The organism is Thermomonospora catenispora (genome assembly GCF_006363815.1).
Classification (GTDB): Bacteria; Actinomycetota; Actinomycetes; order Streptosporangiales; family Streptosporangiaceae; genus Thermomonospora; species Thermomonospora catenispora.
This window is the reverse complement of sequence record NZ_RRYT01000003.1, coordinates 1-114,151: the sequence shown is the minus strand read 5'-3', so window position 1 is coordinate 114,151 and position 114,151 is coordinate 1. Positions and strand designations below refer to the sequence as shown.

Sequence of the window (114,151 nt, the reverse complement as noted above, 5' to 3'; positions counted from 1 at the left end):
AGGCGCTCGGCGGCCTGGCCGGCGTGGTCCTCGAGGCGGTCGACGGCGGCGGGCAGCTCGCCCAGGGACTGCACGGTGCGGCGCAGGAGCTCCTCGATGCCCCCGGCGACCGCGGCCAGATGGTCGGTCGCGGTCTCGTGCCGGTGGGAGTAGATGGCGCCTTCGGTGCGCCAGTCCTCCAGCGCCGTGCGGATGTCCTCGCCGCTGCGCTCCAGGGCGGCGGCGATCGCGGCGGCGTGCTCCCGCTGCCCGTCGGTGAGGGCGGTGCGCAGCCGGTGGACGGCGTCCTCGAGCGCCTTGCGGATCCGTTCGCCGTCGTCGGCGGCGGCGCGGACGGCGTCCCCGCTGCTGTTGACCGTGTCGGCGAGCCGATTCACCCGTTCGACGACCTGGTTCACCAGCCGCAGGCTCTCGGCGGCCTCGCGCTCCACGGTGCGCACCTGGTCGGCGACCTTGCCCAGCTCCCGGGAGGCGTCGGTCAGGTGCGCCGCGCTGCGCCGCAGCTGGGCGGCGTCGGTCAGCCGGAGCCGGCTCAGCTCCAGGTCGACGTCGGTGAGCGCGGCGGTGAGCCGGCTCATCAACGCGGTGCGCTCCCGCCTGTCCCGTCCCTCCTCGCGGCGCCGCCACAGCGTGTGCCCGGCCGAGAGGGCCATCAGCAGCACGATGGCCAGCACCGTCCACCAGGCGATCCGGTCGAAGTAGAGCCAGGCGGGCAGCCGGCCGTGGAAGCCGGTCTGCCACTGCTCGAGGAAGGACTTGCCGGCCAGGGCGGTGTCCCCGCGGCTCATCCGGTACGCGGCGGTGGCCCTGAACAGGCCGAACCAGGTGATCAGGATCGGAATGAAGATCACCAGGCCGGACGCCAGGTCCAGGACCGCGCCGGCGCGGGTCCGTCGGACGCCGTGCGCGGCGGGACCGATCGTCTCCTCGCGCGCGAACGCCGCGTACAGGTCGATCTGGGCCCAGCGGTCCAGATCGCGGCCGGCGTCCAGGTCATCGGCGAGGCGCCGCAGGTGCCGCTCGCGCGCCGACAGCCGCGGATGTGCGGCGAGAGCACGAAGCTCCCTGACTATTTCCGACATTTCCGGCGCATCGACCACCGGATCGATCTTCGTCAACGGACCGTCCACACATTCGACACGGCGCACATTATTCACACCACGCGTGCGCATCCGGGCCATGTGGACGATATCGGCGGCCGAACGCCCGGAATATGTAGTTTTACCTACCCGGCCAGAAAATCATCTCCGACTCCATTGCCGCGATGCCGGTTCAGCGAATCATCACTTTCAAGACGCCGGGTCCGTGATGTCTCTTTTCAGGCGGCGGTGGCGGCGCGGCCGGAACGAGAGGCGGCGCGACGGCGCTCGCGGAGCTCCCGGCGGAGGTAGCGGCGCTCCTCGGGGGTGGTGCCGCCCCAGATCCCGTCGGGCTCGCCGGCGCGCAGCGCCCAGTCCAGGCACTCGGCCCGCACCGGGCACTGGGCGCAGATGAACTTGGCCTCCCGGACCTGCTCGACCATCACCGGCACCGAGTAGTTGATCGGATAGAACAGCTCGGGGTCGGCACCGCGGCAGATGGCGTCGTCGGTCCAGTGCTTGTCCGGGTTCAGCATGTTCTCTCCAGGTCGAACAGCGCCGCCAGCACGGGCGGCTCGAGGTGGGCCTCCCTCACCCGATCCAGCAGCAGGGAGTCGGCCAGCCGATGCAGCGCGTCGGCGACGGTCTCCAGTGCGCCACGGTCCAGGGAGCTGCGACCGGCCAGTCGGGCCAGCTCGGCGTCGATCACCGCGGCGCAGCGCTCGCGCAGCGCGCCGACGGGCCCGCCGCCCGGCTGCTCGCCGCCGCGAGGGTCGACGGACGCCGGGTCGGTGTGGAGACGGCGGTCCTCCGCCGCGCCGGGCCGGGAGAACGGCGCGGGCACGGCACGGTGCAGGTCGGCGAGGGCGACCATGACGGCGGCCTCCAGGGGATCCGGGGTGGGATGCTGGACCCAACGTAGTACTACAGGCCGTAGTACTACAAGCGAGGGTAACTTATCGGTCCTACCGTGCGGATACCCTGAGCCTCGTGACTCGTGATCAAAAGGTGACCTTCCGCGAGGCTGTCCGGGAGGATGTGCCCGCGATCGTCCGCTTGCTGGCCGACGATCCGCTCGGCAGTACCCGCGAGTCCCCCGGCGACGAGCTGCCGGAGGCCTACTGGAGGGCCTTCGAGGCGATCGACGCCGACCCCAACAACTCCATCATCGTCGCCGAGATCGACGGCGAGATCGCCGGAACCCTCCAGCTCACCTACATCCCCGGCCTGACCTACACCGGCGGCGAGCGAGCCCAGATCGAAGGCGTCCGCGTCGCCTCCGAATACCGCGGCCGCGGCGTCGGTCAGGCCCTCATCCAATGGGTCATCGAACAGGCCCGTGCCCGCGGCTGCCGCGTGGTCCAGCTCACCACCGACCGCCAGCGTCCGAACGCCATCCGGTTCTACCAGAAGATGGGCTTCCGCCCCAGCCACATGGGGATGAAGTACCACCTGATCGAGTACCCGGACCCGACCGACTCCTGATCGACACCTGATCGATTCCCGATCGACGCCTGATCGACACCGGTCGGCGCCGAACGCCCCAGGGTCCGCGGGGTCGCCCGCCCGCCCCGCGGCGCCCCGCCCGGGGGCGATGCGGACCGATCCGCCCGCCGACGCCTGCGAGGCCGCACGGCCGGCCCGGGGCGCGCACCCGGTGCAGGCCGCGCAAGCCGCGCAGGCCGCGCAGGCCGTGCAGGGCGGGCCGGGGAGCGATCTCGGTCACAGGATCCCGCCGTACCGGATGCGCCGGACGGCGCGCCGTCCGCGGCGCGACGGGCGGGACAAGGACGGGCGAACGGGCGGGAGGACGACCCGGGCATCGCCCTGAACGCCGCACCGATCAGGTCCCTCACACGCCTCCCCGAAGCCGCGCCGGCGGGCCGCCGCCTCACCGCCGCCTTGTCATCCCCGCTCACCCTGAACCGGCCTTTTCACCGTCCCGGGCCTCAACGCCGTTTACCGGGACGTGTAATGCTGGTCACGGGGGCGTCATCTCCGATTCACCCGCCCGCCAGGGACGTCGACATCGAGGAGAGCATGCGTGGCCGACCCGAAAAGCCAGCTTGAGGTAGAACGCAAATACGACGCCGACGACGACTTCACAATGCCGGACCTGTCCGGTCTTCCCGGGGTCGCGTCGGTGAGCGAACCCCGCACGCATGTGCTCATGGCGACCTACTTCGACACCGACGACCACCGGCTGGCCGCCCGCGGCATCACCCTGCGGCGACGACGCGGCGGCGAGGACGCCGGCTGGCATCTGAAGATCCCGGTGGGCCCCGACAGCAAGCGGGAGCTGCGCGCCTCGCTCGGTCGCCCCACGATCGTCCCGGCGCGGCTGGCCTCGCTGGTCGCCGCGCAGACCCGCGGGGCGCCGCTGCGCCCGGTGGCGACGCTGGAGACCGAACGGACCGTCGTGGATCTGCTGGACGCCGACGGCCGGGTGCTCGCCGAGGTCACCGACGACGTGGTGGTCGGCCGCCTGGTCGACCCGGCGGCGGCCGAGGGCGCCGAGCCGCCGGCGACCGGGTGGCGGGAGATCGAGGTCGAGCTGGGCCCCGCCGGAGAGCCCGGCCTGCTCAAGGCCGCCGGCAAGCTGCTGAAGAAGGCCGGCGCCCGCAAGGCCGACGGCTCGGCCAAGCTGAGCCGGGTGCTGGCGCCGGTGATGACGGTGCCGTTCAACGGCGGCCGGCCCCGGCCCGCGGCGGCGCCCCCGCACACGGCGGGCGCGGCCGTGCTCGGCTATCTGGCCCGGCAGGTGGAGGCGGTGCTGGAGTTCGACCCCAAGGCGCGGCTGGCCGAGTTCGACGCGGTGCACCGGATGCGGGTGGCGACCCGCCGGATCCGCAGCGCCCTGAAGAGCTTCGCCCCCGTGCTGGACGCCGAGCGCATCGCGGCGCTGGAGCCGGAGCTGCGGTGGCTGGCCGCGGTGCTGGGCGAGGTCCGCGACCTGGAGGTGCTGCGGATGCGGTTCACCGACCGGCTCGCCCGGCCGCTGGGATTCGACGTCGCCGAGCCCCAGTCCTGGCTGGAAGAGCTGGCCAAACGGGAGAAGTCCGCCTACCGCCGGCTGAACGCCCACCTCAAGACCGACCGGTACTTCGCGCTGCTGGACGCCCTCGACGCCCTGCTCACCGATCCACCGCTGGGCGAGCGCGCCGACCGCGCCGCCGTCAAGGAGCTGCCCCGGCTGGTCGGGCGCCAGTGGCGGCGGATGGCCAAGAAGCACGCCGCGATCGCCGTCGCCGACGATCCCGAAGAGGCCCGGCACGACCTCCGCAAGGCCGCCAAACGCGTCCGGTACGCCGCCGAGCTGGCCGCCGCCGCGCTCGCCGACCTCGATCCCGCCCGCGCCGAGGCGGCCCGGCGCACCGCCGCCGACGCCAAACGCCTGCAGGAGGTCCTCGGCGGCCACCAGGACGGCGTGATCGCCATGGAGTGGCTCAAAGGCGCCGCCGCCGAACGCGGCGTCCCTCCCCGGGAGGCGTTCGTGCTCGGCGTCCTCTACGGCGTCGAACGCTGCGAGGCCCTGGAGTCCCTGTCCCATCTGGAGGAGACCTGGCGGCGGATCTCCTCCTGAGGCCTCCTCACGCCGCCGATCGGCGCGGGTCGGCGAAGTGGCGCTCCAGGGCGGCGAGCGAGGTCCGGCCGGTGAGCCGATCGTCGCCCAGATGCGCCACCCAGAACCCTCCCTTGCGCAACGACGGGTCCTCGGGGACCTTCTCCCCGTACCGGCGGCACAGCTCGACCACCAGGTCGGGGACGAACTCGCCGTGCGTGCACACCACCAGCGGCCCGTCGGTCGCCTCGACCAGCTCCACCATCCGGGCGCAGGCCCGCTCGGGATCGCTCCGGCCGACCGTGAACGCCGGCTCGGCGACCGGCCCGACCCCCGTCCGCAGCGCGAACGGCAGCAGCGTCTCCAGGCAGCGGGCGGTCAGCGAACTGTGCAGCCGGGCGGGGCCGAACGCCCCCAGCAGCCGGGCCAGCAGCTGCGCGTCGCGGCGTCCCCGCTCGTCCAGCGGACGCAGCGCGTCCAGATCGCGCCACCGGCTCTTGTCCCCCGCCGCGGCGTGCCGCAGCACCACCACCGGCCGGGTCCGCAGCGGCCCGGCGGCGAACTCGTGCAGCAGATCCACGTCCCGCTCATAGGTCAACAGCCGCGCGGCGGCCTCGACCGTCCGCCACTGCAGCCGATCGACCTCGCTGCCGGGCCGGAACGCGGTGCCGCCCACGGCGACGGCGCTCCAGTAGTCGACCCGTTTGGGCCGCCCGTCCTTGAGGTAGGCGGTGGCGGGCAGCCGGCGGCCCAGCCGCACCGCCATCCCGGTCTCCTCCTCGACCTCGCGCAGCACCGCCTGCAGCACGTGCTCGCCGCGGTCGAGCTTGCCCTTGGGGAAGGACCAGTCGTCGTACGCGGGCCGGTGCACCAGCGCGACCTCGGGGCCGGCCGGGCCCTCGCGCCACACCACCGCGCCCGCCGCCCGGATCACCGACCCGCCGGATGAATCACCCATCCACCGTCCTCCACCGCCTGGTCTTCATCAGATGCCGCTGGATGTCCCGCAGCGGCTCGCCCCGGGAGCCCGGCTCGCCGGTCCCGGCGTACTGGTGCCGGGTCCACTCGCCGTCCGGCCCCAGCCACCAGCTGGCGGTGCCCTCGTCCATGGCCAGGTCCAGCAGCCGGACCAGCTCGGCGCGGTGCGCCTTGTCGGTGACCCGCACCAGCGCCTCCACCCGCCGGTCCAGATTGCGGTGCATCAGGTCGGCGCTGCCGATCCACACCTCCGGCTCGCCGCCGTCCTCGAACGCGAACACCCGGGAGTGCTCCAGGAACCGGCCCAGCACGCTGCGCACCCGGATGTTGTCGCTCAGCCCCGGCACCCCCGGCCGCAGCGCGCAGATCCCGCGCACCCAGATGTCCACCGGCACCCCGGCCCGCGACGCCTGGTACAGCGCGTCGATGATCACCTCGTCGACCAGTCCGTTGCACTTGATCCGGATGTGCGCGGGCCGGCCCGCCCGGTGGTGGTCGATCTCCCGTTCGATCCGCATCACCAGCCCGGACCGCAGGCTGCGCGGAGCCACCAGCAGCCGGTTGTAGGAGGTCTGCCGGGAGTAGCCGGTCAGGTGGTTGAACAGGGTGCTGACGTCCTCGCCCACCTCCGGATCGGCGGTCAGCAGGCCCAGGTCCTCGTACTGGCGGGCGGTCTTGGGGTTGTAGTTGCCGGTGCCGATGTGGCAGTAGCGGCGCAGGGTCCCGTCCGGGTCCTGCCGCACCACCAGCGACAGCTTGCAGTGCGTCTTGAGACCGACGAACCCGTACACCACATGGCAGCCGGCCTGTTCCAGCTTGCGCGCCCACTCGATGTTGGCGCGCTCGTCGAACCGGGCCTTCAGCTCCACCACCACGACGACCTGCTTGCCCGCCTCGGCCGCGTCGATGAGCGCGTCCACGATGGGCGAGTCGCCACTGGTGCGGTAGAGGGTCTGCTTGATGGCCAGCACATGCGGGTCGGCGGCGGCGTCCTCGATCAGCCGCTGCACGGTGGTGGTGAACGAGTCGTAGGGGTGGTGGATCAGCACCTCCCGTTCCCGGATGGCGGCGAAGATGTCCGCGTCGATCGGCACCGCCTCCTTGGACGGCACGAACGGCGGGTACTTCAGCTCCGGCCGGTCCAGGTCGGCGATGGCGTGCAGCCCGCCCAGGTGCAGCGGCCCGCGGATCTTGTAGATCTGCCGTTCGTCGACGCCCAGCTCCTCGGTGAGCATCTCCAGCACCTCGGGGGAGATGGTCTCCTCCACCTCCAGCCGCACCACCGGGCCGAACCGGCGGCGCAGCAGCTCCCGTTCCAGCGCCTGCAGCAGACCCTCGCTGATGTCCTCGTCGATCTCCAGGTCCTGGTTGCGGGTGACCCGGAAGACGTGGTGCTCGACCACCTCCATGCCGACGAACAGCTGCCCCAGATGGGCGGCGATCACGTCCTCCAGCGGGGTGAACCGGTCCGGGGACGCCTCGATGAAGCGCGGCAGCAGCGGCGGGACCTTGACCCGGGCGAACATGCTGGCCTCGGTGTCGGGATCGCGGACGATCACCGCCAGGTTCAGGGACCGGCCGCTGATGTAGGGGAAGGGGTGCGCCGAGTCCACCGCCAGCGGGGTGAGCACCGGGTAGATCTCCTCGCGGAACAGCCGGTGCAGCCGTTCCTGCTCGGTCCGCGACAGCTCCTCCCAGCGCAGGATCTGGATGCCCTCGGCGGCCAGAGCGGGCAGGATCTGCTCGTGGAAGACGGCGGCGTGCCGCTGCATCAGCTCGCCGGCCACCTCGGCGGTGCGCTCCAGCACCTCGCGGGGGCGCCGGCCGCTGGCCGACTTGACCGCCAGCCCGGTGGCCATCCGGCGGGCCAGCCCGGCCACCCGCACCATGAAGAACTCGTCCAGGTTGGTGGCGAAGATCGCCAGGAAGCGCACCCGTTCCAGCAGCGGCAGCGTCGGATCCTCGGCCAGTTCCAGGACGCGTTGGTTGAACCGGAGCCAGCTCTCCTCCCGATCGAGGTAGCGGCCTTCCGGCAGCCCTTCTCCCCAAGAGAGCGTTTGTCCTGGATTGACGCCCATGCTCATCATCATCCCCGACCCACGTGAAGCCACGCCCAGGTCAAATGAACACCATGTGAACGACCGATACCCTGCCTTTCCACTTTGATAAAGCGACCACGTCAACGGTTCCGTGACCGCCGCCTCAGCCGCGACTTTCCCGCCATGCCCGGCATCGTTGGACATACGCCGTCAGATGCCGTCGGACGAACAGTTCGGGGTCCCAGTCGCGTTCCTCGACGGGCCCCTTCCACAGATAGGCGCGGCCGGTCCGTCCCCCGTCCAGCGCGATCACCCGCGGCTCGTACAGATCGCCTTCGTACTCGTCGAGCAGCGAGATCTCCGCCGGGGTCAGGCCGAGGATCAGCCTCCCGTCCGTCGTCGCGCCCGGGTCGGGGATCAGCCCGGGGTAGACCGCCCCGGGCAGCGCCCGCGCCCGCCATCCCGGAGCCCTGGCCGGTTCCATCGGCGGCACCCGTTCCAGCAGCGCCTCGAGCACCGCCGGGAACCGCAGCGTCCCGTAGACGAACAACCCGTTCACGGCCGCCCGGCACGGCCGCCCGCATCGTCGGCCGCCCACTCTCGCGCCGGTCGTCGATGGAGCAGACGAGCGATCCCTCCCACCTCCAGGTGCGCCGCACGGATCGGACGCCGGCTCCGAGGGCGCCGAGCGGGCCGCCGTCGCCGGTGTCGGCGGGTCGTCGGCGCCGGAGGCGTCCTCCTCCATCGTGGCGGACGGGCAGCGGGAACGGCACCCCCGCTCAGGAGCCGGGGTCCCCGTGAACGACGGCGGGCCGCACGTCGCGGAAGAACGACAGCGCCTCCGTCACATCGTCCAGCCGGATGCGCGGCGGGCCGTCGCCCGGCAGCGCACCGGCCGCGATCAGCACGGCCGCCACGATCGCCCAGCGGACCATCCGTCTGTGCATCCCGTCCTCGGAACGTCTCTCAGGGTGGATTCGATCACGACGCCCCCGTGCGCGTTCCGAAACAATGTCCTCGATCGGTCCCTTCGTGGGATCGAATCACACCCATGTGGCCCAGATCACCTGCGAGCGGGCACCGGGGCCCGCCGGTCCACCTCCCGCGCGATCGCCATGACCATGTCCTCGAACGCGCGCTCCCCGTACCGCTCTCGCAGCGCCGGGTACACGCCCTTGCGCGCGGCCTCCCGCAGCATCCCGCTGAGCACCCGGTGGGCGGGCGTGCGCCCGGCGACGCACTCGTCGCAGGCGTGCCGCGCGGTGCGCATCGGCTCCGGGTGGGCGGTCGACTCGGTGAGGATCATCCGGGCGGCCTCGGTCAACGTCATGCCGGGAGTCCAGGCGCCCGCGCACGGCCGGCCGGAGGACCGAGCGGATCACGGCCCGCCGTCGGACGCGTCGACGGCGCGGGAACGAGACGGCGGACCGTGGAGCGTTCGCGCCGCCGGTGCGGCGATGAGGCGGCTCCGCCGGTGCGACGGAGCGGCCTTGAAAAAGCCCTCCGGGCCGGGTCCCCGAGGCGTCGGCCGAGGTCTTCGGCTTCTCGCCGTCCCCGAAGGGTCGAAGCCGGCTGCATTCCTCGGACGCGGGCCCCGGGACCGGACCGGTGAAAGCGCGCACTGGAACACGCAACGAAAAGGCGCCATAGGTGTCCCGGCGGAACCTTTTTTGATAGGAACGTCCCAGATCATCGTGATACGCCCGGGAGTCTTGATGCGCTACGAGGCGAGCACCGTCATCGACGCCCCTGTGGAGCGGGTCTGGGAAGTCCTCATCGACGTGGAACGCTGGCCGGAATGGTCGGAGTCCATGACCCGCGTGCAACGGCAGGACGCCGGCCCGCTGCGTCCCGGCAGCACCGCGAAGGTCTCCCAGCCCCGGCTCCCCACCGCCGTGTGGCGGGTGACCGAGCTGACCCCGAACGCCTCGTTCACCTGGGAGTCCACGAGCCCGGGCGTCACCACCGTCGCCGGCCACGAGCTCACCTCCACCGAGGACGGACGGACCGGGGTGAAGCTGACCCTCGAGCAGACCGGCCCGCTGGTGCGTCTCGTCTCCCTCTTCACCGGCCGGCTCACCCGCCGCTACCTGGAGATGGAGGCCCAGGGCCTGAAGGCCCGCTGCGAATCCGCCGGGTCCTCCTGACGCCCGCGACCGACCTCGCGGACGTCCTCGCCGGGGCGGGCGGGCGCCGCGTCTCGATCGTCCGCCCCGCCGGGCGGCCGCGGGGCGGACGTCCCGCTCCCGGGACGGCCGGTCCTCGATCGACGCGAGGTCGGCCCCCTCGGCCCGTCGTCCCGTGAACGCGCGGCGCCGTCCCCTCGTGTCCGCCCGGCGTCCCGCGGACACGAAGGCCTGTGAGGGCTCTCCGACGAGCACGCGGCCCCGTCCGTCGTCCCGGCGCGGACGGACCCCTCCCCGCCCCCCTTCCGATCACCGAAAGTAAACTCTCTGTCACCGAGTGTCTGGAGGTGGGGTGTGGAGATCCTCTTACTGCCGATCATCGCGCTCATCGGAGCGACCGTTCAGTGGCGCAGGCGCAAGGCCGAGCCCGGAGCAGGCCCCACCGCCGACATCTACCTGGTGTGGTGGCTGGTGGTGGCCGTGGGGATCGAAGGGCTCCTGGGGGCCGGCGCCCACCTCTTCGACGGCCCCGCCACCGCGGAGGAGATCGGCTACACCCGCGGGAACGGCGGCTTCCAGTTCGAGAACGCGATGGGCGACCTGTCGATCGCCGTCACCGCCATCATGTGCCTGTGGTTCCGCGGCGGCTTCTGGCTGGCGGTGATCACCGTCCTGTCCATCCAGTACCTCGGCGACGCCGTGGGCCATTTCTACTACTGGATCGCCGAGGACAACACCAAGCCCGGCAACATCGGCCCGCCGCTGTGGCTCGACCTCATCCTGCCGCCGGTGGCATGGGCGCTGTACATCGCGTCCCGCCGCGCGGGCGGCGACGCCGTCCCGCGCTCCCGTTGACGGTCGCGCCGCGCACGGCGTCCAGCGACCCCTCGCACGAGGAGCGCGCACTTCGGACGCTCCGGGCGGGCCGGGACGTCCGCCCCTCGCCGCGCCGTGCGCGACGGCGCGCACCGTGAAGCGCCCGGTCCACGATCGCTCTCTCACCTCACCCGCACCGGTGTCGCCGCACGACCGCACGGCTCTTGCTGCATATGCACACACCGGTAAGGAACAAGGTAAAAATCCCGGGAAAAGACGGCCGGATGCGGCCGCACGATCACCACAGGACAGATTCTTCTTTCCTTCCGCTCTGCTCGCCGCATGACGGGGCATAACGCATGGCAATGGGGGGACGCGCACAGAACCCGGCGCCGAAATGATCAAATACGGACATTTCACACAGCGCTGTGACCAGCGCCTTCAGCGGATGTCACCGCCCGGCGGCAGGGCGGTGATTCCGCGGTGAGCGCCGGGCGGTCGCGGTGACGCCCCACGACGGCGGGGCCCTGCACGCCCCTCTGCCCGAATGCCGAGCGGAAGGACGCCATGACGACCACCGACGACGCTCTCGCCCGACGCGAAGGCGGCGATGACGCCGACGTCCTGCCCCTCCCGGCGTCATACGACTTCGACATCGACCCGCTGTACGACGAGCTGCGCAAGAGCCGCCCGGTGGCCAAGGTCACCGTGCCCGGCCAGGACACCCCCGCCTGGCTCGTCACCCGCCACGCCGACGTGCGGCACGTGCTGTCCGACCCCCGCTTCTCCCGGGCCGCGGCGGTCGACCACAGCCCCGGCCGGCGCACGATGGTCTACCTGGTCGACATGGACCCGCCGGAGCACACCCGGCTGCGCCGCGTCGTCCACCACGCCTTCTCACCCCGCCAGGTGGAGCGGCTCCGGCCGTGGGTCCGCGGCCTGGTGTCCGAGCTCATCGACGCCATGGTCGCCCACGACCCCCCGGCCGACCTCATCTCCCGGCTGACCATGCCGCTGCCGGTCACGATCGTCGGGGAGCTGTTCGGCGTCCCCGCCGAGGACAGGCCCGCCTTCTCGGCCTGGGCGCAGGCGTTCACCACCCTGACCGGCCACACCGCCGAAGAGGTCGCCCAAGCCCAGCAGTCGATGTACGCCTACCTGGCTCGCCTGCTGCTGGGGAGCTCCGCCCGCACGGATCGGGCCGGCGACTCCGACGGTCCCGGCGACGTCGCCGGCGCCCTGCTGCGCGCCCACCGCGACGGCGTCATCGACGAACAGGAAATGATCAACCTGGCGATGATCATCCTCGTCGCCGGTTATGAGACCACCGTCAACGTCCTGGGCGGCATCGTCTACACCCTGCTGCGCCGGCCGGGACTGTGGGCGGACTTCCGCGACCGCGCCCGCGATCCCCGGGCCGTGGCCACCGCGGTGGAGGAGCTGCTGCGGGTCGTCCCGGTGGGGACGCTGCCGCCCGCCCCGCGCGTGGCGACCGAGGACACCGTGGTCTCCGGTCAGCCGATCAAGGCCGGCGACGCCGTCTTCGTCGCCCACGAGACCTCGGCGGCCCACGACCCGGAGATCTTCGAGGCGCCCGAGGAGATCCGGCTGGACCGGACCCCCAACCCCCATCTGACCTTCGGGCACGGCCCCCACTTCTGTCTCGGGGCGCACCTGGCCCGCCTGGAGATCCAAGAGGTCCTCACCGCACTGGCGCACCGGCTGCCCGGCCTGCGCCTGGCCGTCCCCGAGGAGGAGCTCCAGTGGGTGCGCGGCGGACTGGTGCGGGGGCTGCGCGCGCTTCCGGTCACCTGGACCTGACGCCCCGGCGGCCCGGCTGCGGCGAGCCGGCCTCGCCCGAGCGTCCGCATGCGTCTCCGCGTGCCCGGCGAAGCCGCTCGTCGCAGCCGCAACGCACCGGGAACCCGGACGGCTCCCGAAGGGGAAGCGGTCCACCGGACCGGTGAGAAGACCGTCCGGCGTGCACGGAACGCCGCCGTTCCCAGCGGTCTCCCCGCCTGCTCGGTCGCGTCGAGAAGCCCGACTCGGGCCGTTCCGGCCGCGTGCCGTTCTCACAAAGCGCTCTCCGGAGCGCCCGGGCCCGCGCGCGTCCCGTCGCCCGTGCCATCCCTCACCCGTTCCTGCAGGCAGGGGCGTTGAGCGACCTGGCCCGAGCACTAGCTCTGGCCGGGAACCGGAGCGGGCCCGTCAGATCGCCGTCGCCGCCGAGAGGACCGCCCGGTCCGTCACCGACGCGCATGAACGGGCGTGCGTGCTCAGTGAGCTGGTCCGGACGCTGGTCGAGGTAGGAGAGGCGAAACGGGCCGAGGCCGCCGTCCGCTCCATCCCCGACCCGGACGATCGGGCGGAGGCGTCGCGCGGCCTGCTCCGGGCACCGGCCGAGGCCGGGCGCACGGAGCAGGCCGAGACCGACGTCCGCTCCGCTCTCGCCTCGTCCGAGCAGGCGTGGACATCGGCACCGCTCGTCGAGAAAACCGATCCCCGCTCCTTCCGGCGGCTTCTCGCCGCGGCCCCGGTCGACACACCGCCCACGGCGCTGCTCGAGGTGATGGCCCGGGTCGATCCGCAAGCCGTGGCCGACACCGCTCACCATGTGATCGCGGCCGGCCGCGAATCCTGAGCGGGCTCCGGTCCGACCGGCCGAGCATGGCCGGTCCTCGTCGCCGAGGACTCCTCTGGCCAGCCGATTGTTGCGGGGACGGGTCATCCTCACACCTTGGCGAAGTCAGGTCGGGGAACTCGGTTTGACCATGGCCGAAATCGGCCACTTGGACAGGTGCTATAGCGGCCCATAAGGACTGGTCACGTTTCTCGGAGCCAGCCGGCTCCAGGCGTTCATCTCATCGACCGTGTTCGCAAGCCCGTGGCGGGCGGGATCACCGTGTCGTGGCAGCGCGATCCCGCCACCGATAAGCGGACGACCCTATACATGATGGCGAACTTACCAAAACCCTCAGGACACGCACTGCCTGGGCCGACACGCGTTCCAAGGTATCGCTACACCACTAACACCGACTCCTCAGTAAGCCCATCCCGATGCCTCATGAGCTCCATCAGGTCTCTCGGCAGAGAACCTCTCCTCATCGAGGGCCTTGCCCAAGCCCGCCCCACCATCGAGCAGGCATTGTCAAACGCTGATAACCCCACGCCCACCCGGTTGGCCAACCGACATCATTCGATGAGCATCACCCACATCACGACATCAACTGAGAGGAAACAGCCTACTGACTGGCACGGTGTTCACTATCTGTCATCGAGGCAAGGCGAGCCAACGAAACCTTCTAGATGCCGAGCATAGAACCTTCGAAGCGAAGGCATCTCACCAGAGACAGCAACAATAACTCATCCAACCCCAAGTTGATTCAACTCAAACGTCCATCCTAGAAGCCCGCGCAACATCAATGAGCTGATTTTCTCGACCATTTGCGCTACAGTCACCCCCGAGGCGAAGCGCATTACTCGGAGGGCATGTGACAAAATTTAGGAGGCTTATATGCCTTGCAAATTCCTACAAGAATGGTGGGCGTTGCATCGCAGGGATTACTGACGACGCCCAAAGCGAATGGATCCGCCCCGTCAGCAAAGCTCCGAGCGGCGCAATCCCTGAAGACAGGCAGAAATTCGAAGATCAATCGGAACCGCGCGCGCTTGACATCATATCCGTGCCACTCAAGAAGCCCGTAAACATCGAGAAGTACAAGGCATACAGCTTCCAGCGAGAGAATTGGCTCCTTGAAGATGGAAAAAAGCTGAGAAAAGTAGGGCGAGCCGACTGGAACAGGCTACTTGAGCTAGAACAGCGTCCCAAGACTCTATGGATCAATGGATACCCCCCCAACCGAGACTTCAATGACCGCATTCCAGGCGAGCTGACAATAACTCTGACAGAATCACTTAAGCTAATTCGGGTCAGCCGCGTAACACTAGAGGTGTACACCAAAGGCCGCAAAAGACTCAGCGCAAAATTCTACTATAATAGATGTCACTACAAGCTGCGGGTAACCGATCCAAGCTACAGGAGCGAATACAGAGAAAAGCCAGACGGCTTGTACACGCTAGGTGAAGCATTCTTGACAGTGAGTCTTGGCGAACCCTTCGAGGGCTACTCCTATAAACTGGTGGCGGCCATCATCGAGCGAGCGAAGACCGAAGCGGACAGCAGTAGATGACCTACAGAAAAATATTTACAATCGGACATTCTACACACAGCTTCCCAGTCTTCCAAAGCTTGCTCCAGCAGCACGAAGTAACAGCCGTCGCGGATGTACGCTCGGTACCCGTCAGTCGATTCGCGCCCCAGTTCAACCGGGACATGGTGAAGCGCGGCTTGCACGACTGCGGCATAAAGTATGTATTCCTCGGTGGAGAACTCGGGGCGCGGTCGAACAACCCCTCCTGCTACATCGATGGGCGCGTGCGATATGAACGCCTCGCTCAAACCCCAGAATTCTCCAAAGGAATTGAACGCCTGTTGCGGGGAATGCAAACGGAACGGATCGCCGTCATGTGCACCGAGCAGGAGCCACTGGACTGCCACCGCACGATCCTCATCGCACGTGTTCTCACGGAGCGGGGAGTCACCGTTGACCACATCCATGGCGACGGAAGCATCGAGAGCCACCCAGCGGCGATGCGACGCTTGATGGCCAAATTCGACCTGATCGAGGACGACCTTCTCTACACCCCGACCGAGCGCATGGCGATGGCCCTCAGTCGCCAGGAGCAAAAAATCGCGTACTACAACGAGAATTTTCGACTCCACAAGGCGCCGAGCAGATGATCATCTATACTATCGGATTCACAAAGAAGTCCGCCGAGCAGTTCTTCAACTTGTTGCGCCAGTCGGGAGCAAAAAAGCTGATCGACATCCGACTGAACAATGTTTCACAACTTGCAGGATTCGCCAAACGCGATGACCTGAGATACTTCCTCCACGAGATCTGCGGCATGGATTATGTTCACCGAATTGACCTCGCACCCACGAAGGAAATGCTCGATGACTACAAAAAGAATGGCGCAAGCTGGAAGAGCTACGAAGATCGGTTCTTGGAACTGATGAGGCGGCGCCGCATCGAGGACACCGTGCCGCAAGAGCTGATCGACAACTCGGTCCTGCTCTGCAGCGAAGAGAAGGCGCACCACTGCCATCGGCGGCTAGTCGCCGAATACCTCGCTCAGCACTGGGAAAACGTCACGATTCAGCATCTGGGTTGACCCCACAGGAACCTGTGTAGCAGCCCGTCGAGGGCTCGGCGCCGTCCGCGCCAAGCCCGAATCACTCCCGGCGAAGGGTCCGGCGCCATCTCGTTCGAGAAGCCGGTGAATCGTCCGGTCCGGCACCAGGGGACGCCGTGACGCGACGAGCATCCCCCGCCCGCCGGAAGCACGCCGATGTCATCCGACTGCCGCCGGACGCACCGCAGAACGGTGCCCTGCTCGGTGATGTCCGGTCTGAGCGGACGCTGATGTCCTCTCGTTGCTCCCTGCACGACGGTCGAGCGATCTCGGCAGGCCCGCCCCTGTCACGATCACCGACGTCAGGCGGCCATGAAGCCGCCGCGGCCTGACGCCATAACAAACCGAACACCTGCGTCGTCTGCACCGCGCACTCTCAGCGGCCGCGGCGGCTCAAAGGTTTTCCGCTGGGAGCGGGAGATCTCGTGTACGCATCACCGGCGGCGGGCGCGGCGGCTCAGCCGAGGACGAACGGGATCCTCGTCGCGAGCTCTCCCAGCGCGGCTCTCTCCGCGTCGGTCGGGGCGCGCCGTCCCGTGCCCACGAGCAGCGCGTCCTCGTCGGTGAAGGACGCAGGGAACGGGGTCCCCGCGATCTCTTCCAGCATCGCGCGGGACCGGGCCAGGCCCTCAGGGGGCGGTCCCGCGACATCGGGCAAGTGGGCGATCAGGTCGAGGTGGTGCAGCGTCCACTCCATGACGTAGGCCGAGAGGTAGTCGGCCACGGTGAGCACCTCGTCGCGCGTGCCGACCCGGGCGGCGGGGTCGGCGAGCCCGGCGGCGCGTCCGGCGGCGGAGCCGACGTCGTCGAGGTGGAACTTGAGCAGGCGCGGTTCCTCGTATGCGGCGGCCAGCCGGACGGTCAGGGCGTCCAGCGGGTCCTCGCCGGTCGGAGGCTCCACGAGGTTCCAGTAGGTCACCGCGTTGACGGTCGGCTCGGTGTCGGCGGGAGTGGCGAGGGTGATCAAAACGTCCTGGGCGTCGATGATCAGGTGGCACACCAGGTCCCGCACCAGCCAGCCGGCACAGCCGGAGGGCCGTTCGAAGGCCTCGTCCGGGAGTTCGGCGACGGCCCTGCGCAGCGCCGCCCACGAGCGTGAGAAGAGGTCCACTGCGGCACGGTAATCCCGCGCCGCGAGCGTGGACAAACGTGGTGACGACCGCCGGCTTCCGCCGACCCGATCCGCACGATCACATGCTCCCGCTCCTACGCCGCCCGGCCGTCCGTAGCGGTCGTCACGGCTTCCGTCGCCGTGGAGGGCGGGACGCCCGGCGCGGTCACCGGCGTCCCCCGAACTCCCACGCGTGGACCTCGACGGCGGCGTACCGGTTCGCATCCAGGACGGCGCGGGCCGCGTCCGAGTCCGGCGCCCTGACCAGCGCCGCCGTGCCCACCCAGATGGCGCCGTCGTCGGAGAGCAGCGGCCCGAAGGCGATCAACTCGTCCTGGTCGGGCGGAACGACGAGGTCGGCGTCCCCTTCCGGACCGAGGCCGAGCACCAGGAACCGGTCGCCGCCGGTCCGGCCGCCGGGGAAGTCCCACATGGTGCGTCCCAGCATGTTCCGCCAGCGACGCAGCAGCACGTCCCGGTACGCGCCGGCCTGGTAACTCGGCTCGTCGAAGGCGAACGCGCGGGCGGCCGCGGGGTCGGGAAGGTCGACGATGTGCACGCTGCCGGTGAGCGTCTCGCCGTCCTCGGCGAAGGTCGGACCGCGGGCGATCATCTCCGCCGCGTACCGGTCCATGTAGGACCAGTGCTCTTCCAGCAGCTCATAACGCAGCGCCATGGACCCCGGCCGGTCGCGGTGATAGCAGAAGAATTCCATCCCCGCAGTTTTCACCACTTCACTTCTCCGCCGCCGACGTACGGCCGGAGACGATCGGCTGCGGGAGTTCATCGCGTTCACTCCTTGGTCACGCCGCCACAGGCCACGGGCGCCCGCGTGGGGCCGGACCTCCCCGGAGCCGGGGAACCCCACCGCGGATTCCCGATATCGGAACGCCCTCCGTGACGCCTCGCATCGCGGGGTCCGGGGCACGACGCGGCCCCTGGGAACGCACTCACCCGATCCGGCGACGACCGGGTCGCGTTCCTGGAGGCGGTGCCGCCGCAGCTGACAGAGGTCACCGGCGAACCGTTGCCCGTTGCGCTGACCGGCGTCCCTCCGTGGGAATGGTTTCCCCTGCTGCTGGAAAAGGCCGCCCGCCGGTGCACCCGTAACGGTGAGCGGCTGGTGCTGGTGGTCGACGGGCTGAACGGGGACCGAGGCGTGACCGGCGGCGGGGACGGACTCTGATCGACGGCGGCGGGCCGGGCCGGGAGCTGCTGGGTCTGCCGGCCGCCTCCGGCGGCGGCCTGTCGGCCCGGGGCCCGGCGGAGCTGACCGGATCCTCCCAGGGGGAGATCGAGCGGGTGTTGCAGGCGGTCACCGGCCGGGTCCTCTCCAGCCTTGACAGCGCCCGGCAGGAGCAGGGGCCGGTGTTCGCGCCGACCCATGAGGAGCTGCGGCGAAGCGCCCTGCGCCGCCTCAGCGGTGAACTGGACCGCTGGCGGGAACGCCTGCACGCCTGGGCCGACGGTTACCAGAAGCGGGGCCGGCCGGCGGACACCCCGGAGTATCTGCTGCGCGGCCATCTGAAGATGCTGCTGGAGGCCGGTGATCTGCCGCGGATGGTCGAACCGGCCACCGACCGCGCCCGGCTGGACCGGATGCTGGACGGCAGCGGAGACAACGCCGCCGCCAGGCGGTTGCTCGCCGCATGTCTGATCACTCTCGACCCCGACTCGGTTCTTCAAGCACTGGCCGTGGCCGCCCCTGAAGCGGTGGCCGCCGTCGCGGCGGATCGGCTCGGGGCCGATGAGGGGACCTGCTAGGCCGCCCGGCCGGACCGGGATCGATCTGGGGAGACTGCATCCCCGCTCCGGACGGGCGGCCGCCCGCACCCGCCGCCGGCGAGCGCCTTGCCCAAGACCGCTCGGTGAGAGCACACGGGCCTGTGCGACGGGGACTCCGGCTGCGCTTTCACGACCTGCGGAAAGGCCCGCGCCCTGAGTGCGCATTGATCGCACGACGGCCTGCAGGGCGCGGAAACGTTCAAGGCCCAGGCCTGGGGTTCACACCCCTGGCCTGGGCCTTCACATCAGAGCGAGTGACGGGAATCGAACCCGCGTTACCAGCTTGGGAAGCTGGAGTTCTACCATTGAACTACACTCGCCTGCGGCTTACCGAAGATGCAGCCGCGTTCTTATGGTAGCGGATGTTCGACGGTTGGCCACCCGTGGCGGGGCGGAGCACGAGAGACGAGAGCGGTACCTTTACCGGCATGCTGCTCTCCGACCGTGACATCAGGGCCGAGATCGAGGCGGGACGGGTCAAGATCGAGCCGTTCGATCCGGAGATGATCCAGCCGTCCAGCGTGGACGTGCGGCTCGACCGGTACTTCCGGGTGTTCGAGAACCACCGGTACCCGCACATCGATCCCGCGGTGGAGCAGCCTGATCTGACGCGGCTGGTGGAGCCGGACGGGGACGAGCCGTTCGTGCTGCATCCCGGAGAGTTCGTGCTGGCCTCCACCTATGAGGTGTTCACGCTGCCGGACGATCTCGCGGCCCGGCTGGAGGGCAAGTCCTCGCTGGGGCGGCTGGGGCTGCTGACGCACTCGACGGCGGGGTGGATCGACCCGGGGTTCTCCGGGCATGTGACGCTGGAGCTGTCGAACGTGGCGACGCTGCCGATCAAGCTGTGGCCGGGAATGAAGATCGGGCAGATGTGCCTGTTCCGCACCAGCTCGCCGGTGGAGTTCCCGTACGGGTCCACGCAGTACGGTTCGCGCTACCAGCACCAGCGGGGGCCGACACCGTCGCGGTCCTACCTGAACTTCCATCGCACCAAGGTCTGAGCCGAGGTGTGAGGCGGACCGCCTCGCGCCCGGTCCGCGCCCTACGGCGGGCGGGCGCCGGAACGCGCGTCCCGGTCGCGCCCCCGCCGGGCGCCTGCGGTTTCCGCGCCTCCTTCCGGTGCATCGCCCGCGGCCCCGCCCGATGACCCGGCCCGCGATCAGGGCCAGGTGACGAGGCCGCCCTGGGTGCCGGAGAACCCGGGGTCGTCCCAGCCGGGCGGGTAGGCGGCGTCGTGCGTGCGGACGCTGCTGGAGGTGGTGTAGGACCCCGCCTTGTCCGGCGGGGGGACCTTGAACGGCCCGCAGGTCATGACGCGGCCCCCGTTGGGGAGGCGCATCCGGCAGCGTCGCAGGCTCTTCTCGCTTCGCGTCAGGTGGGCCTGGCGGCTCTGGACGAGGTGACGGTCGTGCTTCATGAGCCAGATCCAGACGGTCACCTCCTGCGCGGACCCGCTCTGCTTGTCCGACCTGATCTTGGTGTAGATGGATATCCCGCCGGAGTCGCGCTTGATGCACGGCATCACGAACACGAGCTCCACCGACGACTTGGTCCAGTTGTCGCGGCACTCGTGCGTCGGAAGGCCGGCGGCGTTCGCCGGAGGGTCGTCCGATGAGGTCTTCGCCGGAGGGTTCTGAGGGGGGTCTGAGGAGGCCTTCGCGGAGACCGCCGGCGCGGCGCTCGGCGTGACGGTGTGCGTGACGGTCGGGATGACGAGGGCCGGGGAGTCGCTCGAGGCCGCGGACGGCGCGACGTCCGGAGGAGGCGCGGTGTCGTCGAGCAGCGCCTTGACCACCGTGCCCGTCAGCACCACGAGGCCGCTGGCGGCGGCGAAGGCGATGACGGCGAAGCGGTGGCGGAAGGAGCGCGGCCCGGCGGGGTGGGGCTCGAGCGTGCCGACGGACCTCTCCGCGGAGAGGAACAGCTGCGGATCGCCGGACGCCCCCGCCGTTGTGAGCGCTTCCAGGGCTTCGCGGCGACGCTGCGCCCACTCCTCAGGGTTCGCGCCACATGCTTCTGCATATGCACGAACGAATTGTTCGGGAATGTCGCCATTAGCGGGGTTCAGTCGCTGAGTGAGTTCGGAGGCGCTGTACCCCATCTTGGCGCTGAGCTCCGCCAAGGTCGCCGTTCCCGCCAGCCTCCGCAGGTCCTCGACGAATGCGCGCCATGGCCCCTCATCGCGACCGATCGACTCTTCGCCGCTCCCCCGGATCGTCATGCCCCCTCCTTGCGTTTTGACCCTTTCATTGTCACTTTGATGCACACGGCAGAAGAGGGTTCGCAAGAAATCATTGCGGACTCGGGCCGCCCAGAACCCACGCCCCTCGGACCCCGCGCCGCGAATCCGGTGCGGAAAGCGGGCCGGAGGGACGCGTCATGATCGACGTCTCATGATCGATATCTGCGGAAAGACGGGGCGCGGCCGCGCGATCCGCCTGCGTCACCGGGGTCGGGCGATCGACTCCCCCGTCACCGCCGCGGTGAACGCTCCCGAGGGGCGATCGGAAGCGAGGGTCCCGTCGGGCGAAGGGATGTGGCCGACCTCACGATCGCCCGCCGACGGGTTCGCGAGGAGTGCACGACAGGTCCACAAGGAGTCCGCGACGAGTCCGTGACGAGTTCGCGACGAGGATCCGCCCCTGCCTTTCGGTCCCCGCTCCGTCACCGGGCGCAACCGCTCTGAGCAGCGCGATCATGCGGAAACGGACCGACCGCAGCACGGTCCGCCGCACCCCCGACCGCCACGATGAGTAACGCAGGTGTCACCGAACGCACATCACTCGTCCGTTCAGAACCGGTCACATCTAAATAAACTACCTGTGCACAACCGGCGACGGCCCTATAGCGTACGGCGAGTCCGTCGTGGGCAAATTCCACATTTTGTTACGTAAATCACACTATTGGAGGTTGACCGATAAGAGCCGCCTGATACCCCCGAGGGGGCCGGGGGCTCTGGCCGTGCGCTCCTCGCGGAGCAGACCTTCGGGTCGCACGGCCGATCGGGAGGAGATCGGTGTCCATCATCCGCGCAGAGAACGTCACCAAGCTCTTCGGCCGCAAGGCGGCCGAGGGCGCTCGTCGACTGGCCGCGGGTGCGGACATCGACGAGCTCCGTGCGCTGGGGGTGACCCCGGCCGTGGTCAACGCATCTTTCACAGTGGAGCGCGGCGAGATCTTCGTCGTCATGGGGCTGTCGGGGTCCGGCAAGTCCACCCTGCTCCGAATGCTCAACGGATTGCTGGAACCCACCGCGGGCCGGGTCGAGATCGACGGCCGGGACATCGCGCATCTGCCCGCCAAGCAGCTGCGACTGCTGCGGCAGGAAAAGATCAGCATGGTCTTCCAGCACTTCGCGCTGTTCCCGCACCGCTCGGTGCTGGACAACGCCGCCTACGGGCTGGAGGTCCAGGGCGTCGACCGGCGGGAGCGGGAGCGGCGGGCGCGCCACTTCCTGAAACTGGTCGGGCTGGCCGGCTGGGAGGACAAGCTGCCCGGCCAGCTGTCGGGCGGCATGAAACAGCGGGTCGGACTGGCCCGCGCGTTGACGGCCGACACCGACATCGTGCTGATGGACGAGGCCTTCAGCGCGCTGGACCCGCTGATCCGCCGGGAAGTGCAGGACCTGCTGCTGGACCTGCAGGCGCAGCTGGGCAAGACGGTGGTGTTCATCACCCACGACCTGAACGAGGCCATGCGGATCGGCGACCGGATCGCCATGATGCGCGCCGGCCGCATCATCCAGATCGGCACGGCCGAGCAGATCCTCACCGACCCGGCCGACGACTACGTCGCGCAGTTCGTCGCCGACGTCGACCGCACCCGGGTGCTGACCGCCGCCTCGGTGATGGAACCGGCGCTGGTGACCGTGCCCGCGGGCGGCGGCCCCCGCACCGCGCTGCGGACCATGCGCAAGCACCAGACCTCCGAGGCCTTCGTCTTGGGACGCGACCGCAAGCTGCTGGGCTCGGTGCGCGCCGTCGACGTCGTGGAGGCCGTCCGGATGCAGGTCGACACGCTCGACGACCTGATCAACGACGATCTCGACCCGGTCTCCCCGGACACCGTGGTGGCCGACCTGTTCGGCCGGTGCGCCGAGAGCACGCTGCCGGTCCCCGTGGTGGACGACGCCGGGGCGCTGGTGGGGGTGATCCCTCCGGTCACGCTGCTGGCGGCCCTCAGCGCCGACGGCGACGTGCAGGAACGCCCCGGGCCGCAGGAGCCGGACGGGGAGCCGGACGGGGAGCCGAACGGGGAGAAGGAGGACGTCGTTGTCCAGGGCTGAGGTCGCATCCATGGAGCTCCCCCGGCTGCCGGTGGGGACCTGGTTCGAGGGGCTGGTCGACTGGCTGACCGACAACGCCTCCTGGCTGCTGGATCTGATCAGCACGGCGGTCGAGACCACCGTGCAGGCCCTGACCGACCTGCTGACGGCCCCGCCGGCGCTGCTGCTGACCCTCGCGCTGGCGGCGCTGGGACTGTGGCTGCGCGGATGGCGGTTCGGCCTGTTCGCCCTGCTCGGGCTGGCGCTGGTGGACAACATGGGGCTGTGGGAGCCGGCGATGTACACGCTGGCCCTGGTGCTGGTGTCCGCCCTGGTCGCGGTGGCGCTGGCGGTACCGCTGGGCATCGCCGCCGCCCGCAGCGAGCTGGTGAGCAAGGCGCTGCGTCCGGTGCTGGACCTGATGCAGACCATGCCGCCGTTCGTCTACCTGATCCCGGCGATCTTCTTCTTCAGCGTCGGTCCCGTCCCCGCGGCGGTGGCGACCATCGTGTTCGCGCTGCCGCCCGGCGTGCGGCTGACCGAGCTGGGCGTGCGCAACGTCGAACGGGAGATGGTCGAGGCGGGCGAGGCCTTCGGCGCCCCGCCGCGGCAGATCCTGCTGCGCATTCAGCTTCCGCTGGCCCTGCCCACGATCATGGCCGGGGTCAACCAGGTCATCATGCTCGCACTGTCGATGGTGGTCATCGCCGGCATGGTCGGTGCCGAGGGCCTCGGCAACACGGTGCTGGAGGGCATCCAGCGCACCGACATCGCCCTCGGTTTCGAAGGCGGCATCGCCGTCGTGGTGCTGGCCATCTTCTTGGACCGGGTCACGTCCTCGCTGGGTGAGCGCTCGGCCGTGGCCCGCGCGGAGAAGGCGGCCGCCTGAAAGCCGGGACCGTTCCCGTCCCGCCATGGCGCCGGATGCGCCGTGCCGTTCGTCGAAAGGAAATCCGTGCGCTTGCGCTTCACAGCACTCGCCAAGATCACCGCAGTCGCCCTGTCGCTGACCCTGGCCGCCACCGCCTGCGGCGGCGAGAGCGGCGGCGGCGAGACCGACAACACGATCACCATCGGCCTGCCGACCGGCTGGGCCGAGGGCGAGGCGGCCAGCCACCTGTGGGAGCGGATCCTCAAGGACAAGGGCTACCGGGTCGAGGTGAAGGGCCTGGACGTCGGCCCGCTGTTCACCGGGGTCGCCAAGGGCGACATCGACCTGTTCCTGGACACCTGGCTGCCGACCACCCACGAGGACTACTGGAAGCGCTACAACAAGGACCTGGAGCAGCTCGGGGTCTGGTACAGCAACGCCAAGCTGACCATCGCGGTGCCCTCCTACTCGCCGCTGAAGTCCCTGGAGGACCTCAAGGGCAAGGGCGGCGACTACGGCGGCAAGATCATCGGCATCGAGTCGGGCTCGGGCCTGTACCGGATCTCCTCCACCAAGATGCTGCCCGACTACGGGCTGAAGGGCGAGTACACGGTCACCGCCTCCTCCACGGCCGCCATGCTCGCCGAGCTGAAGAAGGCCCTCGACGCCAAGAAGGACATCGTGGTGACCCTGTGGCGCCCGCACTGGGCGTACGCGGCCTACGACATCCGGGACCTGGAGGACCCCAAGGGCTCGATGGGCGGCGCCGAGGAGATCAGCTCGGTCGCCCGCAAGGGCTTCAGCAAGGACTTCCCCGACGTGGCGCAGTGGCTGAAGAAGTTCACGATGAACGACCAGCAGCTGGGCTCGCTGGAGGACCTGCTGGAGAACAAGTACAAAGGCGACCCGCAGAAGGCCGTCGACGAGTGGCTGAAGGCCAACCCCGACTTCGTCTCCGGCATCACCGGCTGAGCCGGCCGGCCTCGGGCCGGGTCTGAGCGGACCCGGCCCGGGGCCCGCCCGTCCGGAGCGTCGTCCGGTCCGAGCGGTCCCCGGGCCGGTCAGGCCCGCACGCCGCGGATGAAGCCGAACCGGTCCGGATAGGTGAGGATCTCCTCGGGGTGGCGGGACTCGATGCAGGCGACGCCGTCCTCGATCTCCTCGGCGGAGAAGCTGGACAACACCGACATCCACCGGTTGCGGACCAGGTCGATCCACTGGTCGCGGGCGATGACGACGGTGTACTCCTCGATCCGGCACTCGGTCCGCAGTCCCGCCTCCTCCAACGCGGCGACCAGGTCCTCCAGGGCGGGCTGACGTTCGGCGAACCGGTCCAGAGCGGCCGGGAACAGCGGATACTCCAGCCGCGGCGGCAGCGTCACGATCAGGATCCGCCCGCCGGGGGAGAGTCGTTCGGCCAGCCCGCGCAGGGTCTGCGGGATATCCCGCACATGGTGGACGGACTCTTTGAAGGTGAAGGCGTCGACCGTCTCATACGGCAGGGCGACCTCGCCGGAGGCGATCTGCTCGGCGGTGGCGCGCAGCGGGGACAGCCGCTCATCGTCGGGCAGCCGGTCCAGCATCGGCTGGGACGGGTCGACGCAGACGATCGGCCGCTCGGCCGAGGCGTGCTCCATCAGCCGCCGCAGGAACAGCCCGGTGCCCGCGCCGATGTCGACGAACCGCTCTCGCCCGGAGGGCGACAGCCAGGCGAGGATGCGGTCGGCCATCCACTCCACATACTCGGGGCGGTCGGCCCAGTTGCGCTCGTAGGTGGCGGCGAGCCGCCGGTAGTGCTCCTCTTCCGTGGACGCCATGACGGACCTTTCCCCCGGCTCGAGGGCCGGGTGTCGGGGGCGGGGACGTCGGCGGATGCGGGTCAGGTCTGCAGGACGGCCTGCAGGAAGTCGCGGGTGCGCTGCTCGACCGGATCGCTGAAGATCTTCTCGGGCGGCCCCTCCTCCACGATCTGGCCGTGGTCGAACATCAGGACGCGGTCGGAGATGTCGCGGGCGAAGTTCATCTCGTGGGTGACGCACAGGATGGTGAGGTTCCCCTCGCTCGCGATGTCGCGCAGCAGCGACTGCACCCCGGCCACCAGCTCGGGGTCCAGGGCGGAGGTGACCTCGTCCAGCAGCAGGATCTCCGGCTCCATCGCCAGGGCGCGGGCGATGGCGACGCGCTGCTGCTGACCGCCCGAGAGCCTGCCGGGGTGGGCGTCGGCCTTGCCCGACAGGCCCACCATCTCCAGCAGCTCCATGGCGCGCTGCTCGGCCTCCTCGCGGGACCGGCCCAGCACCCGCACCGGCGCCTCGGTGATGTTGCGCAGCACGTTCATGTTGGGGAACAGGTTGAACTGCTGGAAGACCATCCCGACCTTGCGGCGGACGCGGCGCAGGTGCTTCTCGTCGGCGGGGACGAGCCGGTCGCCGCGGCGCATGTGGCTGAGCAGCTCCCCGTCCACCTCGATGGTGCCGCTGGTGACCCGTTCCAGGGTCATCAGCAGGCGCAGGATGGTGGTCTTTCCCGATCCGCTGGGACCGATCAGCGTGCAGCGTTCCCGGGGACGCACGGTGAAGTCCAGGTCGCGCAGCACCTGGTGGTCGCCGTAACGCTTGCCGACCTTGTCGAAGCGGATCATGTACTGCGGTTCGGCGGTCGGATCGGCTTTCGGATCAGCTTTCAAGACGGCGCTCCAGACGGCGAACGAGGATGGACGAGGGGATCGCCACGACCAGGAAGAACAGCCCGGCGAGGGTGAGCGGCTCCAGGTAGCGGAAGTCCTCCGAGCCGAGCTGGCGGGCCAGGCCCAGCACGTCCACCACGGTGATCAGCGCCAGCTGCGGGGACTCCTTGAAGATGCCGATCAGGTTGTTGCCCAGGGCCGGCAGCACCTTGCGGACGGCCTGTGGCAGGATCACGCTGGTCCACACCCGCAGCCGCGGCAGGTTGAGCGCGACCGCGGCCTCCCACTGGCCCTTGGGGACGTTATCGATGCCGGCCCGGTAGACCTCGGCGGTGTAGCAGGCGTAGTGGACGCCCAGCCCGACGATCCCGGTGGTCAGGGCGCCCATCGTGATGCCGAGGGCGGACGGCAGGACGTAGTAGAGGATGAACAGCTGGGCCAGCAGCGGGGTGCTGCGGATCAGCTCGATCAGGACGCGGACCGGCAGCCGCACCCAGCGGGTGGGCGCGCGCAGCGCCAGCGCCAGCACCAGGCCCAGCAGGAAGGCCAGCACGGCGGCGCCCAGGGTGGCCTGGGCGGTGACCTTCAGCCCGGTGGTGAACAGCTCGGGCGCGATCTCGCCGGCCCGCCCCCAATCCCAGGTCATCGCGCACCTCCCGCGGCGACGGTGAGCTCACCGCCGGCGGAACGGCGGCGACGACGCGGCCACAGCGGGCGCACCTCCCGGCCGAGCATGCGGGCCATCCGGCGTTCCAGCAGCCGCATCACGGCGGTGATCAGCCCCGCGTACAGCAGGTAGATCACCATGACCAGGACCATCACCACGGCCCGGTCGCTGCCGGAGTTGATCAGCGCCTTGCTCTCGAAGATCAGGTCGCCCACCGAGATCGCCGACACCAGCGAGGTGGCTTTGAGCAGCTCGATGAGCAGGTTGTTCAGCGGCGGCAGCATGGCGGCCAGCGCCTGCGGCATGATCACGTACCGCATCCGCTGGTAGGGGCTGAAGTTGAGGGCGATGGCCGCCTCCCGCTGGGCCCGCGGCACGGCCAGCACCCCGCCGCGCACCACCTCCGCGCCGTAGGCGCCCAGGTTGAGGCCCAGCGCCAGGATCCCGGCCGCCAGCGGGGCCAGCCGGTATCCGGTCAGCACGGGGAGCGCGAAGAAGATCCAGAACATCTGGACGATCACCGAGGTGCCCCGGAAAAACTCCATGTAGACCCGGGCCGGGACGCGCACCAGGCGGCGGGGCGAGAGCATGGCCAGCCCGGCGGCGAACGCCAGCACCAGGGCCAGCGCCGCGCCGCCGAGCGTGGCCTGTGCGGTGACCAGCGCGCCGTCGCACAGGAACGGCATCGCCTCCCCGACGGTGCCGGGCAGGTCGCTGCTGCAAGGGTTCATCGTGGGACCGGTCGGATCAGGAGGTCGGCTTGCACAACTGGTCGGCGGTCAGCTTCTTGGCCGCGTCGATCTCGGCGGCGGTGAAGCCGAACGGCTTGACGATCTCCAGCAGCCGGCCGGAGTCCTGCAGCTTCTTCAGCTCGGCGTTGAAGGCCTCGCGCAGCTCGGTATCGGCCTTGCGGAACCCGTAGCCGCCGGCGCCGACCTCCTCCTTGCCGTCGATCACCGGCACGAAGGACGGGGTCACCTCGATCGGGGCGTCGGCGTAGTGCTGCCGCTTGTTCCAGTTGAGGGTGATGGAGGTCAGGGCGACCGCGTCGACCCGGCCGTCCAGCAGCCCCTGGAAGGCGGCGTTGGCGTCGGGGTAAACCTGGATCTGGCCGCTCTTGACGCCGTAGGCCTCGGCGTATCCCTTCTCCACCGCCCCTTCCAGCACGGCGACCTTGACGCCGGAGTCGGCGGCGATCTCGGCGAAGGTCTTCAGGCCCTTGGGGTTGCCCTGCTTGACCAGCAGCGCGGTGGTGCCGGCGTAGTCGGGGTCGGAGAAGGCGATCTGGCCGCAGCGTTCGGGCGTGATGGACATGCCGGCGGCGATCACGTCGTAGTTGCCGGCGTTCAGGCCCGGGATGAGCGCGCCGAAGGAGTCCACCAGCACCGGCTCCAGCTCGTTCACCCCCAGCGCCTTGAAGATCTCCCGGGCGACCTCGGGGGCCTCCCCGGTGAGCCGGCCGTTCTTGTCGCGGAACCCGTAGGGAGCCTCGTTGGCGAAGCCGACCTTGATCTTGCCGGCCGCCTTGACGCGCTCCAGCGCGCCGCCCGCGGAGGTCGCGGGGTCCTCGGCCTTGGAGCAGGCGCTCAGCAGCGCGGGACCGCCGATGATGGCGGCGGCGGCCAGGCCCGACCGCCGCAGCAGATCCCGCCGGGACATCGGTGACGTCATCGTCGTCCTTTCTTTCCAAGGGGGAACGGAGAGCCGGACGTCCCGCCGGCGACTCGGGGCCGGCGGGACGGTCTCAAAGGGCGTACCCGCCCGGTCGGAGCGGCCCGGGCCCGGTCAGGCGCCCACGGGGGTGAAGTCGCGGGCGGCGATGAACTCGGGGCGCCGCTGCGGGGCGGCGAACGGCTCGACGCAGGTGTTCTCGACGCTGTTGAAGACGAAGAACACGTTCGACCGGGGGAACGGCGTGATGTTGCCGTTGGAGCCGTGCATGCAGTTGCAGTCGAACATGACCGCCGAGCCGGCCGGGCCGGTGCACAGCTCGATGCCGTGCCGTTCGGCCAAGGCGGTGAGGCTCTCGGGGTCGGGGGTGCCGATCTCCTGGTCCTTCAGCGACTCGCGGTAGTGCTCGGGCGGGGTCTCGCCCACGCAGGAGACGAAGGTGCGATGCGACCCCGGCATGATCATCAGTCCGCCGTTGCAGACGAAGTTGTCGGTGAGGGCGATGGAGATGCTCACCGCCCGCATCCGCGGCATGCCGTCCTCGGCGTGCCAGGTCTCGAAGTCCGAGTGCCAGTAGAAGTCCCTGCCCTTGAAGCCGGGCTTGTAGTTGACCCGGCTCTGGTGCACGTAGACGTCCGAGCCGAGGATCTGCCGGGCCCGGCCGACCACCCGCTCGTCGCGGGCCAGCTCGGCGAAGACCTCGCTGATGCGGTGCACCTCGAAGATCGACCTGATCTCCGTCGAGGACTTCTCGGTGACGACCCGCTCGTCCCCGCGCAGCGCCGGGTCCTCGCTCAGCCTGCGCAGCTCGGCGCGGTAGCGTTCGACCTCCTCCGGGGTGATCAGCCGCTCGATGGTCACGAAGCCGTCGCGGTCGTAGGCGGCCAGGGTCTCGGCGTCGAACGGCCCGTCGTCCGCGGTCCCGTAGACCACCGGATCCCGGCGGTCGATGAAGGCCGGTTCGCAGGAGCCGCGGGTGGGATACAGGTCGACCATGGTTCTCTCCCTTCGGTGCGGGACGGGCCGGGTCGCCGGCGGCGGGAGGGCTCCCGGCCCGTGCTCGGCCGGGAAGGTCAGGAATCGTCCTCGGTGAGCAGGGGGTAGGCGCCGTTCTCGTCGTGGACCTCGCGTCCGGTGACGGGCGGGTTGAACACGCAGACGGTGCGCAGGTCGGTGTGGGCGTGGACGGTGTGGTGCTCGTGGCCGTCCAGGACGTACAGGGTGCCAGGGGCCAGCGGGTGGCGTTCCCCGGTCTCGTCGTTGACCAGTTCGCCGGTGCCCTCGATGCAGTAGACGGCCTCGATGTGGTTGGCGTACCACATCGAGGTGCTGGTGCCGGCGTACAGGACGGTGTCGTGCAGGGAGAAGCCGACCTTCTCCCTGGCCAGCAGCAGGCGGCGGCTGCGCCAGGTGGCGGCTTCGACGTCGCGTTCGGTTCCGATGACCTCGTCGAGGGTCTTGACGATCACAGTGGCTCGCTTTCGTCTCCGGGTCCGGTGATGGTGGGCCCGCGCCGGGGGCGGCGAAGGACGGTCGCCCGCTTCGAGCGGAGGACCGGAGGGAGCGGGCGGCCGCGGCGCGGAGACGCCGCCCCCGGGCGGCGGGTCAGGCCGGCTGCAGTTCCAGGGCCGCGGTGACGGATTCGGCGAGGATCTGCAGACCGTCGGTCAGTTCGCGTTCGGTGATGGTCAGCGGCGGCAGCAGCTTGGCGACCTCCCCCTCGGGGCCGGAGGTCTCCATCAGCAGGCCCCGCCGGAACGCCTGGGCGCAGACCCGGCCGGCCGCGCGGGGGTCGGCGAAGGCGATGCCCTGGGCCATGCCCCGGCCGCGCAGCCCGGTGACCGCGTCGCCGAGGCCGTCGACGAGGCCGGTCAGGGCGCGGCGGATCAGCTCGCCCTTGGCGCGGGTCTCCTGCTGGAGCCGATCGTCGGTCCAGTACTCCAGGGCGGCGGTGGCGGTCACGAAGGCGGGGTTGAAGCCGCGGAAGGTGCCGTTGTGCTCGCCCGGCTCCCACACGTCCAGCTCCGGACGCAGCAGGGTGACCGCCAGGGGCAGCCCGTAGCCGCTGAGCGACTTGGACAGGCACACGATGTCGGGGACGATGCCGGCGTCCTCGAAGCTGAAGAACGGCCCGGTGCGGCCGCAGCCCATCTGCACGTCGTCGACGATCAGCAGGATGTCGTGGCGGCGGCACAGGTCGGCCAGCCCGCGCAGCCACTCCGGCCGGGCGGCGTTGAGCCCGCCCTCGCCCTGCACGGTCTCCACGATCACCGCGGCGGGCTTGTCCAGCCCGCTGCCGCTGTCGGCCAGCATCCGCTCGAACAGCAGGAAGTCGGGGGTCCTCCCGTCGAGGTAGTTGTCGTAGGGCATGGTGGAGGTGTGGTTGAGCGGCACCCCGGCGCCGCCGCGCTTCATCGAGTTGCCGCTGACCGCCAGCGAGCCCAGCGTCATGCCGTGGAAGGCGTTGGTGAAGCTGACCACGGTCTCCCGCCCGGTGTACTTGCGGGCCAGCTTGAGCGCCGCCTCGACGGCGTTGGTGCCGGTCGGGCCGGGGAACTGGATCTTGTAGTCCAGTCCGCGCGGGGCCAGCACGATGTCGTGGAAGGCCTGGAGGAACTCGCGTTTGGCCACGGTGTGGGCGTCCAGGCTGTGCACGATGAAGTCGTCGGCGAGGTAGCGCAGCAGTCTCTGTTTCAGCAGCGGGTTGTTGTGTCCGTAGTTGAGGGAGCCGGCGCCGGCGAAGAAGTCGAGGTAGACCCGGCCGGACTCGTCGGTGACGGTGCTGCCCTGCGCGGTGCGGAAGACCGTGGGCCAGCCTCGACAGTAGCTGCGGACCTGGGACTCGAGACGTTCGAACACGTGCATTCGTCGTTGCCTTCCATGAACGGGTGGGGGCCTGGGAGATGAGGTCCTGGACGGTCGAAGGCGCGGTCGTCAGTCGGTGAGCGGCCCGATGCGGTACAGCACCTCGGGCTCGTGGGGAGGGTGGTCGTCGGGTCCGGGGAACAGGTCGGCGGGGAAGAGTTCGCGGCGGACCAGCTCGCAGCCGCGGGCGCGGGCGAAGGATTCGAACAGTCGCGCCGAGGCGATGTTGCCGGGGGTGATGGTGGCCTCGAGGAAGCGGCGTCCGGGGTCGCGGGCGGTCAGCTCGTCGAGCATCCGGCGGGCCAGGCCCTGTCCGCGGCGGCGGTCGTCCACCGCCACCTGCCAGACGAAGAGGGTGTCGGGGGCGGCCGGTCGCAGGTATCCGGTGACGAACCCGCAGGGCCCCTTCCGGTCGCGGGCGACCACGGAGGTGTCGGCGAAGTCCCGGCACCACAGGACGTATCCGTAGGGGGAGTTGAGGTCCAGGGAGCGCGAGTCACGGGCGATCCGCCACAGCTCCCGCCCGTCCGAAAGCTCCGGACGGGACAGCCGTATCTCGTCGTCGAGCCGAAGGTCACGGGTGCCTGCACGAAGGGGGGTCGCGGCCATGTGCACCGAACGTAGCCGACGTCCCTCACGACCCCCGGAGTGTTCGATCACGGAAGGTGTTTAAAACAAGGAGAAAGCGGGTAGGGGACGCCCTTTCGCGCGGACGGCGGCTACGGGGAGTTACGGCGAACCCTGCGCGACCCCCCTGTGAACCGACGCGTCACCTGCCTTTTCAGCCGATTGACAACGCTTCCTGATCGGCCGTCAGATCTGCCCGTCCACTCGGCGGGACATGTGGAAAACAGTACGAGTCAGTCAAATTTAACCGTGACCTAGATCACAGGATTCTGATGTAAACCTGTGATCCGATTGAAACGACTTTTATGTCCGGCCTCTCGGTCGGCCGCTCACGTCACTGTACGTGATCGCATTGATCATCATGGGTGAACGGCCGGAATCCCGGCTCCGTTCACCGGAGAACCGCCGAGAGCACCGCCGGAGAGATTCCTCCGTCCCCGGGGCCGCACAAGTCGCGCCACGGCCGGCACAACGCCCGTCGTCCGTCGCCCGTCGTCCGTCGATCGTCTGTCGGCGTCCTGAACACCCTGAAGGTCCTGAACGCCTTGAAGCCCGCCTCGGCCGTACGGAGAACGACCGGAGGGCCCTGCACAGGCCCCCGGTCCTTCAAGGTCGCCCCGGGAGGCTCGCGGACCGGTCGGTCTCGGGCCCGCGCAGATGCGCGATCCCGTTTCAAGGTCCCATGACGGGCCCGTGGCGCGCCCTCGGGAGCCGGACCCGCCCGGGCTCCATGGAGCCCGCGGCACGCCCCGGAACGCGACCGGAGCGCGCGGGGCGGAGACACGGCTGCGCCCTTCCCCGGCGGTCCGGGGAAGGGCGCAGCGGGGCCTCAGGCGGCCGATCCGGTCACTCGGCGGCGACGGGCTCCTTGGGAGCGGCGTCCTCGCCCTTGATGGAGCGGATCAGCAGCTGGGAGACGTCGACGACCTCCAGGCTCTCCTTGGCCTGTCCGGCGTTCTTCTTCTCGTTGATGGCGTCGCCCAGCATCACCAGGCAGAACGGGCAGGCGGTGGAGACGGTGTCGGGGTCGGTGGTCAGCGCCTCGTCCACCCGCTCGGTGTTGATGCGCTTGCCGATGCGCTCCTCCATCCACATCCGGGCGCCGCCAGCGCCGCAGCAGAAGCCGCGGTCCTTGTGCCGGTGCATCTCCTGGGTCTTGACGCCCGGGACGGTGGCCATGATGTCGCGCGGCTGCTTGTAGACCTTGTTGTGACGGCCCAGGAAGCAGGGGTCGTGGTAGGTGATCTTCTCCTCGATCGGGGTGACCGGGGTGAGCTTGCCCTCCTCGACCAGCTTGGCCAGCAGCTGGGTGTGGTGGACGACCTCGTAGTTCCCGCCGATCTGCGGGTACTCGTTGGCCAAGGTGTTGAAGCAGTGCGGGCAGGTCGCCACGATCTTCTTGACCCCGGCCTCGTTGAGGGTCTCCACGTTCTGCTGGCCGAGCATCTGGAAGATGAACTCCATGCCCAGCCGGCGGGCCGGGTCACCGGTGCAGGCCTCCATGGGGCCGAGCACGGCGAACTTGACGCCGGCGATGTGCAGCAGCTCGGCGACGGCCTTGGTGGTCTTCTTGGCGCGGTCCTCCAGGGCGCCGGCGCACCCGACCCAGAACAGGTACTCGGCGTCCTCGGGCATGGAGTCCTCGACGACCGGGACCTCGAAGTCGAGCTCCTCGATCCACTCCAGGCGCTTCATCTCGGACATGCCCCACGGGTTGCCCTTGTTCTCCAGGTTCTTGAGCATCACGCCCGCCTCGCTGGGGAACGAGGACTCGATCATGACCTGGAAGCGGCGCATGTCCAGGATGTGGTCGATGTGCTCGATGTCCACCGGGCACTGCTCGACGCAGGCGCCGCAGTTGGTGCACGACCACAGCACGTCGGGGTGGATGACGCCGTCCTCGCCGACGAGCTCCTTGTCCACCTGCATGGCGGCCTTCTGCTCGTCGGTGAACTTCTCCCGCTCCTCCTCGGAGGCCAGGATGTAGGGGGCCTTGGCGAAGGCGTGGTCACGCAGCTCGAGGATGACCATCTTCGGCGACAGCGGCTTGCCGGTGTTCCAGGCGGGGCACTGGGACTGGCAGCGACCGCACTCGGTGCAGGTCGCCATGTCCAGGAAGCCCTTCCAGGTGAAGTCCTCGATCTTGCCGCGGCCGAAGGTGTCGGTGTCGGGGTCGGCCTCCTCGAAGTCCAGCGGCTTGCCGTTGCTCATCATCGGCTGGGCGGCGCCCAGGCCGTCCGGGCGGCGCTTGAACATGACGTTCAGCGGCGCCAGGAAGATGTGCAGGTGCTTGGAGTTGACGACGATGATCAGGAAGACCAGCGCGACGCCGATGTGCGCCAGGAGGAAGGCGGCCTCCAGGAAGACCAGCAGACCGGACTCGGGCTCGCCCAGGTTCTTCATCAGCTGGCCGACGCCGTAGGAGGCGTAGGCGGCCTTGCCGTAGGTGAAGTTCCCGTTCGCCACCTCGGCGCCCCGGAAGGCGAACATCGTCCAGATCACATTGAAGATCATGAACAGGATGAGCCAGGCGCCGCCGGTGTGCGAGCCCTTGAAGCGGGACTTGCGGTCGAGCCGCTTGGGCGAGTTCTGGATCCGGATCACGGTGAAGGTGGCCAGACCCGCCAGGCAGGCCAGCGCGATGGTGTCCTGCACGAACCCGATCGGCGGCCAGGTCTGCAGGAAGGGGATGTGCGCCTCGAGCCCGAACAGCAGCTGAACTCCCGCCTCCAGGTAGACGGTCGCCAGCAGGAAGAAGGCCCACATCACCGCGAAGTGCGCGGCTCCCGCCACGGTCCACTTCAGCAGCTTGCGCTGCCCGAAGACCTCGACGACCTGGCCCTTCACGTCGCCCTTCGGGTCACGCTTGACCTGAAGCACCCGTTCGGGGTCGGGCTGTCCGCTCTTGAAGAGCCTCCACAGGAACAACACCCGCCGGCCGGCCAGCGCAACCGCCACCGCCGTACCGACGAGCCCAACGATCAACGTGACCGCGTATTGCAAGGTTCCGTCCTCCTGAAGGTACGGGCGTCGGCTGTCAGCGTAGGGCTCGCGACGGACAGCCCAGCATCCGGGGGCCGAAATACTACTCGGGAGTAGCATATGCGGTCACTAGGCCGAACGGCCCGTCACCCGCCGAAGTCGTGGTATACCTCCCGACTCCGCCCACCTGCAAACAAATGTGCAGGTAGAAGGGGTGGCGCGAGCCGCGCTGTGGCCCCGCACAACCTCGACGCGCCCCCGACGCCCGGCGCCCTCCTCTCCGCTTCCTCTCCGCTTCCCTTCTGCCTTCCCCTCCGCGTCCTCTTTGCGCCCGCACCGAAACCCTCCCCGCCTCCGCTCCGAAACGCCGACCGGGCTGCGCATCCCCCCAGATCACGGGCACCATTCCGACGAAGGTCGACCGAGACCCACCGAGACCGACGAAGAACGGCGCCGAGGCCCGAGCGCCGTGATCCTCCCCCGCCCCGTCCCCGACCCGAAGGATCCGCGCCGACTCCCTCCCCGCCTTCAGGCGGGGTCTCCTCGGAGGTTTCCGATGAACGAACCGCACGACGAGGCCGAACGGCTCTGGGAAGAGCGCTACGCCGGCAGCTCCCAGGTCTGGAGCGGTGAGCCCAACCGGCCCCTGGTCGATCTCGTCGCGCCCCTGTCCCCCGGCCGCGCCCTCGACCTGGGCTGCGGCGAGGGCGGCGACGCCGTTCATCTGGCCTCCCGGGGCTGGCGGGTCACCGCCGTCGACATCTCCCCCACCGCGCTGGACCGGACGCGCGCGCTCGCCGAACGCGCGGGAGTCGCGGACCGCATCACCACCGAGCGGCATGATCTGACCCGCACCTTCCCCGACGGCGCCTACGACCTGGTCTCGTCCCTGTTCCTGCACTGCCACCAGGAGTCCGCCCGCGACGGGCTCCTGCGCCGGGCGGCCGGGGCCCTGACCGTCGGCGGCCTGTTGTTCGTCGTCGAACACGGCTCCGTGCCGCCCTGGGCGCCCGAGCCCCACCCCCACCACGTCCGCTTCTCCACCCCCCAGGAGATCCACGAGGGCATGGCCCTGGACCCCGCCCGCTACCGCCCCGAACGCCTGGCCGTCCAGGAACGCCTGGCCACCGGCCCCGGCGGGGTGACCGGCCCGCTCACCGACGTCATCGTGCTGGTCCGCCGCATCGCGTGAGGCGGCCGGCCGCCGGAGCGGCGCCCGGTGCGCGTCTCGTCGGCGTCTCGTCGGCGTCTCACCGGTGTCCCGCCGGCCGCACCCGCGCCGGCCGGGTCGGCTGCGGCCGGCCGCCGGAGCGGCGGGGCAGACTTAGGTGGCGTGAGCATCGCACCGTTCGACTACGACGCGTACTGGCGTCGTCCTCGCGATGACTGGCGGGAGAAGGGACTGCACTGGCACTGCTACATGGCCCGCATGGACGGGGCCACGTTCGGCAACGACCTGGTGCGCGAGGATCCGAACACCGACGCGGCACCGAAGATCATCCGTGACTGGCTGCGCAAGCCGGCGCGCACCCTCCAGCACGTGGCCAAGACCCCCGACAGCGCGGTGGAGTGGCTGCGGGGGCAGTGGGAGTCCATCAGGCCGAGCGCGGGGCAGGCCGCCACGGCGATCGAGCCCGAGACCCTGTTCGGACGGGCGCTGTACGACCTGTCCTGCGGCACGGACATCTGCTGGGGCTATTGGCTCTCCGGCGGCTCGACCCATGTGCAGCTCGCGGTCGTCGGCGTCGCGGACGGCTGCCATGGCTGACGTCCCCCGCCCTCTCGCCGCCGCGCCGGAGAGCACGCGGAAGCGCCCGCCGAGGACGTGCGGGCTCTTCCGGCGGCGTACGGGGGCGGGCGCGATCTCCTTCATCCCCTCGGCGGGCGTCCCCTCCTCGCGGGGACGAAGGTCCGCGCCCCCGCGATGAGGACGTCATCGCCGCCTCCCGGTCGTGAGACCGGTCATCACGAGGACCTCCGTCCCGGATGAAAGCGGCGGCCGCGGGCACATCGCCCGTGGCCGCCGCTTGCTTTTCACGACATTTCACAACGGCCGCGGCGGAGCGCGAGGAGCGGGGACCGGGCATCGGGACCGGGGCTTCTCAGCGGCCGCAGCGGCGCGGGCGCGGCGGGGTCGAGAGAGCGGGGGCCGCTCCCCTCGACTTCCCCCTCACCGCCGGACCGCCCCGCCGCCGGGTCGGCGCCCGGTCGTCGCCGGTTCATCCGCTCGGCTCCGGCGGCCGTCCGCGGACCCGCCGCCGGGCGCCGGCCGGGAACGGAATAACGGACTCAACCGTCTTGTTAGCAGAAGCAGCAGCAAAGTTGAGCCCACAAGACTCAACTAATTTGACACGACCTACCACGGTAGGCACCCTGTACCGCGGAACGGACTGCAAACCGCGTGCCCGCTCACCGCGGGCACCCGATGAAGCGGCCGCCCTCGGGGACGGCCGAGTGACGACGGAGGACGAAGACCATGGCACGTGCGGTCGGTATCGACCTCGGGACGACCAACTCGGTCGTCGCGATCTTGGAGGGCGGCGAGCCCACCGTCATCGCCAACGCGGAGGGGTCGCGGACCACGCCGTCCGTCGTCGCCTTCGCCAAGAACGGCGAGGTCCTCGTCGGCGAGGTGGCCAAGCGGCAGGCGGTCACGAACGTGGACCGCACCATCCGGTCGGTCAAGCGCGAGATGGGCACCGACTGGAAGAAGCAGATCGACGACAAGCAGTTCACCCCGCAGCAGATCAGCGCGTTCGTGCTGCAGAAGCTCAAGCGGGACGCCGAGGCCTACCTGGGCGAGAAGATCACCGACGCGGTGATCACCGTGCCCGCCTACTTCTCCGACCACCAGCGGCAGGCCACCAAGGAGGCCGGCCAGATCGCCGGCCTGAACGTGCTGCGGATCATCAACGAGCCGACCTCCGCGGCGTTGGCCTACCACCTGGAGAAGGAGAACGAGGCCACCATCCTGGTCTTCGACCTCGGCGGCGGCACCTTCGACGTGTCCCTGCTGGAGGTCGGGGACGGCGTGGTCGAGGTCAAGGCCACCAGCGGTGACAACCACCTGGGCGGCGACGACTGGGACAACGCCATCGTCGACTGGCTGGTGAGCCGCTTCAAGAACGCCCACGGCGTGGACCTGTCCAAGGACAAGATGGCGCTGCAGCGGCTGCGCGAGGCCGCGGAGAAGGCCAAGATCGAGCTGTCCGGCTCCACCGAGACGCAGATCAACCTGCCCTACATCACCGCCTCCGCCGAGGGCCCGCTGCACCTGGACGAGAAGCTCACCCGGGCCGAGTTCCAGAAGATGACCGCCGACCTGCTGGACCGCTGCAAGGGCCCGTTCAACCAGGTCATCAAGGACGCCGGCATCACCGTCGCCGACATCGACCACGTGGTGCTGGTCGGCGGCTCCACCCGGATGCCCGCGGTGACCGACCTGGTGCGCGAGCTGACCGGCGGCAAGGAGCCCAACAAGGGCGTCAACCCCGACGAGGTCGTGGCGGTCGGCGCGGCCCTCCAGGCCGGTGTGCTCAAGGGCGAGGTCAAGGACGTCCTGCTGCTGGACGTCACCCCGCTGAGCCTGGGCATCGAGACCAAGGGCGGCATCTTCACCAAGATCATCGAGCGGAACACCACCATCCCGACCAAGCGGAGCGAGGTGTTCACCACCGCCCAGGACAACCAGCCCTCGGTGGAGATCCAGGTCTACCAGGGCGAGCGGGAGATCGCCGCGCACAACAAGAAGCTCGGCCAGTTCCAGCTGGTGGGCATCCCGCCGGCGCCGCGGGGCGTGCCGCAGATCGAGGTCACCTTCGACATCGACGCCAACGGCATCGTGAACGTGCACGCCAAGGACCTGGGCACCGGCAAGGAACAGAAGATGACCATCACCGGCGGCTCGGCCCTCCCCAAGGAGGACATCGAGCGGATGATCCGCGAGGCCGAGCAGTACGCCGAGGAGGACCGCCGGCGCAAGGAGGAGGCCGAGGTCCGCAACCAGGCCGACACGCTGGCCTACTCGACCGAGAAGTTCCTGCGGGAGAACGGCGAGAAGGTCCCCGAGGACGTCAAGAAGGAGGTCGAGGAGGCCATCGCCGAGGTCAAGAAGAACCTCGAGGGCTCCGATGTGAACGCCATCCGCTCCAGCTCCGAGAAGCTGGCCCAGGTCAGCCAGAAGATGGGCGCCGCCATCTACGCGCAGAACGCCGGCGGTGAGACCACGGCCGACGCCGGCTCCGGCGCGAGCGCCTCCGGCTCCTCCTCTTCCTCCTCCGATGACGAGGTCGTCGACGCCGAGATCGTGGACGAGGACAAGAAGGACGGTGCCGCGTGAGCTCACCTGACGCGGGTGAGGAGCGCGAGGGCCCGGTGATCCGCGACAAGCGGCGCATCGACCCGGAGACGGGCAAGGTGCGGGAGCGGCCCGCCGAGCAGAAGGCCGCTCCCGGCCCCGCCGCCGAGTCCGGCACCGCCTCGCCTCCCGCCGAGAACGAGGAGATCGACAAGCTGAAGGCCCAGCTTCAGGAGCGCACCGAGGACCTGCAGCGGGTCCAGGCGGAGTTCTCCAACTACCGCAAGCGAGTCGAGCGTGATCGGGCGGCGGTCCGCGAGCAGGCGCTGGCCAACGTGCTGACCGAGCTGCTGCCGGTGCTCGACGACATCGGCCGGGCGCGTGAGCACGGCGAGCTGACCGGCGGCTTCAAGTCGGTCGCCGAGGCGCTGGAGGCCACGCTCACCAAGCTGGGACTGCAGCAGTACGGCGAGAAGGGCGAGCCGTTCGACCCGACGGTGCACGAGGCGCTGCTGCACTCGTACTCGCCCGAGGTGACCGAGACGACCTGCAGCGAGGTGCTCCAGCCGGGTTACCGGCTCGGCGAGCGCATCCTGCGGCCCGCCCGGGTCGCGGTGGCCGAGCCGGGCGAGCCGCCCGAGCCGGAGGAGCCGAAGCAGGAGCAGGAGCCGACCGCCGAGGCCGCCGGCGAGCCCGACTCCTCCGGCGAGTCCGGCTCGTCCGACGACAAGTGATCCCTTCCGTCCGGCCCGCGCCGCCCGCGCGGCGCGGGCCGGACGGAGCCTGACCTGAGAACCTGACGACGAGAACGCGAGAGTACGAAAGCGGGGCGCCGTGAGCACCAAGGACTTCCTGGAGAAGGACTACTACAAGGCCCTTGGTGTTTCGAAGACGGCCACCCAGGACGAGATCAAGAAGGCCTACCGCAAGCTGGCCCGCAAGTACCACCCCGACGCCAACAAGGGCGACCGTGAAGCCGAAGAGCGCTTCAAGGAGATCTCCGAAGCGTATGACGTGCTGAGCGACGAGAAGCGTCGCAAGGAGTACGACGAGGCGCGCCGCCTGTTCGGCTCGGGCGGGTTCCGCGGGCCCGGCGGCGGCGGGTTCGGTTTCGACCTGGGCGACCTGTTCGGCCAGGGCCAGACGGCCGGAGCGGGGGCCGGCGACCGGCTCGGCGACCTGTTCAGCGGGCTGTTCGGGCGGGCCGGGGCGCGCACCGGCGCCCGGCGGGCCCGGCGCGGTGCGGACGTGGAGACCGAGGTCACCCTGACCTTCGGCGACGCGCTGGAAGGGGTGACCGTGCCGCTGAAGATGACCAGCGAGGCGGCCTGCCCGCACTGCGCGGGCACCGGCGCACGGAGCGGGACCGTGCCGCGGGTCTGCCCCTCCTGCGAGGGCACCGGGCAGGAGACCCTCAACCTGGGCACCTTCGGGTTCTCCGAGCCGTGCCGCGCATGCCGGGGCCGCGGACTGGTGGTGGACGACCCGTGCCCCAACTGCCGCGGCAGCGGCCGGGCCACCGGCACCCGCACCATCCAGGCCCGCATCCCCGCAGGGGTCGCCGACGGGCAGAAGATCCGCCTCAAGGGCAAGGGCGCGCCGGGCGAGAACGGGGGCCCCGCCGGCGACCTGTACGTCACCATCCGGGTCAAGCCGCATCCGGTGTTCAAGCGCAGCGGCGACAACCTGACCGTGACGGTGCCGGTGACGTTCGCCGAGGCCGCGCTGGGCGCCCAGATCAAGGTGCCGGTGCACCGGGGCATGCCGGTCACGCTGAAGATCCCCGAGGGCACCCCCAACGGCCGCACGTTCCGGGTCCGCGGACGCGGCGCCCCCCGACGCGACGGCACCAAGGGCGACCTGCTCGTCACCATCGACGTGCAGGTGCCGCAGAAGATCGACAACACCATGCGCGAGGTGCTGGAGCGGCTGCGCGCCACCGATCGCGGTGAATCGCTGCGGGCCGAACTGCTCCAGTTGGCGAAGGAATGATCCCCATGGACCATTTCGGCGACGACACGCCCGTCTACGTGATCTCGGTGGCGGCACAGCTGTCCGGCCTGCACCCGCAGACGCTGCGCACCTACGACCGGCTGGGACTGGTGTCCCCGGACCGCACCGCAGGCCGGGGCCGCCGCTACTCGATGCGCGACATCGTGATGCTGCGCGAGATCCAGCGGCTGTCCCAGGAGGAGGGCATCAACCTCGCCGGGATCAAGCACATCCTGGAACTGCAACGCGACAACCAGCGGCTCCGCGACGAACTGGCCCGCTTGCGCGCCACCCTCGAGGAGCTGTCCAACGAGCTCGAATCCACCCGCGCGGTCGCCGCCCGGCTGGCCGGCCAGCTGCGCCGCGGGCGGACCGGCCCCACCGGAGGCGACCTGGTGCCGATCCGGCAGGCGAGCGTGGCGCTGTGGCGCGAGCGCAATGACCGAACCTGAACGACCATCGGAGAGCGATCGTGGACTACAAACTGACACGCAAAAGCCAGGAGGCGGTGTCGGTCGCGGTCCGCCGGGCGGCCGCCGAGGGGCATCCCCAGGTCGAGCCGCTGCATCTGCTGGTGGCGCTGTTGATGCTGCCGGAGGGCACCGCCGTCCCGCTGCTGGAGGCGATCGGCGCCGACTGGCAGGCGGTGCGGCGCGCCGCCGAGGAGCGGCTGGAGCGGCTGCCCAAGGCCACGGGCGCGACGGTGAGCAGCCCGCAGATGTCCCGGCAGCTGATCGTGGCGATGAACACCGCCGCCAACCGCGCCCGGCAGCTGGAGGATGAGTACGTCTCGACCGAGCACCTGCTGGTGGGGCTGGCCGCCGACGGGGGCGCGGCCGCCGAGGTGCTGCGGGGGGCCGGCGCCTCCCCGCAGGCCCTGCTGGAGGCGTTCGAGAAGATCCGCGGGCACGCCCGGGTCACCAGCGAGGACCCCGAGGGCACCTACCAGGCGCTGGAGAAGTACGGCGTCGACCTGACCGCCCGCGCCCGGGAGGGCAGGCTCGACCCGGTGATCGGCCGGGACACCGAGATCCGCCGGGTGGTGCAGGTGCTGGCGCGGCGCACCAAGAACAACCCGGTGCTGATCGGCGAGCCGGGCGTCGGCAAGACCGCCGTGGTGGAGGGCCTGGCCCAGCGGATCGTGGCCGGGGACGTCCCCGAGTCGCTCAAGGGCAAGCGGCTGGTGGCGCTCGACCTGGGCGCGATGGTGGCCGGCGCCAAGTACCGCGGCGAGTTCGAAGAGCGCCTCAAGGCCGTGCTGAACGAGATCAAGGCGAGCGAAGGCCGGATCATCACGTTCATCGACGAGCTGCACACCGTCGTCGGCGCGGGCGCGGCCGAGGGCGCGATGGACGCCGGCAACATGCTCAAGCCGATGCTGGCGCGCGGCGAGCTGCGCATGATCGGCGCGACCACGCTGGACGAGTACCGCGAGCGGATCGAGAAGGACCCCGCCCTGGAGCGGCGCTTCCAGCAGGTGTACGTGGGCGAGCCGTCGGTGGAGGACACCATCGCGATCCTGCGCGGCCTCAAGGGCCGCTACGAGGCGCACCACCAGGTGCAGATCTCCGACGCGGCGCTGGTGGCCGCCGCCACCCTGTCGGACCGCTACATCACCGCCCGGTTCCTGCCGGACAAGGCCATCGACCTGGTCGACGAGGCCGCCTCCCGGCTGCGGATGGAGATCGACTCCCGCCCGGTGGAGATCGACGAGCTGCAGCGCGCCGTGGACCGGATGCGGATGGAGGAGCTGGCGCTGGCCAAGGAGTCCGACGAGGCCTCCAAGCAGCGTCTGGAGCGGCTGCGCCGCGACCTGGCCGACAAGAACGAGCAGCTCAACGCGCTGGTCGCCCGGTGGGAGCAGGAGAAGGCCGGGCTGAACCGGGTCGGCGAGCTGAAAAAGCGCATCGACCAGCTGCGCGGCGAGGCCGAGCGCGCCCAGCGCGACGGCGACTTGGAGACCTCGGCGCGGCTGATGTACGGGGAGATCCCGGCGCTGGAGAAGGAGCTCCAGAGCGCCACCGAGCAGGCGCAGACCCGGGAGGCGATGGTCAAGGAGGAGGTCGGGCCCGACGACGTCGCCGACGTGGTGGCCTCCTGGACCGGCATCCCCGCCGGGCGCCTGCTGGAGGGCGAGACCGCCAAGCTGCTGCGGATGGAGGAGGAGCTCGGCCGCCGGCTGGTCGGGCAGACCGAGGCGGTCAAGGCGGTCTCCGACGCGGTGCGCCGGGCCCGGGCCGGGGTGGCGGACCCCGACCGTCCCACCGGCTCGTTCCTGTTCCTCGGCCCCACCGGGGTGGGCAAGACCGAGCTGGCCAAGGCGCTGGCGGAGTTCCTGTTCGACGACGAGCGCGCGATGGTGCGCATCGACATGTCGGAGTACTCCGAGAAGCACAGCGTGGCCCGGCTGGTCGGCGCCCCGCCCGGCTACGTCGGCTATGAGGAGGGCGGCCAGCTCACCGAGGCCGTACGGCGGCGGCCGTACTGCGTGGTGCTGCTGGACGAGGTGGAGAAGGCCCACCCGGAGGTCTTCGACATCCTGCTGCAGGTCCTCGACGACGGCCGGCTGACCGACGGGCAGGGCCGCACGGTGGACTTCCGCAACACCATTCTGATCATGACCTCGAACCTGGGCTCGCAGTACCTGGTGGACCCCACCATGGACGCCGCGGCCAAGCGGGAAGCGGTCATGACGACGGTGCGCTCGTCGTTCAAGCCGGAGTTCCTCAACCGGCTGGACGATGTGATCATCTTCGAGGCGCTGTCCACCGAGGACCTGACCCGCATCGTGGACCTGCAGGTCGAGCGGCTGGCCAAGCGGCTGGCCGACCGCCGGCTCACCCTGCGGGTCACCGACGCGGCCCGCGAGTGGCTGGCGCTGACCGGCTACGACCCGATGTACGGCGCCCGGCCGCTGCGCCGGCTGGTGCAGACCGCGATCGGCGACCAGCTGGCCCGCGAGCTGCTGTCCGGCCGGATCTCCGAAGGCGACGAGGTCGTGGTGGACCGCGACGAGGACGCCGACCGGCTCACGGTCGAGCCGGCCGTCGCCCTCACCAAGTGACCCCCGACCGGTCACCGGCCCGCGCGCCGGTGACCGGTCGCCTCATCCCCCCGTCGGCCTCCGGCGCCGCCGGGGCCGGCGACCGCGGAGGAGACGGCGAGGTGATCCGCCGCTGGCGCGTGGACCGCTGACGGCGGTGTGCGGCGCCGAGCCGCCGGCCGTGCTCGGCGCCGCACGCCGCCGTGGACGCCCGCCCTCTCGGCCGGCCGGCGAGTCGACTCCGCGTCTCGTCCACCGTCCGACGAGGGGCGGGCGCCGCACCGGCCGGCCCCGTCGCATGCCTTTTCTCGCCTCGCCCCGCGGCACGGCGCGCGGAATGCCGGGCCGTTCGGTTCGACACCGGCCGCTCCCATCCGTTCCCCACGGCGACTGCGTGCGGCGGACGGCATTTTTTGCTTTTTCTGTTGACATCTCCGGGTGTCGGGCTGCTAGTGTCATGGCCATGGAGAAGTGATTCTTCCGGGTTGAGCCTTCCGCAGCGGCCGTCCTCCGGCGCCACAGCCGCAGGAACGCGCCCTCCATGCTCCCCGTCCCGCCGCTCTTCGGCGTTCGCTCGTTCATCTCGTCGCACGCGTCCCCGAGCTCGTTCGCAGCAGGCGGTCCCCGTTTCGTCTCCGTCGTGTGAATCGGTTCGTGCGTCGCCGACGACATGCGCCGATCGGCGTGTCTCCCGTTGAACCGCCGTTTCGACGCCGCATTTTCCTGACCGTTTTCGACGGCCGCCAAAGCCGTGTTTCAGCCTGCCCGGAGGTAGTCCTTCATGCGAAAAGTCTCCTCTGCCAAGAAAGGCGTCAAGAAGGTCGGGAAGGGCGCCGACCCGTTCTCCCGTTGCGGCGATGTCCAGAGCCGTCGTTCGGCGGCCCTGGCGCGCGGCGCCCGTCCCAACGTCCGTCGTCTGCCCACCCGCAACATGGCGCGGGGACGCTGACCCGCTCTCGGCGGGCGGGCGCGTGCGCCCGCCCGGGTCGCCCGCAGGAGATCGGCGGTCTCGGCTCGGCCGGGGCCGCCGGTCCCGCGTCCCCGATCAGGAGCGGTCCGTCCCGGTCAGCCGCGGGGCGAGCTGGGCGAACTCCTTGCGGATGCGGCGGTCCATGGCCCGGGCGAAGTGCTCGTCGGCGACGGTGCGGGTGACCGGCCGGAGGCGTTCGACGGCCTCGGCCACCCGGGCGAGCTCCTCGGGCGTCGGCGGCTGGCTCATCCGGCCGATCAGGTGGCGGCGGGCCAGCCGCACGAACGTGTAGGCGATCCGGTCGAAGGCCGCCTCCAGCTCCCAGCTCAGCGCCAGCAGCTCGGCCAGCGGGATGCCCTCGGCGACCAGGGCGGCGGTGGCCTCCATCAGGCGCGGCACCCGGTGCACGATCCGGTCGCCGCGGATCTCGATGTAGCCGAGTTCGACCGCCTCGTCGAGCACGTCGGGGGTGAGCTGGTCGCCGAACAGCTCCTCCAGCTCCTCCATGGTCATCTCGGTCTCGGTCCGCCGGCTCCACGGCGCGGTCACCGCCCACTGGAAGCCCAGCAGCTCGCCCACGTCGCGGCCCTGCTCCCAGGCGGTCAGCAGCTCCTCGATCCCATCCAGCCGGTAGCCGCGGTCCAGCAGTTCGGAGATCAGGCGCAGCCGCTGCAGATGCCGGTGCGAGTAGACCGCCACCCGGCCCCGCCGCTTGGGCGGCGGCAGCAGCCGACGCTCCTGGTAGTAGCGCAGCGTGCGGACCGGGACTCCCGCCGCCTCGGCCAGCTCCTCGATCCGGTACTCCCGCTCGGCCTGCGCCGATCTTTCGCTCACCCGCTCACCGTATCGCCCGGCCCACCACGTTGCCATCTCCCACTGGCAACCACCGGTCCCCGGTCCGGGCCGGCGGCTCGGGCGGCGGCGCGGCCCGGCAGGCGGCCGGGCCGCGGTCGACGGACGAAGGTCGTGAGGAGGCCCTCGAGAAGCCGCCTGGAGTCCGTTCGGACGGTCGCCGGGAGACCGTCAGGAGGTCGTGGCGGAGTCGGCGGAGGCCGCGGCGGCGCCGCCGGCGCCCACGAGGGTGCTGGGGGCGCCGGCGGCGAGCCAGCGGCGCTCCACCTCCGCCATGACGCGGCGGGCGTGCCGGGTGACGACGGCGGGGACGAAGCCGCGCACCAGCTGCATGCCGGGGATCCAGCGCTGGCCGTAGACGTGGGCGCGGCGCCGGACGATGCCCTCCACCAGGCGCTCCGCGGTGGGCTCCAGCGGATAGGTGCGGCCCGCCGGGAACGGCAGGCCCGCGCGCATGTCGCGGAGCACCTCGTTCTCGTCGGCGCCGCGGACCATGTCGGTGTCGGTCCAGCTCAGGTAGCCGACGCCGACCTTGACCCCGTGCGGGGCCAGCTCGGCGCGCAGGGAATGGGCGAACGCCTCCACGCCGGCCTTGCTGGCGCAGTAGGCCGCCATCATCGGGGCGGCGCACAGTGCGGCCAGCGACGCGACCTGGAAGAAGTAGCCCCGGCTCTCCCGCAGCGCGGGGATGAACGCCCGGGCGGTGGCCACGCTGCCCAGCAGGTTGACCTCGATGACCTTGGCGAAGGTGCGGGGGTCGGAGTACTGCACGGGGCCGCCGGTGGCGATGCCGGCGTTGGCGACGACCACGTCGACGCGGCCGTACCGCCGGACGACCTCGGCGGCGGCGCGCGCCATGGCCTCGTCGTCGGTGACGTCGACCTCCCACCAGCCGGCGTCGGGGCCGCAGGAGGCGGCGACCTCGGCCAGCTGCTCGGGCTCCAGTCCGAGCAGCGCGAGGGTGGCGCCGCGGGCGGCGAGCCGCCGGGCGATCAGCGCCCCCAGGCCCCGGGCCGCCCCGGTGACCACCACGACCTGTCCCGCCGCGCTTCCCGCCGCATTCGCCTTCGCCATCGCGGCTCCTCCCCGCCCAGAACGTCGCCTCATGACCATGCCAGTTCCAGCTGGCAGTGATGGCAGGGTAGACCATCCCCCTACCCACTGGTAACCCCCGTGGGGAGCCCTTCCACGGTGGACGCGGCCGTCGCGCGTGCACTACAGATGCCAGATATGACCGAACTGGTTCTGGGTCCGCTGCTCCGCCACGTGGACGAGCGCACCGCGACCGTCTGGGTGGAGACCGACCGCCCCTGCGAGGTCGAGGTCCTCGGCGCCACCGCCCGGACGTTCACCGTCCACGGCCACCACTACGCACTGGTGGAGATCGACGGCCTGGAGCCGGGCTCACAGACCCCCTACCAGGTGCGGCTGGACGGCGAAGTGGTCTGGCCGGAGCCGGGCGACGACCGGTTCCCGCCCAGCGTCATCCGCACCCCCGACGGCGGCGAGCGGCTGCGGCTGGCGTTCGGCTCCTGCCGGCGCAGCCCCGACCCCCGCGGCGTGCACGGCCCCGACGCGCTCACGGCGTACGCGCACCGGCTGGCCGACGGCGGCGAGCCGCCGACCGCGCTGCTGCTGATCGGCGATCAGGTGTACGCCGACGAGCTGGGCGAGGAGATCGTCGAGTTCATCCACCGGCGGCGCGGCCCCGACAGCGAGCCGCGGGGCGAGCTGGCCGACTTCGCCGAGTACGCCCACCTGTACCGGCTGGCCTGGCGGACCGACCCGGCGGTGCGCTGGCTGCTGTCCACCGTCCCCACCTACATGATTTTCGACGACCACGACGTGCGGGACGACTGGAACACCTCCCACGCCTGGCGCGAGCAGATGCGGTCGCTGCCGTGGTGGCGCCGGCGCATCGTCGGCGGGCTGGGCTCGTACTGGATCTATCAGCACCTGGGCAACCTGTCGCCGGCCGAACGCGCCGCCGACCCGCTGTACGCCCAGGTCCGCGACGCCGGCGACCGCGACGCGGCCGACCTGGTGGACGCGTTCGCCGAACGCGCCGACCTGCGGCCCGACGGCACCCGGTGGAGCTACCGCCGCGACCTGGGCGCGACCCGGCTGATCGTGGCGGACAGCAGGTGCGCCCGGCTGCTGACCCCCGAGCGGCGCGCCATGCTCCACGACGCCGACATGGCCTGGCTGGGCGAGCAGTGCCGGGGCGACCGCGACCACCTGCTGATCGTCAGTTCGCTGCCGTATCTGCTGCCGCGCCCCATCCACCACGCCGAGAACTGGAACGAGGCGGTCTCCGGCGGCGCCTGGGGCCGGCTGGGCGCGCGGTTCGGCGAGAGGCTCCGCCAGGCCGCCGACCTGGAGCACTGGGCGGCGTTCGCGGACTCCTTCCGCACGGTCGCCGCCGAGGTGACCGCGGTGGCGCGGGGCGAACGCGGCGCCGCCCCGGCGTCGGTGGCGTTCCTGTCCGGCGATGTGCACTACTCGTACCTGGCGCGGGTCACCGCCCCGGACACCGCGGCCCCGATCTCCCAGGTTGTGTGCTCCCCGCTGCGCAACCCGCTGACCGGCGCGTTCCGCTGGGCGAACGCGGTGGCCTGCACGCCGGGGACGGCCTGGATGTTCCGGGGGCTGGCGGCGCTGGCCGGGGTGCCCCGGCCGCCGCTGCGGTGGCGGCTGACCCGGGGGCCGTGGTTCGACAACATGATCGCCACGATCGAGATCGACGGCCGACGGGCTCAGGTCCGCTGGGAGGCCGCCGTCACCGAGGGACGCCTGGAGGAGCGCTCCGTCGCCGCGCTGTCGCGGTGAGCGACCGACGCGTGAACTCTTGAAGTCCTCTTAATACCGTCGGCCGCCGGTTCGATCTACGATCGAACCGCCAGTGGGACACCCCTGTAAAAGATCATGGCGAAGGATTCCGGTCAGCCGGAACGACTGGTACCGTCCACTCCCAACGTTCGTGGAGGTCCGCGTGGTCAATCGGTGGCCGGCCGTCTGGTCGCTCTGGGGTGCCCGAGGGCTGCACGACGCTGAAGGTGCCCGGGGGTCCCTGCACAGATCGGCGTCCGCCCGGCGGGATCGTGGGTCACCGGCGATGACACCAGGATCGGCGGACCCCTCCGGCCCGGCCCGCAGAGCCGGCCGCCGAACGGGTCCCAACTGAGGAAGGGCGGTGCGACATGGATCGCTGTGCGCTGTTCGTGGACGCCGGTTACCTGCTGGCGGACGGCGCGATGGCGGTGCATGGCACTCGCCACCGGGAGACGGTGTCGTGGGATTTCCCCGGCCTGCTGCAATTGCTGGGCAATCTCGGCCGCGAGCGCACCGGGATGCCGCTGCTGCGCTGCTACTGGTACGAGGCCACCGTCGAGGGCCGGCGCTCCCCCGAGCATGAGGCGCTGGCCGACCTGCCCGGGCTGAAGCTGCGGCTGGGGCGGATCCGGCCGGGCCGCCGCGAGGGCGTGGACACCGAGATCCACCGGGACCTGATGACGCTGGCCCGCAACCGGGCGATCTCCGACGCGATCGTGGTCAGCGGGGACGAGGACCTCGCCCCCGCCATCGCCGACGTCCAGGACTTCGGCATCCGGGTCACGATCGTGCACGTGGCGGTGGACGGGAACTGGACGATCTCGCGGGCGCTGCGGCAGGAGTGCGACGACCTGATCGAGATCGGCGCCAACCATCTGCGCCCGTACGTGAACCTGCTCAGCGGCGTCGACCAGGGCGGCGGTTCGGTGTCGCCGCTGTCCAACGGGCACGGCACCAGCACCGGGCAGACGATGTCCGCGCCGATATCGACCGGGCCGCACTCGGCCCCGCCGCCGTCCTCCCCCATCACCGGCCGACCGTCGCTCGGCCCCGCCTCGGGCGGATCGTCGTCCAACAGCGGCCCGCAGCCGCTGCCGTCCTCCTCCAACGGGTCGTACGGGTCCGCCCTGAACAGCACCGGGATGCGGAGCCTGGGGACGACCTCCACGGACCAGCAGCCCGCCGCCGGCTACGCCTCCCTGGGCGGCGCGTCCGGCCCGTCAACCGGCGCCCACCAGACGTCGGGCCCGTCGACCGGCGCCCACCATGCGTCCGGCCCGTCGACGGGCGCACAGGCGCCGCCCTCGCCCGTCCAGCCCGCGCCCGCCCCGCCGACGGGGTACGGGCAGTCGTCGCCGGCGGGCCCCTCCGGCTCCCCGATCCCCACCGGTCCGCAGCAGGCGGCCCATCTGCCGGCCGTGCCGCAGCAGAGCCAGGCGCCCACCCTGTCCGACGCGGTGAAGGCCGCGCACAAGGAGGGCCAGGACTTCGGCGAGTCGGTGGCCCGCGACGCGCCCGCCCTCTGGCTGGAGGCGGTGCTGGCCCGCAAGCCCCGCATGCCCTCGGACCTGGAGGCCCGTCTGCTGCAGGGGTCTTCGCTGCCCATCGACTTCCTGCTGCACGATGAGGTCCGGCACGCCCTGCGCCGGGGTTTCTGGGACGCCCTCGAGCGCTCTCGTCGTTGACCGTCGCCGGCTCCGGTCCCCGACCGTCCGGTTCGACGCTTCCGTCCCGGTTCACGATCATCGGCGAATATCCCGCTCCGCACGACGACCGGCGGGTAGCGTGGAACTGTGACGCATGTGACGGAAGACGATCTCGACGATCTGGAGTTCGACACCCTGCGCACTGGCGATCACGCATCGGCGGCGCGGCGGCTGTCGGAGCTGGCCGCGTCGGTCTCCGGAGGGGTCTCCCGCGCGAACATCCTGCTGCGCGCCGGCGAGCAGTGGCAGCACGCCGGAGACCACGCCAAGGCCGCCGAGTTGTACCGGCAGGCGATCGAGGACGGCGGCGAGACGTACGGGGATCCCCGTGTCTACCTCGCCGACGCCCTGTTCGAGCTGGGGGAGACCGATGAGGCCCGTTCCCTGCTCGACCGGATCAGCGCCGACCGTCCGCGCGATCCGGAGGTCTACCGCACCGTCACCGAGATCCTCTACGCCCACGGCGATGTGAGCGGCGCCTACGAGTGGGCCACCCGGGGCGCCGACGTGGTGCTGTCGGTCCGCGAGCAGGCCCCCGACGAGGAGGGCCGCGTCGCCGAGGACAGCCTGGAGGCCCTGCTGCGCCTTCGTTATCGCGCCCGCATCGACCTCGGCCGGCCCGAGGACGAGTACGACGCGATGCTCGACGACCTCCTCAAGCAGGCCTGAGGGCCCACCGGCGGCTACAGGGCGCCGATGAGGGCGTCCAGGGCGGCGGCCAGGCGGTCCGCCGACCCGGTGGCGAGGACGGTGACCTGCCAGCCCCGCAGGCGGGCCTGACGCACCCGAGGGGTCTCGCCTGCGGTGCTCAGATAGCCGCAGGGCGCCTCCGGCCAGTCGGCGGGGACGGGGGGCGCCGCATCGAGGGCGTGGGCGTGGCCCGCGGCCGGGGCGCGGGGCGCGGGCGGGTCGGCGTCCACGAAGACGTATCCGCCCACGGCGCGGTGGGCGGCGCGTTGCGCGGCGGCCATGGCGGGCAGCAGCGGGCCCGCGGCGCTCCGGCCGACCAGGACGAGGGGGGCGGTGGGGGCGGCGGCGGCCACGGCGAGGGACGCACGGGCCACATAGCGCATGCCGCCCACCTCCCCGACGTCGGGGACGAGGACCTCACGGCCCCGGGCGCGCAGCAGCTCCGGCACCTCCCCCCAGGCGGCGGCGGTGGCGCGCGGCGGGTGCAGCAGGATCAGCGAACCGGGTGTCACGGCGTCACCCGGCCCGGCGGAGTCGTCGCGGCATCCAGCCGACGGTACACCGGGGCGGATCGGTCACGGCGGGCCCGCCGCTAGGGTTCCTCCCGTGAGCGACCGCGAAGAGCTGCTGCAAGAGATCAAGAAGAAGGCCGTGGTGCACGGTGACTTCGTCCTGTCGTCGGGCCGGCGCGCCAGCTGGTACGTGGACCTGCGCCGGGTGACGTTGGACGGACACGCCGCTCCCCTGGTGGGCCGGGTGATGCTGGAGCTGACCGCCGACCTGGACTATGACGCGGTGGGCGGTCTCACGCTGGGCGCCGACCCGGTGGCGACCGCCATGCTGCACGCCGCGCACGCCCGGGGGCGTCGGCTGGACGCCTTCGTCGTGCGCAAGTCCGGCAAGACCCACGGGCTGCAGCGCCGGATCGAGGGCCCCGACGTGGCGGGCCGCCGGGTGCTGGCGGTGGAGGACACCTCCACCACCGGCGGTTCGGTCCTCACCGCCGTCGAGGCCCTCCGCGAAGCCGGTGCCGAGGTGGTCGCCGTGGCCACCATCGTCGAGCGAGGCGCCGCCGAACGGCTGGCCGCCGAGGGGCTGACCTACCGTTTCGCCTATCAGGTGGCCGACCTCGGCCTCGACTGACGGATGACCGACGGGGACGCCGTGAGCCGTGGGGTCGTCCGCACGGCTCACCGACGTCGCTCGGGAACCTCCCACTCGCCTCGACCGCCGTCGGGGTCCTCGACGATCTCGCCGTAGATGCGGACCTCGACGGAGGAGGAGTCGTAGACGACCACGTCCAGCGGCACCTGGTCGTATCTGCGTGTCTCGCCGGGGCCGAGCACGCCGCGCTGCAGGACCGCCCCGCCGCTGCCGGACACCTTCACGAAGACCTCGGTCGGTTTGCCGATGACGGTGATCTGCAGAGGAGGGGCGGTCGGATCCGACGGTGTCGCGGTGGCGCCGTCGGTGGCGGTGTCGCTGATCGCCCGGCTCGGCGCTGGGCCCGGTGCCGGAGCGGTGAGCGCGTTGAACAGCGCCAGTCCACCGACGACGACGAGTGTCAGCGCAGCCACCACGGCGAGGACCGCAAAGAGGATGCGCGCGAGACCCCTAGGGTCCGACCGATGACGTCCCACATGGGGAGGTTAGCGAGAACTGTCACCGCTCAGCGACGGTCGCGACTCCTCGACCGCCGTGTTGTCGCCCTTCCGGGCGTTCTCGGAGCGCGCCTTGAGGACCTCACGGATGATCGGAATCACCGAAAGCAGGACAATGACGATGATTCCGGGCAGGATGTAGGTCTCGATGTTCGGGATCTTCGAACCGAGGAAGTGGCCCGCCAGGAACAGCCCATCGGTCCACAGGATCCCGCCGACCACGTTCCACACGAAGAAGCGGCGGGCGTCCATCCCCAGCACCCCGGCCAGCGGGTTGAGGAACGTCCGCACGATCGGGATGAACCGGGCCAGCACCACGGCCTTGGCCGGGCCGAACTTCTCGAAGTAGTGCTCGGCCTTCTCCACCCACTCCTGGCGGAAGATCCGCGAGTCGGGCCGGTCGAACAGCTTCCGCCCGTACTTGGCGCCCAGCCAATGCCCGAGCTGCGCCCCGGCGATCGCGCAGATCGGCCCGCCGACCAGCAGGACCGGCAGCGACAGGGGCTCGTCCAGGCCCAGGCCGCTGGCGGCCGAGCCGACGGTGAAGATGCCCGCCGCGAACAGCAGCGAGTCTCCCGGCAGGATGCAGCCGAACAGCAGCCCGGTCTCGGCGAAGATGATGGCCAGGATGCCGACCACGCCGAAAGCCAGGATGAGCTTCTGGGGGTCTAGGAAGTTCACCGCGAGATCCACACGTGCGAGCTTAACCGGCCACGCCCGGCGTTTCTCGCCCAAGCGACGCATCGGCCGACCGCGCACCCCCTCTCACCTGCGCCGCGGGACCGCTCCAGGCCGCCCCGCCGGTGCTTTCCGACCCCCTGTCCGGGATACTGGGCCCTAAGGCTGGCCGGTGGCATCCCCCACCGGGGGCGGCCCCCGTCACAGGGCCGGTCATGGCACCTCGCAGCGGACAGGCGTGAAGAAAGGACGCTCACAATGCCCATCGCGACCCCAGAGGTCTACGCGGAGATGCTCGACCGCGCCAAGAAGGAGGGCTTCGCCTTCCCCGCGATCAACGTGACCTCGAGCCAGACCCTGAACGCGGCCCTGCGCGGGTTCGCCGAGGCCGAGAGCGACGGCATCATCCAGATCTCCACCGGCGGCGCCGAGTACCTGTCCGGCACCGCCGTCAAGGACATGGTGACGGGGGCGGTCGCCTTCGCCGAGTACGCCCGGGTGGTGGCCGCCAAGTACCCGGTCAACATCGCCCTGCACACCGACCACTGCCCCAAGGAGAAGCTGGACGGCTTCATGCGTCCGCTGGTGAAGATCTCCCAGGAGCGGGTGGCCAAGGGACAGGAGCCGCTGTTCCAGTCGCACATGTGGGACGGCTCGGCGGTGGAGCTGAGCGAGAACCTCCAGATCGCCGCGGAGCTGCTGGAGGAGTGCGTCAAGGCCCGCACCATCATGGAGATGGAGATCGGCGTCGTCGGCGGTGAGGAGGACGGCATCGTCGGCGAGATGAACGAGAAGCTCTACACCACCACCGGCGACGCGCTGGCCACCGCCGAGGCCGTGGGCGTGGGCGAGAAGGGCCGCTACATCCTGGCCGCCACCTTCGGCAACGTGCACGGCGTCTACAAGCCGGGCCACGTCAAGCTGCGCCCGCAGGTGCTCAAGGAGATCCAGGAGGCGGTGGGCGCCAAGTACGGCAAGGAGAAGCCGTTCGACCTGGTGTTCCACGGCGGCTCGGGCTCCTCGCTGGAGGAGATCCGCGAGGCGGTGTCCTACGGCGTGGTCAAGATGAACATCGACACCGACACCCAGTACGCCTTCACCCGCCCGATCGCCGACCACATGTTCCGCAACTACGACGGCGTGCTGAAGGTCGACGGCGAGGTCGGCAACAAGAAGACCTACGACCCGCGCTCCTACGGCAAGGCCGCCGAGGCCGGCATGGCCGCCCGCGTGGTCCGGGCCTGCGAGGACCTGATGTCGGCGGGCAAGAAGCTCTCCTGACACCGGCCCGTCCCACGGCCGTGGCGCGCCCCGCGGGGGGCGGCCACGGCCGTCGTCGTTCCGGCCGCCCGAGGGAAGGGGTTGTGTCACGCAACGCGGGTAGCCTCTTAACGTGTTGCCGCGCACCTACCAGACGCAGAACTGCTCGATCGCCCGCGCCCTGGAGGTGGTCGGGGACCGCTGGACGCTGCTGGTGATCCGCAGCGCGTTCGAGGGGGTGCGGCGGTTCGACGACTTCACCGAGCGCCTGGGCGTCGCCCGCAACGTGCTGACCGACCGGCTCAACCGGCTGTGCGACGAGGGCGTCCTGCGCCGGCACCGCTACTGCGAGCGCCCGGAGCGATATGAGTACCGCCTGACCCGCAAGGGCGTCGAGCTGTGGCCCGTCGTCATGTCCCTCCTGGTGTGGGGCGACCGCTATTACGCCGCCGACGGCCCGCCCGTGGTGGTCCGCCACCGCGGCTGCGACGGCACCATCACCGCGCGTCTGACCTGCAGCTCCTGCGGGGCCCCGCTGGGGCCGACGGACGTGGAGGCCCTCCCCGGCCCCGGCGCCCGCTGATCGGCGTCCGCCTGCGTGGCGCACCTCGCATCCGCTGAGGGTTGCTTGAAGCAACCTTCCTGAGCTCCAATGAGTTTTATGACGCAACTCAATGAGGAGGGCGCTCGTCTCCAGGACGGGATCCGGCCGGATCTCCGCCTGGAGGACGTGCGGGTGCGCCCCTACGGGGTCACCGACGGCCCCCGGCTGCGCCGCATGTCGGACCGGCTGTCCCCGGCCAGCCTGTTCGCCCGGTTCTTCACCGGAAGCCCGCACATCCCCGAGACGTACGTGCACCGGCTGGAGGGCATCGACCACTGGGACCACGAGGCGCTGGTGGCCCTGCTCGACGACGACATCGTGGGCGTCGCCGAGTACGTCCGCGACCGCGCCGACCCCCGCCGCGCCGAGCTGGCGGTCCTGGTCGTCGACCCCTGGCAGCACCGCGGCGTGGGCCGCCTGCTGGTCTGCTGCCTGGCCCATACGGCCCTCCGCCGGGGCGTCACCGCGTTCGGCGCCGAGATCCTGCCGGACAACCGCGCCGCCCTGGCGGCCGTCCGCTCCTGCTGGCCCTTCGCCCGCCCCCGCTATGCGGACGGCTCGGCGGTCTTCCACCTCCCGCTCCTCCCGGCCGCCGCCTAGCGCCCCGCCCGGTCGGACGAGGGACCGGAGCGAATTACGATGACGGGATGAGCCAGAACCTGCTCGGCGGACCGCCGCCCACCGAACTTCCGGACGACCCCGAGGCCCGCGAAGCTCTGGAGAACGGCGTGGACCCGGTCGAGGTCGCCGCCAAGCACCCGGCCTGCTCGGCGGCCTGGGCCGCCCTGGCCGACCGCGCGTTCGAGAACGAGAACGTCATCGAGTCGTACGCGTTCGCGCGGACCGGCTACCACCGAGGACTGGACCAGCTGCGCCGGGCCGGCTGGAAGGGCCACGGCCCGATCCCCTGGGAGCACGAGCCCAACCGCGGCTTCCTGCGCTCGCTGCACGCCCTCGGCCGGGCCGCCGCCGCGATCGGCGAGACCGACGAGGCCGAGCGCTGCCGCGAGTTCCTGCGCGACAGCAGCCCCACGGCCGCCGAGATCCTGGAGTCCGCCGACCGCTCCTCCTGACCGTCCGCCCGGCCGCGGCGCCCCGCGGCCCCGCCCTCAGGTCGCCGGCCCCCGGCGGTTCGCCCGTCCGTCCCGCGGGTAGGAGCCCAACGCACCAACGGACCGAGACCGGCCGGGAACGCGGAGGCGAGACCTCCCACGACGTCCACAGCGCCCGCGCATGAGGAGGGGCCGCCGAGGGGGCGGCCGGGGGCGGGGGCTCGCCCTCCTTCCCCGGGAGCAGGTACGATTTGCCTGCAAGAGGCCCCTTCGCGCTTGCGTACAGGGGCCTTCGTCGTGAGAGGGATGTGGCCGCCGCCGGTGTGCCGCGGAGGAGATTTCCCTGATGCCTGCCAGCGCCCTCGCCGGGACCCCCGGTGGTGCGGACATGCAGGGGCCGCAGCGTACCCTCGGCCACCGCACAGCCGCTTGAAGGAGATGACCTGATGCCTGCCATCGTGCTTGTCGGAGCCCAGTGGGGAGACGAAGGCAAGGGCAAGGCCACGGACCTGCTCGGCGGGGACGTCGACTACGTCGTCCGCTACCAGGGCGGCAACAACGCCGGTCACACCGTCGTCATCGGGGAGCAGAGCTACGCGCTGCACCTGCTGCCCTCGGGCGTGCTGTCCCCGGACGTGATCCCGGTGATCGGCAACGGCGTGGTGATCGACCCGGGCGTGCTGCTCGGCGAGATCGACGGGCTGGCCGAGCGCGGCGTCTCCTGCGAACGACTCCTGATCTCGGCGGACGCGCACCTGATCATGCCCCACCACCGGGCGCTGGACAAGGTCACCGAACGCTACCTGGGCAAGTCCCGGATCGGCACCACCGGGCGCGGCATCGGCCCCGCCTACGCCGACAAGATCACCCGCACCGGCATCCGGGTGCAGGACCTGTTCGACGAGAACATCCTGATGCAGAAGCTGGACCTGGCGCTGCGGGAGAAGAACCAGGTCCTCACCAAGGTCTACAACCGGCGGCGGATCGAGACCGGCCCGGTGGTGGAGGAGTACCTGCGGTACGGGGAGCGGCTGCGCCCCTACGTCGCCGACACCGCGCTGATCCTCAACAAGGCCCTGGAGGAGGGCAAGGTCGTGCTGCTGGAGGGCGCCCAGGGCACGTTGCTGGACATCGACCACGGCACCTACCCGTTCGTCACCTCCTCCAGCCCCACCGCGGGCGGCGCCTGCGCGGGCTCCGGCATCGGCCCCACCAAGATCACCCGGGTGATCGGGATCCTCAAGGCCTACACCACCCGCGTCGGCTCCGGCCCGTTCCCCACCGAGCTGACCGACGAGATGGGCGAGTACCTGCGCAAGACCGGCGGCGAGTACGGGGTGACCACCGGCCGGGACCGCCGCTGCGGCTGGTTCGACGCGGTGATCGCCCGCTACGCCACCCGGGTGAACGGCATCACCGACTACTTCCTGACCAAGCTGGACGTCTTGTCGGGCCTGGAGCGGATCCCGGTCTGCGTCGCCTACGACGTCGACGGGGTGCGGCACGAGGAGATGCCGATGTCGCAGACCGAGTTCCACCACGCCAAGCCGATCCTGGAGTACTTCGACGGCTGGCAGGAGGACATCTCCGGCGCCAAGACCTTCGAGGACCTCCCGCCGAACGCCCAGGCCTACGTGCGCGCCGTCGAGGAGATGTCCGGCGCCCCGATCTCCGCCATCGGCGTCGGCCCGGGCCGGGAGCAGACCCTGTCCATCCGCCCGCTGATCTGACCGCGCCGGTCACCGGACGCGGCGGACCGGCAGGAGCGGCGCCGCCAGGGCCAGCGCACCGCCCGCCCACAGCACGGCGCTCAGCGGGAGGGCGTCGACGGCCAGCCCGCCCACCAGCGCGCCGAGCGCGATGGACAGGTTGAACATCGACGTGTACAGCGAGGTCGAGGCCTCGGTGGCGGTGGGCGAGACCGCGATGATCCAGCTCTGCAGGGTCACCGGGACGGCCCCATAGCCCAGGCCCCACAGCACCAGCGGCCCGACGACGCCGGCGACGCCGCCGCCGGTCAGCGCGACCAGCGCCATCGCCGCCGCCAGGATCGGGCCGAGGGCGAGGACGACGGTCCGCAGGCGCCGGCCGATGAGCGCGCCCGCCAGGAAGTTGCCGCACAGCCCGGCGACCCCGAACACCAGCAGCAGCACGCCGATCTCCTCGTCGGGCACGCCGCGGGCGGAGAGCATCGGCCGCACGAACGTGTAGGCGAGGAAGTGGCCGGTGACGATCAGGAAGGTCAGCGCCAGCCCGACGCGCAGCCCGGCGTTCGCCCGGAAGGCCCGGGGCAGGTCGGCGAAGGTGATGGAACGTTCCGGCGGCAGCGGGGGCAGGAGCAGGACCAGCCCGGTCAGCGCCACCAGGCCCAGCGCGCCCACGGCGGCGAACGCCGTGCGCCAGCCGCCCAGGTCGCCCAGCAACGTCCCGGCGGGGACGCCGAGCACGGAGGCGGCCTCCACCCCGCCGAAGATCACGGCGGTGGCGCGCGGCACGTCCTCGGGCCGCACCAGGCGGGTCGCGATGCCGCCGGCCAGCGCCCAGAAGCCGCCGACCGCCACGCCGATCAGCACCCGCGCCAGGAGGATCAGGGCGAACGCGTCGGCCAGCGCCGAGAGCAGGTTGGCGGTGCCGACCGTGCCGACCAGGGCCGCCAGCACGATCCGCCGATCCAGCCGGCCGGCGGCCACGGTCAGCAGCGGAGCGGAGACGACGGCGACCAGGCCGGGCACCGTCACCATCAGCCCGGCGGTCCCCTCGGACACGCCCAGCTCGCGCCCGATGGGGCTGAGCAGGCCCACGGGCAGCAGTTCCGAGGTCATCAGGGCGAAGATGCCCAGCGCGACGGCCGACGCGGCGCACCAGCCGCGGAGCGGGGAGGGCGGCGAGTCGGCGAGCGGTGCCGTGGTCATCGAGGCGGGTCCTCTCCACGTGTCGGGACACGCCACGGGCGGCGGCCCTCGCCCGAGGGCCGCCGCCCGTGCGGTGGGTGATCGTGCGATGGGTGATCGCGCGATGGGTGATCGCGCGATGGGTGATCGCGCGGCGGAGGATCAGGCGGTTCCGGGGGTCTTGCGGGTGGTGACGTTCAGCCGGTTCCAGGCGTTGATCGTGGCGATCAAGGCGATGAGCTGGGCCAGCTCGGCCTCGTCGAAGTGCCGGGCGGCCTCGTCGTAGACCTCGTCGGACACACCGCCCGGCAGCAGGGTCATCGCCTCGGTGAGCGCGAGGGCGGCGCGCTCCCGCGCGGTGTACAGGCCGGCGTCCTCCCAGGCGCTGAGCTGGTAGATCCGGTCCTCGGTCTCGCCGGCCTTGCGGGCGTCGGCGATGTGGTAGTCGAGGCAGTAGGCGCACTTGTTGATCTGGGAGGCGCGGATCTGCACCAGGTCGATCAGGGTCTGGTCCAGCCCCTGCCGGGCGGCGGCGTCCAGGGCGAGCATCGCCGAGAAGACCTTGGGGGCGACCTGGGGGAGGTTCATCCGCTGGGGGATCTGCACTGCTTGCATGCCGATGACGCTATCCCCTGATTGACCCCCGGCTATGGTGCATTTTCATGGAAGATCATTGGGTCAATTCCGGGAGCGACCTCCACCTGGAGCTGACCGGGGACGGCACCGTGCGGGAACGGCTGATGCGGGCGCTGCGCGAGGCGATCCGCTCCGGCCGGCTCGCCCCCGGCACCCGGCTGCCGCCGTACCGGAGCCTGGCCGGCGACCTGGGCGTCGCGCCCAACACCGTCGGCGCGGCCTATGCCGAGCTGGTCGCCGAGGGCTGGCTGGTCGCCCGGCAGGGCTCGGGCACCCGGGTCGCCCCGCGCGCCCTGCCGCCGCCGACCCGGCGTCCGCGCCGCACCGTGCCCGCCCGGCGGCGCCCCGTCCACGACCTGAGGCCGAGCTCCCCGGACGCCTCGGCGTTCCCCCGCACCGAGTGGCTGCGGTCGGCGCGCCGGGCACTGAACGCCGCGCCCGCCGAGGCCTTCGGGGTCGGGGACCCGCGCGGGCGGATCGAGCTGCGGACCGCCCTCGCCGAGTACCTGGCCCGGGCCCGCGGGGTCCGCACCACGCCGGACCGGATCATCGTCTGCGCCGGATTCGCGCACGCGCTGCGCCTGCTGGGCGAGGTGCTGGAGGGCCCGGTGGCGGTGGAGGCCTACGGGCTGGGCTTTCACCGCTCGCTGCTGACCGGGGCGGGACTGGACACGCCGCCGCTGCGGATCGACGAGGGCGGCGCCCGGATCGACGAGCTGCCCGGCACGGGGGCGCGGGCCGTGCTGCTCACCCCGGCGCACCAGTACCCGACCGGCGGGCCGCTGCATCCCGAGCGCCGCGCCGCCGTCATCGACTGGGCGTCCGCCACCGGGGGGCTGGTGCTGGAGGACGACTACGACGGCGAGTTCCGCTACGACCGCCAGCCGGTCGGCGCCGTGCAGGGCCTGGATCCGGACCGGGTGGTCTATCTGGGCTCGGTCAGCAAGAGCCTGTCGCCCTCGCTGCGCCTGGGCTGGATGGTCGTGCCCGCCCACCTGACGGACGAGCTGCTGCGGGTCAAGGGGGAGCGCGAGCTGTGGTCGGGGGTGGTGGACCAGCTCACCCTGGCGGACTTCATCGCCTGCGGCGGCTACGACCGGCACGTGCGCCGGATGCGGCAGGTCTACCGGCGCCGCCGCGACCGGCTGGTGGCCGCCCTCGCCGAACGCGCCCCGCACATCACCGTCAGCGGCATCGCCGCGGGCCTGCACGCCGTGCTCGCCCTGCCGCCCGGCACCGAGGAGGACACCGTGCGGGCCGCCCGGCGACACGGCGTGGCCGTCGACGGGCTCGGCGACTACCGGCATCCGGCGGGCGTCATGCCGCCCCGGGACGGGCTGGTGGTGGGGTACGGCACGCCGCCCGAGCACGGGTTCGCGGCGGCGGTGGACGCTCTAGTGCGGGCGCTGCCGTCCGCCAGCGCCGGTCACGGACAGTAATCGTCGATCGGAGTGTGGCGTGCGCCACCTTATCGCCCTATGATGCGAATCACCCTTGGTCACCTCGGCGATGCCGCTACGCTGACGCCAGCGGCCGTTGGTGAGGTCGTAACCGTTGGATCGGGGGACGTTTGGTCACTCCTCGTAACGTTCCCGGCGTGACCTTGCCGAACGGACGCATCGAGGTTCACGGGCATCGAGGCGCACGCGGGTTGCGGCCGGAGAACACGCTTCCGGGTTTCGCGCACGCCCTCGAGCTCGGCGTGGACGCCATCGAGCTGGACGTGGGGCTGACCGCCGACGGAGTGGTGGTCGTCAACCACGACCAGTCGCTGTCTCCGGTCACCACCGCCGACACCGTGCCGGTCGTCCCCGACGACCCGCTGTTCCCCTATGTGGGCCGCGAGTTGCGCGACCTCACCCTCGCCCAGATCAAGACCGTGGAGGCGGGGGTGCGGCGGCTGGGCCCCGATCAGGACCGCGACCCGTTCGTGCTCACCCAGCTTCCGGTGCCCGGCACGCGGGTGCCGACCCTCGCCGAGGTCTGCGCCCTGTTGCAGGATCTGCACGCCGTCCGGCTGGCCGTGGAGCTCAAGACCGATCCGGGCTGGCCGGACGATGAGATCCGCCGTTTCGTCGCCGCCGTCGCCGCGGTCCTGGCGGACTTCGACCTGCTGCCGTCGTCCCGTCTGCTGGCGTTCGACTGGCGGGTGCTGCTCGAGGCGCACCGCCAGGTCCCGCAGGTCACCCGGGTCGCGTTGTTCGATCGGGAGACCCTCGCCCCCGACGGCGGGTGGCTGGCCGACCTGTCCCCGGAGGATCCGGCCGCCGCCGCGGTCGCCGCCGGCGCGGGGATCCTCTCCCCCGAGCACGGTCTGGTGACCTCGCAGCTGGTCCACGACGCCCACGGCCTGGGCCTCCCGGTGGCCGTGTGGACGGTGAACGACCCCGCCGACATGGCCCGTTTCGTCGAGTACGGCGTGGACGCCATCGTGACCGACTATCCCGACCGGCTCCGCCGGGTCCTCGCCGAGCACGACCTGCCGCTCCCCGAGCCCTGCGTCCCCGCCTTCATCCCCTGACCGTCCCCGACCGGCCGCCCGCGCGGGATCCCCCTCCCGGCCCGGGGATCCCGCTCACAGCCAGCCGTTCTTGCGGAAGCCCCGGTACAGGGCCAGGCACATGACGGCGATGACGGCCAGCACCGCCAGATAGCCCCACTCGGTGTGCAGGGCGGGCATGTTGTCGAAGTTCATCCCGTACACGCCGGTGACGGCGGTGGGGAGCATGATGATGGCGCCCCAGGCGGAGATCCGGCGCATGTCCTGGTTGTCGGCGACCGTCACCTGGGTCATGTGGGCCTGCAGGATCGGGTTGAGCAGCTCGTCGTAGGACTCGACCTGGTCGCGGACCCGGGTCAGGTGGTCCTCGACGTCGCGCAGATACTCCTTGATCTCCGGCGGGACGAAACGCCGGCCGGCCAGGTTGCGCAGCGGCCCGGCGAGCGGCCCCACGGCGCGCTTGAGCTGGATGACCTCGCGCTTGAGGCGGTAGATCCGGCGGGACTCGTCGGTCCGGCCGGGGGAGAAGACGGCCTCCTCGACCTCGTCGATGTCGTCCTGGACGGCCTCGGCGACGCACATGTAGCCGTCCACCACGTGGTCCACGACGGCGTGCACGACGGCGGTGGGGCCGAGGTTGAGCCGCTCGGGGTCGGCCTCCAGACGGCGCCGGACGCGGGCCAGGTCGCCGTGGCGGCCGTGCCGGACGGTGACCACGAAGTCGGCCCCGCAGAAGATCATGATCTCGCCGGTCTCCACGACGTCGCCGTCGTGCTGGCCGGCGCGGTCGGCGAGCCCGAGCGTCTTCATCACGAAGAACTGGACGTCGTCGTAGCGCTCGAGCTTGGGCCGCTGATGGGCGTGGATGGCGTCTTCGACCGCCAGCGGGTGCAGGCCGAAGACGGGGGCGAGGCGCTCCAGCTCGGCGGCGTCGGGCTCGTGCAGCCCGACCCACACGAAGCCCATGCCGTTGTCGTTCTCGGCGAGCTCGCCGTCCCGGACCAGACGCACGGCGTCGGCGATGGTCTCGGTGTCGACGCGCTGTCCGTCGATGTAGGCGGCCCAGTCGATGACCGCCGAGGTGCGCGGCTGGGGGACGGGTTCGGGAGCAGTGCGGTTCGGACGTGCCAGTGGCTTGAGCAGCGCCATGGTCGCCCGACGGGGGCGAACGCGAGTCATGGCCATCGCTGGTGCTCCTTCCCTCCGGCCGCGAGCACGCAAAGCGCGCTCGACCTGCGCGTTCAGCGGAGGGAGCGCACGACGGCTGCGGCCGGACGCCGGACAAAGGCGGACGGATGAACGGTCACGCTCGGACTGTGCGGGATCTCTGCCGTACTGCAAGGATCACCAGAGCTCATTCCGACCACCTCCTTCCGTGCGACGGCGTCAGGGCACACAACCTCAAAAGGCTATCAACCACAGGGAAAGACGCCCTGTTCCGGGCGAAGGTTGTCACGCCGTGCCAAGACGTCTTCGCCGGCACCGGCGTTCGCACACGAGCATTCATACACGACCGGGCCCCGCCGAACCCGGCGAACGCCGGGTTTGTCGCGGGCGCCACGCGAACTCCGCGCGGGCTCCGGACGGGCGCCGGACGGGCTCCGGACGGGCGCCGGACGGGCGCCGCGCGAACTTCCGTGCGGGCGCCGGACGGACTCCGCGCGGACTCGGTGTCGCGGCCCGCTAGGCTCATCCGACGTGCGCATCCTCGTTCTCGGATCCGGCGGGCGCGAGCACGCCATCGTCCGCGCCCTGCATCTCGACCCCGCCGTCGCCGACCTGCACGCGGCCCCCGGCAACCCGGGCATCCGGGAGCTCGCCGAGGGCCACGCGATCGACCCGGCCGACCCGGCCGCGGTGACCGCGCTGGCCGCCCGGCTGCGTCCGGACCTGGTGGTGGTCGGCCCGGAGGCGCCGCTGGTCGCCGGGGTGGCGGACGCGCTGCGCGCAAGCGGGGTGCCGGTGTTCGGCCCGGATCGGGAGGCGGCGCGGATCGAGGGGTCCAAGGCGTTCGCCAAGGAGGTCATGGCCGCGGCGGGCGTGCCGACCGCGAAGGCGCGGGTGTGCACCGCGCCCGAGGAGGTGGAGGCGGCGCTGACGGAGTTCGGCCCGCCGTATGTGGTCAAGAACGACGGGCTGGCCGCCGGGAAGGGCGTGGTCGTCACCGAGGACCGTGGACTGGCGGTGCGTCACGCGCGGTCCTGCGGCCGGGTGGTGATCGAGGAGTATCTGGACGGGCCGGAGGCGTCGCTGTTCGCGCTCTGCGACGGGACCACGGCCGTGCCGCTGATGCCCGCCCAGGACTTCAAGCGGGCCTACGACGGCGACGAGGGCCCCAACACCGGCGGCATGGGGGCCTACACCCCGCTGCCGTGGGCTCCGGAGGGACTGGTGGACGAGGTGATGAGCACCGTCGTCCGGCCCACCGTCACCGAGCTGCGCCGCCGGGGCACCCCCTATGTCGGCGTGCTGTACGCGGGGCTGGCGCTGACCTCCGCGGGCGTGCGGGTGGTGGAGTTCAACGCCCGGTTCGGCGATCCGGAGACCCAGGTGGTGCTGGACCGGCTGGCGACCCCGCTGGGCGGTCTGCTGCACGCGTGCGCCACCGGGGGCCTGGCCCCCGAGCAGCGGCTGGAGTGGCGGCCGGGGGCGGCGGTGACGGTCGTGGTGGCCGCGGAGGGATACCCGGCGAGCCCGGTCAAGGGCGATCCCGTCACCGGGCTGGAGGAGGCCGCCGCCGTCGAGGGCGCGTACGTGCTGCACGCGGGCACCGCGGTGAACGAGGACGGTGTCCTGGTCTCCGGCGGCGGCCGGGTGGTGAACGTCGTGGGCACCGGCCCGGACCTGGCCGCGGCCCGGCGGACCGCCTATGCGGCCGTGGAGAAGATCCGGCTGCGCGGCTCCCACCACCGGGGCGACATCGCCCGCGCGGCGGTCGAGCGGGCGCGCGGCTGACGGCCCCGCCCCTCCGGCGCCTCGGTCAGGCCGCGGCGGTGGAGGAGGCCGCGACGGTCAGGCGGTCGACGGCGGCGGAGAGCCCTTCGGCGACCTCGGGGTCGTCGGCGGGGTCGAGGTCGCCGAAGCGGCCGAGCGAGTCGGGGACGGCCAGCTTCACGTCCTCCAGCACGGTGCCGCCGGCGATGCGCACGGCCTTGCGGATCTCCTCGTGCGCCCACACCCCGCCGTAGCGGCCGAGCGCGGTGCCGACCACGGCGACCGGCTTGCCGGCGATGGCGCCGGCGCCGTAGGGGCGGGAGAGCCAGTCGATGGCGTTCTTCAGCACGGCCGGGATCGAGCCGTTGTACTCGGGCGAGACCAGCAGCAGGGCGTCGGCCTCGCGCACGGCGGCGCGGAGCCGGGCGGCGGGCTCGGGCTGGGCGGTCTCGGTGTCGATGTCCTCGTTGTAGAAGGGCAGCTCGCCCAGTCCCCCGTACAGGTCGACCCGCACGTTCTCGGGGGCGAGGCGGGCGGCGGCCTCGGCGATGCGGCGGTTGTGGGAGCCGGCGCGCAGGCTGCCGACGAGCGCGAGGACACGGACGGTCATGAAAGCCTCCCGAAACAGATGCGCAGATAACCGGACCGCGGTCCGCTTACATGTCGCCCCACTATAACCGGACCTCGGTCCGTTTATTCCCGGCGCAGGCTACGCTGTGGACATGACCACACCCCCGCGACCCCTCTCCTCCGGCGATCCCGGACGGGTCCTGACGGTCCTCACCTCCCGCGGCGCCCCCGCCCGGCTGCGGGCCGACGCCGCCCGCAACCGCGCCCGCCTGCTGGAGGCCGCCGACCGGCTGGCGAGCGAACGCGGAGTGGCCAACCTCACGATGGAGGCCGTCGCCGCCGCCGCCGGCGTCGGCAAGGGCACCGTCTTCCGGCGGTTCGGCGACCGCTCCGGGCTGCTGGCGGCGCTGCTGGACCACCGTGAACGGCAGCTGCAGAACGCGCTGCTGTACGGCCCGCCCCCGCTCGGCCCGGGCGCCCCCGCCCTCGAACGCCTGCGCGCCTTCGGCCCGGCCGTCATGCGCCACGAGCACGCCCACCACGACCTGTACCTGGCCCTCGGCGCCGACACCAGCCGCCGCTACACCACCCCGGTCTATGAGTTCCGCTTCGCCCACGTCCGGATGCTGCTGCGCGGGATCGGCTCCTGCGGCGACCCGGACCTGATCGCCCATACGCTCCTGGGCTATCTGGACAGCACCTTCGTCGACCATCTGGTCACCCGCCGCGGCATGAGCCTGCGGCGCCTGGAGGCCGGCTGGTGCGACCTCGTCGACTGCCTCACCGCCGCCCGCGGGGCGGGCGCAGCGGGCGCCGCCGCCCCCGGCGACCGGGTGCACCGCCCATCACAGCAGGTGTGACCTCCTCATAGACTCCTCGTGTGATCGAGCGGTACACCCTTCCGGAGATGGGGCGCGTCTGGAGCGACGCGCACAAGTACGAGCTGTGGTGCCGGGTGGAGACCCTCGTGGTCGAGGCCCACGCGGCGGCGGGGACCATCCCGGCCGACGTGGTGGAGCCCATCCGCAAGGCCCCGCCGCCCACCCCGGAACGGGTGCGCGAGATCGAGGCCGTCACCCAGCACGATGTCATCGCGTTCCTGACCGCCTGGGCCGACAACACCGAGCCCCGCGAGGCCGCCGCCTACGTGCACTTCGGCATGACCTCCTCGGACCTGCTGGACACCGCGCTGGCGGTGCAGCTGGTCGAGGCCACCGACATCCTGCTGGAGAAGGCGGACCGGCTGGTGGCGGTGCTGCGCGACCACGCCCTGGAGCACCGCCACACCCTGCGGGTGGGCCGCACCCACGGCATCCACGGCGAGCCGGACGTGTGGGGGCACCGGGTGGCGGACTTCGCGTTCGCGATGGCCCGCTCCCGCGACCGGCTGCGGCGGGCCCGCGAGTCGGTGGGCGTGATGGCCATCTCCGGGGCCGTGGGCACCTACTCCAACATCGACCCCGCCGTGGAGCGGTACGTGGCCGAACGGCTCGGCCTGCGGCCCGCCGACGTGTCCACCCAGGTGGTGATGCGGGACGGCATCAGCGAGTGGGTGTCGGCGCTGGCGATCATGGCGACGGTGTGCGAGGCCATCGCGCTGGAGGTGCGGCACGGCCAGCGCACCGAGGTCCGCGAGCTGTGGGAGCCGTTCGGCAAGGGGCAGAAGGGCTCCTCGGCCATGCCGCACAAGAAGAACCCGATCCTCTCGGAGCGGCTGGCCGGGCTGGCGCGGATCGTGCGGGCGCAGATCGTGCCGGTGCTGGAGGGCATCCCGCTGTGGCACGAGCGGGACATCTCCCACTCCTCCACCGAGCGGATCGCGCTGCCGGACGCCTCGATCGCCCTGGACTACATGCTCGACCTCACCATCAAGCTGATGTCCGGGCTGGTCGTCGACGCCGAGCGGATGCGCGCCAACCTGGACGCCACCGGCGGGCTGATCTACACCTCGACGGTGCTGCTGGAACTGGTCGAGATGGGGCTGTCCCGCGACGACGAGGCCTACCCGCTGGTCCAGAAGGCGGCGATGGAGACCTGGGAGACCGGCGTGCCGTTCCGCGAGACGCTGCGCCGGCACGCCGCCGAGGCGGGGCTGACGCTGGACGAGGCCCGGCTGGACGAGGTGTGCCGGCCGGAACGGTTCGTGCAACGGCTCGGGCCGGTGTTCGACCGGCTCGCGGCGCTGACATGACCGCGAGCGAGCAGGAGATGTGATGACCGCCGTGCTGACCGGCCTGACCGCCTACCCGCTCAAGGGCGGAGGCGGAACGGCGCTGACCGCCGCGGAGCTGGGCCGTCGGGGACTGCCCCACGATCGGGAGTTCATGCTGGTGACCCCGGAGGGGCGGTTCCTGTCCCAGCGGGACGAGGGCCGGATGGCGCTGCTGCGGCCGGTCTACGACGGCGAGGTCCTCACCGTCGGCACCACCGATCCGGCGCTGCCGCCGCTGGTGCACAAGGCGACCGACGACGGGCCGGTGCGGCAGGTGTACGTGCACCGGTCGCAGTGCCGGGGCGTCGACCAGGGCGACGAGGCGGCCGGGTGGTTCTCCGACTTCCTGGGGCTGGAGTGCCGGCTGGTGCGGTTCACCGGCCGCCGGGAGACCGGCCGCGGCGGCGGGGAGATGGCGTTCGCGGACGCCTACCCGCTGCTGCTGATCTCCGAGGAGTCCCTGGCGGATCTGAACGCCCGGCTGGATGAGCCGCTGCCGATGAACCGCTTCCGCCCCAACCTGGTGGTGCGCGGGCTCGGCGCGTTCGGCGAGGACGAGGTCCGCCTGCTGCGCATCGGCGCCACGGTGATCGAGCTGGTCAAGGCGTGCGCACGGTGCGTCGTCACCACCACCGACCAGGACACCGGGGTCCGCGGCCGCGAACCGCTGCGCACGCTGGCGGCGTACCGGACGATCGGCCGGGGCATCCGCTTCGGCCAGAACGGCATCCCCCGCACCACCGGCGTGCTGCGGATCGGCGACCCCGTGGAGATCTTGGAGAGGCGTTGAAGCACCTGCACAGCGGCAAGGTCCGCGACCTGTACGAGCTGCCCGGCGGCGAGCTGCTGATGGTGGCCCGGGACACCATCTCCGCCTACGACTTCGTGCTGGACCCGCCGATCCCCGACAAGGGCCGGATCCTCACCCAGCTGTCGCTGTGGTGGTTCGAACGGCTCGCCGACGTGCTGCCCAACCATGTGATCTCCACCGACCTGCCGGACGGCGCGCCGGCCGAGTGGGCGGGCCGGGTGATGGTGGTGCGGCGGCTGGAGATGGTGCCGGTCGAGTGCGTGGCCCGCGGCTATCTGACCGGGTCGGGGCTGGCGGAGTACCGGCGCACCGGCTCGGTGTGCGGGGTGCCGCTGCCGGAGGGGCTGGTGGACGGCTCGAAGCTGCCCGAGCCGATCTTCACCCCGACGACCAAGGCCGCGGTCGGCGCCCATGACGAGCCGATGACGTTCGCCGAGGTCGCCGCGACGGTCGGGCCGGAGGTGGCCCGGCGGCTGCGGGAGGTCACCGTCGAGATCTACCGGCGGGGCGCCCGCCTGGCGGCCGAACGCGGCATCATCGTGGCGGACACCAAGATCGAGCTGGGCTGGTCCCCGGAGGGGGAGCTGGTGCTGGCCGACGAGGTGCTGACCCCGGACTCGTCCCGGTTCTGGCCCGCCGACCAGTGGCGGCCCGGGCGGCCGCAGCCGTCGTTCGACAAGCAGTTCGTGCGGGACTGGCTGGTGTCCCCCGAGGCGGGATGGGATCGTTCCAGCGGCCGGACGCCGCCGCCCCTCCCCCCGGAGATCGTCGAACGCACCCGGGCCAAGTACATCGAGGCCTACGAGCGGATCACCGGCCGTCCGTTCTCATGAACACCATGACCGGTCCATGGCCTCACCCGTCCGTTATGGGCTCATCTCGTCCGGGTTTGCCCTCGCGCTCCTCGGGTCACACTCCCAGGGCGGGAGGGTGTGAACCTTCCGGCGCCTTCCCCGCTCTAACCAAACAGGCAGGGGCAGCCCCCCATAAGGGGGCGCAACGGGCATCCTGACCATCCGCCCGGTGGTTTACTGAGGGAGCGCAGGCGGCGGCGTGCCTGGCACTCGTGACCCGCCGGTGCGGACGAACGGGCGGCCGGCACCTTGAACACCCGCATCCGAAAAGGAGCTAAGGCGTAATGACCATGGGCCACGAGGTTCGATACCGCGTGCGCGGCGGCCACAAGCTGCAGGGCACCGTCTTCATCCAGGGCGCCAAGAACGCCGTGCTGCCGATGATCGGCGCCTCGCTGATGGCGTCCAAAGGCCGCACGGTGCTACGGAACGTTCCGATCATCGAAGACGTCCGTCGCGCGGTGGAACTGGCCCAGGCCGTGGGCGCCCACGCGGAGCTGCACGAAGCCGAGCGCACCCTCGTCATCGACGCCTCCGAGCTGACCAGCCCGGTGCTCCCGGCCGAGATCGCCTCCCGGTTCCGCGGCTCGTTCCTGTTCGTCCCGGCGCTGCTGCACCGGCTCGGTGAGGCGATCATCGAGGGCGTCGGCGGCTGCAACCTGGGCAGCCGCAATCTGGACTTCCACTACAACGGGTTCAAGCGGATGGGCGCCACCGTCACCGAGCACGTCGACAACGGCGTCATCCACATCAAGGCCGGCGACCTGCGCGGCGCCTCCCTGTACTGCGACACCCCCTCGCACACCGGCACCGAGAACCTGGTGATGGCCGGGGCGCTGGCCAAGGGCACCACGCTGATCAAGAACTGCGCGCTGGAGCCCGAGGTCCTCGACGTCATCGACATGCTGCAGAAGATGGGGGCGAGGATCTCCGGCGGCGGCACCGGCTTCATCACGGTCGAGGGCGTGGAGGAGCTGACCGCGGTCCAGCACACCGTGATGCCCGACCGCATCGACGCCGGCGTGTTCGTGATGGCCGCCGCGATCACCGGCAGCGAGGTCAGCCTGGTCGGCGCCGACCTGGAGCACCTGGGCGTGGCGGCCGACAAGCTGGAGCAGATGGGCGTGGAGTTCCAGCAGGTGGGCGCGGTGCTGCAGGTGCGCCGCGAGCGCCCGCTCCGCCCGATCAACGTGATCACCGACGAGTACCCGGGCTTCGCCACCGACCTGCAGTCGCCGATCATGGCGGTGTCCTGCCTGGCCGACGGTCTCAGCTACATCTACGAGCGGATCTTCGACGGCCGGTTCAAGCTGGCCGGCGAGCTGACCAAGATGGGCGCGAACATCGAGGTGAACGGCAACCGGGCCAAGGTGTTCGGGCCCACCCCGCTGCGCGGCGCCGAGGTGGTGGCGCACGACCTGCGCACCGGCAGCGCCCTGGTGCTTGCGGGCCTGGCGGCCGAGGGCGAGACCGTGATCACCCAGGCGTACTACCTGGACCGCGGGCACGCCCACGTCGCCGAGCGGCTCTCCCAGCTGGGCGCCGACATCGTCCGCGAGGTCCACTGACCCGGACCGCGCCGGACCGCCGAGATCTCGCGGCGAGGACCTCCGCGAGCGATCTGCACGACGTCACCGCACCGCCCGGGCCGGCCCGGGCGGTGCGTCGTTCCCGCCCGCTTCTCCGCTTCACCGCCCGCCTCTTCCCCCGCCTCTTCGCCCGCCACGCCGCCCGCCTCTCCGCTCACCGCACCGTCCCTCGACCGCCCGCTTCTCCACCCCGGCCCCCGTCGGCGCGAAGTGGTCACGACGGATCGCCGAAGGGCTCGCGCAGGCGATTGTGGAACGATCCATCACCCGGCCGTCGCACCCGGCGGCCCCTCGCCGCCGCGGCCCGGCGAGCCCGAGGAGCGCACTCTCCGTGCCTGTGACGCGACCGCTCCGTGACGGCAACAAACTCCAGTCATCTTCCGCAAAGCCCCCCAGAAGGGCCCTTTGGCGCGGTAGCGCACTGATTACCGCACTTCGGACAGTCCCAGATGCCGGATCGAGTCTGCCCGTATGGTGACAAGTTACTGCCTTAGGGGTCGCATACGTTACTTTTTCGCCGCACCCTTGATTCGATTTCGCGTCTGGGCGTCACACGTGGTCGCCCTGACCCGATCTGCCCTTTGAGGAACGAATCGCGGGAAGTGCGGTGCTGGGTCAGAAGGCAGGGGCGACTAGCCATGAGTCAACCGGCGGGCGGAACATGCGCGAACGCGCACGATCAGACAGGAGCTCCACCCCCCGCAAGAGCAGGAGGGTGCCTGTGACGGCGGCGAGAGCGGCCGGATCCACGCCTGAGCTGACGATCGGCGTGGTCGGCCCCCATGACTTGGTGGAACGCGTCATGCTGATGGGCCACGGGCCCACTCCGGTGCCGAGCCGCCTCGTCGCGGCGGCGTACCGAGACGAGCAGGAGGCCGCCGACAAGGTGGTGCGGCTGGGCTCGGGAGTGGACGTGTGCCTGTTCGCCAGTCCCGTTCCCTACGACTTCGCACGCAAGGCCGGGGTGCTCACCATGCCGGCCACCTACGTGCCGTTGAACGGAGCGGCGCTGCAAGGAGCGCTGCTGCGGGCCGCTCTCGACGAGCGGTACGACCCGGCCCGGGTGAGCATCGACGTGCTGGGGCGGGCCGAGGTCGAGGAGGCCTACAGCGAGATCAGCCTGGGCACCGAGCACGTCCATCTGCGCGAGGAGGCCGCCGGGCCGGGCACGCTGGCGGCGTTCCACGAGCGGCTGTGGCGGCGCGGCATCACCACGGTGGCGATGACCTGCGTGCACGCCACCGCCGAGCGGATGGAGATGGCCGGCGTGCCCACCATCCGGGTGCGCCCGACCGGGGCCGCCATCCGCAGCTCGTTGCAGACGGCGGCGCTGCTGGGGGCGCACCACCGGCTGGAGGAGTCCCAGCTCGTCGTGGTGCTGGTGGACGTCCCGACGCTGCGGGAGACCCCGCGTCGGGTCACCCCCCGCTACTGGCGCGATGAGCTGAAGCTGTCCCTGCACCGCATGCTGCTGCAGGAGGCCCACCGGATGAACGCCCTGGTGTCTCCGGTGGACGACCACAGCTACCTGGTGACCGCCACCCGGGGCTCGATCGCCGCGGCCACCGACGGCTTCCGCACCCCGCCGTTCGTGGACCGGGCCCGCGAGGAGCTGGGCCTGACGATCGAGGTCGGGATCGGCATGGGCCGCACCGCGCACGAGGCCGAGACGCACGCGCGGGCGGCGCTGGCGCGTTCCCAGACCTCGCAGCGGGCGCAGGGCTTCGCCCTGGACCGCGACGGCCGGGCGCTGGTGCCGGCCCCCCGGACGCCGCCGCGCCCCCAGCAGCAGCCCAAGGCGAAGGGCCTGGAGATCCTGGCCCGGCTGGCGGAGAAGTTCGAGCAGGAGGGCTCGGACGCCGACGGGGACGGGCAGCCCCTCATCGTGGACGCCGAGACCGCGGGCCGGATGCTGGGGGTGACCCCGCGCACCGCCCGCCGGCTGCTGCGCACCCTGGTGGAGGAGGGGCTGGCCTGGCCGCTGCCGCCCAACCGGACCCCCCAGCCGGGTCGTCCACGCCAGCTCTACCGCCTGATCGTGGAGAAACTCGGCCCCCAGTCCAAGGCGGCCACCTGACCGGTCGCGCGGCGCCCCGCCACCTGACCGGCCGCGCGGCGCCCCGGCTCACGGACGGCGCGGGGCACGGCGCCCCGCCCCGTCGCCGGCCGGCGCCGCCGGTCCGTACGGCGTCCCCGGCGCGCGGGCGGGGCATGGCAACCGCCCCGTGGGCTCGGGCGTCCCATCGATAGCGGTCATCTCCGGATGAGTCGGCGTGAAAGCCGGACACCGGTAGTGTTCGGATCATCACGCCCACGCCGCCGCGGCGCCTCCGGCCCGGGCGGCGTGTCTGCATCGGGGCGTCGGGGAGAGGACCGGAGCCGGAAGGTGTGATGTGAGCGGCGACTGGGCGGTTGCGGGGTATCGCCATGTCCGTGAGCTGGGGAGGGGGCCCGGCGGCCGGGTCGTGCTGGCGGTCGCCGGGCGCACCGGCGAGCCCGTCGCGATCCGGTACCTGCCGGCGGGCGGACGGAACGCCGACGCCGAGGCGAAGCTGATCACCTCGCTGGACGATCCCGCGCTGGTGCGGCAGCACGAGTACGTCACCGCCCCGCAGGGGGCCGCTCTGATCGGCGATCTGGTCAACGGCCTCAGCCTGGAGCGGCTGCTGATGGCCGAGGGCCGGCTGGCCCCCGAGGCCGCCCTGGCGGTCTTCAAGACGATCCTGCTGGGCCTGAAGGCCATGCACGGGGCGGGCGTCCTGCACGGCGCGATCAGCCCCGGCGCCGTGCTGGTCACCGAGGACGGCACGAGCCGGCTGGGCGGGCTGGGCGTGGCCGCGTTCGCCGAGGAGACCCCGGTCCGGCAGCGGGCGCCGGAGCTGTGGCAGGGCAGGCGGCGCACGGTCGCCACGGACCTGTACGCGGCGACGGCGGTGCTGCACGAGTGCCTGACCGGGGAGCCGCCGTTCCCGGCCGGGACCGCCGACGAGCACTGCCTGGCGCCGATCCCGCTGGAGGGGGTGCCCGCCGAGCTGGTATCGCTGATCACCGCCGGGCTGGCCAAGCACCCCGACGACCGGCCGCCGACCGCGTCGATCTTCCTGGGCCGACTGGAGAGCGCCGCGCTGGCCGCCTATGGGGCCGCCTGGGAGAGCCGGGGCCGCGCCCTGCTCGGGGAGCGGGCCGCGGTGCTGGCGTTGCTGTTCCCGCTGGCCAGCAGGCTGCCCGAGGAGCGCGCCGCCCGGTTCTGCGGGCGGCGGGCGCGGCGCGGTGCGCTCACCGCGCTGGCCGCCGCGGCGGCGCTGCTGGCCTGCACCGCCGCCGCGGTCTACGCCGGCGGGTCGTCGGGAGGCGCCGAGCAGGCCGCCCTGCCCGGCGGTCCCGGGAAGGCCCTCGCCGAGGGGTCGCCGCCCGCGGCCGCGCCCCCCTCGGCGCAGCCGTCCCTCAACACGGCCTCCCCCTCTCCGACGGCGTCGGCGACCGCGACGCCGCGCGTCACGCGTTCCGGGACGCCCGACCCGAGCGCCTCCCCGGACACCGGCGGCAGGCCCGACCGGCCCGGCGGCCCGTCCGCCTCCCCGTCCGCTCCGGCCCCGTTCCGGGTCACCGGCGTGCAGGTGGTGGCGCTCGATCTCGATCCGGCGACCGGGACGGCCACCGCGCAGGTCAAGGTCACCGGTTCGGGCCGGGGCACCGCCACGATCGCCGTGCAGTTCCACGCCGACGGCGTCCCGCACGGCGACCGGGTGACGGTCTCGGTGGAGGTGAACGGCTCGGCGGTGGTGAGCGTGAGCCGTGTCTTCGAGGTCTGCCCCTCGTCCTACTCCGCCCAGGCCTTCGCCTCGCCCGGCGATCCGTCGCCGCACACCCTCACCGCCACCGCCGACTGCGCCGCACGAGAAGAGGGATGATCCCGTAAAGAGGGGTGATTCTGCCTTTTCGGCAGGGGAGGCCATGCCCTACTGTCAGGAGTCATGGCCGCTGATGCTCATGACACCGGCTCGCCGGGGATGACCCCGCTCGCCTGGGCGGCGCTGCTGGTGGTCTACGTGGTGTGGGGCTCGACGTACCTGGGGATCGGGATCGCCATCGAGTCCATGCCGCCGATGCTGCACGCCGGGATCCGCTTCCTGATCGCCGCGGCGCTGCTGGCGGCCTTCCTGGCGCTCCGGCGCGGCCCGGGCGCGCTGCGGGCCTCCCGGCGGCGGATCGGCTCGGCCATGCTGGTCGGCCTGCTGCTGCTCACCAGCGGGAACGGCCTGGTGGCCATCGCCGAGCAGCACGTCTCCACCGGACTGGCGGCGCTGCTGGTGGCCGCCGTTCCGCTGTGGCTGGTGGTGCTGCGCAGCGTCGGCGGCGACCGGCCGCCCCTCGCCACCTTCCTGGGGGTGGCCGTGGGCTTCGTCGGGGTGGCACTGCTGTCGATCCTGCCCGGCGGCTCCTCCGGCAGCGCGTTCGGCGCCGCCGTGCTGCTGGCGGCCTCGCTGTCGTGGGCGACCGGGTCGTTCCTGGCCGGGCGGCTGCCGATGCCGGCCGACTCCTTCGCCGCCAGCGTGTACGAGATGACCGCCGGCGGCGCGGCGCTGCTGGTCCTGGGGCTGGCCCGCGGGGAGAGCCTCGACGTCGGCGCGATCACCGTCCGGTCCTGGCTGGCGCTGGGCTACCTGATCGCCTTCGGCTCCCTGCTGGCGTTCACCTCCTACGCCTGGCTGCTGCGCAACGCGCCGCTGTCGATCGTCGGCACCTACGCCTACGTCAACCCGGTGGTGGCGGTGCTGCTCGGCGCGCTGGTCCTGAGCGAGGCCGTCACCTGGCCCGTGCTGCTCGGCGGCGCGATCATCGTCCTCGGCGTCGCGATCGTCGTCACCACCGAGAGCCGCCCCGGGTCGTCCGGACCGGCCGGACGGCCCCCGGCGACGCGCGCCCCACGGCGGCGCCGCTCCGGAGACCTCCTGACCCGCCTGTCGCCGCGGACGGGACAGGAGGCCCGCTCCGACCGGCCGGGCCCGTGACGGGAGCGAGGGCGAGACCGGACCGTGCCACGGCGCCGCCGCCGACCGCCCGGCGCGCCGTCCGCAGGGGCGCCGGGGCGGTCGGCGACGACGCTCAGCCGTTACGATGCGGGTAGGCCTCGGCGACGGCGAGGAAGGCGTCGTTCTCCTCCGGGGCGCCGATGGAGACGCGGGCGCCCTCGCCGGGGAACGGGCGGACGCTGATGCCCTGGGCCTCGCAGGCGGCGGCGAAGTCCAGCGTGCGCTCCCCCAGCCGCAGCCACACGAAATTGGCCTCGGTGGGCGGGACGGTCCAGCCCTGGGCGCGCAGCGCCTCGGCGACGCGCTCGCGCTCCTTGACGGTGGACTCGACCCGCTCCAGCAGCTCGTCCTCGGCGCGCAGGGAGGCCACGGCGGCGGCCTGGGCCAGGGAGTTCACGCTGAACGGCAGCATCGTCTTGCGGATCGCCTCGGCCACCACCGGGTGCGCCACCAGGAAGCCGACGCGCAGGCCCGCCAGCCCGTAGGCCTTGGAGAAGGTCCGCAGCACCGCCAGGTTGGGGCGGTCGCCGTACAGGGTGAGGCCGTCGGGCACCTCCCGGTCGCGGATGTACTCGCGGTAGGCCTCGTCCAGCACCACCAGGCAGTCCTCGGGCACCCGGTCCAGGAAGCGCTCCAGCTCGGCGCGGCGCACCGCGGTGCCGGTCGGGTTGTTGGGGTTGCAGACGAAGATCAGCCGGGTCCGCTCGGTGATCGCCTCGGCCATCGCGTCCAGGTCGTGGGTCTCCTCGCGCAGCGGGACCTGCACCGACTCCGCGCCGGCCAGCGCCGTCAGCACCGGGTACGCCTCGAACGACCGCCAGGCGTACAGCACCTGCGCACCGGGTTCGCTCACCGCCTCCAGCAGCATCTGGGTGACCCCGACCGATCCGCAGCCCACCGCGACATGGTCGGCGGGCACGCCGAACCGCGCCGAGATCGCCTCGATCAGCGCGGTGGCGTTGTTGTCGGGGTACCGATTGATCCGCCGGGCCGCGTCGGCGATCGCCTCCTGCACCGACGGCAGCGGCTCGAACGGCGACTCGTTGGACGACAGCTTGAACGACCGCCCGTCCGGCGACACCGCGGTCTTGCCGGGCTTGTAGGCGGTGAACCGGTCGAGCACGGAACGGAAGCGTGGCACGGACACCGTTGTCCTCCAGGGGGATGACGGGTGAGGGGACGACAGGTGAAAGTGCCCCAAGCCTACGAAACCCCGCTCAGGTGCGGGGACGCAGCATCGGCGGACGCAGCTGCTCGGCGTCTCCGCGCCGGTACAGCCGGGCGGGCCGGCCGCCGTCGCGGGTGGTGGTGCGGCCGGTGGGGATCAGGAAACGGTCCGCCCCGGTGACCTTGCGGTGGAAGTTCCGGGGGTCCAGCGAGGTCCCCCACACGATCTCGTACACCCGGCGCAGCTCCGCCACCGTGAACTCCGGCGGGCAGAACGCCGCCGCCAGCGAGGTGTACTCCAGCTTGGCCCGGGCCCGCTCGATGCCGTCCCGCAGGATCCGCCGATGGTCGAACGCCGCCTCCTCGCGCTCGACCAGGTCGTCCACGGCCCGCCACAGCACCTGCGCCCGGCTGGAGGCGGGCAGGTCGGGCGCCAGCCCCAGGTAGGCGACGCTGACCACCCGCTGGCGCGGATCGCGGTCCGGGTAGCCGTAGGTGGCGAGCTGCTCCAGATGGATCCGCACGTCCCGCAGGCCCGCGCGCTCGGCCATCAGCCGGGAGGCGGCCACCGGAAGGTCCTCGTCCAGCTGGATGAACCCCCCGGGCAACGACCAGCAGCCGGCGTACGGCGGCCGGTCCCGTCGCCACACCAGCGCGCACAGTCGCTGCTCGCGCACGGTCAGCACGACGAGGTCAACGGTGACGGCGACCCGGGGCACGGTCATGCGTGCCATTGTGCCGCGCCCGCGCCCCGCCTGCGCCGCGTCCGCCCCGGCCCGCCGCCGGCGCCCGGGGCCGCCCGGGGGCGGGGTCCGGACGCCCCGTCACGGGAGGACGCGTTCGGCGTGGTCGTAGGTCTGGCGGGCCAGCTGCTCGGCCTCGGCCCGGGTGACCTTGGGGCCGTAGACGGCGATGGTGGCCAGGTAGCCGCGGCCGCGCAGGACCGCGTACCAGGTGTTGACGGCGGCGTTGTCGCTGACGGTGGAGACGCCCAGGATCCGGGAGGCCGTCCCCACATTGCCGGCGCCGGCCTCCACGACCCGGTGCTCGGACCAGCGCCGGCCGATCCTGGTGCGGAACCGCTTGCACCCCTCCGGGGTCCGGACCCGGACGTGCCGTTCGGCCACCTCGTCGGGCACGGCCATCAGGGTGGTCGACACCGACTGGTCCGAGCCCTTGACGAACTGCACCACCGCGGCCGGCGCCGTCCGCAGCGCGGTGTCGGAGGCGGTGGCCGCCCCGGTCATCTCCCGGCACTGGGGCTTGTCGTAGGTGATCTCGTTCCGGAGCTGGTTGAAGTTCTGGATGCCCCGCAGCGACCCGTACTCCCCGGACTCCGGCTCTCCGACCCGCCGATACCCCACCAGCTCGGTCGGCAGCGCCTCGCGGAGCTGCGCCGCGGTGTATCTGCCGGGCGGCGCCGTCTGCCGCGCGGCCCGGGCCTGGGCGTTCTTTCCGTCGCCGCCGCCGCCGCAACTCGTGGCGAGCAGGACACTTCCCATCACAATGGGCAAGACACCATGGACGCTACGTGACAAGACCATGCTCGCGACCCTACTCGCACCCCGCGCGCGGGGAGGGGATTTCGACGGGGGCGTCCTGAGTCGGGCGAGAGTCAGGAGAGATCGGCGGTCTCGTTGTAGACGCCGGCGTAGTCCTGCCCGGAGAGCTTCTGGATGGTCTCGATGATCTCGTCGGTGATGATGCGGCGGGCCTTGGCCGGAGGCAGGTCCCGGTAGTGGGAGAAGTCCATCACCGGGCCGATGCGCACGATGGGGCGGGGGCGGCCGGGCCAGACGATGCGGGGCAGGGCGGCGCCCACGGGCTGGACGGTCTGGGTGTTCTGCAGGCCGATGGGCAGGACGCGGGCGCCGGTGGCCAGGACCAGCCAGCCGGTGCCGGTGCGGCCGCGGTAGAGGCGGCCGTCGCGCGAGCGGGTGCCCTCGGGGTAGATGGCGAACGCGCCGGAGTTCCGCAGGACCTCGACGGCCTGCTCCAGGGCGCCCATGGCGGCGCGCCGGGCGCCGCGGCGGATGGGCATGTGGCCCAGGGTGGTGAGGAACCAGCGGATGAAGCGGCCCTTGAGGCCGGGCTGCTCGAAGTACTCGGCCTTGGCGATGTAGGTCACCGGCCGCGGGATGACCAGCGGGATGATGAAGCTGTCGATGAACGACAGATGGTTGCTCGCGATGATCAGCGGCCCGTGGGCCGGCACATTCTCCAACCCCTCCACCTGCGGCCGGAAAAGCAGCCGAAGGATCGGAGCCACCACGCGCGCCAGGAACGTATAGAACACCCGACCTCCCGAATTCCCCAACGGCCACTGTAACGCCCCGCCGGAACGGCGCCCGCATCGGCACCGCCGTCACGACCGGCTGGCCCTCGGGTAACGGAAAACGTCCCTACCAGCACGTATGGTGCCGACAGGGGCCGGCCTCGCTCGTCGCCCGGGCCGGCTCGGGCGGCCGGTCCCGGCGCGATCGCCGCCGGGCGGGAGGGCCGGGGAAATCCTCCGCACTACTGGACGGTATGTCCAGTGCAAGCGCATTCAGGGTGTTTCATCTCTCATTTCCGGCCCGACGCGACCGCCGGCGCACGCCAATTCCGAAGGATCTTCATTTCTACTGACCGGTTGGTAATTTTGGTCGCCGGTTCAGGAGCAGCCCTCGAACTGCGGCACGCTGTCGGTCGTCCGCAGCGTGGTCCGCCCGAACCACTTGTCCAGCAGCCGCGCCGCCGTCCCGTCCTGGTACATCTCGGTGAGCGCCCGGTTGATCGCCTCGCAGCCGTCCAGGTCCCCCTTGTGCAGCCCGATCCCGTACTTCTCGTCGGAGATCGGCGCGTTGATGATCTTGACGGCGTTCCCGCGCTGGGCCGCGAACCCGGCCAGGATCAGGTCGTCGGTGCTCACCGCGTCCACCTCGCCCCTGATCAGCCGGTCCACGCAGTCGCTGTAGGTGGTGGTCTCCACCAGCCGGGCCGGCACCCCCCGCTCCTCGGTCACCCGCCGCCAGGAGTTGGACCCGGTGACCTTGCACAGGCGGCGGTTCGCCAGGTCCCGCACGTTCCGCACGGCCGAGTCGCCGGCGCGGACCAGCGTGTCCTGATGCGCCACGTAGTACGGCCCCGCGAAGGTGACCTTGGTCTTGCGGCTGGCGGTGATCGAGTACGACGCCACCACCATGTCCACCCGCCGCTGCTCCAGCACCTGCTCCCGCACGTTCGAGGGGGTCTCGGTGAAGCGGATCTCCTGGTCGGAGAAGCCCAGCTTGCCCGCCACATAGCGGGCCACGTCCACGTCGAACCCGACGAACTCGCCGTCCGACCGCCGCAGCCCCAGCCCCGGCTGGTCGGCCTTCACCCCGATCGTCAAGGTCTCCCGGTCCAGGATCGACTCGCCCCCGCCGGCGCTGCAGCCGGTCAGCACGCCCACGGCCACGGCGGCGGCCGACGCCAGCGCGGCGGTACGGGGAATGCGCATCTTCCACCTCCGATGCTGCGGCTCAGCGGTACTCGGCCAGACGCGGCCGGACCCCCAGCAGGATCAAGACGACCAGGGCGGCGGACGCGACGGGCAGCGCGACGTCCCAGCCGCGCAGCCCGCGGTCGCCCTGGCGGATGGCGCCGGTGAAGGTGGCGCGGTGCATGCGGGCCAACTCCACCAGCGCGGCGTCGTACCGGGAGAACTCCCGACCGTCCAGATGCAGCCTCAGCGCCTCCCCCAGCCGGCCGCCGGCCACCATCTCGCGCACGGAGCGGTCCTTGCGCTGGAACTCCCGGTACCGCTCCAGCACCCGCGTCACGGCGGCGGCCTCCGCGCCGCCGGGCCGCGCCGCCCGCGCCTGATCGCCGAAGAACCCCAGGAACGTCGCCCGCGGCTGGGACCGGTAGGCGTTCACCGCGGCGTCCAGGTTGACGTAGTAGTCGGCCAGGCTCTTGGTCCGCTCGGCGTCCAGGTACAGGATCGACTGGGACTTGTCGAAGTACACCTGCTCGTAGGTGTCGCGGCGCACCGGGTCCAGCAGATAGCGGCCCTCGTCGGCGTAGGCGCTGTTGCCGATCGCCCGCGCCCGCGACAGCGCCAGCACCGAGTCGAACCCCTCCTCCTTGGCCTTGCGCAGCAGCCCGGCCTGCGTCCCCACCAGCACCGCGACCGCGGCCGTCAGCGCCACCGCCCCGAGCGTGGCGAGCGCCAGCGCCGGGTTCACCAGCCGCCGGAACCGCCGCGCCAGATACACCTGGACGGCCGCCAGCGCCGCCACCACGGCCAGCCCCGAGCCCAGCACCCACAGCCGCCCGGCCACCAGCGAGGAGTGCTCCCGCTCATAGGTCTTGCGGACGATCGACCCGCTCTCCAGCGTCAGGTTGTAGGCCTGCGGCAGCAGCTTCAGCTTCATCAGGTCGGTGGCCTCGCGATACAGCGCCAGCACCTCATCGGACGGCGGCCCGGCCGGGTGCGGCCGCTGCTCGTCGAGCTGGATCGCCCGGGCGGCCAGCCGCTCGTACTCCCCCAGGCCGTCCAGCACCGCCTGAACGGTGCGCTGCTCGGTGCGGTCGTCCCCGGCGAGCTGGGCGGCCTGCAGCAGCGCCCGGGAGGCCTCGCTGCGGCGCTGCGCGTACAGCCGGAGCGAGGCCTCCCGGCCGCGCCCCAGATCGCGGTCGCGGCCCAACAGCAGCACGTTGGCGACCTGGGCGTCCATGTCGTTCAACGCGAAGAACAGGTCGCCGGTCGCCACCACCTGCGGGCCGGCGTCGTGCCCGATGGTCGCCAGGCCGTCGCGGGCGTTGCCGATCGCCCAGGACGCCGCGCCGAACAGCACGCCCACCGCCACCACCGCGACCAGCGTCATCGCCCGGATCCGGGCCGGCACGGTGCGCAGGTGGATCCGCCGGGCCAGCCGCCGGACGGCGCCGGGCCGCGGAGGCCCGGCGGGAGGGGTCGGATCGGGAACGGCGGGCGTCGGCCCCGCCGGGGACTGAGCGGTCACCGTCACGGCGGGTCACTCCTTCCGCAGGGTGATGGTGGTCCAGGCGCCGACATGGATGCGATCGCCGTCGTGCACCGGCACCTCCACGTTGAACGGGATCGGCTCGGTGGAGTCGTTGACGGTCGTGCCGTTGGTGGAGCCGGGGTCGACCAGCACCCAGGTGCCGTCCGGCCGGGCCATCAGCACGGCGTGGATGTGCGACACCGCCGGGTCCTCCGGCGGGGTGCTCAGGTCGATCTCGGGGACGAAGCCCCGGGAGACGCTGCGCCGCCCGATCCGCACCTGCTGCCCGACCAGCAGGTAACGGCGCGGCGGCGCGAACGGCGGGAACTTCAGCCTCTCCCCGTCCGGTCCCAGCTCGGCCAGCACCTTCTCGAAGTACTCCCGGTCGGCCGACACCACCGCCGACCAGCCGCCGGGCGCGGCCCCCTGCACCGTCCACTGGTAGATCGGCGCCGACGTGGAGGCCTGCGGCCCGAGCCGCCCGTCCGTCCCGGCGGGCTGGAGGAACGGCCGGGGCTCCGGCGCCCGGCCGGTCGCGAAGTCATAGCCGCAGGTCTCGCAGAACCGCCCGACCCGGGGCGTGCCGCAGGAGGGGCAGGCCCCGCCCTCCTCCGCCGGCCCGCCGGCCGGCGCCGACTCGGCGGAGGAGGGCGGCGGCGCCGGGGCCGCCCCCGTCATCAGCTCCCCGCAGACGTCGCAGTAGTCGTCCGTGGCGGAGGAGTGGCCGTTCGGACAGGTCGGCATGGCTCATCCTCCGTCCTTGCGGGTGCGCACCGTCTTCGTCGACCGGGTGTCGAGGGACATCTCGTCGACCTTGTCGACGTTCTTCTTGAGCCGGACCGTCCCGGTCACCGGGTCGATCACGTCGACGACCCGCTCCAACAGCCGTCCGATCTGCTCGTTGCCGGCCTGCCGGGCCAGCACCACCGCCCGTCCCAGCCGAGCGGTCGCGGTGTCCACGTCGCCCTCCCGGCGGGCCGCCAACCCCTCCTGAATGGCCGCGGCCAGCTCCGCCTGCCCGGTGTAGTCCGCCACCCGCGGGTTGATCTGGGTGGACTTGGCCTCGTCGTCGGTCCACTCGGCGAGCACGTTGCCCGACGCCAGCACCTGCTCGCCGCCCGCCCCGTCGGGGACGACCAGCTTCACCCAGGCCGCCCGCATCTGCCGGCCCACGTCGCTGGGCGGGACCTGCACGCACAGGTGGTAGTCGCGGATCTCATCGCCCCACGTGCCGGTCGGATAGTCGCCGGACTGCGGGGCCGACTCCACCCGCCGGCCGGTCAGGTCCTCCAGGGAGGGCGCGACCTGCTTGAGGAACTTCACCGTCCCGTTCTGGGGCGTCCACACCCGCAGCGCCACGTCGGCGACCGCCTTGCCCATCGCCTTCTCCGCCATCGCGCGGAAGTCGGCCTCCAGGTCGCGCGGGTCGGCGACGATGTCCACGCTGCCCAGCATCGCCGAGGCGATCTTGCGCAGCTCGGCGACCTCCCAGTCGGTGCCCACGCCCCGGCAGTCGCACACGAAGCCCCCGTTCACCTCGGCCAGCGCCGCGTCCAGCTCGGCCGGGGTCTCGTGCTGGTTCTTGCCGTCGGTGAGCAAGATGGCGTGCCGCACGCCCGCGCCGTGCCGCGACATCAGCTTGTGCGCCATCCGCAGCCAGGAGCCGATCGCGGTGCCGCCGGAGGCGTCCAGCCGCCCGATCGCCCGCTTGGCCTCCTCACGGGTCTGCGGCGAGGCCACCGCCAGCGTCTCGTCGGCCGGGTAGACCGGGCGGGCCAGGTTGAACCCCGCCACCACCGCGAAGCGCACCCCGTCGCGCAGCACGTCCACCGCCGCCTTGGCCGCCCGCTTGGCCTCGGCCATCTTGTCGCCGAACGACATCGACCCGGAGGTGTCGATGATGATCACCTCGGCGGCCGAGGTCGCGGCGGCCGCCGCACCCGCGCCGGTGGCCTCCACGGTCACGATGGCGTGCACCTCGCGACCGCCCACGGGCAGGTAGCGGTTCTGGTCGACCTTGATGGTGAACTCGGGCATCGCTCGCTTCGCTCCTCATCCGGCCGGGTAGGGGGAGCCCGCCTCAGGGGGCGGGAAAGGGATCAACACCACCGTGACGTTGTCGTGGCCGCCCGCGTCCAGCGCCGTGCGCACCAGCTCGCCGGCGATCTCCAGCGGCGGGCGGGCGGGGTCGCCGGCCCGGGCCCGGTGCACCGCCTCGGCCAGCTCGGCGGCCTCCGGCAGGTAGTTCCACAGCCCGTCGGTGCACAGCACCACCGCCCCCGGCCCGCCCGGCTCGAACCTCTCCACCCGGGGCCGCAGCTCACCGGCGTCGGCGCCGAGCCAGGAGGTGAGGGTGTGCGCGCGGACGTCGGCGTGGGCCTGGGCGGGCGTGAGCACCCCCAGCTCCACCATCTGCGCCGCCCACGAGTCGTCCGCGGTCAGCACGGTGGACGGGCGGGCGCCGGTGCCGTCGGAGATCCAGTAGGCCCGGCTGTCCCCCACCCAGCCCACGGTGACGGCGCCGACGTCCACCACGGCCGACACGTACGTGCAGGCGGGGGCCTCGTGCTCGGAGGCGGCCAGCGCGGCGACCGCCTTGCCCGCCCGCAGCACCGCCGCCCGGGTCGCCGCCTCGGTGTCGGCGCCCGCGTCCAGCTGGGCGGTCAGCATCGCCGCCCCGGTCTCGGCGGCGATCTGCGAGGCCTCCTCGGGACGAGGGGCCGAGGACACCCCGTCGCACACCACCGCGATCACCCGCCCGCCGGTCTCGACGACCGCCATCGCGTCCTCGTTGCGGCTGTGCCGGCGGCCCCGGTCGCTGACCCCGGCCGCCGTCGGCGTCGTCACCTCCACGTGCTCGCGCCCGTCGGGCTGCCGCAGCCCGCACTGCCCGCAGAACCCGTCGCTGATCTCGGTGCTCCCGCACTCGACGCACTCGGCGGGGCGCGCCCGCGCCTTCGGGGCGGGCGAGGCCGCCCCGCGCAGGGGGACGCCGCAGGCCTCGCAGAACCCGTGGTGCGGCAGGACGGGGTACCCGCACTCGGGGCAGCCGGCGGCCTTCATCTCGTTCTCCGGCATGTCACACCAGCGTCCGCGGTCGTACGGCGTTGGCCCGGTTCACCAGCCGGTGCCGTTCCTCGGCGTGGTCGGCGAGGCGGGCCAGGCCGCGGTAGGCGGCCTCCAGCCTGCGGCGCAGCGCGTTCTCCTGAAGGGGGACGCCCAGCACCTCGGGGACGTCCGGCGGCGGCCGGTGGTGCAGCGTCCACTGCAGCGCGGCCTCCAGGACCTCCGCGGTGAACAGGCCGGCCCGTTCGGCGTCCAGCTTGCGGTCCGCCTGCAGGTCCGCCAGCCGCCGCCCGGCGTCCACCAGGGCCGGATGCGGCAGCTCCTCGGGTCTCCAGCCGCGCACCGCCGCCGACACCGCGGCCAGCTGCGCCGCCGTGTGGTGGGCGGAGATCCGCGGCACCGAGTCCAGCATCCGCACCGCCCCGGCGCGGTCCCCCATCGCCAGCCGCACCCGCGCCGCCCCGAACGCCGCGCTCACATAGCCGGGGTCGGTGCGCGCCACCAGGTCGTAGAAGTAGGCGGCCGCCGGAAGGTCCCCGCCGCACTCGTGGGCGAACGCCAGCGCCAGCTTCGGCGGCAGCTCCCCCGGCAGCAGGCCGTACATGCCGTCGAAGAGCTCCACCGCCCGCCGCCAGTCCCCGGCGGCCAGCGCGGCCAGCCCCTCGTACCAGTCCAGCCGCCAGTCGCCGGGCAGCGTCGTGCGGTCCAGCTCCTCCAGCAGCTCGGCGGCCTCGGCGAACCGCCCCCGCTCGATGCGGACCCGGACCAGCATCAGCCCGACCTCCGGCGACTGCACCGGCGCCGCCTTCAGCGCCGCCTCCAGCTCCGCCGGGTCCCGCGCGGTCAGGCCCGCCAGGTAGCCCGCCGCCGGGTCGTTCCCGTCGACCTGCGGCGCCGGGAGCGCGGCCGCCGCCGACCGGGCGTCCATCGAGGGCAGCACGGCCCGCTGATCGCCCCCGGCGGCGATCTCCGTGCCCGCGGCCCGCTGCTCGGGCCCGAACAGCGTCGAGGTCCCCGGCCGCGGCCGCCCGTCGTCGATGGCCAGCACCTCCCGCAGCACCCCGGTGAGCTGCTCGGCCATCTCCGCCGCGTCCTGGAACCGGGCGGCGGGGTCCGGATCGGTCGCCCGCAGCAGGAGCCGGTAGAACGACTCGTACCGCTGGAACAGCGGCACCTCCTCGCGCGGCGGCAGGCTGGTGGCGTACCGGCCGGTGTAGCCGCGGAACGGGAAGCTCAGCACCGCCAGCGTGCGCGCCACCGTGTACAGGTCGGAGCTGATCGACGGGCCCTCGGTGGAGATCTCCGGCGCCTGGTACCCGGTGGTGCCGAAGATCGGGCTGTCCTCGTCGTCGATCCGCCGCACCCCGCCCAGGTCGATCAGCTTGAGCTGCTCCTCGGACTGGATGGCGTTGTCGGGCTTGAAGTCGCAGTACAGCAGCCCCCGGCTGTGCAGGTAGCCCATCGCCCGCAGCACCTCCAGGCCGTAGGCGATCACCTGGGGCAGCGGCAGCGAGGCCTCCTCGCCCTGCTCCTTGCGCAGCCGGGACAGGATGTCCTTGAGCGACTGCCCGCCGACGTACTCCATGACGATGTAGCCGACGAGCTCCCCGGTCTGCGGGTCCGGGTGGTGCACGAAGTTGTAGATCTTGACGATGTTGGGGTGGTCGACCTGCGCCAGGTAGGCCCGCTCGGCCGCGGCGGCCTGCATCGCGTCGGCGTCACCGGAGTTCAGCAGGCCCTTGAGCACCCGCCAGCTGTCGCTGACGTTCTTGTCCCGGGCCAGGTAGATCCAGCCCATCCCGCCGTGCGCCAGGCAGCCCAGCACCTCGTACTGGCCGCCGACCAGGTCGCCGGGCTTGAGCTTGGGGGTGAACGAGTAGGGGTGCCCGCACGAGGGGCAGAACCCCTCGGTCCGCCCGGGCCGGCCGTCCCGGCTGCGCCCCACCGGCTCGCCGTCGACGCTGCAGAACCGGCGGTTCTCGGGGACCTCCGGCTTGCTCAGGACCGCGGTGGCCGGGTCCCGGTACGGAACGGGCGGCACCTCCACCAGGCCCGCGCCGAGCATCCCGCGCCGCGACGCCCCGGTGGAGCCGGTGCGTCCGGTGCGGGTGCTGCGGCCCGAGCCCGTCCGGCCCGACCCGGTGCGGCCCGAGCCCGTCCCTCCCGAGCCGCTCCCTCGCGAGCCGGAGGACGGCGCGGAGGAGGGCCGGGTGGGCGAGGCGGACCGCACCTGGCCTGGCTGTGCGGCGGCGATGCCCGGAGTGGCGCCGGAGGCGCTCCGGGGCGGGGGGACGGCGGGGGCGGGCTCCGGGGCGAGTCCGTCGACGTTGCAGAAGCCGTCCTCGATGTAACCCGGGCACCCGGGTCTGGTGCACTTCTCCATCAGTCCGTCCCGGTCTCCAAGGATCTGAGCGCTCGCTGATACCGGGTGAGCGCGACGGTGGCCCGCCGCAGATCGCAGGGGGCCGTCCACAGCAGCGCACGGGCCTGCTCGTGCAGCCGGGCCAGCTCGTCGTGCTCGGCGAACCCCAGGCGCGCGGCCTTCACCCGATAGGCGTCCAACCTGCCGCGCAGCTCGTCGCGGCGTTCCAACAGGCCGGTGCTGAGGGCGCGGGCGCGTTCGGCCTGCTCCACCGCCCCGGCGATGTTCGTCTCCAGCTCGGCCATCCGGGCGGCCAGGTCGGACCAGCGCCCGGCGGCGCGCAGCGCGGGCAGCGCGTCCAGCCGCTCCCGCAGCACGGGGCCGGGGTCGGCGGGCTCCGGCACGCCGGGGTCGGCGATCTTGACCTGGACGGTCCGGTAGGCGCTCCGGGCGGCGGCGACGGCCTGGGCCAGGGTGCTCAGCCCGGCCTCCAGCGCCGCGACCCGCTCGTCGTACTCGGCGCGCAGCCGGGCGGCCTCGGCGAGGCCCTCGCGCACCGCCGCGAGGCCGGCGCGCAGCGACTCGATCCGCTCCGCGTCGGCCCGCCCGTTCTCGACCAGGGCCAGCGGATCGGTCCGGACCAGCTGCCCGGTCGCGGCCAGCTCCCGGCCGAGCCGGTCCAGTTCGGCGTCGCGTCCCTCGCCCAGCGACTGCGCCAGCCGCACCGCCTCGCGCCACTCCCGCTCGGCGGCCTCCAGCGGCTCCAGCAGCGCCTCCCAGGCCGCGTCCACGGCCGAGACCAGCTCGGTGACCTCCCGATAGGCCTCGGTCATCTGCTCCTTGGCCTCCTGGAGGGTGCACCTCTCGCGGTCCGGCCCGAGCAGGGTCCGCCGCCGGAGGGTGATCTCGTCCCGCGGGACCTCCACGGACGGGCCGGTCAGCAGCTCCGTCAGCCTTCGGAGGGTCGCCTCGCTCGGCCGCCGCCGCTGCAGCTCGGTCGCCTCCTCCAGGACGCCCTGGTAGGCGTCGAACAGCCGCCACAGGAAGGTCAGCGCGGCCTGGGCCCGCTCCCATCGGTCCCGAGTGCCCCCGCTCAGGCGGGCGCCCTTGAGCAGCCGATGGCCGTGGTGCTGCTCCAGGTCCAGCAGGGAGGCGGAGATGCGATCACGTTCGTCACGGAGCGTCGCCAGGGCGTGCTCGACCGTCGCACGACCCATGGGCGCCGCACCCTTGTCACTCACCGTCGCTCCGTGTCGTTCCGCCTTGCTTCAAGCCTCCACTGTGAAGCGCTCATGGTGAACCCTTACGCCAGCTTTCCGTACTCCGCCGCGGGCATCTGTGAACGATGACACTGTCGGCCGTCGCCGTTCCGCCCCCGCGCCCACGTCACCGGCCCGCCGCAGGGGCCTTCTCGCCCCGGCGGACTCCGCCCCGGCCGTCCGCGGAGGCCGGGGCCGGCGGCGGGCGGGGGCGCCAGGCCCGACGGGCGTGTCGTTCGACGTCTGAGCGCCGGGTCCGGCCGACGGCTCCGCCGAACCCCCGCTGCCGTACGCGCACCCGCTGGGCGGCCACTCCACCGTCATGACCCACTGGGTGGGGCCGGCCCTACGGCTCGGACCGCCGATCCTGTCGCGGCCGGCGACCGGCTCCCTGCGGGTGGAGCGCGAGGAGCCGGAGGCGTCCCCCCGGGAACTGGACACGCTGGCCGCGCACTGGCCCCGCCTCATGCCCGCCGAGGCCGCCGTCGGCGAAACCCCGCTCCTGGAGCATCTGACGTCCCGGCCGGCCAAGCTCCGCGAGGCCGTGCGCATCGCCGCCTCCAGCGGCGGGACGATCGAGATCCGACCCCGGCATCCGACCCCGGCCACCCGGCGGAGCGGCCCGGGCGGTCGTTTCGAGCCGGGTCGTCCGAGCGGGTCGTTCAGACGAGGTCGCCCGCGGGAGAACGGGGCGCGGGCGACGGCCGGCGCACGGGCGCGCCGTCCGGCCGGGGGCGGTCGCCGAGGGCCCGCTCGGCGTTGACGAGCAGCTCGCGCAGCAGCGCGGACAGCCGCTCACGGCGCTCGGCGGGGAGGGTCCCGATCAACTCCGCGATCGCCCGCGCGTGCGCCGTCACCGCCTGCTCGGCCAGTCGCCGGCCGGTGTCGGTGAGGGCGACCGGCAGGCAGCGCCGGTCGCCGGAGGCGAGCCGCCGGGTGATCAGGCCGCGCCTCTCCAGGCGATTGAGCCGTTTGGTGAGCCCGCCGCCGGAGATCATCAGCGACCGGTGGAGGACGGTGGGGGTCAGCTCGTGGGGCGGACCGGCGCGCAACAAGGCGGCGATCACGTCGAACTCGCCGGGCTCCAGGCCGTAGGCCCCGAGCGTGTCGGCGGTCAGCCGCTCCAGACGCCTGGCCAGTCGGGTGATCCGCTCGGCGACGGCCATCTCGGCCAGCGGCAGGTCGTAGGCGGCCCACGACCACTGCGCGAGAAGCTCGTCGATCGGGTCATGGGGCGCCATGTCCTGATCATACCATCACCAGAAAAATATTTCCTCAGAAAATATTTCCTGAGATAGCGTTGAGCCCGCCATGGATCGGGAGACGGGCATGAGCGACGCGATCGAGACACGGGACGGGGCGCGCAAGGACCGACGCCCGGAGCGGGACACGACCCGGGGCACGACCGTCCGAGGACCCCTCGTCCTGACGGTCGCCTTCCTCACCCTGCTGGCGATCGGCACCGACCTGTTCGTGGTCTCCCCGCTGCTGCCCTCGATCGCCCGTCAGTACGAGGTCTCGCCGGGCGCGGCGGGCGCCTCGGTCACCGCGTTCTCGGTCGCCTACCTGATCGGGGCGCCGGTCATCGGCCTGCTCGGCGACCGGTACGGACGGCGCCCGGTGCTCGTCGCCGGCCTGGCGGTGTTCGCCGCGGCCAACGCGCTGACCGGACTGGCCCCCTCCTTCGCGGTGCTGCTGATCTCCCGGGTGCTCGCCGGCCTCGGCGCCTGCGCCGTGACCCCCTCGGTCCAGGCCCTGGTCGGGCAGATGGCGCCGAAGGACCGACGCGGCACCTGGATGGCGGTGGCCACGGCCGGATTCCTCATCTCGCTGACCACCGGCGCCCCGGCCGGCACGGCGCTGGCCTCGGTGACGAGCTGGCGGACCGCCTTCGTCGGACTCGGCGCGCTGGCCGCCCTGCTGGCGTTGGTCAACGCCCGGACCTGGCCCGGCGGTGCGAGCACGATCCGGCCCGAAGATCCGGCGGAGCCCCGCCCCGCCGGCGGGGTGACCGTCCTCACCAAGATCCGAGCGGTCTCGGTCACCGGCCTGTGGGCGCTGGCCGTCTACGCGCTCTACACCTATCTGGGCACGGCGCTGCGCACGGAGGGCGGACTGTCCACCGGTCTGGTCGCCGTCGCGCTGGTCCTGTTCGGCGCGGGCGCGGTGGCCGGGAGCCTGTTCGGCGGGCGCCTCGCCGACCGGTTCGGCGCACGGCGGGTCGCCACCGCCAGCCTGCTGTCGCTGGCCGTGCTGGAGCTGCTGGTGGACGGCGCGCTCCACGCCCCGGCCGCGGTCCTGCTGACGGTCCTCGCCCTGTTCGCGCTGGTCGCCTATCCGTGCGTGCCGGCGTTCCAGGCCCGGCTGGTGGCGGGCTTCACCCCGCAGATCGGCTCGGTCTTCTCCTGGAACAGCTGCCTCATGTACGTGGGCATCTCGCTCGGCTCGGCCGTCGGCGGCCTGCTGCTGTCGTCGGTGGGGTTCGTCTGGATCCCGGTGCTGGGCTTCGCGGTGGCGCTGCTCGGCGCGCTGGTCTGCTGGCGCTGGGCGATCCCCCGCGCCCTGGAGGCCCCCGCGAACGCCGGCTGAGACGCCTTCCTCGACGGCCGGTCCCGCTCCGGCCTCTCCGCCCCGCGCGAGGCCCCGCCGGCGGTCCGCCGGCGGCTCGGGAGACGGCTCCGGAGACGACCCGCCCCGACGAGGCCGCACACCGCTCGAGATCGCGACCCGAGATCGCGACCGGCGCGGGTCGCGGCCCCGCCATGCGGACCCCGCCGGCGGGCCTTCGGCCCCTCTCGTCCACCTCGGCCGCCTTCGTCCCGGTGAAGCCCGCACAAAATCAGACCGAGTTCAACTTTGAACCAGGTATGGGATAGTGTGGCCGCGTGACCGGGCTTCGCCAGCGCAAGAAGGAGCAGACCAGGCGGCGGATCGCCGCCGTGGCGCTGCGGCTGTTCACCGAGCGCGGCTACGACGCGGTGACGGTCAACGAGATCGCCGAGGCCGCCGAGGTGGCGAAGGCGACGCTGTTCGCCTACTTCCCCACCAAGGAGTCGCTCGTCCTGCAGGGCGTGGGCGACGACGACCCGGCCGGGATCGTCGCCTCCCGTCCTCCCGACCGGCACTGGCTGGAGGCCCTGCGCACGCACTACCGCGCGTTCGCCGCCCGGCGCATCCCCCCGGCGGAACTCGACACGCTCCTCGCCCGGCTGCGCGTGATCCACGCCAGCCCCACGCTGCAAGGCGCCGCGAACGCCCTGCTGTACCGGCAACGCCGGGCACTGGCGCAGGTCCTGGCCGAGGAGCACGACCCCACGACGGCCGCGCTCATGGCGGCCCAGGTCGCGGCGTCCCTGCTCGCCCTCCAAGAGACCCACTTCCAGCGCCTGCTGGACGGCGCCGACGCCGAAGACGCCGGCCGTGCGCTGGCCCAGGACGTCGAACGGGCCTTCGACCTGCTGGAACACGGGCTCAAGCACACAGAAAGGCGCTGAGATGCGCGCACGAGGCATCAACTACGACACCGGGACCTTCCCCGGCCCTCAGCTCACCCGGAAGACCTTCGACCCCGGGCAGGTCCGGCGCGAGATGGCGGTGATCGCCGATGACCTGCACTGCGACGCCGTGCGCATCTCCGGCCGCGACGCCGAACGGCTGAGCATTGCGGCGCGCCATGCGGCCGACGCCGGCCTGGAGGTGTGGTTCTCCCCGTTCCCGATCGACTTCCCTCCCGAGGAGGTCCTGCCGTTCTTCGTCGACTGCGCACGGCGCGCGGAGGCCCTGCGGGAGGGCGGCGCCCAGGTGGTGTTCGTCACCGGCTGCGAGCTCAGCGCCTTCGCCCGCGGATTCCTCCCCGGCGACACCTACCGCGACCGCCTCCACGCCATGACCACCGCCGACCTGGACTGGTGGACCTCCCTGGGCCCGGCCGTCGAACGCCTCAACGACTTCCTCGCCGAGGCCGCGGCGGCGGTGCGCGCTCACTTCGGCGGGAGGGTCACCTACGCCTCCGGTCCCTGGGAGCCGGTCGACTGGAAACCGTTCGACCTGGTGTCCGTCGACGCCTACCGCACCGCGCAGAACGCCGCCGTCTTCCGCGCACGCCTGCGCGAGTTCTTCTCCCACGGCAAGCCGGTCGCCGTCACCGAATACGGCACGTGCGCCTACCGCGGCGCGGGCGACCTGGGCGGCATGGCCTGGCAGCCCCCGCCGGGAGCGGTCCCGGACGAGGAGGAGCAGGTGCGCTACTTCACCGAGCTGCTCGACATCTTCGAGGACGAAGGCGTGGACACCGCCCTGTGGTTCTCCTTCGCCGACTACGGCAAACCCGGCGACCGCGACATCGCCTCCTATGGGGTCGTGCGCATGCTGGACGAGACCCGCTGGGAGCCGAAGAAGGTCTTCCACGCCATGAGCGCCAGATATCGACGGTCGAACGGCCATCCCGGCTGACGTCCACGCCGCGTCGGTCGACGGCCGCTGCGATGCAGCGGGTCTGCGGCGCCGCCCCCGGACGGCGACGACACAGGACTTCCCGGGACGCGTAGTCGACGCCGCCCACGGCGAAGTCGTTCTCATGCGGTCCGGGCGCCAGGACGGGCTGCAGTCGCCCGGCGCCGGCCAGCCGGTCCAGCGTGGTGACCGCCTCGGCGAACCGCGCACGGTCGGCGCGCAGCGGCGCCGGCAGCACGCTCGTCAGCAGCCGGATGCGAGAAGTCGCGCCGACCGCCGCAGCCGGTGCGGTCAGCGGCTCGGGCGTCGTCCAGACCAGCCGGTCGCTCACGCTCAACGCGGCGAACCCGGCGTTCGGCACGGCGCGCCCATTCCACGAGCGCCCCGCCGTCGCTCCAGGGCGCATGCCCGGGCAGTCCGATGCCGATGTCCACCCCACATCCCCTTTCGGCCGTCGACGTGCCGGGCCGGGGCGGTCACCGGCCGGGGGCGGTCCGACGCGCGGCCTGCAGGCCGTCCTCCAGCAGCCTCCGCAGTGCGGCGGAGGTCTGAAGAGCCGACACCGGCGGCCCGCCGTTGAGCGTCATCGTCGGCACGCCGTTCACGCCGCGCCTGCGGGCCTCGGCCTCGTCGGCCCTGACCCGGTCGGCGTACGCCGAGCCCGCCAGCACGTCCCTCACCTGCGCGGCGTCCAGGCCGGCCCGGACGCCGAGACGTTCCAGCACCCGCGGATCGCCGACGTTCAGGCCCTCGCACAGATAGCCGCGCAGCAACCGCTCCAGCACCGCGTCGCCCAGCCCCCGCTCGGCGCCCATCTGATACAGCCGGTGGGCGTCGAAGGTGTTGACCGGACGCGCCCGGTGCAGATCGATACCGAGCCCTTCGGCCCGCGCCGCATCGTGGATGAGCTCGACCCGCGCGGCGCCGCGTTCGCCCCACCACGTCGTCATCGACTCCGCCGCGGTCAGGGAGGGGGCGCGCGGTTCGTCGGGCGACAGTTCGAAACTGCGCCACCGCAGCCGTACCCGCTCCGGCTCGGTCACGTCGACGAGCGCCGCCTCTATGCGGCGCTTGGCGATGTAGCTCCACGGGCACAGCACATCGACGTAGACATCGGCCTCGACGACGGCGTTCACGGCTGCTCCTTCCACAGACAGACGGGTCGGCGGACGCCCTCCGAAGACTCCGGCCGCCCGATCACGGCGCATCGCCCGACGGTCGCGCACGGGACGCCGTGCGGCCGTCAGGAGGATTCGATGACGGTGGTGGTGAACGTGACGGGGGCGGCGGGGTCGACGTAGTTCTCGAACGGGTCCCACGATCCGGTGCCGGTCCGCTCGCGGAACCAGGAGAAGGCCGGGTCTTCGAAGCTCGACCCGCCGGGTGAGGTGGTGACGGCCCCCGATCCGCCGGCGCGCACCGTGACCACCAGGTCGGGGATGTCGAACTCCACTCCGCCCGGGAAGGAGCCGTCGGACCGCACGACCAGATCCGCCCCGTTCCGCTCCACCCAGAACCGAGCGTCCCCGAGGTCCGACCCGCCCTCCAGCCGATATCCGACGACGGTGCCCGCACCGGTCACCCGATACGCCACCCGCAGATCCGTCAGCCGCTTGTTGAACGCGGCCACCGCGAGGATCGGAGCCGAAGCGAACCGCACCGTGAACTCCTCGTCGGGCCCGACCGCGTCGGGCGCCGTCACGGTGAAGTCCCGCGAATAGTCCTCGATCGGCACCCACTCGCCGTCGATGCGGGTTCGGGAGATGTACGGGACGTTCACCATGTGCTCCCCCTCGCATGCCTCGCCGGACGTCGGGTCATGACCGACGCGAAGCCGCGGGCGCCCGCACCGGGAGCACCCGCGGGACGCCCCCTGGGCGAGCGGTTCCGGCCGGATGCGGGCATCGCCGACCTCACGCCCCCGCAGGCGACGCCCGCCGCCGGCCGGTCCGACCGTCCGGGGCGGTGGACGCTCCCGCGGCGCGCTTCTCGGTCGCCTCTCAGGCTGCAACCTCAACCGCGGTCGAGGTCAACGGCGGACGACGCCGGGGCGCCGCCCGGGCGGCGGCATGGACGGCCCCCTCGTTCAGGACGCGGTCGGCGGCCCGGCGCTCGGCGGCGCGGACCGCCCGCGACCGGCCGGGAGCCGGTGCTCTCACCGGTCACCGGCTGCGCCCGGCGCCGACCGCGGCGGCGCGTGACGGCGCGTGGCTCCGGTGTTCACGCCGCGGCCCTCGCGTCCTCTCATCGGCGTGCGCCACGACGCCGCCCCGTCCCCCGCACCGGGGCCCACCGTCATCGCAGGTGAACACGCCCGTACGGGAACGGGCCACAGGCCGGTCAGTCGTCCTCCAGCGGTTTGAGCAGACCGCACGTGAACACGGCGCCGGCCGTGAACAGCACGCCGTAGAACACGAACATCCAGCCGCGGCCGCCTTCGGAACGCGGGCCATAGGACAGGACCTCCACGGCCGTGCCGACCAGCGCCAGGCCCGTGAGCATCCAGGAGAACGCGCGCAGCACGAAGAAGACGAACGCGTCCCACCAGCCCATCAGCAGCCCCCACAGCAGGACCCCGAGGCCGAAGTGGGCGGCGAGCAGCCACCCCGTGAGGTGAAGGCCGGGCGACGGCAGGAACCACTCCGTGGTGCCCGCCGCCTCCAGCGCGACGACGTCCCCCCGCCAGAGGCGCAGCGTGACCGGCTGCCCCGGCCGGGCCTTCCGGTAGAGCCCGTCCGAGACCTCGCGGCTCTCCCGGGAGCCGTCGGCCCGCCGCCAGGTGACCTCGAAGTGGGGGACCGGGTAGGCGTTCCCCTCCGGGTCGGTCTGCATCTCGACGTAGGAACGCCGGTCGACGATGGAGCTCCGTTCGGTGGCGAAGCAGCCGCCGACACCGCGTTCGCACTCCATGACCTCGCGGAACTGCCGGATCTGCCGGTACGGATCGGCCGCGCCGGCGAGCGCCCCCACCAGCACGCCCAGCCCGGCCGCGATCGCCGCCCATCGCCACGGGGAGAACCGGCGCAGCCTCCTCGGCTCCGACGACCGACGCCATCGGCGGACCCTCACGCCCCCACCTCTCATCCGCACATCACCCGCACACGAGGCCTCGGCCGAGGCCCCTCCCGACGGCGGACCCCGCAGAGCCCCGGCCGATGCGATCACCGGAGACGCCGCCACCGGCGACCGCGCTCCGGGGCCCCACATGTGGAGACGGAAAAGACCGGATCATCGTTCGACGTCCAGATCGACACCGACCGTCCGATTCACCCGGCGCAGACGGCCGGCGCCCACGACGCCCGCCGTGGAAGCGACACGCCCTGCTCGAGAGCCGCCCAGACGGCTCGATCAGCCGGTCGCCGCAGCCGACCGCCGCCCAGGGCCGGAAGAGGTCCGGACCGCTCCCCGCTCCCTCGGCCGCCCGCCTCGTCCCCGGCTTCCACGACCGTGCGCCCCCTTCCCGGGAAGCCGTGGAGGCGCCGCGCCGAGCGGCCGAGCACGGCCCGATGCCTCACCTCCGCATCACCGCGCAAACCCGTCGCTCACACCGCACCGGATCGCCTACCAGACCGCGAATGCAAGAATTCCCACCACCAGCCCTATCAGCATGAGCACTCCGCACAACACGCCGTGCCCGAATCCGATGTCCCAGCCATAAGCCAGGAACTCGGTGACCGAGTAGATCAGAAAAAATCCCGAGACGGCCCAGTAGCATATGAACTCAAAGAACGAAGAGCTCGAATTCTCCCAGGCCACCAGCCCCCACAGCACGATCCCGAGACCGGTATAGGCGACGGCCAGCCACAGTATGAGGCGCTTGCCGGGCGAGGGCAGAAACCACTCCGTACTGCCCTCCACCTCCGCCTTGACGACCTCACCACGCCAAAGGCTCAGCGTGACCGGCCGCCCCGGCCGAGCCTTGTCATAGAACCCCTTCGACACCTCGCGGGTCTCCCGGGAGCCGTCGGCCCGCCGCCAGGTCACCTCGTAATGGGTGGTGATGCTGGTGTTCCCATCGCTGTCGGTATGCGTCGTGGTGTAGCTGTCCCGGTCGACGATGGAGCCCTGTTCCCTGGCGAAGCAGTCACCGACGCTGCGCTCACACGCCACGACCCCACGGAACCGCCGGACCTCGTGGTAGGGATCAGCTGATCCGGCGACCCCCACTGCCAGCACGCCCAGCCCGAACACGGCCACCGCCCACTGCAGCAGGGAAACCTGACGCAGCACCTCGAAAAACGACAGAAGCCGGCGACCTTGGCGAACCCTCATGCCTCACCTCTCATCCGTGCACGAGGCCTCGATCGGGGTCCCTCCCGACGGCGGACCCCGCAGAACCCGGGCCGGCGACACCGCCGAAGCCGCGACCACCACCGGCGACCACGCCACCGAGCCCTGCCTAGGGGGACGAGAACAATCGGATCATCGTTCGGCGACCTGCCGACACCGGTCATTCGATCCACATGACGCAGACAGGCGGCACCCGCAATGCCCGCCCGGAAGCGACGCCGCCTGGATCCGCCGGCCGCGCCGCGCCGGTCATCTGCGCAGCCGGATCACGAATGCGCCGAACACCAGGCTCACCAGGGTGATCGCCCCGAACAGCACGCCGCGCCACAACCCGATGCCCCAGCCGTAGGCCAGGAACTCCATGGCCGGAAAGGCCAGCAGCGCCCCCAAGAGCATCCAGACGAACGCGTACTCGAAGAACGGAGTCCTCCGGTGCGACCGGTCCGCAAGCAGCCCCCACAGCACGACCCCGAGGCCGGCATGGGCGGCGAACAGCCACAGCACAAGACGCCACACGGGAGACGGCAGGAATCGCTCCGTGCCGCCCGCCGCCTCCACCGCGACGACGTCCCCGCGCCAGAGGCTCAGCGTGATCGGCCGCCCCGGCCGGGCCTTGTCATAGAACCCCTTCGACACATTCCGGGTCTATCGGGAACCGTCCGTCGCCCCGCCGCCACGTGATCGCGTAATGGACGATCTCATTGACGCGCCCATCGGCATCGGTATATCTCGTGGCATAGGCGTTCCCATCGACGATGGAGCCCTGTTCCCTATCCGGCCGGTCCAGGCAGACGACCGCCTCGTGCACGCCGGCGCCCACCCGCGCCCGAACCGCCTGTCCCCCCACCGCGTCGCCCAGCGTGAGAACGCCCGACGAGACGCCGATCCTCCCCCGATGCACCGGGATCCCCGGCAGATCCCGCCCATCCCGCCAGCAGTGGACGCCGACACGGCCTTCGTCCCCGTGCAGGACCCGGCACACCGGGAGTGTTCCGACGCCGTCACCGGCTCCTCGCCGGAGCTCCACTCCGGAATCCGCTCCGTCGCGCCCTCGGCGGCGACGAGGACGATCCCCCACGGGAACGCGCCCGCGAGATGCGCCAACCGCACGCCCGCAGCCCTCCCTCGACCGCTCGCGGTCATACAACGCCCGAGGCCCCTTGGAGGCTCCCCGAACCGGCCCCCACCGCGGAGGGCCCCGGCGATCACAGCCACGCCCGGCCCCGCGCCGCCCTCGTCGTCCCCGGCCGTTCGCCCGTCCCGCGCCCGCGCCGAACCCTCCAAGGCCGCGCCAAAGCCTCGTTCACCGACCCTCGACCGCCGGGACCGCCGAACGCCCGTGCGATCCGTGCAGGCCGGCCCCGCGCCCCGAAGAAGGGATGAAGGGCCCGGACCCCGGAACCAGGGCCGGGCGTCGCCCGCCCCCACTGCCCGACCCGTGCGTCGCCGCCCCCGGGCGCCGCGGCCCGAGCCGACACGACCGTCCCCTCACAACCGAAAGCGCCTCCGCCGGATGCTCCGACGGAGGCGCTTGTGGCGGAGGATCGGGGATTTGAACCCCGGAGAGGCCGTAAAGCCTCAACCGCATTAGCAGTGCGGCGCCATAGACCGGACTAGGCGAATCCTCCTGGGCTCTGTAGCCGGAAACAGGCTACCGGGCCATGGTCCGAGCGGCAAAGCGCTCGGGCGAACCAAGGGTAACCAGAGGCGGCCATGATCGGGAAGTGCCGGACGCATCCCCGGTGAAGGCGAGGAGGATGCGCCCGGCGGGCAGCAGGTCAACCGGTGCAGGCGGCCCGGAGCTTGTTGCCGCTCTCGGTGATCTTGTTGACGTCGGGCATGGTGAGGTTGCCGTTGCTGGCGTTGCGGATGGTCTGCGCGAGGCTCTCCAGGTCGCTGGCGACGTTCTCAGCGGCCTCCTGGACATCGCCGCCGGCCTTCCGACCCTCGGTGCGGATGTTGTTGGCGGTCTCCTCGTAGGCCTGGATCATCGCGCTGGGATTGCCCAGCTGCTGGGTGGCCCGTGAGGGAAGCTCGTTGAGCTCGCGGACGATGTTGTCGCAAGCCGCCTGCCGGTCCGAGTCGCCGCCCATATTGGGCAGGCAGGCGGTGGAGGTGAGCATCACCCCGCCGAGGGCCAGCACACCGAGGAGCCGAGTGGTCTGCAGACGCATAGGAACTACTCGCCTTTCTTTGGGGGGTCGGGATGGGTTGGCGCCGCCCGGCGGCCGGGCCCCGGCGACTCCGCCCCGATCGCCCTCTTTGATTACCGCATGACGGTGATCGGTTCCCCGCGTCCCACTGTTTGGAACGAATCACCCGAACGTCGCGGCACGGGCGCTCACACAGGCCGACGGATCGTCGCAGAACACGCCGTTCACCCCTTGCCGGTACAGGCGGCTCACCCAGCCGCCCACGTCCCCGGTCGCCGACCGGTAGCCGGGGGCGGCGGTGTTGCCCTGACGGTGGTCGACGGGCAGGAACTCGTTCTCGTTGCGGATCGTCCAGGTGTGCACGGTCAGGCCGTACCGGCGCGCGTCCCGCACCAGGGCGGTGGGCCTGCCGAGCCGGCCGGCGGAGTCCACCGGGATGATCCAGCCGGTCGCCGGGCCGATCCCGTCGGCGTAGGAGGAGATCCACTTCAGGCCCGCGGGCTTGACCAGATCGGCGTAGGTGCGGGGATCACCGCTCTTGACCAGGTCGTACGGGGCGCCCGAGCCGTCGATCAGCTGAACGAGCCGCACCTTGGTGAGCCTGCGCAGCTCCCGCAGGTTGGAGGTCTCGAACGACTGGATGAACACCTTGTCGCGCGGGCTGTCGAACCCGTACTTGTGCAGGGCGGCGACCAGCGGCTCCTCCATGGACAGCCCGATGCCGTCGAAGTAGGTGGGGTGCTTGGTCTCCGGATACACGCCGACGCCGTGCCTGCGGGCCAGCTCGAGCACCTCCTCCAGCGTGGGGATCGGCTCCAGCCCGTTGAAGACCGTGTTGTCGGGACGCAGCTCGGGGATCCGCTCCTCGGTGCGCAACGTCCGCAGCTCGGCCAACGTGAAGTCCTCGGTGAACCAGTCGGTCCGGGTGACCCCGTCCACCGTCTTGGTCTTCTTGCGGTCGGCGAACTCCGGACGGTCCTCCACGTCGGTGGAGTCGGCCAGCCAGTTGTCATGACGGGCCACCAGCCTGCGGTCCTTGGTCATCACAAGGTCCGGCTCGATGTAGTCGGCGCCCTGCGCGATGGCCATCCGGTAGGCCGCCAACGTGTGCTCGGGCCGCAGCCCGCTGGCCCCGCGATGGGCGATGACGACGGGACGGCCGATCCGATCGGCCGCAGCCGGCGCGGCCCTGTCCACCACCGCCGCACAGACCCCGGCCACGGCCACAGCGGCCAGCCCTCCGGCGAGCACACGTGTGATCCGAGACATGGCATACCTCCCTCTTCCGTGGGTCTGGAACGTAGGAGCGGGAGCTTGCCGCCATCGGACGCCGAGACGACCACCGGGAGAACACCGCTTGACCGCCCGCGCCCCACCGATCTCACCCCGAACACGCGAACTGATTCGTCCTAACGCGCGACAGGCGGTATGCTCTCTCCCAGACACGCAGCCGTAGCTCAACGGATAGAGCATCTGACTACGGATCAGAAGGTTAGGGGTTCGAATCCTCTCGGCTGCGCCACAGGTCAGAGGCCCCTCGCGATCACCGCGAGGGGCCTCTGCGTTGCAGGTACAGCAACGGAGTACAGCTACACCGCCGCACCGGGACCACGGCCCCACAGGTGGTCGCCGAGCCGCTTGAGCGCCGCCCGGGTGTCCTCTGAGGGCACCTCGGTGTAGATCTCCATCGTGATGCTGATCCGGCTGTGCCGCAGGATCTGCATGGCGACCCGCGGATGCACCTCGAGAGCGGCCAGCAGCTTGCCGCACGTGTGACGAGTGTCATGCACCCTGATCGCCTTGACGCCGGCGGCGGCGCAGCGGGACGCGAACGCCCGGTTGACGTTGCGAGGCTCGATCGGGCGTCCCGTCCGGGTGGTGAACACCAGATCGCTGTCATGCCAGGCGTCGCCGCAGGCCCGCCGGGCCTCGGCCTGCTGACGCCTCCGGACGCGCAGCGCGGCGGTCACCAGCGGCGGCAGCGGCAGCACGTCGGTCGACCCGTCCGTCTTGGTGCGCTCCTTGTGGATGAGCCGGTTCCCGACCCGCTGCAACTGCCAGCCGATCGCCAGTTCCTCGGCGTCGAAATCGACGTCCGCCCAGCGCAGCCCGAACACCTCCCCCTTGCGCATCCCCATGACCAGGATCAGCGCCCATGCCGCGTACAGCGGGTCGTCGGTCTCGCGCGCGTGCTCCAAAAACCGCCGGGCCTCGTCAACGGTCCAGGTGGAGGCCTTGCGGGTCCGTTTCCGCGCCGTGGGCAGCTTGGCCAGGCCCGCGACGTTGCGGGAGATGATCTCTTCGGTCTGCGCGTGGTTCAGAGCCGCCCGCAGCGTGTTCCGCGCGGCCTGGATGGTCCGGCGGCTCGGGTAGTCCTGGCAGCACTCGCCCAGCGCACAGCAACGCTGCCGCTTGCGGGGATCCCGATGATCCCTGGGGCGCCTGGCGTCCTTGCCCTGGGCGCAGCACTGGCAGGTTCCGGGGAGCTTGTTCAGCCAGGCCTGCACGTCGCGCACGGTCAGCCGGTCGAGCCGCTTCTTGCCCAGGCCGGGGATGATGTGCAGCCGGGCCATCAACTCATAGTGCGAGTAGGTGTTGGGCTCCCGGTTCGGCTTGATGATCTCCTGAAGCCAGTATGTGAGGTATCTCTCAACGGTGGGCACCGTCGTGGCGATGGGACGCTGCCGGGACTCGTTGAGCAGCTTGACGTACTTCTCGTGAACGGCTTCGCGGGTCTTGCCGTACACCCATTTGCGCCGCCGCCGGCCGTCGGGGGTGGTGACCCAGACGTACGCGGCGTAGCCGTTGCGGTAGGAGAAGATCGAGCCCTCTCCGTTGGCCCGGCTGCGGCTCTTGCGCCTCTTGGGGGCCTCGCCGTCCGGCGCGGCCGTCTTCATGCCGGACATCAGGCGGCCTCGTGCCTCTCGATGAGCCGGGCGATGTAGGCGTCAAGCGCCTGCCGGGGAATCCGCCGGCAGCGATCGCCGACGACAACGGAGGCCAGCTCTCCAGAGCGCATCAGCTTGTAGAGCGTCCACCGGCTCACCTTGAGCCGGGCCATGGCCTCGGGCACGGTCAACAGGTCATCGTTCACACGGCACCTCCAGGGAGCGCAGACGGATTCAGCGGTGGCAGGGGCTTGCCGGTCAGGGCGGCGGTCAGCAGGGCCTGGCCGGGGGTGAGGCCCTGACCGGCATAGCGCCAGTGGGCGATGACGAGGACCTGGTCCTCATCGGTGAGCGGCAGCCGCCCGGTGGTGATCTGGTGGCGGTGGTGGTTGTGGTGGATGCGGGCGGCGCGCAGGTGGCCGAGGGTGGTGGAGTAGCGGCGGGACTTGGTGGAGAAGTGGCCGCGGAAGCCGAGCATGTGCGCCCACTCCGCCAGCCGCAGCCCGGCCATCTCGGGCAGGGCCCCCAGGCGCAGGCAGGTGGTGATCAACCGGCGGGCGTGGTCGCTGACCGGGAGGGTGTTCAGGTCGTCGGTGGGGCGGATGCGGCGGTCGAGGGTGCCGGTGCATTCGGCGGCTTTGGTGGCGTATTTGGCGATGTAGGCGGCCACCGCGGTGTCGGTCAGTTCCCCGGTGGTGGTGATGGGGCGGACATCGAGCTGAGCACCCCACGCCAGGGTGCGGGCCGGGACGCCGTCGGCTTCGGGGGTGGTGACGGTGACCGCGCGCACCGCATGCCCCACCGCCTCGGCCAACGCCTCGTAGGTGGCCCAGGCGGGCGGGGCGGTGGCCGGGCCGTGGGGTCCATCAAGGCGGATGACGGCGTGGAAGTGAACGGTGCCGCGCCGTTGGTATTCGGCGACCTTGGCGAAGGAGACGGTGAGCACCCTGCCCAGGTCGGTGGGGGTGAGGCCTGCGGTCTTGGCCAGGCGGCGGCGGAGGGCGAGGGTGAAACGCCGCCACAGTTCGGGGGCCAGGGCGTTGAACAGCACCGTGCCGGTGTGGTCGTAGCAGTCCGGGCACAACGGCTCCCCCAGATGGGGGTCGTCGACGTCGTGTCGGGTGGTGCACGACAAAGACCGCCCGTGCGGGCAGGTGCCTGCGTTGCGGCGGGGGTGGCACGGTTGAACGTGACCGGCCTTCTCCCGTCGGGTGTGGACGGGGCCGAAGGAGGGGGCGGTGAGGGTGACGAACGCCGCCGGGTGGGAGGCCACCGACGCGGGCACGCCCTTGCCCCCGGCCAGCCCGGCCCGCACCAGGTGGTAGGTGTCGGCCCGGTACACCTCCGCGCAGGCGGGGCAGCGGGAGGCGCGGCGGGTCTTGCAGGCCACCCGCAGCACCCCGCCCGGCTCATGCGCGGTGGTGTAGCGGTGCAGCACCTCCCCGGTGGCCGGGTCCAGGTACTCCACCCGGCCCCGCAGGTGAATGGGTTGAGCGCATCCGCCCAGGGCACGGGTGCGGGCGGCCCAACGGCGGTAGTCGGGGCGGGCCAAGGCGGCGGCCATGTCCCGAACGGCCAGCGGAGACAACACCGGATGCGACACGAGAAACCACCCCCTCTTTCTGCTGCGTGTGGGTTCAAGCCAGCGGTGGTGAACCCCCCGGCACGCCCTCAGGCACACGGAGAGCCACGCCGGGGGCGAGGAGGGTCACAAGGCGGTGATGAAGGCGGCCAGCGCATCGGCCAACGCGGCCAGACCACCACCGACCGCGACCACGGCATCAGCGGCGGCGGCGGGGTGACGCAGCACATACAGGGCCAGCACCAGCCACAAGGCCAGGAAGACGCAGCGGCGGAGGAACACGAGAGCGGATCTCCCTTCGCAGGCGGTGGGTGAGGGGTCAGTCGTGGCCGTGGCCGAGGCAGTGCGAGCAGGTGTCGCCGTCGGAGGTGAGGCCGGTGCCGCCGCAGTGGCAGCAGGCCCACCGGATCGGCACCACCACGGGCCGATCCCGCTCGGCCGTCGGCCGGGCCTCACCAGCGGAACGTCCGTCCTGGTCGGTCGGGACGATGGACATGACGAGCACCCCCTCTTTTCCTCGGTCAGGCGGTGGGGTGGTTGCGGATGTGGCGGAGCAGTTCGGAGGCGAGCTGGTTGGAGACCTTCAACCGGGCCCGCAGGGCGTCCCGGGTGATGGGGCGGCCGTGTTTGGCCTGATGCTCAGCGGCCACCTGGCGGGCGAAATCCACCAGCGCCGCCGCCGGACCCGCCGACGAGCCCACTGACGAGGACCGTCCGGGCCCGGTGGTCTTGGGCGAGGACGAGGAGTCCGGTAGCGGAATCTCGGTCTGCCCCTCCCGCACCGAGGAAGGATCGGGTGTGGTCAGTGCAGGACGCGTCCCTTCCTCCACCCCCACCAGGGACGACACCGAGGACGGCACCGGGGACGGCACCGGGGACGGGGGGACGGGCGAGGACGGGGATGGGGACGGGAGGTCGGGGCGGCCGAAGGACGGCGGGACGGCCATCCCCGCCGAGGACGAACCGTCCGGGCGGGCGGCAGGGCGGGCGGTGGTGCGGCGCTCGAGCATCGATACCGCGACCAGGAAGGCGGCGGCGGGGGTGCCGGCGGTCACCCACCCCCACACGGTCGGTTCGGCCTGGGCCAGATTCGCCGCCAGGGACAGCAGGATGCCGCCGACCAGCACGCAGGTGGGCCAGGAGATGCGGGCGGTGGTACGGCCGGTGCGTTTGTCCCGCTGCCGTTCCCGAGCCGCCATGACACAGGTCAGATCGATGCACACCGCCACCGCCCAGGCCATCCACCCGTGCTGACCGTGGTCACGGACGGTATCCCGGATGTGGGTGAACGAGCCCGCCGCCGCGATACCGGCCAGCACCACGACCGGTGCGGTATCGGCCAAGGCGAGCAGCAGCCGCCGCATCACGCCACCACCCCACCAACCACCCCACCGGCCGCCTCACCGGCCGCCTCACCGGCCGGGCCGTCGGACAGGTTGCCGGTCGGGTCGGCCAGCAGTGCGGCCAGCTCCCGGTCGCACTCGTGAGCGTCCGCCCAGTCATAGGCCTGGGCGGCCGAGACGGTGGTGAAGGACTCGGCGCACCGGCCGCACCGGGCCATGTGCAGGCCGCGGATGCCGTCCCACTCCACCACCGGCCCCACCAGAACGAGGACGGACCGGCGGGACGAGGCGAAACGGACCGGGACGGGACGAGAAGAAGTCGGGACGGAACGGGGACGGGCGAGCGGGCGGACCGGGTGACGAGGTCGCAGGACGATCACATGTGCGGGCACGCGGAACCTCCAAGCAGGGTCCGGTTTCGGGCATGGGTCGGGGAGAGGGCGTGGCGTGATTGAGGGCTCACACCAGCCCCACCAGAGAAGAAGGGGTGGGGAGGGCGTCTGTGGGTCAGGCGGCGGCCGGACGGACCGCAGGCGTGGTGATCAACTCGGCCCAGTCCGGGGCCAGATGGGCGTAGGTGCGGGCGGCGTGCTCGGCCTCATGCTCGGAGATGTAAACCGAGCGGGCACGATGCCAACCGCCGTCCTGGCCGGCCACGATGCACACCCCCGGCGTCTGGGCGGGGATCGTCCGCGCCGCATCCAAAGCGGCCGGATCAAGGTCGCCGAGGGTCATGGTGGCGGTCTCCGGATCATTGACCCGATGACACACCCGCCCCGACAACTGCGACCGCAACGCGGTCACCCCGGGCCCGAGATCAGAGCCGATCCGCTGCCCGCACACCACCAAATGGACCCCGAAGGCCCGCCCCAACTGAGCCACCCGCAGCAGGGCGGTGCCCGTCTTGGCGACCTGGTCCTTTTCGCTCCTGTCGGCCATGAGGAACAACTCGGCCACCTCATCGACCAGCACCACGATCGGCATCGGCCGCACCCCCTCGGGCAGGTGCCAGATGTTCCGCACCCCCCGGCCGCGGCAGATGGTCATGCGGTGCTCCAGCTCGCCGACCAGATCGGCCAGGAGGGCGGTGCACTGGGTGCGGGTGGTGGCCAGCGCCGACAACCGCGGAGCATACGGGGTGAACTCCACCCCGCCCTTCAGATCCAACCCGACCAGCGCCACCGGCTGAGGCGCCAAACCCTTGATGATGGCGTTGGCCAGGTTGGACTTGCCCGACTGGGTGGCACCGGCGTTCAACCAATGCGGCACGGCGCGAAAATCGATCACCCAATCGGCGCCGTTCTCCAGCTTCCCCGGCCGCACCCGCAACAACTCACCGGTCTCCGGCGTCACCCTCACCTCGGTGAGGGGGTCGTGCAGGGTCGCCCACAACGTCACCACACCCGGCCGGACATCCACGATGCGGACCGAGTGCACCCGCCAGGCATGCGCGATCCGCTCAGCCGCCCTCTCGTAGTCGCCAGGGACCTGACCGTCATGCAACCGAACCCGCACCCGCCAGCCCAGCCGATTCGGCCGCAACACCCCCAACCGGGGAGGACGTTCGACCTCCACCCGCCGCCACCGCCGCCGGTAGGTGGCCACCGTCACCGACCGGGCCGTCTCCACCATCGGCACGGCATCCAGGGTCAGACGCCAGCGCCGCCGCCGACGCGCCAACCCACACCCCGAGGCCACATGCGCCCAGGTCAGATACACCAACACCACACGAGCGGGGAACTCCACCCCGTACCAGAACGAGGCCGGATGCCACCGCCGCCAACCCCACACCCCGACCACCAACACGACGGCCAGGACAGCGAGGAACACGACGCGTCCGTTCATCACCGGAACCATCCCGCTCAGGCCACATCCACCGCAGAGGCCGGGTGCGACGGACCGGCGGGGACGATCTGATCGGCCCGATAGGCGATCCCCCACCGCATCCGACCACCGATGTGCTGCTCCCACGGAAAGGCGACCAACCCCACCGGCGTGACCACCTGACCCACCACCACCTCGGGGTCACCGGCAACGGCCACGTTCACCAGCTCCACCCGACCGGACTCATCAGCCGCCGACAACCCGACCGTGTAAACGGTCTGACCGTGCCGGTCCACCTTCACCTCACCGGTGTCCTGATTGACCAGCTTCGGACGCGGCGCCGCCACGCACACGAAGGTGAGAGCGGACGTGTCCACCGGAATGCTTCGCACGAGGAACCTCCTCCACTCGCTGAGCACTTAGCCAACATAGTCAGCATGGTCGACCATGTTGTCAATGCCTTCCTAGTCACTTGGTGCTGTTGTGTGCTGAACTGGGAGACCACGGCCCCGAACGTGGAAGGCGGACGATGGTCAAGAACACCGGTCGGCCTGGGTACCTCCAGATCGCTGACGACCTGCGGCAACAGGTGGCCGATGGCCGGTTGGCCCCGGGTGACGCCTTGCCGTCCATCGCCCAGCTTCGTGAGCACTACGGCGTGTCCGCCGGCGTCGTGAAGGCGGCCATCAGCGTCCTGCGCACCGAAGGCCTGGTGGTGGGGCAGCAGGGCAAGGGCGTGTTCGTCCGCGATCAGGCCGCCGTGGAGACGCCGGCCACGTCCCCGGGCGAGGACAGCGCGCTCATGAAGCAGCTCGCGGAGGTGCTCACCGCTGTCCGGGATCTGGGCGAACGGGTCGCGCGGCTGGAGCAGAGCGTGTTCGCAGGGCGGCAGCAAGCGCGTCAACCCGACAAATGATCTCGTCCAGTTCCGACAGGATCAGCGCCAGCAGTTCTTCGGGAGTGCTCCCATGCCCGCCGGTCGCCGCCACCGGGAAATGCCTCCTGCCTTGATCGGTCCCCTTGTTCGGCATGCAGAAATTTCAACCCAGGAGGCCCGTTCAGCCCATCACTGACAGCTCATCAATAGTTTTCACGCCTGCTTATACATCCGCTTTCACACCCCTCCAGACGGACCGGTAAACGCTTGATGCGCACCGTTGTCCGTGGTGAACGGAAAGGCCAGAGATGACCCCCACCAAGCAGCGCCCCGGTTGGAAGCCCTCCAAGCTGCGCGAACGCCGAGAGGCTCACGGGTTGACCCTGGAGGCCGCAGGGGAGAAGCTGCGGCAAGTGGCCCGCCGAAGCGGCCTGTCGGTGGCCGCGAACTTCCAGACCCTGTGGGGACACGAGACCGGGGCCATCTACCCGGGCCCGCACTACCGGCGCGCCTACTGCCTCATGTACGAGGCCACCGAACCGGAGCTGGGGTTTCGTCTCCCACTGCCCGATGAGCAGGAACTGGACCTGTCGTCGCTGGTGGGGAGCATCGCCGACCCCGCCATGGCCGAGCAGGCCGCGAACGCCATCGCCAAGGGGCTCGACCAGCTCTCCGAACACGCCCGCGACAAGGACCCGGCGGTCGCGGAGACCCTGAAGGACCGTGTGGTGAACGCTTGGCGGGGCAGGGCGCTTGCACGCAGCCTGGGCGTGACCACGCTCGTTCTGGTGGGCGGATACGCCGGATCGGGCAAAACGGAGTTCGCCCGCTTTCTCGGGGACATCTCCGGTTGGGCGATCCTCGACAAGGACTCGCTGACCAGGCGCATGACGGAACGCCTGTTGATCTCACTCGGCGGAGACCCGCACGACCGGCACAGCGAGATCTACCTGAAAGAGGTCAGGCCGCTGGAGTACAAGTGCCTCTTGGATGCCGCGAACGACAACATCGAACGCGGCATATCGACCATTCTTTCCGCCCCCTTCATCGCCGAGTTCCAGGACGAGGGGTGGTTGGCCAGGCTCACGAACCGCTGCAAGGCCAAGGGCGTGGACGTGGTGGCGATCTGGGTTCGCTGCGACGCCGAGTCCATGCGCGAGTACATCGAGTTCCGCGACGCTCCACGGGACGCCTGGAAGCTCGCCAACTGGGACGAGTACGTCAGCACACTCGACACCGAGAACAGCCCACCAGGTGTTCACCTCACGGTCGACAACCGGATGGGCGCCGCTATCAGCGTCGCCGACCAGACGCGCGAGACACTGCGTAGGCTCTTGGGGTGACCGATCAGGGGGTGATCCTGTACGGCCCGCCGACCAGCGGCAAGGACACGATCACGGGTGAACTGGCCGAGCTGGACGAGCGGTTCGCCCTCGTGCCCAAGTTGAAGGCGGGCACGGGCCGCAGCACCGGCTATCGGATCGTGACGGCCGCTGAACTGGAGGCCCTCCGCGGCATGGGCCGTCTGGCGGTCGAGACGAGCCGGTACGGCAACATCTACGCAGTCGACCGGCACGACATCGAGGCCATGACGAAGACCGGCCGGGTGCCCGTCGTCCACATGGGCAACGTCGCCGACCTGCGGCGCCTACGCTCGTCCGTCTCGCTGAACTGGACATGCGTCCTGCTGTGGATATCCCGCGAAGTCTGCGCCGAGCGCTCCCGAGGCCGCGGGGACGCCGACCGGCCCGAGCGCCTGCGGGCATGGGACGAGACCCGGGCCGACCTGGCGGCCCATCAGGACGCGGCCATCTTCAACCTGGTCATCCACACCGACGCCACCGAACCAGCCAAGGCCGCCCGCCTCATCATCGACGCCGTTGATGAAGGCGATCACCGGGCCCTGCCGCTCAGCAGCCTGGACCACAGCTCACCGGCTTCCCGGGCGATCACGTGAGGTGATTCGTCCACCTCGTCGCCATGGGGACCGCGTGTGGTCCGCCGGATGAAGTAGGCCCCGCCATGGGCGCACAGCTCGTAGATCGTCGCTCGGCATTCGCAGGTGTGCGCCAGCACTCGCACCTTGGTCAAGGGCGGGTACTGGCGTTGCCAGTGGATCGACTCGCAGCCCGGGCGCCGCATCTCCACATGCCGCCCGTGATACTCCTCGTCCGCCCCGGGCGCCCATCCCGGATCGCCGTCCGAATGCATGAAGTCCCACAACGCTTCACCCGCCGAGGGCGAGGAGGACACCGGACCACGGGCATGGGCGGTGGCCGGCCCGTTGCCGGCTCCATCACCGGTGACGTGCGAACTCTCGTCCGTCCGATGTTCCACAGCGCTCAACCCGTCAGGGATGGCCGGGGCGTGGCGACGCAGGGAAGACACTCTTCTTCCTCAGGCCGGTCGAAGAAGTCACATCCACGCCGCCACGCCCCGCAACGAGGGTGTGCAGTGCCGTGACGGGGGTTCGACGCGCACCAGGTGCACCCTCATCACCGCCCCTGGCAGCCGAGGCGTGCCAAAGGCGGGTGGACACGTGCCCGATGCCGCCTGGGGCACCCCTCCAGTTGCCCCAACGGGCACGTGTCCACGTTCATCAAGACTTCACCTGGTCCGAGCGTTCACCGGCATGCCGTACCGTCCACCGCCCCGACTCCTCACGCGGCAATTGGGCTTCCAGATCAGCCAGCACGTGACTGGCGTAGCGGACTCGCCGCACCGCCAAGTCGCGTTCCCTCGAGCTGATCGTTTTGGACGTCGTCCACGGCCCGTACACCCGGATGACCGCCCGCAAGTACGCCATCTGTATGTCCACATCTCCCATGGCCTGACCTGCGGAGCCCGCCATCGCGGTCACCGGACCGTCCTCCTGTTCAAGGCCTCGGCCAGCCGGCCGGCCACCGCTGCCGGATCGCTCACCGGCCCAATGGGCTCTTTGGTGTCCGCCCGGGTGAACACCCACCCGTCGGCGCCCTGTTCGCAGTCCACTTCGATCACGCGCAGCGCCGCCCCCGGTAGCGTCACCCGAAGCAGCGGCACTCCGTCGCGCACCACGACGCCGCACAACGCCTCTCGGCGTTCGCACAACGCCGCATCCAGCGCCGCCAGATACCTTCGACGAAGTCCGAAGGCGCCCCGGACGTTCGCCTGTGCAAACCGCACTTGATCAAAATCCATCGCCCCACTCCCGTCCGTTCGAAGCGGGAATCGGCGACGCGGCAAGGTTCCTTCTCGTCCGACGATGAGATGCCGCGTCGTGAATCGACCCTCACGAGTCCTGTCGCATCGCCGACTCGCGGCTCATCGAGCCGTCGCAGCTTCCCGAGAACCCGCGCACCACGGACACGGGACGTGTTAGGACTCGGGCCGCTCTCGGAGCCGCTCATGCCTCAAGCGTCCCGTCCGGTCCTTTTCCGCAAAGGAGCCTGCCAGGGGGCCAGCAGGGGGCCAGACTGGAACCGGAAGGGAGCCGGCCATGACCACCGACAGACGGCGAGAGTTCGGCGCTTACCTCGCTCGACTTCGTGGCAGCAGAAGCCAACGCGCCCTGGCGCAGCTACTGTGCGAAATTTCCGGAACCGACACCCTTACCCGTCATGAGATATCCCGCTGGGAGCGGGGCAAGCGCATTCCCACTGAATGGCTGCCCTACCTCGCCCAGGCGTTCGGGGTCCCGCTGGCCGTACTGGAGCGTGCGGCAGCCCAAGCCCAAGACGACGAGACACCCCCAGACGGCTCCCCCGTGGACCTGTCCGCCTTCTTCCCCTCGGGCGACACCCTCAGAAGCCGCATCACCAACGCCCTGCACAGCCGAGCCGCAGCCAGCGCCGGCGGCAGCCCCGTCCTCGTCCTGGTGGGCGGATACGCCGGATCAGGCAAGACCGAATTCGCCCGTTTCCTGTCCAGGATCTCCGGGTGGGCGTTCTTGGACAAAGACGCCCTCACCCGCCGCATGACCGAACGCCTGCTGCTGACCTTGACCGGCGACCCGCACGACCGCCACACCGACACCTACCGGCGCGAGGTCAGGCCCCTGGAGTACCGGTGCCTGCTCGACGCCGCCCGCACCAACATCGACTGTGGAGTCTCGATCATCCTCGCCGCCCCGTTCGTCGAGGAGTTCAACGACCCCGCATGGCTCGACCGGCTCACCCACCGCTGCAAGGCCAAGGGCGTGGACGTGGCCACCGTCTGGCTGCACTGCGACATCGACTCCATGCGCGAGTACATCGAGCTGCGCGACGCGCCCCGAGACGCCTGGAAGCTCGCCAACTGGGACGAGTACGCCAGCACGCTCAACACCGAGGACAGCCCACCCGGCGTTCAGATCACCATCGACAACCGTCTGGGCGCGGCCGTCAGCCTCGCCGAACAGACCTGCGAGGCCCTACGCAAGATCACCACCTAGCCCTCTGAGACGGCAGAGGTCCCGAGCGACCGGCGACGCCAGAGCGTTGGATGAGAACTTTCTCTACGTCTTCAAGCCGCCCGCTGGCGCGGACAGAGCCGGCCTGGCCGGGCCGGGCATGCGGCCTCTTGCGGGCCGATCCCGCCCCGGCCGACCGGCGCAATGCCGAGTCCTATTGAAGCCGCGGTGGAGGCTCTTGACCTGTGGCCTGCCTCCATGCGGAGGTGAAAGCGTCGGCATCGTGCGCACGGGCCTGCTGGAGGAAGGTGATGCAGACGCGGCGCAGATCGGTCATCTCACGCTCTGTGGCAATGGTGAGCCCTTCAACGAGGGAGCGCGTGGCCTCGCCGACCTGGTCCAAGTTGAGCAGCATCTTGCCCAAGACAGTCAAGCTCGTGGCCAGGTTGGGCAGGAAGGCGTCAGGACGTTCC

The 114,151-nt window shown here is 71.5% G+C and carries 110 protein-coding genes, 3 tRNA genes and 2 pseudogenes (1 of these 115 cut by a window edge); 51 read left to right on the top strand and 64 right to left on the bottom strand.

Annotation, left to right across the window (positions count from 1 at the left end):
• The 3 genes from EIO00_RS03915 to EIO00_RS03905 all read right to left on the bottom strand — a co-directional run.
• Positions 1–1,118, bottom strand: the 5' portion of a protein-coding gene (locus tag EIO00_RS03915) for a hypothetical protein (RefSeq protein ID WP_140175517.1). 214 nt of this gene lie to the left of the window's left edge; 1,118 of the gene's 1,332 nt are visible here — the first part of the coding sequence; its start codon is at positions 1,116–1,118; its stop codon lies beyond the left edge, outside the window.
• Between the two features lie 200 nt (positions 1,119–1,318).
• Positions 1,319–1,615 carry a WhiB family transcriptional regulator gene (locus EIO00_RS03910; protein WP_140175516.1) on the bottom strand — a complete coding sequence of 99 codons (297 nt, stop codon included), beginning with the start codon at positions 1,613–1,615 and terminating at the stop codon, positions 1,319–1,321.
• Positions 1,609–1,953 (bottom strand): hypothetical protein, encoded by a 345-nt coding sequence (locus EIO00_RS03905; RefSeq protein ID WP_140175515.1) that lies wholly within the window; start codon positions 1,951–1,953, stop codon positions 1,609–1,611. The genes EIO00_RS03910 and EIO00_RS03905 overlap by 7 nt, the downstream gene beginning before the upstream one ends.
• A gap of 134 nt (positions 1,954–2,087) precedes the next feature.
• Here EIO00_RS03905 and EIO00_RS03900 point away from each other — a divergent pair, with 134 nt between their 5' ends.
• Positions 2,088–2,564 (top strand): GNAT family N-acetyltransferase, encoded by a 477-nt coding sequence (locus EIO00_RS03900; RefSeq protein ID WP_140175664.1) that lies wholly within the window; start codon positions 2,088–2,090, stop codon positions 2,562–2,564.
• A 559-nt stretch (positions 2,565–3,123) separates the two neighbouring features.
• Positions 3,124–4,662: a CYTH and CHAD domain-containing protein gene (locus EIO00_RS03895; protein ID WP_140175514.1), complete on the top strand. Its 1,539-nt coding sequence runs from the start codon at positions 3,124–3,126 to the stop codon at positions 4,660–4,662.
• 7 nt (positions 4,663–4,669) lie between these two features.
• Here EIO00_RS03895 and EIO00_RS03890 read toward each other — a convergent pair whose 3' ends face one another.
• From EIO00_RS03890 to EIO00_RS03875, 5 genes are all read right to left on the bottom strand, one after another.
• Positions 4,670–5,599, bottom strand: coding sequence for an NUDIX hydrolase (locus tag EIO00_RS03890; RefSeq protein WP_140175513.1), 930 nt, complete (start codon positions 5,597–5,599; stop codon positions 4,670–4,672).
• Positions 5,592–7,697, bottom strand: coding sequence for an RNA degradosome polyphosphate kinase (locus tag EIO00_RS03885; RefSeq protein WP_175596118.1), 2,106 nt, complete (start codon positions 7,695–7,697; stop codon positions 5,592–5,594). The genes EIO00_RS03890 and EIO00_RS03885 overlap by 8 nt, the downstream gene beginning before the upstream one ends.
• A 124-nt stretch (positions 7,698–7,821) precedes the next feature.
• Positions 7,822–8,217, bottom strand: a complete 396-nt coding sequence (locus EIO00_RS03880; RefSeq protein WP_140175512.1) for a gamma-glutamylcyclotransferase family protein — start codon at positions 8,215–8,217, stop codon at positions 7,822–7,824.
• A gap of 220 nt (positions 8,218–8,437) precedes the next feature.
• Positions 8,438–8,605 carry a hypothetical protein gene (locus EIO00_RS24080; RefSeq protein WP_161602641.1) on the bottom strand — a complete coding sequence of 56 codons (168 nt, stop codon included), beginning with the start codon at positions 8,603–8,605 and terminating at the stop codon, positions 8,438–8,440.
• Between the two features lie 116 nt (positions 8,606–8,721).
• Positions 8,722–8,988: a hypothetical protein gene (locus tag EIO00_RS03875; protein ID WP_140175511.1), complete on the bottom strand. Its 267-nt coding sequence runs from the start codon at positions 8,986–8,988 to the stop codon at positions 8,722–8,724.
• 385 nt (positions 8,989–9,373) lie between these two features.
• Between EIO00_RS03875 and EIO00_RS03870 the strand changes: the two genes are divergently transcribed.
• The 7 genes from EIO00_RS03870 to EIO00_RS03840 all read left to right on the top strand — a co-directional run bounded on the left by EIO00_RS03870 (position 9,374) and on the right by EIO00_RS03840 (position 15,835).
• Entirely contained in the window at positions 9,374–9,805 is a 432-nt protein-coding gene (locus tag EIO00_RS03870) for an SRPBCC family protein (RefSeq protein ID WP_140175510.1), read from the top strand.
• 333 nt (positions 9,806–10,138) lie between these two features.
• Positions 10,139–10,639, top strand: a complete 501-nt coding sequence (locus tag EIO00_RS03865) for a DUF6790 family protein (RefSeq protein WP_140175509.1) — start codon at positions 10,139–10,141, stop codon at positions 10,637–10,639.
• Positions 10,640–11,167: 528 nt separating this feature from the next.
• Positions 11,168–12,421 carry a cytochrome P450 gene (locus EIO00_RS03860; protein WP_140175508.1) on the top strand — a complete coding sequence of 418 codons (1,254 nt, stop codon included), beginning with the start codon at positions 11,168–11,170 and terminating at the stop codon, positions 12,419–12,421.
• A 451-nt stretch (positions 12,422–12,872) separates the two neighbouring features.
• A complete protein-coding gene (locus EIO00_RS03855) occupies positions 12,873–13,241 on the top strand; it encodes a hypothetical protein (RefSeq protein WP_140175507.1) in 369 nt (122 codons plus the stop codon).
• 850 nt (positions 13,242–14,091) lie between these two features.
• Positions 14,092–14,790 carry a dual OB domain-containing protein gene (locus EIO00_RS03850; protein WP_422100023.1) on the top strand — a complete coding sequence of 233 codons (699 nt, stop codon included), beginning with the start codon at positions 14,092–14,094 and terminating at the stop codon, positions 14,788–14,790.
• 59 nt (positions 14,791–14,849) lie between these two features.
• On the top strand, positions 14,850–15,401 hold the full coding sequence (locus EIO00_RS03845) for a DUF488 domain-containing protein (RefSeq protein ID WP_206664024.1): 552 nt from the start codon (positions 14,850–14,852) through the stop codon (positions 15,399–15,401).
• Positions 15,398–15,835, top strand: a complete 438-nt coding sequence (locus EIO00_RS03840; RefSeq protein WP_140175504.1) for a DUF488 domain-containing protein — start codon at positions 15,398–15,400, stop codon at positions 15,833–15,835. Before EIO00_RS03845 ends, EIO00_RS03840 begins: the two co-directional genes overlap by 4 nt.
• A 478-nt stretch (positions 15,836–16,313) precedes the next feature.
• On the opposite strand, the gene EIO00_RS03835 is transcribed toward EIO00_RS03840, so the two are convergent.
• Together EIO00_RS03835 and EIO00_RS03830 are read right to left on the bottom strand one after the other, a co-directional pair.
• A complete protein-coding gene (locus tag EIO00_RS03835; protein WP_140175503.1) occupies positions 16,314–16,967 on the bottom strand; it encodes a maleylpyruvate isomerase N-terminal domain-containing protein in 654 nt (217 codons plus the stop codon).
• 166 nt (positions 16,968–17,133) lie between these two features.
• Entirely contained in the window at positions 17,134–17,697 is a 564-nt protein-coding gene (locus tag EIO00_RS03830) for a YciI family protein (RefSeq protein ID WP_241661096.1), read from the bottom strand.
• 297 nt (positions 17,698–17,994) lie between these two features.
• Here EIO00_RS03830 and EIO00_RS24075 point away from each other — a divergent pair, with 297 nt between their 5' ends.
• Positions 17,995–18,153 (top strand): hypothetical protein, encoded by a 159-nt coding sequence (locus EIO00_RS24075; RefSeq protein WP_161602640.1) that lies wholly within the window; start codon positions 17,995–17,997, stop codon positions 18,151–18,153.
• Positions 18,154–18,269: 116 nt separating this feature from the next.
• On the top strand, positions 18,270–18,731 hold the full coding sequence (locus EIO00_RS03825) for a hypothetical protein (RefSeq protein WP_140175502.1): 462 nt from the start codon (positions 18,270–18,272) through the stop codon (positions 18,729–18,731).
• 270 nt (positions 18,732–19,001) lie between these two features.
• On the opposite strand, the gene EIO00_RS03820 is transcribed toward EIO00_RS03825, so the two are convergent.
• A tRNA-Gly gene (locus EIO00_RS03820) sits at positions 19,002–19,072 on the bottom strand.
• Positions 19,073–19,180: 108 nt separating this feature from the next.
• Between EIO00_RS03820 and dcd the strand changes: the two genes are divergently transcribed.
• Positions 19,181–19,756 carry a dCTP deaminase gene (gene dcd / locus EIO00_RS03815; protein WP_140175501.1) on the top strand — a complete coding sequence of 192 codons (576 nt, stop codon included), beginning with the start codon at positions 19,181–19,183 and terminating at the stop codon, positions 19,754–19,756.
• A gap of 158 nt (positions 19,757–19,914) precedes the next feature.
• Here the strand turns inward: dcd and EIO00_RS03810 are convergent, their stop codons facing one another.
• Positions 19,915–20,976, bottom strand: a complete 1,062-nt coding sequence (locus EIO00_RS03810; protein ID WP_140175500.1) for a hypothetical protein — start codon at positions 20,974–20,976, stop codon at positions 19,915–19,917.
• A gap of 795 nt (positions 20,977–21,771) precedes the next feature.
• On the opposite strand from EIO00_RS03810, the gene EIO00_RS03805 reads away from it, so the two are divergent.
• The 3 genes and pseudogenes from EIO00_RS03805 to EIO00_RS03795 all read left to right on the top strand — a co-directional run bounded on the left by EIO00_RS03805 (position 21,772) and on the right by EIO00_RS03795 (position 24,862).
• On the top strand, positions 21,772–23,040 hold the full coding sequence (locus tag EIO00_RS03805) for a quaternary amine ABC transporter ATP-binding protein (protein ID WP_140175499.1): 1,269 nt from the start codon (positions 21,772–21,774) through the stop codon (positions 23,038–23,040).
• A 139-nt stretch (positions 23,041–23,179) separates the two neighbouring features.
• Positions 23,180–23,908, top strand: a pseudogene (locus EIO00_RS03800) (ABC transporter permease); the annotation flags it as partial.
• A 72-nt stretch (positions 23,909–23,980) separates the two neighbouring features.
• Positions 23,981–24,862: a glycine betaine ABC transporter substrate-binding protein gene (locus EIO00_RS03795; protein WP_140175498.1), complete on the top strand. Its 882-nt coding sequence runs from the start codon at positions 23,981–23,983 to the stop codon at positions 24,860–24,862.
• An 89-nt stretch (positions 24,863–24,951) separates the two neighbouring features.
• Here EIO00_RS03795 and EIO00_RS03790 read toward each other — a convergent pair whose 3' ends face one another.
• The 10 genes from EIO00_RS03790 to EIO00_RS03745 form a co-directional block, all read right to left on the bottom strand.
• A complete protein-coding gene (locus EIO00_RS03790; protein ID WP_140175497.1) occupies positions 24,952–25,707 on the bottom strand; it encodes a class I SAM-dependent DNA methyltransferase in 756 nt (251 codons plus the stop codon).
• A gap of 62 nt (positions 25,708–25,769) precedes the next feature.
• Positions 25,770–26,531, bottom strand: coding sequence for an ectoine/hydroxyectoine ABC transporter ATP-binding protein EhuA (gene ehuA, locus EIO00_RS03785; protein WP_140175660.1), 762 nt, complete (start codon positions 26,529–26,531; stop codon positions 25,770–25,772).
• A gap of 34 nt (positions 26,532–26,565) precedes the next feature.
• On the bottom strand, positions 26,566–27,222 hold the full coding sequence (ehuD, locus tag EIO00_RS03780; RefSeq protein WP_140175496.1) for an ectoine/hydroxyectoine ABC transporter permease subunit EhuD: 657 nt from the start codon (positions 27,220–27,222) through the stop codon (positions 26,566–26,568).
• Positions 27,219–27,974 (bottom strand): ectoine/hydroxyectoine ABC transporter permease subunit EhuC, encoded by a 756-nt coding sequence (gene ehuC / locus EIO00_RS03775; RefSeq protein ID WP_206664023.1) that lies wholly within the window; start codon positions 27,972–27,974, stop codon positions 27,219–27,221. The genes ehuD and ehuC overlap by 4 nt, the downstream gene beginning before the upstream one ends.
• A 16-nt stretch (positions 27,975–27,990) precedes the next feature.
• Positions 27,991–28,914, bottom strand: coding sequence for an ectoine/hydroxyectoine ABC transporter substrate-binding protein EhuB (ehuB, locus tag EIO00_RS03770; RefSeq protein ID WP_140175495.1), 924 nt, complete (start codon positions 28,912–28,914; stop codon positions 27,991–27,993).
• A 114-nt stretch (positions 28,915–29,028) separates the two neighbouring features.
• A complete protein-coding gene (thpD, locus tag EIO00_RS03765) occupies positions 29,029–29,910 on the bottom strand; it encodes an ectoine hydroxylase (protein ID WP_140175494.1) in 882 nt (293 codons plus the stop codon).
• A 77-nt stretch (positions 29,911–29,987) separates the two neighbouring features.
• A complete protein-coding gene (locus EIO00_RS03760; protein ID WP_140175493.1) occupies positions 29,988–30,383 on the bottom strand; it encodes an ectoine synthase in 396 nt (131 codons plus the stop codon).
• Between the two features lie 136 nt (positions 30,384–30,519).
• Positions 30,520–31,779, bottom strand: a complete 1,260-nt coding sequence (gene ectB, locus EIO00_RS03755) for a diaminobutyrate--2-oxoglutarate transaminase (protein ID WP_140175492.1) — start codon at positions 31,777–31,779, stop codon at positions 30,520–30,522.
• Between the two features lie 69 nt (positions 31,780–31,848).
• Positions 31,849–32,388 carry a diaminobutyrate acetyltransferase gene (gene ectA, locus EIO00_RS03750; RefSeq protein ID WP_140175491.1) on the bottom strand — a complete coding sequence of 180 codons (540 nt, stop codon included), beginning with the start codon at positions 32,386–32,388 and terminating at the stop codon, positions 31,849–31,851.
• Between the two features lie 864 nt (positions 32,389–33,252).
• Positions 33,253–35,391 (bottom strand): (Fe-S)-binding protein, encoded by a 2,139-nt coding sequence (locus EIO00_RS03745; protein ID WP_140175490.1) that lies wholly within the window; start codon positions 35,389–35,391, stop codon positions 33,253–33,255.
• Between the two features lie 553 nt (positions 35,392–35,944).
• On the opposite strand from EIO00_RS03745, the gene EIO00_RS03740 reads away from it, so the two are divergent.
• The 8 genes from EIO00_RS03740 to EIO00_RS24070 all read left to right on the top strand — a co-directional run bounded on the left by EIO00_RS03740 (position 35,945) and on the right by EIO00_RS24070 (position 45,669).
• Positions 35,945–36,580, top strand: a complete 636-nt coding sequence (locus EIO00_RS03740) for an SAM-dependent methyltransferase (RefSeq protein WP_140175489.1) — start codon at positions 35,945–35,947, stop codon at positions 36,578–36,580.
• Positions 36,581–36,721: 141 nt separating this feature from the next.
• The gene (locus tag EIO00_RS03735; RefSeq protein ID WP_140175488.1) at positions 36,722–37,156 is read left to right on the top strand and encodes a hypothetical protein; all 435 of its coding nucleotides are present in this window, start codon (positions 36,722–36,724) and stop codon (positions 37,154–37,156) included.
• Between the two features lie 708 nt (positions 37,157–37,864).
• Positions 37,865–39,727 carry a molecular chaperone DnaK gene (gene dnaK, locus EIO00_RS03730; protein ID WP_140175487.1) on the top strand — a complete coding sequence of 621 codons (1,863 nt, stop codon included), beginning with the start codon at positions 37,865–37,867 and terminating at the stop codon, positions 39,725–39,727.
• Positions 39,724–40,419 carry a nucleotide exchange factor GrpE gene (grpE, locus tag EIO00_RS03725; protein ID WP_206664022.1) on the top strand — a complete coding sequence of 232 codons (696 nt, stop codon included), beginning with the start codon at positions 39,724–39,726 and terminating at the stop codon, positions 40,417–40,419. The genes dnaK and grpE overlap by 4 nt, the downstream gene beginning before the upstream one ends.
• Before the next feature lie 100 nt (positions 40,420–40,519).
• Positions 40,520–41,677 carry a molecular chaperone DnaJ gene (gene dnaJ, locus EIO00_RS03720; RefSeq protein ID WP_140175486.1) on the top strand — a complete coding sequence of 386 codons (1,158 nt, stop codon included), beginning with the start codon at positions 40,520–40,522 and terminating at the stop codon, positions 41,675–41,677.
• A 5-nt stretch (positions 41,678–41,682) separates the two neighbouring features.
• Positions 41,683–42,129, top strand: a complete 447-nt coding sequence (locus EIO00_RS03715; protein ID WP_140175485.1) for a heat shock protein transcriptional repressor HspR — start codon at positions 41,683–41,685, stop codon at positions 42,127–42,129.
• A 20-nt stretch (positions 42,130–42,149) separates the two neighbouring features.
• Positions 42,150–44,741 carry an ATP-dependent chaperone ClpB gene (gene clpB, locus EIO00_RS03710; RefSeq protein WP_140175484.1) on the top strand — a complete coding sequence of 864 codons (2,592 nt, stop codon included), beginning with the start codon at positions 42,150–42,152 and terminating at the stop codon, positions 44,739–44,741.
• 760 nt (positions 44,742–45,501) lie between these two features.
• Complete coding sequence (locus tag EIO00_RS24070; RefSeq protein ID WP_161602639.1) at positions 45,502–45,669, top strand: hypothetical protein; 168 nt, start codon at positions 45,502–45,504, stop codon at positions 45,667–45,669.
• 96 nt (positions 45,670–45,765) lie between these two features.
• Here EIO00_RS24070 and EIO00_RS03705 read toward each other — a convergent pair whose 3' ends face one another.
• Both EIO00_RS03705 and EIO00_RS03700 read right to left on the bottom strand, forming a co-directional pair.
• Positions 45,766–46,524 (bottom strand): MerR family transcriptional regulator, encoded by a 759-nt coding sequence (locus EIO00_RS03705; protein ID WP_241661095.1) that lies wholly within the window; start codon positions 46,522–46,524, stop codon positions 45,766–45,768.
• Positions 46,525–46,713: 189 nt separating this feature from the next.
• A complete protein-coding gene (locus EIO00_RS03700; protein WP_140175482.1) occupies positions 46,714–47,616 on the bottom strand; it encodes an SDR family oxidoreductase in 903 nt (300 codons plus the stop codon).
• 156 nt (positions 47,617–47,772) lie between these two features.
• Here EIO00_RS03700 and EIO00_RS03695 point away from each other — a divergent pair, with 156 nt between their 5' ends.
• The 3 genes from EIO00_RS03695 to EIO00_RS03685 all read left to right on the top strand — a co-directional run bounded on the left by EIO00_RS03695 (position 47,773) and on the right by EIO00_RS03685 (position 51,749).
• Positions 47,773–49,371, top strand: coding sequence for an alkaline phosphatase D family protein (locus EIO00_RS03695; protein WP_140175481.1), 1,599 nt, complete (start codon positions 47,773–47,775; stop codon positions 49,369–49,371).
• A 371-nt stretch (positions 49,372–49,742) separates the two neighbouring features.
• Entirely contained in the window at positions 49,743–51,059 is a 1,317-nt protein-coding gene (locus EIO00_RS03690; protein ID WP_140175480.1) for an NYN domain-containing protein, read from the top strand.
• A gap of 108 nt (positions 51,060–51,167) precedes the next feature.
• Positions 51,168–51,749 (top strand): tetratricopeptide repeat protein, encoded by a 582-nt coding sequence (locus EIO00_RS03685; RefSeq protein WP_241661094.1) that lies wholly within the window; start codon positions 51,168–51,170, stop codon positions 51,747–51,749.
• Between the two features lie 14 nt (positions 51,750–51,763).
• On the opposite strand, the gene EIO00_RS03680 is transcribed toward EIO00_RS03685, so the two are convergent.
• On the bottom strand, positions 51,764–52,282 hold the full coding sequence (locus EIO00_RS03680) for a hypothetical protein (RefSeq protein ID WP_241661093.1): 519 nt from the start codon (positions 52,280–52,282) through the stop codon (positions 51,764–51,766).
• Positions 52,283–52,376: 94 nt separating this feature from the next.
• Between EIO00_RS03680 and pyrE the strand changes: the two genes are divergently transcribed.
• A complete protein-coding gene (gene pyrE / locus EIO00_RS03675; protein WP_140175479.1) occupies positions 52,377–52,913 on the top strand; it encodes an orotate phosphoribosyltransferase in 537 nt (178 codons plus the stop codon).
• A 47-nt stretch (positions 52,914–52,960) separates the two neighbouring features.
• Here the strand turns inward: pyrE and EIO00_RS03670 are convergent, their stop codons facing one another.
• Together EIO00_RS03670 and EIO00_RS03665 are read right to left on the bottom strand one after the other, a co-directional pair.
• The gene (locus tag EIO00_RS03670; protein WP_140175478.1) at positions 52,961–53,350 is read right to left on the bottom strand and encodes a hypothetical protein; all 390 of its coding nucleotides are present in this window, start codon (positions 53,348–53,350) and stop codon (positions 52,961–52,963) included.
• Positions 53,351–53,419: 69 nt separating this feature from the next.
• Positions 53,420–54,112, bottom strand: a complete 693-nt coding sequence (locus EIO00_RS03665) for a DedA family protein (RefSeq protein ID WP_241661092.1) — start codon at positions 54,110–54,112, stop codon at positions 53,420–53,422.
• 255 nt (positions 54,113–54,367) lie between these two features.
• Between EIO00_RS03665 and fbaA the strand changes: the two genes are divergently transcribed.
• The 5 genes from fbaA to EIO00_RS03640 all read left to right on the top strand — a co-directional run bounded on the left by fbaA (position 54,368) and on the right by EIO00_RS03640 (position 58,755).
• Positions 54,368–55,390 carry a class II fructose-bisphosphate aldolase gene (gene fbaA, locus EIO00_RS03660; protein ID WP_140175476.1) on the top strand — a complete coding sequence of 341 codons (1,023 nt, stop codon included), beginning with the start codon at positions 54,368–54,370 and terminating at the stop codon, positions 55,388–55,390.
• Positions 55,391–55,502: 112 nt separating this feature from the next.
• A complete protein-coding gene (locus EIO00_RS03655) occupies positions 55,503–55,952 on the top strand; it encodes a winged helix-turn-helix transcriptional regulator (RefSeq protein ID WP_140175475.1) in 450 nt (149 codons plus the stop codon).
• Between the two features lie 78 nt (positions 55,953–56,030).
• The gene (locus tag EIO00_RS03650; RefSeq protein WP_140175474.1) at positions 56,031–56,573 is read left to right on the top strand and encodes a GNAT family N-acetyltransferase; all 543 of its coding nucleotides are present in this window, start codon (positions 56,031–56,033) and stop codon (positions 56,571–56,573) included.
• Between the two features lie 47 nt (positions 56,574–56,620).
• A complete protein-coding gene (locus EIO00_RS03645; protein ID WP_140175473.1) occupies positions 56,621–57,046 on the top strand; it encodes a DUF3151 domain-containing protein in 426 nt (141 codons plus the stop codon).
• 425 nt (positions 57,047–57,471) lie between these two features.
• Positions 57,472–58,755: an adenylosuccinate synthase gene (locus EIO00_RS03640; RefSeq protein WP_140175472.1), complete on the top strand. Its 1,284-nt coding sequence runs from the start codon at positions 57,472–57,474 to the stop codon at positions 58,753–58,755.
• Between the two features lie 9 nt (positions 58,756–58,764).
• Here EIO00_RS03640 and EIO00_RS03635 read toward each other — a convergent pair whose 3' ends face one another.
• Positions 58,765–59,937 (bottom strand): MFS transporter, encoded by a 1,173-nt coding sequence (locus tag EIO00_RS03635; RefSeq protein WP_140175471.1) that lies wholly within the window; start codon positions 59,935–59,937, stop codon positions 58,765–58,767.
• 141 nt (positions 59,938–60,078) lie between these two features.
• A complete protein-coding gene (locus EIO00_RS03630; RefSeq protein WP_175596116.1) occupies positions 60,079–60,531 on the bottom strand; it encodes a carboxymuconolactone decarboxylase family protein in 453 nt (150 codons plus the stop codon).
• A gap of 47 nt (positions 60,532–60,578) precedes the next feature.
• Between EIO00_RS03630 and pdxR the strand changes: the two genes are divergently transcribed.
• Positions 60,579–61,991, top strand: a complete 1,413-nt coding sequence (pdxR, locus tag EIO00_RS03625; RefSeq protein ID WP_140175470.1) for a MocR-like pyridoxine biosynthesis transcription factor PdxR — start codon at positions 60,579–60,581, stop codon at positions 61,989–61,991.
• Between the two features lie 158 nt (positions 61,992–62,149).
• Complete coding sequence (locus tag EIO00_RS03620) at positions 62,150–63,073, top strand: glycerophosphodiester phosphodiesterase family protein (protein ID WP_241661091.1); 924 nt, start codon at positions 62,150–62,152, stop codon at positions 63,071–63,073.
• A 54-nt stretch (positions 63,074–63,127) separates the two neighbouring features.
• On the opposite strand, the gene EIO00_RS03615 is transcribed toward EIO00_RS03620, so the two are convergent.
• Positions 63,128–64,237 carry a magnesium and cobalt transport protein CorA gene (locus tag EIO00_RS03615; RefSeq protein WP_206664021.1) on the bottom strand — a complete coding sequence of 370 codons (1,110 nt, stop codon included), beginning with the start codon at positions 64,235–64,237 and terminating at the stop codon, positions 63,128–63,130.
• A gap of 513 nt (positions 64,238–64,750) precedes the next feature.
• Here EIO00_RS03615 and purD point away from each other — a divergent pair.
• Positions 64,751–66,007 (top strand): phosphoribosylamine--glycine ligase, encoded by a 1,257-nt coding sequence (purD, locus tag EIO00_RS03610; protein ID WP_140175469.1) that lies wholly within the window; start codon positions 64,751–64,753, stop codon positions 66,005–66,007.
• A 25-nt stretch (positions 66,008–66,032) separates the two neighbouring features.
• Here the strand turns inward: purD and EIO00_RS03605 are convergent, their stop codons facing one another.
• Positions 66,033–66,596, bottom strand: a complete 564-nt coding sequence (locus EIO00_RS03605; protein WP_140175468.1) for an NADPH-dependent FMN reductase — start codon at positions 66,594–66,596, stop codon at positions 66,033–66,035.
• Positions 66,597–66,708: 112 nt separating this feature from the next.
• On the opposite strand from EIO00_RS03605, the gene EIO00_RS03600 reads away from it, so the two are divergent.
• From EIO00_RS03600 to EIO00_RS03565, 8 genes are all read left to right on the top strand, one after another.
• The gene (locus tag EIO00_RS03600) at positions 66,709–67,416 is read left to right on the top strand and encodes a TetR/AcrR family transcriptional regulator (protein ID WP_140175467.1); all 708 of its coding nucleotides are present in this window, start codon (positions 66,709–66,711) and stop codon (positions 67,414–67,416) included.
• A 20-nt stretch (positions 67,417–67,436) separates the two neighbouring features.
• Positions 67,437–68,747 carry an adenylosuccinate lyase gene (purB, locus tag EIO00_RS03595; protein WP_140175466.1) on the top strand — a complete coding sequence of 437 codons (1,311 nt, stop codon included), beginning with the start codon at positions 67,437–67,439 and terminating at the stop codon, positions 68,745–68,747.
• Positions 68,748–68,769: 22 nt separating this feature from the next.
• Positions 68,770–69,558, top strand: coding sequence for an MOSC domain-containing protein (locus EIO00_RS03590; protein WP_140175465.1), 789 nt, complete (start codon positions 68,770–68,772; stop codon positions 69,556–69,558).
• A complete protein-coding gene (locus EIO00_RS03585) occupies positions 69,555–70,412 on the top strand; it encodes a phosphoribosylaminoimidazolesuccinocarboxamide synthase (protein WP_140175464.1) in 858 nt (285 codons plus the stop codon). Before EIO00_RS03590 ends, EIO00_RS03585 begins: the two co-directional genes overlap by 4 nt.
• Before the next feature lie 311 nt (positions 70,413–70,723).
• Complete coding sequence (murA, locus tag EIO00_RS03580; RefSeq protein ID WP_140175652.1) at positions 70,724–72,001, top strand: UDP-N-acetylglucosamine 1-carboxyvinyltransferase; 1,278 nt, start codon at positions 70,724–70,726, stop codon at positions 71,999–72,001.
• 808 nt (positions 72,002–72,809) lie between these two features.
• Positions 72,810–74,099 carry a transcriptional regulator gene (locus EIO00_RS03575; RefSeq protein WP_161602645.1) on the top strand — a complete coding sequence of 430 codons (1,290 nt, stop codon included), beginning with the start codon at positions 72,810–72,812 and terminating at the stop codon, positions 74,097–74,099.
• Positions 74,100–74,415: 316 nt separating this feature from the next.
• Complete coding sequence (locus EIO00_RS03570) at positions 74,416–75,933, top strand: serine/threonine-protein kinase (RefSeq protein WP_140175463.1); 1,518 nt, start codon at positions 74,416–74,418, stop codon at positions 75,931–75,933.
• Between the two features lie 63 nt (positions 75,934–75,996).
• The gene (locus EIO00_RS03565; RefSeq protein ID WP_175596115.1) at positions 75,997–77,034 is read left to right on the top strand and encodes an EamA family transporter; all 1,038 of its coding nucleotides are present in this window, start codon (positions 75,997–75,999) and stop codon (positions 77,032–77,034) included.
• Between the two features lie 94 nt (positions 77,035–77,128).
• Here EIO00_RS03565 and hisC read toward each other — a convergent pair whose 3' ends face one another.
• The 12 genes from hisC to EIO00_RS03505 form a co-directional block, all read right to left on the bottom strand.
• Positions 77,129–78,196, bottom strand: a complete 1,068-nt coding sequence (gene hisC, locus EIO00_RS03560; RefSeq protein WP_175596127.1) for a histidinol-phosphate transaminase — start codon at positions 78,194–78,196, stop codon at positions 77,129–77,131.
• 76 nt (positions 78,197–78,272) lie between these two features.
• On the bottom strand, positions 78,273–78,947 hold the full coding sequence (locus EIO00_RS03555; RefSeq protein WP_140175461.1) for an NUDIX hydrolase: 675 nt from the start codon (positions 78,945–78,947) through the stop codon (positions 78,273–78,275).
• Between the two features lie 99 nt (positions 78,948–79,046).
• Positions 79,047–79,724 (bottom strand): hypothetical protein, encoded by a 678-nt coding sequence (locus EIO00_RS03550; protein ID WP_241661090.1) that lies wholly within the window; start codon positions 79,722–79,724, stop codon positions 79,047–79,049.
• Positions 79,725–79,837: 113 nt separating this feature from the next.
• Entirely contained in the window at positions 79,838–80,518 is a 681-nt protein-coding gene (locus tag EIO00_RS03545; RefSeq protein ID WP_140175459.1) for a lysophospholipid acyltransferase family protein, read from the bottom strand.
• A 357-nt stretch (positions 80,519–80,875) separates the two neighbouring features.
• The gene (locus EIO00_RS03540) at positions 80,876–81,703 is read right to left on the bottom strand and encodes a glutamate ABC transporter substrate-binding protein (protein ID WP_140175458.1); all 828 of its coding nucleotides are present in this window, start codon (positions 81,701–81,703) and stop codon (positions 80,876–80,878) included.
• Between the two features lie 22 nt (positions 81,704–81,725).
• Positions 81,726–83,216: a hypothetical protein gene (locus tag EIO00_RS03535; protein WP_241661089.1), complete on the bottom strand. Its 1,491-nt coding sequence runs from the start codon at positions 83,214–83,216 to the stop codon at positions 81,726–81,728.
• 6 nt (positions 83,217–83,222) lie between these two features.
• Positions 83,223–83,957, bottom strand: a complete 735-nt coding sequence (locus tag EIO00_RS03530; RefSeq protein ID WP_140175457.1) for an FHA domain-containing protein — start codon at positions 83,955–83,957, stop codon at positions 83,223–83,225.
• 3 nt (positions 83,958–83,960) lie between these two features.
• Positions 83,961–85,250: a vWA domain-containing protein gene (locus tag EIO00_RS03525; RefSeq protein WP_140175456.1), complete on the bottom strand. Its 1,290-nt coding sequence runs from the start codon at positions 85,248–85,250 to the stop codon at positions 83,961–83,963.
• 15 nt (positions 85,251–85,265) lie between these two features.
• The gene (locus tag EIO00_RS03520) at positions 85,266–86,291 is read right to left on the bottom strand and encodes a PP2C family protein-serine/threonine phosphatase (protein ID WP_140175455.1); all 1,026 of its coding nucleotides are present in this window, start codon (positions 86,289–86,291) and stop codon (positions 85,266–85,268) included.
• Position 86,292: 1 nt separating this feature from the next.
• Positions 86,293–88,662, bottom strand: coding sequence for a serine/threonine-protein kinase (locus tag EIO00_RS03515; protein WP_140175454.1), 2,370 nt, complete (start codon positions 88,660–88,662; stop codon positions 86,293–86,295).
• Positions 88,662–89,858 (bottom strand): hypothetical protein, encoded by a 1,197-nt coding sequence (locus tag EIO00_RS03510; protein WP_241661088.1) that lies wholly within the window; start codon positions 89,856–89,858, stop codon positions 88,662–88,664. Before EIO00_RS03510 ends, EIO00_RS03515 begins: the two co-directional genes overlap by 1 nt.
• A gap of 704 nt (positions 89,859–90,562) precedes the next feature.
• Complete coding sequence (locus EIO00_RS03505; protein ID WP_140175452.1) at positions 90,563–91,141, bottom strand: MarR family winged helix-turn-helix transcriptional regulator; 579 nt, start codon at positions 91,139–91,141, stop codon at positions 90,563–90,565.
• Positions 91,142–91,229: 88 nt separating this feature from the next.
• Here EIO00_RS03505 and EIO00_RS03500 point away from each other — a divergent pair, with 88 nt between their 5' ends.
• The 3 genes from EIO00_RS03500 to EIO00_RS03490 all read left to right on the top strand — a co-directional run bounded on the left by EIO00_RS03500 (position 91,230) and on the right by EIO00_RS03490 (position 94,352).
• Positions 91,230–92,489, top strand: a complete 1,260-nt coding sequence (locus tag EIO00_RS03500; RefSeq protein ID WP_140175451.1) for an MFS transporter — start codon at positions 91,230–91,232, stop codon at positions 92,487–92,489.
• Between the two features lie 296 nt (positions 92,490–92,785).
• Positions 92,786–93,394, top strand: a complete 609-nt coding sequence (locus tag EIO00_RS03495; protein ID WP_140175450.1) for a TetR/AcrR family transcriptional regulator — start codon at positions 92,786–92,788, stop codon at positions 93,392–93,394.
• 1 nt (position 93,395) lies between these two features.
• The gene (locus tag EIO00_RS03490; protein WP_140175449.1) at positions 93,396–94,352 is read left to right on the top strand and encodes a hypothetical protein; all 957 of its coding nucleotides are present in this window, start codon (positions 93,396–93,398) and stop codon (positions 94,350–94,352) included.
• A gap of 94 nt (positions 94,353–94,446) precedes the next feature.
• Here the strand turns inward: EIO00_RS03490 and EIO00_RS25860 are convergent.
• The 9 genes and pseudogenes from EIO00_RS25860 to EIO00_RS03445 all read right to left on the bottom strand — a co-directional run.
• A pseudogene (locus tag EIO00_RS25860) lies at positions 94,447–94,758 on the bottom strand (LLM class flavin-dependent oxidoreductase); the annotation flags it as partial.
• 70 nt (positions 94,759–94,828) lie between these two features.
• Positions 94,829–95,488 (bottom strand): DsbA family oxidoreductase, encoded by a 660-nt coding sequence (locus EIO00_RS03480; protein WP_206664020.1) that lies wholly within the window; start codon positions 95,486–95,488, stop codon positions 94,829–94,831.
• 107 nt (positions 95,489–95,595) lie between these two features.
• The gene (locus EIO00_RS03475; RefSeq protein ID WP_140175446.1) at positions 95,596–96,135 is read right to left on the bottom strand and encodes a hypothetical protein; all 540 of its coding nucleotides are present in this window, start codon (positions 96,133–96,135) and stop codon (positions 95,596–95,598) included.
• Positions 96,136–96,692: 557 nt separating this feature from the next.
• Positions 96,693–97,421, bottom strand: a complete 729-nt coding sequence (locus tag EIO00_RS03470; RefSeq protein WP_140175445.1) for a hypothetical protein — start codon at positions 97,419–97,421, stop codon at positions 96,693–96,695.
• 492 nt (positions 97,422–97,913) lie between these two features.
• Positions 97,914–98,624 carry a hypothetical protein gene (locus EIO00_RS03465; protein WP_140175444.1) on the bottom strand — a complete coding sequence of 237 codons (711 nt, stop codon included), beginning with the start codon at positions 98,622–98,624 and terminating at the stop codon, positions 97,914–97,916.
• A gap of 267 nt (positions 98,625–98,891) precedes the next feature.
• Positions 98,892–99,278 (bottom strand): hypothetical protein, encoded by a 387-nt coding sequence (locus EIO00_RS03460; RefSeq protein WP_140175443.1) that lies wholly within the window; start codon positions 99,276–99,278, stop codon positions 98,892–98,894.
• 898 nt (positions 99,279–100,176) lie between these two features.
• Positions 100,177–100,270, bottom strand: a tRNA-Ser gene (locus EIO00_RS03455).
• 150 nt (positions 100,271–100,420) lie between these two features.
• Positions 100,421–100,816, bottom strand: coding sequence for a hypothetical protein (locus EIO00_RS03450; RefSeq protein ID WP_140175442.1), 396 nt, complete (start codon positions 100,814–100,816; stop codon positions 100,421–100,423).
• 141 nt (positions 100,817–100,957) lie between these two features.
• Positions 100,958–102,064: a glycerophosphodiester phosphodiesterase gene (locus EIO00_RS03445; protein ID WP_161602636.1), complete on the bottom strand. Its 1,107-nt coding sequence runs from the start codon at positions 102,062–102,064 to the stop codon at positions 100,958–100,960.
• Between the two features lie 177 nt (positions 102,065–102,241).
• Between EIO00_RS03445 and EIO00_RS03440 the strand changes: the two genes are divergently transcribed.
• Positions 102,242–102,317, top strand: a tRNA-Arg gene (locus EIO00_RS03440).
• A 67-nt stretch (positions 102,318–102,384) separates the two neighbouring features.
• On the opposite strand, the gene EIO00_RS03435 is transcribed toward EIO00_RS03440, so the two are convergent.
• The 9 genes from EIO00_RS03435 to EIO00_RS03405 form a co-directional block, all read right to left on the bottom strand.
• Entirely contained in the window at positions 102,385–103,692 is a 1,308-nt protein-coding gene (locus EIO00_RS03435; RefSeq protein ID WP_140175440.1) for a site-specific integrase, read from the bottom strand.
• A gap of 8 nt (positions 103,693–103,700) precedes the next feature.
• A complete protein-coding gene (locus EIO00_RS03430) occupies positions 103,701–103,889 on the bottom strand; it encodes a helix-turn-helix transcriptional regulator (RefSeq protein ID WP_140175439.1) in 189 nt (62 codons plus the stop codon).
• On the bottom strand, positions 103,886–105,247 hold the full coding sequence (locus EIO00_RS03425; RefSeq protein WP_140175438.1) for a replication initiator: 1,362 nt from the start codon (positions 105,245–105,247) through the stop codon (positions 103,886–103,888). Before EIO00_RS03425 ends, EIO00_RS03430 begins: the two co-directional genes overlap by 4 nt.
• A gap of 144 nt (positions 105,248–105,391) precedes the next feature.
• A complete protein-coding gene (locus EIO00_RS24450) occupies positions 105,392–105,547 on the bottom strand; it encodes a hypothetical protein (protein ID WP_175596114.1) in 156 nt (51 codons plus the stop codon).
• Between the two features lie 37 nt (positions 105,548–105,584).
• A complete protein-coding gene (locus EIO00_RS24065) occupies positions 105,585–105,761 on the bottom strand; it encodes a hypothetical protein (RefSeq protein WP_161602635.1) in 177 nt (58 codons plus the stop codon).
• 25 nt (positions 105,762–105,786) lie between these two features.
• Positions 105,787–106,629: a DUF2637 domain-containing protein gene (locus tag EIO00_RS03420; RefSeq protein WP_140175437.1), complete on the bottom strand. Its 843-nt coding sequence runs from the start codon at positions 106,627–106,629 to the stop codon at positions 105,787–105,789.
• The gene (locus EIO00_RS03415; protein ID WP_140175436.1) at positions 106,629–106,868 is read right to left on the bottom strand and encodes a hypothetical protein; all 240 of its coding nucleotides are present in this window, start codon (positions 106,866–106,868) and stop codon (positions 106,629–106,631) included. Before EIO00_RS03415 ends, EIO00_RS03420 begins: the two co-directional genes overlap by 1 nt.
• A gap of 247 nt (positions 106,869–107,115) precedes the next feature.
• Positions 107,116–108,453 (bottom strand): FtsK/SpoIIIE domain-containing protein, encoded by a 1,338-nt coding sequence (locus tag EIO00_RS03410; protein WP_140175435.1) that lies wholly within the window; start codon positions 108,451–108,453, stop codon positions 107,116–107,118.
• Between the two features lie 17 nt (positions 108,454–108,470).
• Positions 108,471–108,824, bottom strand: coding sequence for an SCO3933 family regulatory protein (locus tag EIO00_RS03405; RefSeq protein ID WP_140175434.1), 354 nt, complete (start codon positions 108,822–108,824; stop codon positions 108,471–108,473).
• A 137-nt stretch (positions 108,825–108,961) separates the two neighbouring features.
• Between EIO00_RS03405 and EIO00_RS03400 the strand changes: the two genes are divergently transcribed.
• The 3 genes from EIO00_RS03400 to EIO00_RS03390 all read left to right on the top strand — a co-directional run bounded on the left by EIO00_RS03400 (position 108,962) and on the right by EIO00_RS03390 (position 111,266).
• A complete protein-coding gene (locus EIO00_RS03400) occupies positions 108,962–109,348 on the top strand; it encodes a winged helix-turn-helix domain-containing protein (protein WP_140175433.1) in 387 nt (128 codons plus the stop codon).
• 269 nt (positions 109,349–109,617) lie between these two features.
• Positions 109,618–110,652 carry a P-loop nucleotide/nucleoside kinase family protein gene (locus EIO00_RS03395; RefSeq protein WP_140175432.1) on the top strand — a complete coding sequence of 345 codons (1,035 nt, stop codon included), beginning with the start codon at positions 109,618–109,620 and terminating at the stop codon, positions 110,650–110,652.
• Positions 110,649–111,266: a guanylate kinase gene (locus EIO00_RS03390; RefSeq protein ID WP_140175431.1), complete on the top strand. Its 618-nt coding sequence runs from the start codon at positions 110,649–110,651 to the stop codon at positions 111,264–111,266. Before EIO00_RS03395 ends, EIO00_RS03390 begins: the two co-directional genes overlap by 4 nt.
• Here EIO00_RS03390 and EIO00_RS03385 read toward each other — a convergent pair.
• Together EIO00_RS03385 and EIO00_RS03375 are read right to left on the bottom strand one after the other, a co-directional pair.
• Complete coding sequence (locus EIO00_RS03385) at positions 111,203–111,520, bottom strand: hypothetical protein (protein ID WP_140175430.1); 318 nt, start codon at positions 111,518–111,520, stop codon at positions 111,203–111,205. The two genes, EIO00_RS03390 and EIO00_RS03385, sit on opposite strands and share 64 nt — an antisense overlap.
• A gap of 645 nt (positions 111,521–112,165) precedes the next feature.
• Complete coding sequence (locus EIO00_RS03375) at positions 112,166–112,489, bottom strand: hypothetical protein (protein ID WP_140175428.1); 324 nt, start codon at positions 112,487–112,489, stop codon at positions 112,166–112,168.
• A gap of 565 nt (positions 112,490–113,054) precedes the next feature.
• Here EIO00_RS03375 and EIO00_RS03370 point away from each other — a divergent pair.
• Positions 113,055–113,720, top strand: a complete 666-nt coding sequence (locus EIO00_RS03370) for a P-loop nucleotide/nucleoside kinase family protein (protein ID WP_241661108.1) — start codon at positions 113,055–113,057, stop codon at positions 113,718–113,720.
• Between the two features lie 172 nt (positions 113,721–113,892).
• On the opposite strand, the gene EIO00_RS03365 is transcribed toward EIO00_RS03370, so the two are convergent.
• A partial coding sequence (locus EIO00_RS03365) for a hypothetical protein (RefSeq protein WP_206664018.1) occupies positions 113,893–114,151 on the bottom strand: 259 nt, incomplete at its 5' end.

Coding starts and splice junctions, on each gene's coding strand:
- EIO00_RS03910 (WP_140175516.1), bottom strand. CDS start 1,615: ATGCTGAACCCGGACAAGCACTGGACCGACGACGCCATCTGCCGCGGT.
- EIO00_RS03905 (WP_140175515.1), bottom strand. CDS start 1,953: ATGGTCGCCCTCGCCGACCTGCACCGTGCCGTGCCCGCGCCGTTCTCC.
- EIO00_RS03890 (WP_140175513.1), bottom strand. CDS start 5,599: ATGGGTGATTCATCCGGCGGGTCGGTGATCCGGGCGGCGGGCGCGGTG.
- EIO00_RS03885 (WP_175596118.1), bottom strand. CDS start 7,697: ATGGGCGTCAATCCAGGACAAACGCTCTCTTGGGGAGAAGGGCTGCCG.
- EIO00_RS24080 (WP_161602641.1), bottom strand. CDS start 8,605: ATGCACAGACGGATGGTCCGCTGGGCGATCGTGGCGGCCGTGCTGATC.
- EIO00_RS03875 (WP_140175511.1), bottom strand. CDS start 8,988: ATGACGTTGACCGAGGCCGCCCGGATGATCCTCACCGAGTCGACCGCC.
- EIO00_RS03870 (WP_140175510.1), top strand. CDS start 9,374: ATGCGCTACGAGGCGAGCACCGTCATCGACGCCCCTGTGGAGCGGGTC.
- EIO00_RS03860 (WP_140175508.1), top strand. CDS start 11,168: ATGACGACCACCGACGACGCTCTCGCCCGACGCGAAGGCGGCGATGAC.
- EIO00_RS03840 (WP_140175504.1), top strand. CDS start 15,398: ATGATCATCTATACTATCGGATTCACAAAGAAGTCCGCCGAGCAGTTC.
- dcd (WP_140175501.1), top strand. CDS start 19,181: ATGCTGCTCTCCGACCGTGACATCAGGGCCGAGATCGAGGCGGGACGG.
- EIO00_RS03810 (WP_140175500.1), bottom strand. CDS start 20,976: ATGACGATCCGGGGGAGCGGCGAAGAGTCGATCGGTCGCGATGAGGGG.
- EIO00_RS03790 (WP_140175497.1), bottom strand. CDS start 25,707: ATGGCGTCCACGGAAGAGGAGCACTACCGGCGGCTCGCCGCCACCTAC.
- ehuA (WP_140175660.1), bottom strand. CDS start 26,531: ATGATCCGCTTCGACAAGGTCGGCAAGCGTTACGGCGACCACCAGGTG.
- ehuD (WP_140175496.1), bottom strand. CDS start 27,222: ATGACCTGGGATTGGGGGCGGGCCGGCGAGATCGCGCCCGAGCTGTTC.
- ehuC (WP_206664023.1), bottom strand. CDS start 27,974: ATGAACCCTTGCAGCAGCGACCTGCCCGGCACCGTCGGGGAGGCGATG.
- ehuB (WP_140175495.1), bottom strand. CDS start 28,914: ATGACGTCACCGATGTCCCGGCGGGATCTGCTGCGGCGGTCGGGCCTG.
- thpD (WP_140175494.1), bottom strand. CDS start 29,910: ATGGTCGACCTGTATCCCACCCGCGGCTCCTGCGAACCGGCCTTCATC.
- ectB (WP_140175492.1), bottom strand. CDS start 31,779: ATGCACGTGTTCGAACGTCTCGAGTCCCAGGTCCGCAGCTACTGTCGA.
- ectA (WP_140175491.1), bottom strand. CDS start 32,388: ATGGCCGCGACCCCCCTTCGTGCAGGCACCCGTGACCTTCGGCTCGAC.
- EIO00_RS03740 (WP_140175489.1), top strand. CDS start 35,945: ATGAACGAACCGCACGACGAGGCCGAACGGCTCTGGGAAGAGCGCTAC.
- dnaK (WP_140175487.1), top strand. CDS start 37,865: ATGGCACGTGCGGTCGGTATCGACCTCGGGACGACCAACTCGGTCGTC.
- EIO00_RS03715 (WP_140175485.1), top strand. CDS start 41,683: ATGGACCATTTCGGCGACGACACGCCCGTCTACGTGATCTCGGTGGCG.
- EIO00_RS24070 (WP_161602639.1), top strand. CDS start 45,502: ATGCGAAAAGTCTCCTCTGCCAAGAAAGGCGTCAAGAAGGTCGGGAAG.
- EIO00_RS03700 (WP_140175482.1), bottom strand. CDS start 47,616: ATGGCGAAGGCGAATGCGGCGGGAAGCGCGGCGGGACAGGTCGTGGTG.
- EIO00_RS03695 (WP_140175481.1), top strand. CDS start 47,773: ATGACCGAACTGGTTCTGGGTCCGCTGCTCCGCCACGTGGACGAGCGC.
- EIO00_RS03690 (WP_140175480.1), top strand. CDS start 49,743: ATGGATCGCTGTGCGCTGTTCGTGGACGCCGGTTACCTGCTGGCGGAC.
- fbaA (WP_140175476.1), top strand. CDS start 54,368: ATGCCCATCGCGACCCCAGAGGTCTACGCGGAGATGCTCGACCGCGCC.
- EIO00_RS03650 (WP_140175474.1), top strand. CDS start 56,031: ATGACGCAACTCAATGAGGAGGGCGCTCGTCTCCAGGACGGGATCCGG.
- EIO00_RS03645 (WP_140175473.1), top strand. CDS start 56,621: ATGAGCCAGAACCTGCTCGGCGGACCGCCGCCCACCGAACTTCCGGAC.
- EIO00_RS03640 (WP_140175472.1), top strand. CDS start 57,472: ATGCCTGCCATCGTGCTTGTCGGAGCCCAGTGGGGAGACGAAGGCAAG.
- EIO00_RS03635 (WP_140175471.1), bottom strand. CDS start 59,937: ATGACCACGGCACCGCTCGCCGACTCGCCGCCCTCCCCGCTCCGCGGC.
- EIO00_RS03630 (WP_175596116.1), bottom strand. CDS start 60,531: ATGCAAGCAGTGCAGATCCCCCAGCGGATGAACCTCCCCCAGGTCGCC.
- pdxR (WP_140175470.1), top strand. CDS start 60,579: ATGGAAGATCATTGGGTCAATTCCGGGAGCGACCTCCACCTGGAGCTG.
- EIO00_RS03615 (WP_206664021.1), bottom strand. CDS start 64,237: ATGGCCATGACTCGCGTTCGCCCCCGTCGGGCGACCATGGCGCTGCTC.
- EIO00_RS03605 (WP_140175468.1), bottom strand. CDS start 66,596: ATGACCGTCCGTGTCCTCGCGCTCGTCGGCAGCCTGCGCGCCGGCTCC.
- EIO00_RS03600 (WP_140175467.1), top strand. CDS start 66,709: ATGACCACACCCCCGCGACCCCTCTCCTCCGGCGATCCCGGACGGGTC.
- EIO00_RS03590 (WP_140175465.1), top strand. CDS start 68,770: ATGACCGCCGTGCTGACCGGCCTGACCGCCTACCCGCTCAAGGGCGGA.
- murA (WP_140175652.1), top strand. CDS start 70,724: ATGGGCCACGAGGTTCGATACCGCGTGCGCGGCGGCCACAAGCTGCAG.
- EIO00_RS03565 (WP_175596115.1), top strand. CDS start 75,997: ATGGCCGCTGATGCTCATGACACCGGCTCGCCGGGGATGACCCCGCTC.
- EIO00_RS03555 (WP_140175461.1), bottom strand. CDS start 78,947: ATGACCGTGCCCCGGGTCGCCGTCACCGTTGACCTCGTCGTGCTGACC.
- EIO00_RS03550 (WP_241661090.1), bottom strand. CDS start 79,724: ATGGGAAGTGTCCTGCTCGCCACGAGTTGCGGCGGCGGCGGCGACGGA.
- EIO00_RS03540 (WP_140175458.1), bottom strand. CDS start 81,703: ATGCGCATTCCCCGTACCGCCGCGCTGGCGTCGGCCGCCGCCGTGGCC.
- EIO00_RS03530 (WP_140175457.1), bottom strand. CDS start 83,957: ATGCCGACCTGTCCGAACGGCCACTCCTCCGCCACGGACGACTACTGC.
- EIO00_RS03525 (WP_140175456.1), bottom strand. CDS start 85,250: ATGCCCGAGTTCACCATCAAGGTCGACCAGAACCGCTACCTGCCCGTG.
- EIO00_RS03520 (WP_140175455.1), bottom strand. CDS start 86,291: ATGCCGGAGAACGAGATGAAGGCCGCCGGCTGCCCCGAGTGCGGGTAC.
- EIO00_RS03515 (WP_140175454.1), bottom strand. CDS start 88,662: ATGGAGAAGTGCACCAGACCCGGGTGCCCGGGTTACATCGAGGACGGC.
- EIO00_RS03510 (WP_241661088.1), bottom strand. CDS start 89,858: ATGGGTCGTGCGACGGTCGAGCACGCCCTGGCGACGCTCCGTGACGAA.
- EIO00_RS03505 (WP_140175452.1), bottom strand. CDS start 91,141: ATGGCGCCCCATGACCCGATCGACGAGCTTCTCGCGCAGTGGTCGTGG.
- EIO00_RS03500 (WP_140175451.1), top strand. CDS start 91,230: ATGAGCGACGCGATCGAGACACGGGACGGGGCGCGCAAGGACCGACGC.
- EIO00_RS03490 (WP_140175449.1), top strand. CDS start 93,396: ATGCGCGCACGAGGCATCAACTACGACACCGGGACCTTCCCCGGCCCT.
- EIO00_RS03475 (WP_140175446.1), bottom strand. CDS start 96,135: ATGGTGAACGTCCCGTACATCTCCCGAACCCGCATCGACGGCGAGTGG.
- EIO00_RS03465 (WP_140175444.1), bottom strand. CDS start 98,624: ATGAGGGTTCGCCAAGGTCGCCGGCTTCTGTCGTTTTTCGAGGTGCTG.
- EIO00_RS03450 (WP_140175442.1), bottom strand. CDS start 100,816: ATGCGTCTGCAGACCACTCGGCTCCTCGGTGTGCTGGCCCTCGGCGGG.
- EIO00_RS03445 (WP_161602636.1), bottom strand. CDS start 102,064: ATGTCTCGGATCACACGTGTGCTCGCCGGAGGGCTGGCCGCTGTGGCC.
- EIO00_RS03435 (WP_140175440.1), bottom strand. CDS start 103,692: ATGAAGACGGCCGCGCCGGACGGCGAGGCCCCCAAGAGGCGCAAGAGC.
- EIO00_RS03425 (WP_140175438.1), bottom strand. CDS start 105,247: ATGGCCGCCGCCTTGGCCCGCCCCGACTACCGCCGTTGGGCCGCCCGC.
- EIO00_RS24065 (WP_161602635.1), bottom strand. CDS start 105,761: ATGTCCATCGTCCCGACCGACCAGGACGGACGTTCCGCTGGTGAGGCC.
- EIO00_RS03420 (WP_140175437.1), bottom strand. CDS start 106,629: ATGCGGCGGCTGCTGCTCGCCTTGGCCGATACCGCACCGGTCGTGGTG.
- EIO00_RS03410 (WP_140175435.1), bottom strand. CDS start 108,453: ATGAACGGACGCGTCGTGTTCCTCGCTGTCCTGGCCGTCGTGTTGGTG.
- EIO00_RS03400 (WP_140175433.1), top strand. CDS start 108,962: ATGGTCAAGAACACCGGTCGGCCTGGGTACCTCCAGATCGCTGACGAC.
- EIO00_RS03395 (WP_140175432.1), top strand. CDS start 109,618: ATGACCCCCACCAAGCAGCGCCCCGGTTGGAAGCCCTCCAAGCTGCGC.
- EIO00_RS03385 (WP_140175430.1), bottom strand. CDS start 111,520: ATGCATTCGGACGGCGATCCGGGATGGGCGCCCGGGGCGGACGAGGAG.
- EIO00_RS03375 (WP_140175428.1), bottom strand. CDS start 112,489: ATGGATTTTGATCAAGTGCGGTTTGCACAGGCGAACGTCCGGGGCGCC.